Annotated in this window: 100 protein-coding genes and 1 pseudogene (2 of these 101 running past the window's edge); 52 read left to right on the top strand and 49 right to left on the bottom strand. The window is 72.7% G+C overall.

Going from position 1 to position 115,053, the window contains the following annotated elements:
• On the top strand, positions 1-727 hold the 3' portion of the coding sequence (locus tag PYR91_RS04010; protein WP_279777549.1) for a Rieske 2Fe-2S domain-containing protein. It extends 350 nt beyond the left edge of the window; only the last 727 of its 1,077 coding nucleotides appear in the window; the start codon falls outside the window, past its left edge; it ends in the stop codon at positions 725-727.
• The gene (locus tag PYR91_RS04015; protein WP_279777550.1) at positions 724-2,379 is read left to right on the top strand and encodes a cytochrome bc complex cytochrome b subunit; all 1,656 of its coding nucleotides are present in this window, start codon (positions 724-726) and stop codon (positions 2,377-2,379) included. Before PYR91_RS04010 ends, PYR91_RS04015 begins: the two co-directional genes overlap by 4 nt.
• Before the next feature lie 125 nt (positions 2,380-2,504).
• Here PYR91_RS04015 and PYR91_RS04020 read toward each other — a convergent pair whose 3' ends face one another.
• The 4 genes from PYR91_RS04020 to coxB form a co-directional block, all read right to left on the bottom strand.
• Positions 2,505-3,653: an Ig-like domain-containing protein gene (locus tag PYR91_RS04020; RefSeq protein ID WP_279777551.1), complete on the bottom strand. Its 1,149-nt coding sequence runs from the start codon at positions 3,651-3,653 to the stop codon at positions 2,505-2,507.
• Between the two features lie 336 nt (positions 3,654-3,989).
• Complete coding sequence (locus PYR91_RS04025; RefSeq protein WP_279777552.1) at positions 3,990-4,385, bottom strand: cytochrome c oxidase subunit 4; 396 nt, start codon at positions 4,383-4,385, stop codon at positions 3,990-3,992.
• Positions 4,382-6,055: a cytochrome c oxidase subunit I gene (gene ctaD / locus PYR91_RS04030; RefSeq protein WP_279777553.1), complete on the bottom strand. Its 1,674-nt coding sequence runs from the start codon at positions 6,053-6,055 to the stop codon at positions 4,382-4,384. The genes PYR91_RS04025 and ctaD overlap by 4 nt, the downstream gene beginning before the upstream one ends.
• Entirely contained in the window at positions 6,052-6,714 is a 663-nt protein-coding gene (gene coxB, locus PYR91_RS04035; RefSeq protein ID WP_279777554.1) for a cytochrome c oxidase subunit II, read from the bottom strand. The genes ctaD and coxB overlap by 4 nt, the downstream gene beginning before the upstream one ends.
• 406 nt (positions 6,715-7,120) lie before the next feature.
• On the opposite strand from coxB, the gene PYR91_RS04040 reads away from it, so the two are divergent.
• Both PYR91_RS04040 and PYR91_RS04045 read left to right on the top strand, forming a co-directional pair.
• Complete coding sequence (locus PYR91_RS04040; protein WP_279777555.1) at positions 7,121-8,257, top strand: aminotransferase class V-fold PLP-dependent enzyme; 1,137 nt, start codon at positions 7,121-7,123, stop codon at positions 8,255-8,257.
• Positions 8,258-8,322: 65 nt separating this feature from the next.
• Positions 8,323-8,619: a sulfurtransferase TusA family protein gene (locus PYR91_RS04045; protein WP_279777556.1), complete on the top strand. Its 297-nt coding sequence runs from the start codon at positions 8,323-8,325 to the stop codon at positions 8,617-8,619.
• A 13-nt stretch (positions 8,620-8,632) separates the two neighbouring features.
• Here the strand turns inward: PYR91_RS04045 and PYR91_RS04050 are convergent, their stop codons facing one another.
• Complete coding sequence (locus tag PYR91_RS04050) at positions 8,633-9,619, bottom strand: carbohydrate kinase family protein (protein WP_279778021.1); 987 nt, start codon at positions 9,617-9,619, stop codon at positions 8,633-8,635.
• A gap of 284 nt (positions 9,620-9,903) precedes the next feature.
• A complete protein-coding gene (locus tag PYR91_RS04055) occupies positions 9,904-10,257 on the bottom strand; it encodes an iron-sulfur cluster assembly accessory protein (protein WP_279777557.1) in 354 nt (117 codons plus the stop codon).
• A 201-nt stretch (positions 10,258-10,458) separates the two neighbouring features.
• Here PYR91_RS04055 and nadA point away from each other — a divergent pair, with 201 nt between their 5' ends.
• Positions 10,459-11,637, top strand: coding sequence for a quinolinate synthase NadA (gene nadA, locus PYR91_RS04060; RefSeq protein WP_279777558.1), 1,179 nt, complete (start codon positions 10,459-10,461; stop codon positions 11,635-11,637).
• Positions 11,638-11,693: 56 nt separating this feature from the next.
• On the opposite strand, the gene PYR91_RS04065 is transcribed toward nadA, so the two are convergent.
• The 6 genes from PYR91_RS04065 to PYR91_RS04090 all read right to left on the bottom strand — a co-directional run bounded on the left by PYR91_RS04065 (position 11,694) and on the right by PYR91_RS04090 (position 17,092).
• Positions 11,694-12,416 carry an SIMPL domain-containing protein gene (locus PYR91_RS04065; protein ID WP_279777559.1) on the bottom strand — a complete coding sequence of 241 codons (723 nt, stop codon included), beginning with the start codon at positions 12,414-12,416 and terminating at the stop codon, positions 11,694-11,696.
• Entirely contained in the window at positions 12,413-14,359 is a 1,947-nt protein-coding gene (locus PYR91_RS04070; protein ID WP_279777560.1) for a phosphatidylglycerol lysyltransferase domain-containing protein, read from the bottom strand. Before PYR91_RS04070 ends, PYR91_RS04065 begins: the two co-directional genes overlap by 4 nt.
• Before the next feature lie 138 nt (positions 14,360-14,497).
• A complete protein-coding gene (locus tag PYR91_RS04075; protein WP_279777561.1) occupies positions 14,498-15,058 on the bottom strand; it encodes a hypothetical protein in 561 nt (186 codons plus the stop codon).
• Between the two features lie 4 nt (positions 15,059-15,062).
• Positions 15,063-15,965, bottom strand: coding sequence for a zinc metalloprotease HtpX (gene htpX, locus PYR91_RS04080; RefSeq protein ID WP_279777562.1), 903 nt, complete (start codon positions 15,963-15,965; stop codon positions 15,063-15,065).
• Positions 15,966-15,974: 9 nt separating this feature from the next.
• On the bottom strand, positions 15,975-16,253 hold the full coding sequence (locus PYR91_RS04085) for a hypothetical protein (RefSeq protein ID WP_279777563.1): 279 nt from the start codon (positions 16,251-16,253) through the stop codon (positions 15,975-15,977).
• A complete protein-coding gene (locus PYR91_RS04090; RefSeq protein ID WP_279777564.1) occupies positions 16,250-17,092 on the bottom strand; it encodes a PspA/IM30 family protein in 843 nt (280 codons plus the stop codon). Before PYR91_RS04090 ends, PYR91_RS04085 begins: the two co-directional genes overlap by 4 nt.
• Positions 17,093-17,313: 221 nt before the next feature.
• Between PYR91_RS04090 and PYR91_RS04095 the strand changes: the two genes are divergently transcribed.
• Entirely contained in the window at positions 17,314-17,937 is a 624-nt protein-coding gene (locus PYR91_RS04095; RefSeq protein WP_279777565.1) for a DUF3043 domain-containing protein, read from the top strand.
• Positions 17,938-18,009: 72 nt separating this feature from the next.
• The gene (locus PYR91_RS04100) at positions 18,010-19,008 is read left to right on the top strand and encodes an aldo/keto reductase family protein (RefSeq protein WP_279777566.1); all 999 of its coding nucleotides are present in this window, start codon (positions 18,010-18,012) and stop codon (positions 19,006-19,008) included.
• Between the two features lie 112 nt (positions 19,009-19,120).
• On the opposite strand, the gene PYR91_RS04105 is transcribed toward PYR91_RS04100, so the two are convergent.
• The gene (locus tag PYR91_RS04105; protein ID WP_279777567.1) at positions 19,121-19,327 is read right to left on the bottom strand and encodes a hypothetical protein; all 207 of its coding nucleotides are present in this window, start codon (positions 19,325-19,327) and stop codon (positions 19,121-19,123) included.
• 389 nt (positions 19,328-19,716) lie between these two features.
• On the opposite strand from PYR91_RS04105, the gene PYR91_RS04110 reads away from it, so the two are divergent.
• From PYR91_RS04110 to PYR91_RS04160, 11 genes are all read left to right on the top strand, one after another.
• A complete protein-coding gene (locus PYR91_RS04110; protein ID WP_279777568.1) occupies positions 19,717-20,817 on the top strand; it encodes a bifunctional adenosylcobinamide kinase/adenosylcobinamide-phosphate guanylyltransferase in 1,101 nt (366 codons plus the stop codon).
• 105 nt (positions 20,818-20,922) lie between these two features.
• Complete coding sequence (locus PYR91_RS04115) at positions 20,923-21,696, top strand: adenosylcobinamide-GDP ribazoletransferase (RefSeq protein WP_279777569.1); 774 nt, start codon at positions 20,923-20,925, stop codon at positions 21,694-21,696.
• Positions 21,697-21,765: 69 nt separating this feature from the next.
• Entirely contained in the window at positions 21,766-23,298 is a 1,533-nt protein-coding gene (locus tag PYR91_RS04120; protein ID WP_279777570.1) for a leucyl aminopeptidase, read from the top strand.
• A 174-nt stretch (positions 23,299-23,472) separates the two neighbouring features.
• Positions 23,473-24,852 (top strand): dihydrolipoyl dehydrogenase, encoded by a 1,380-nt coding sequence (gene lpdA / locus PYR91_RS04125; RefSeq protein WP_279777571.1) that lies wholly within the window; start codon positions 23,473-23,475, stop codon positions 24,850-24,852.
• 30 nt (positions 24,853-24,882) lie between these two features.
• Positions 24,883-26,361 (top strand): 2-oxoglutarate dehydrogenase, E2 component, dihydrolipoamide succinyltransferase, encoded by a 1,479-nt coding sequence (gene sucB, locus PYR91_RS04130; protein ID WP_279777572.1) that lies wholly within the window; start codon positions 24,883-24,885, stop codon positions 26,359-26,361.
• A gap of 138 nt (positions 26,362-26,499) precedes the next feature.
• Positions 26,500-27,429, top strand: a complete 930-nt coding sequence (locus PYR91_RS04135; protein ID WP_279777573.1) for a TIGR01777 family oxidoreductase — start codon at positions 26,500-26,502, stop codon at positions 27,427-27,429.
• A 94-nt stretch (positions 27,430-27,523) separates the two neighbouring features.
• The gene (locus PYR91_RS04140; RefSeq protein ID WP_279777574.1) at positions 27,524-28,261 is read left to right on the top strand and encodes a peptidase E; all 738 of its coding nucleotides are present in this window, start codon (positions 27,524-27,526) and stop codon (positions 28,259-28,261) included.
• Between the two features lie 35 nt (positions 28,262-28,296).
• On the top strand, positions 28,297-29,004 hold the full coding sequence (lipB, locus tag PYR91_RS04145; protein ID WP_279778022.1) for a lipoyl(octanoyl) transferase LipB: 708 nt from the start codon (positions 28,297-28,299) through the stop codon (positions 29,002-29,004).
• Between the two features lie 97 nt (positions 29,005-29,101).
• Positions 29,102-30,031 (top strand): lipoyl synthase, encoded by a 930-nt coding sequence (gene lipA, locus PYR91_RS04150; protein ID WP_279777575.1) that lies wholly within the window; start codon positions 29,102-29,104, stop codon positions 30,029-30,031.
• Positions 30,032-30,246: 215 nt separating this feature from the next.
• Positions 30,247-30,927, top strand: a complete 681-nt coding sequence (locus tag PYR91_RS04155; protein WP_279777576.1) for a DUF4191 domain-containing protein — start codon at positions 30,247-30,249, stop codon at positions 30,925-30,927.
• On the top strand, positions 30,924-31,754 hold the full coding sequence (locus PYR91_RS04160) for a class I SAM-dependent methyltransferase (RefSeq protein WP_279777577.1): 831 nt from the start codon (positions 30,924-30,926) through the stop codon (positions 31,752-31,754). The genes PYR91_RS04155 and PYR91_RS04160 overlap by 4 nt, the downstream gene beginning before the upstream one ends.
• 34 nt (positions 31,755-31,788) lie before the next feature.
• Here PYR91_RS04160 and PYR91_RS04165 read toward each other — a convergent pair whose 3' ends face one another.
• Positions 31,789-32,247 (bottom strand): RDD family protein, encoded by a 459-nt coding sequence (locus PYR91_RS04165; RefSeq protein ID WP_279777578.1) that lies wholly within the window; start codon positions 32,245-32,247, stop codon positions 31,789-31,791.
• Between the two features lie 143 nt (positions 32,248-32,390).
• Between PYR91_RS04165 and glnA (PYR91_RS04170) the strand changes: the two genes are divergently transcribed.
• Positions 32,391-33,815, top strand: coding sequence for a type I glutamate--ammonia ligase (glnA, locus tag PYR91_RS04170; protein WP_279777579.1), 1,425 nt, complete (start codon positions 32,391-32,393; stop codon positions 33,813-33,815).
• A gap of 126 nt (positions 33,816-33,941) precedes the next feature.
• Here the strand turns inward: glnA (PYR91_RS04170) and PYR91_RS04175 are convergent, their stop codons facing one another.
• A complete protein-coding gene (locus PYR91_RS04175) occupies positions 33,942-34,607 on the bottom strand; it encodes an HAD family hydrolase (protein WP_279777580.1) in 666 nt (221 codons plus the stop codon).
• 249 nt (positions 34,608-34,856) lie between these two features.
• On the opposite strand from PYR91_RS04175, the gene PYR91_RS04180 reads away from it, so the two are divergent.
• The 3 genes from PYR91_RS04180 to PYR91_RS04190 are packed head-to-tail and all read left to right on the top strand — an operon-like array spanning position 34,857 to position 37,348.
• A complete protein-coding gene (locus PYR91_RS04180) occupies positions 34,857-35,795 on the top strand; it encodes a 4-(cytidine 5'-diphospho)-2-C-methyl-D-erythritol kinase (RefSeq protein ID WP_279777581.1) in 939 nt (312 codons plus the stop codon).
• A gap of 54 nt (positions 35,796-35,849) precedes the next feature.
• Entirely contained in the window at positions 35,850-36,605 is a 756-nt protein-coding gene (locus PYR91_RS04185) for a 2-C-methyl-D-erythritol 4-phosphate cytidylyltransferase (protein WP_279777582.1), read from the top strand.
• A gap of 14 nt (positions 36,606-36,619) precedes the next feature.
• A complete protein-coding gene (locus PYR91_RS04190; protein ID WP_279777583.1) occupies positions 36,620-37,348 on the top strand; it encodes an SDR family oxidoreductase in 729 nt (242 codons plus the stop codon).
• 12 nt (positions 37,349-37,360) lie between these two features.
• On the opposite strand, the gene PYR91_RS04195 is transcribed toward PYR91_RS04190, so the two are convergent.
• From PYR91_RS04195 to PYR91_RS04225, 7 genes are all read right to left on the bottom strand, one after another.
• On the bottom strand, positions 37,361-38,686 hold the full coding sequence (locus tag PYR91_RS04195; protein WP_279777584.1) for a condensation domain-containing protein: 1,326 nt from the start codon (positions 38,684-38,686) through the stop codon (positions 37,361-37,363).
• A 35-nt stretch (positions 38,687-38,721) separates the two neighbouring features.
• Entirely contained in the window at positions 38,722-39,957 is a 1,236-nt protein-coding gene (locus PYR91_RS04200; RefSeq protein ID WP_279777585.1) for an MFS transporter, read from the bottom strand.
• Between the two features lie 11 nt (positions 39,958-39,968).
• On the bottom strand, positions 39,969-41,225 hold the full coding sequence (locus tag PYR91_RS04205) for a hypothetical protein (protein WP_279777586.1): 1,257 nt from the start codon (positions 41,223-41,225) through the stop codon (positions 39,969-39,971).
• Positions 41,226-41,330: 105 nt separating this feature from the next.
• Positions 41,331-41,588 (bottom strand): phosphopantetheine-binding protein, encoded by a 258-nt coding sequence (locus PYR91_RS04210; RefSeq protein WP_279777587.1) that lies wholly within the window; start codon positions 41,586-41,588, stop codon positions 41,331-41,333.
• A 14-nt stretch (positions 41,589-41,602) separates the two neighbouring features.
• Complete coding sequence (locus tag PYR91_RS04215) at positions 41,603-43,147, bottom strand: amino acid adenylation domain-containing protein (RefSeq protein ID WP_279777588.1); 1,545 nt, start codon at positions 43,145-43,147, stop codon at positions 41,603-41,605.
• Positions 43,144-43,449, bottom strand: a complete 306-nt coding sequence (locus tag PYR91_RS04220) for a hypothetical protein (RefSeq protein ID WP_279777589.1) — start codon at positions 43,447-43,449, stop codon at positions 43,144-43,146. The genes PYR91_RS04215 and PYR91_RS04220 overlap by 4 nt, the downstream gene beginning before the upstream one ends.
• A gap of 1 nt (position 43,450) precedes the next feature.
• Positions 43,451-43,633: a hypothetical protein gene (locus tag PYR91_RS04225; protein ID WP_279777590.1), complete on the bottom strand. Its 183-nt coding sequence runs from the start codon at positions 43,631-43,633 to the stop codon at positions 43,451-43,453.
• A gap of 267 nt (positions 43,634-43,900) precedes the next feature.
• Here PYR91_RS04225 and PYR91_RS04230 point away from each other — a divergent pair, with 267 nt between their 5' ends.
• The 4 genes from PYR91_RS04230 to PYR91_RS04245 all read left to right on the top strand — a co-directional run bounded on the left by PYR91_RS04230 (position 43,901) and on the right by PYR91_RS04245 (position 46,713).
• Positions 43,901-44,848, top strand: a complete 948-nt coding sequence (locus tag PYR91_RS04230) for a helix-turn-helix transcriptional regulator (RefSeq protein WP_279777591.1) — start codon at positions 43,901-43,903, stop codon at positions 44,846-44,848.
• A gap of 228 nt (positions 44,849-45,076) precedes the next feature.
• Positions 45,077-45,622, top strand: coding sequence for an ester cyclase (locus tag PYR91_RS04235; protein ID WP_279777592.1), 546 nt, complete (start codon positions 45,077-45,079; stop codon positions 45,620-45,622).
• Positions 45,623-45,670: 48 nt separating this feature from the next.
• Complete coding sequence (locus PYR91_RS04240) at positions 45,671-46,378, top strand: alpha/beta fold hydrolase (RefSeq protein WP_279777593.1); 708 nt, start codon at positions 45,671-45,673, stop codon at positions 46,376-46,378.
• Positions 46,379-46,494: 116 nt separating this feature from the next.
• Positions 46,495-46,713 carry a hypothetical protein gene (locus PYR91_RS04245; RefSeq protein ID WP_279777594.1) on the top strand — a complete coding sequence of 73 codons (219 nt, stop codon included), beginning with the start codon at positions 46,495-46,497 and terminating at the stop codon, positions 46,711-46,713.
• 69 nt (positions 46,714-46,782) lie between these two features.
• Here the strand turns inward: PYR91_RS04245 and PYR91_RS04250 are convergent, their stop codons facing one another.
• Together PYR91_RS04250 and PYR91_RS04255 are read right to left on the bottom strand one after the other, a co-directional pair.
• The gene (locus tag PYR91_RS04250) at positions 46,783-47,619 is read right to left on the bottom strand and encodes an arginine deiminase family protein (protein WP_279777595.1); all 837 of its coding nucleotides are present in this window, start codon (positions 47,617-47,619) and stop codon (positions 46,783-46,785) included.
• Between the two features lie 724 nt (positions 47,620-48,343).
• Positions 48,344-48,499: a hypothetical protein gene (locus tag PYR91_RS04255; RefSeq protein ID WP_279777596.1), complete on the bottom strand. Its 156-nt coding sequence runs from the start codon at positions 48,497-48,499 to the stop codon at positions 48,344-48,346.
• Between the two features lie 151 nt (positions 48,500-48,650).
• Between PYR91_RS04255 and PYR91_RS04260 the strand changes: the two genes are divergently transcribed.
• The gene (locus PYR91_RS04260; RefSeq protein ID WP_279777597.1) at positions 48,651-48,848 is read left to right on the top strand and encodes a hypothetical protein; all 198 of its coding nucleotides are present in this window, start codon (positions 48,651-48,653) and stop codon (positions 48,846-48,848) included.
• A 13-nt stretch (positions 48,849-48,861) separates the two neighbouring features.
• On the opposite strand, the gene PYR91_RS04265 is transcribed toward PYR91_RS04260, so the two are convergent.
• From PYR91_RS04265 to PYR91_RS04280, 4 genes are all read right to left on the bottom strand, one after another.
• A complete protein-coding gene (locus PYR91_RS04265) occupies positions 48,862-49,869 on the bottom strand; it encodes a polysaccharide deacetylase family protein (protein ID WP_279777598.1) in 1,008 nt (335 codons plus the stop codon).
• Positions 49,870-50,073: 204 nt separating this feature from the next.
• Positions 50,074-51,099, bottom strand: coding sequence for a hypothetical protein (locus PYR91_RS04270; RefSeq protein ID WP_279777599.1), 1,026 nt, complete (start codon positions 51,097-51,099; stop codon positions 50,074-50,076).
• A gap of 180 nt (positions 51,100-51,279) precedes the next feature.
• A complete protein-coding gene (locus PYR91_RS04275; RefSeq protein ID WP_279777600.1) occupies positions 51,280-54,267 on the bottom strand; it encodes a bifunctional [glutamine synthetase] adenylyltransferase/[glutamine synthetase]-adenylyl-L-tyrosine phosphorylase in 2,988 nt (995 codons plus the stop codon).
• A gap of 35 nt (positions 54,268-54,302) precedes the next feature.
• Positions 54,303-55,112: a type 1 glutamine amidotransferase gene (locus PYR91_RS04280; protein WP_279777601.1), complete on the bottom strand. Its 810-nt coding sequence runs from the start codon at positions 55,110-55,112 to the stop codon at positions 54,303-54,305.
• A gap of 410 nt (positions 55,113-55,522) precedes the next feature.
• Between PYR91_RS04280 and grpE the strand changes: the two genes are divergently transcribed.
• Genes grpE through PYR91_RS04310 form a run of 6 tightly spaced genes read left to right on the top strand, consistent with a single transcriptional unit; the run spans position 55,523 to position 67,109 of the window.
• On the top strand, positions 55,523-56,299 hold the full coding sequence (gene grpE / locus PYR91_RS04285) for a nucleotide exchange factor GrpE (RefSeq protein ID WP_279777602.1): 777 nt from the start codon (positions 55,523-55,525) through the stop codon (positions 56,297-56,299).
• A 3-nt stretch (positions 56,300-56,302) separates the two neighbouring features.
• Entirely contained in the window at positions 56,303-57,886 is a 1,584-nt protein-coding gene (locus PYR91_RS04290; protein ID WP_279777603.1) for an Hsp70 family protein, read from the top strand.
• A 12-nt stretch (positions 57,887-57,898) separates the two neighbouring features.
• A complete protein-coding gene (locus PYR91_RS04295; protein ID WP_279777604.1) occupies positions 57,899-60,484 on the top strand; it encodes a hypothetical protein in 2,586 nt (861 codons plus the stop codon).
• Positions 60,485-60,488: 4 nt separating this feature from the next.
• Positions 60,489-61,658 (top strand): hypothetical protein, encoded by a 1,170-nt coding sequence (locus PYR91_RS04300; protein WP_279777605.1) that lies wholly within the window; start codon positions 60,489-60,491, stop codon positions 61,656-61,658.
• Between the two features lie 4 nt (positions 61,659-61,662).
• Positions 61,663-64,989, top strand: a complete 3,327-nt coding sequence (locus PYR91_RS04305) for a hypothetical protein (protein WP_279777606.1) — start codon at positions 61,663-61,665, stop codon at positions 64,987-64,989.
• On the top strand, positions 64,989-67,109 hold the full coding sequence (locus PYR91_RS04310; RefSeq protein WP_279777607.1) for a hypothetical protein: 2,121 nt from the start codon (positions 64,989-64,991) through the stop codon (positions 67,107-67,109). The genes PYR91_RS04305 and PYR91_RS04310 overlap by 1 nt, the downstream gene beginning before the upstream one ends.
• 230 nt (positions 67,110-67,339) lie before the next feature.
• Here the strand turns inward: PYR91_RS04310 and PYR91_RS04315 are convergent, their stop codons facing one another.
• Positions 67,340-68,080 (bottom strand): hypothetical protein, encoded by a 741-nt coding sequence (locus PYR91_RS04315; protein ID WP_279777608.1) that lies wholly within the window; start codon positions 68,078-68,080, stop codon positions 67,340-67,342.
• 617 nt (positions 68,081-68,697) lie between these two features.
• On the opposite strand from PYR91_RS04315, the gene PYR91_RS04320 reads away from it, so the two are divergent.
• A complete protein-coding gene (locus PYR91_RS04320) occupies positions 68,698-70,386 on the top strand; it encodes a hypothetical protein (protein ID WP_279777609.1) in 1,689 nt (562 codons plus the stop codon).
• 129 nt (positions 70,387-70,515) lie between these two features.
• Here the strand turns inward: PYR91_RS04320 and glnA (PYR91_RS04325) are convergent, their stop codons facing one another.
• Entirely contained in the window at positions 70,516-71,877 is a 1,362-nt protein-coding gene (glnA, locus tag PYR91_RS04325; protein ID WP_279777610.1) for a type I glutamate--ammonia ligase, read from the bottom strand.
• 291 nt (positions 71,878-72,168) lie between these two features.
• Here glnA (PYR91_RS04325) and PYR91_RS04330 point away from each other — a divergent pair, with 291 nt between their 5' ends.
• The gene (locus PYR91_RS04330; protein WP_279777611.1) at positions 72,169-73,242 is read left to right on the top strand and encodes an expansin EXLX1 family cellulose-binding protein; all 1,074 of its coding nucleotides are present in this window, start codon (positions 72,169-72,171) and stop codon (positions 73,240-73,242) included.
• A gap of 39 nt (positions 73,243-73,281) precedes the next feature.
• Here the strand turns inward: PYR91_RS04330 and PYR91_RS04335 are convergent, their stop codons facing one another.
• Entirely contained in the window at positions 73,282-74,253 is a 972-nt protein-coding gene (locus tag PYR91_RS04335; protein ID WP_279777612.1) for a DUF5937 family protein, read from the bottom strand.
• Between the two features lie 72 nt (positions 74,254-74,325).
• Here PYR91_RS04335 and PYR91_RS04340 point away from each other — a divergent pair, with 72 nt between their 5' ends.
• Positions 74,326-75,540 (top strand): MFS transporter, encoded by a 1,215-nt coding sequence (locus tag PYR91_RS04340; protein ID WP_279777613.1) that lies wholly within the window; start codon positions 74,326-74,328, stop codon positions 75,538-75,540.
• 378 nt (positions 75,541-75,918) lie between these two features.
• Positions 75,919-77,709 (top strand): NAD+ synthase, encoded by a 1,791-nt coding sequence (locus PYR91_RS04345; RefSeq protein WP_279777614.1) that lies wholly within the window; start codon positions 75,919-75,921, stop codon positions 77,707-77,709.
• Between the two features lie 182 nt (positions 77,710-77,891).
• On the opposite strand, the gene PYR91_RS04350 is transcribed toward PYR91_RS04345, so the two are convergent.
• The gene (locus tag PYR91_RS04350) at positions 77,892-78,497 is read right to left on the bottom strand and encodes a TetR/AcrR family transcriptional regulator (RefSeq protein WP_279777615.1); all 606 of its coding nucleotides are present in this window, start codon (positions 78,495-78,497) and stop codon (positions 77,892-77,894) included.
• Between the two features lie 7 nt (positions 78,498-78,504).
• On the bottom strand, positions 78,505-80,064 hold the full coding sequence (locus PYR91_RS04355) for an MFS transporter (RefSeq protein WP_279777616.1): 1,560 nt from the start codon (positions 80,062-80,064) through the stop codon (positions 78,505-78,507).
• A 322-nt stretch (positions 80,065-80,386) separates the two neighbouring features.
• Here PYR91_RS04355 and panB point away from each other — a divergent pair, with 322 nt between their 5' ends.
• On the top strand, positions 80,387-81,238 hold the full coding sequence (panB, locus tag PYR91_RS04360; RefSeq protein WP_279777617.1) for a 3-methyl-2-oxobutanoate hydroxymethyltransferase: 852 nt from the start codon (positions 80,387-80,389) through the stop codon (positions 81,236-81,238).
• Positions 81,239-81,379: 141 nt separating this feature from the next.
• Here panB and PYR91_RS04365 read toward each other — a convergent pair whose 3' ends face one another.
• The 3 genes from PYR91_RS04365 to npdG all read right to left on the bottom strand — a co-directional run bounded on the left by PYR91_RS04365 (position 81,380) and on the right by npdG (position 84,271).
• On the bottom strand, positions 81,380-82,291 hold the full coding sequence (locus PYR91_RS04365; RefSeq protein ID WP_279777618.1) for a threonine/serine dehydratase: 912 nt from the start codon (positions 82,289-82,291) through the stop codon (positions 81,380-81,382).
• Positions 82,288-83,469, bottom strand: a complete 1,182-nt coding sequence (locus tag PYR91_RS04370) for an aminotransferase class I/II-fold pyridoxal phosphate-dependent enzyme (protein ID WP_279777619.1) — start codon at positions 83,467-83,469, stop codon at positions 82,288-82,290. Before PYR91_RS04370 ends, PYR91_RS04365 begins: the two co-directional genes overlap by 4 nt.
• A 130-nt stretch (positions 83,470-83,599) precedes the next feature.
• Positions 83,600-84,271: an NADPH-dependent F420 reductase gene (gene npdG / locus PYR91_RS04375; protein WP_279777620.1), complete on the bottom strand. Its 672-nt coding sequence runs from the start codon at positions 84,269-84,271 to the stop codon at positions 83,600-83,602.
• A gap of 96 nt (positions 84,272-84,367) precedes the next feature.
• On the opposite strand from npdG, the gene PYR91_RS04380 reads away from it, so the two are divergent.
• A complete protein-coding gene (locus PYR91_RS04380; protein ID WP_279777621.1) occupies positions 84,368-84,952 on the top strand; it encodes a hypothetical protein in 585 nt (194 codons plus the stop codon).
• 31 nt (positions 84,953-84,983) lie between these two features.
• Here PYR91_RS04380 and PYR91_RS04385 read toward each other — a convergent pair whose 3' ends face one another.
• Positions 84,984-85,166 (bottom strand): hypothetical protein, encoded by a 183-nt coding sequence (locus tag PYR91_RS04385; RefSeq protein WP_279777622.1) that lies wholly within the window; start codon positions 85,164-85,166, stop codon positions 84,984-84,986.
• A gap of 106 nt (positions 85,167-85,272) precedes the next feature.
• Between PYR91_RS04385 and map the strand changes: the two genes are divergently transcribed.
• From map to PYR91_RS04410, 5 genes are all read left to right on the top strand, one after another.
• Complete coding sequence (gene map, locus PYR91_RS04390) at positions 85,273-86,121, top strand: type I methionyl aminopeptidase (RefSeq protein WP_279777623.1); 849 nt, start codon at positions 85,273-85,275, stop codon at positions 86,119-86,121.
• 114 nt (positions 86,122-86,235) lie between these two features.
• Positions 86,236-86,871, top strand: a complete 636-nt coding sequence (locus PYR91_RS04395) for a DedA family protein (RefSeq protein WP_279777624.1) — start codon at positions 86,236-86,238, stop codon at positions 86,869-86,871.
• Complete coding sequence (locus PYR91_RS04400; protein WP_279777625.1) at positions 86,858-88,036, top strand: histidine kinase; 1,179 nt, start codon at positions 86,858-86,860, stop codon at positions 88,034-88,036. The genes PYR91_RS04395 and PYR91_RS04400 overlap by 14 nt, the downstream gene beginning before the upstream one ends.
• Complete coding sequence (locus PYR91_RS04405) at positions 88,027-88,671, top strand: response regulator transcription factor (RefSeq protein WP_279777626.1); 645 nt, start codon at positions 88,027-88,029, stop codon at positions 88,669-88,671. The genes PYR91_RS04400 and PYR91_RS04405 overlap by 10 nt, the downstream gene beginning before the upstream one ends.
• A 71-nt stretch (positions 88,672-88,742) precedes the next feature.
• A complete protein-coding gene (locus PYR91_RS04410; RefSeq protein WP_279777627.1) occupies positions 88,743-90,440 on the top strand; it encodes a thiamine pyrophosphate-requiring protein in 1,698 nt (565 codons plus the stop codon).
• Positions 90,441-90,600: 160 nt separating this feature from the next.
• Here PYR91_RS04410 and PYR91_RS04415 read toward each other — a convergent pair whose 3' ends face one another.
• Together PYR91_RS04415 and PYR91_RS04420 are read right to left on the bottom strand one after the other, a co-directional pair.
• Positions 90,601-91,107 carry a hypothetical protein gene (locus PYR91_RS04415; RefSeq protein ID WP_279777628.1) on the bottom strand — a complete coding sequence of 169 codons (507 nt, stop codon included), beginning with the start codon at positions 91,105-91,107 and terminating at the stop codon, positions 90,601-90,603.
• A gap of 298 nt (positions 91,108-91,405) precedes the next feature.
• Entirely contained in the window at positions 91,406-92,401 is a 996-nt protein-coding gene (locus tag PYR91_RS04420; RefSeq protein WP_279777629.1) for a helix-turn-helix transcriptional regulator, read from the bottom strand.
• Between the two features lie 485 nt (positions 92,402-92,886).
• On the opposite strand from PYR91_RS04420, the gene PYR91_RS04425 reads away from it, so the two are divergent.
• From PYR91_RS04425 to PYR91_RS04440, 4 genes and pseudogenes are all read left to right on the top strand, one after another.
• On the top strand, positions 92,887-93,705 hold the full coding sequence (locus PYR91_RS04425) for a helix-turn-helix transcriptional regulator (RefSeq protein ID WP_279777630.1): 819 nt from the start codon (positions 92,887-92,889) through the stop codon (positions 93,703-93,705).
• A pseudogene (locus PYR91_RS04430) lies at positions 93,696-93,863 on the top strand (DUF397 domain-containing protein); the annotation flags it as partial. The gene PYR91_RS04425 and the pseudogene PYR91_RS04430, both read left to right, overlap by 10 nt.
• Positions 93,864-94,103: 240 nt before the next feature.
• Positions 94,104-94,610, top strand: coding sequence for a GNAT family N-acetyltransferase (locus tag PYR91_RS04435; protein ID WP_279778023.1), 507 nt, complete (start codon positions 94,104-94,106; stop codon positions 94,608-94,610).
• Between the two features lie 197 nt (positions 94,611-94,807).
• Positions 94,808-97,765, top strand: coding sequence for a hypothetical protein (locus PYR91_RS04440; protein WP_279777631.1), 2,958 nt, complete (start codon positions 94,808-94,810; stop codon positions 97,763-97,765).
• 9 nt (positions 97,766-97,774) lie between these two features.
• On the opposite strand, the gene PYR91_RS04445 is transcribed toward PYR91_RS04440, so the two are convergent.
• The 4 genes from PYR91_RS04445 to PYR91_RS04460 all read right to left on the bottom strand — a co-directional run bounded on the left by PYR91_RS04445 (position 97,775) and on the right by PYR91_RS04460 (position 102,458).
• Positions 97,775-98,152: an ATP-binding protein gene (locus PYR91_RS04445; protein ID WP_279777632.1), complete on the bottom strand. Its 378-nt coding sequence runs from the start codon at positions 98,150-98,152 to the stop codon at positions 97,775-97,777.
• Between the two features lie 253 nt (positions 98,153-98,405).
• Positions 98,406-100,394 (bottom strand): cytochrome c oxidase assembly protein, encoded by a 1,989-nt coding sequence (locus tag PYR91_RS04450; RefSeq protein WP_279777633.1) that lies wholly within the window; start codon positions 100,392-100,394, stop codon positions 98,406-98,408.
• Positions 100,391-100,969, bottom strand: a complete 579-nt coding sequence (locus tag PYR91_RS04455) for a copper resistance protein CopC (protein ID WP_279777634.1) — start codon at positions 100,967-100,969, stop codon at positions 100,391-100,393. Before PYR91_RS04455 ends, PYR91_RS04450 begins: the two co-directional genes overlap by 4 nt.
• Before the next feature lie 193 nt (positions 100,970-101,162).
• The gene (locus tag PYR91_RS04460; protein WP_347942877.1) at positions 101,163-102,458 is read right to left on the bottom strand and encodes a helix-turn-helix transcriptional regulator; all 1,296 of its coding nucleotides are present in this window, start codon (positions 102,456-102,458) and stop codon (positions 101,163-101,165) included.
• Positions 102,459-103,368: 910 nt separating this feature from the next.
• Here PYR91_RS04460 and PYR91_RS04465 point away from each other — a divergent pair.
• Entirely contained in the window at positions 103,369-105,615 is a 2,247-nt protein-coding gene (locus PYR91_RS04465; protein WP_279777635.1) for a molybdopterin cofactor-binding domain-containing protein, read from the top strand.
• Here the strand turns inward: PYR91_RS04465 and PYR91_RS04470 are convergent.
• Complete coding sequence (locus PYR91_RS04470) at positions 105,612-106,964, bottom strand: excalibur calcium-binding domain-containing protein (RefSeq protein WP_279777636.1); 1,353 nt, start codon at positions 106,962-106,964, stop codon at positions 105,612-105,614. The genes PYR91_RS04465 and PYR91_RS04470 overlap by 4 nt on opposite strands.
• Before the next feature lie 358 nt (positions 106,965-107,322).
• Here PYR91_RS04470 and ald point away from each other — a divergent pair, with 358 nt between their 5' ends.
• Positions 107,323-108,438, top strand: coding sequence for an alanine dehydrogenase (gene ald / locus PYR91_RS04475; protein WP_279777637.1), 1,116 nt, complete (start codon positions 107,323-107,325; stop codon positions 108,436-108,438).
• 25 nt (positions 108,439-108,463) lie between these two features.
• Here the strand turns inward: ald and PYR91_RS04480 are convergent, their stop codons facing one another.
• Entirely contained in the window at positions 108,464-109,201 is a 738-nt protein-coding gene (locus tag PYR91_RS04480; protein ID WP_279777638.1) for a DUF3105 domain-containing protein, read from the bottom strand.
• Positions 109,202-109,320: 119 nt separating this feature from the next.
• Here PYR91_RS04480 and PYR91_RS04485 point away from each other — a divergent pair, with 119 nt between their 5' ends.
• Positions 109,321-109,950: a DUF305 domain-containing protein gene (locus PYR91_RS04485; protein ID WP_279777639.1), complete on the top strand. Its 630-nt coding sequence runs from the start codon at positions 109,321-109,323 to the stop codon at positions 109,948-109,950.
• Between the two features lie 43 nt (positions 109,951-109,993).
• Here PYR91_RS04485 and PYR91_RS04490 read toward each other — a convergent pair whose 3' ends face one another.
• Genes PYR91_RS04490 through PYR91_RS04500 form a run of 3 tightly spaced genes read right to left on the bottom strand, consistent with a single transcriptional unit; the run spans position 109,994 to position 113,815 of the window.
• The gene (locus PYR91_RS04490; RefSeq protein ID WP_279777640.1) at positions 109,994-111,073 is read right to left on the bottom strand and encodes a beta-eliminating lyase-related protein; all 1,080 of its coding nucleotides are present in this window, start codon (positions 111,071-111,073) and stop codon (positions 109,994-109,996) included.
• Positions 111,070-111,723: an SDR family NAD(P)-dependent oxidoreductase gene (locus PYR91_RS04495; RefSeq protein ID WP_279777641.1), complete on the bottom strand. Its 654-nt coding sequence runs from the start codon at positions 111,721-111,723 to the stop codon at positions 111,070-111,072. Before PYR91_RS04495 ends, PYR91_RS04490 begins: the two co-directional genes overlap by 4 nt.
• A gap of 31 nt (positions 111,724-111,754) precedes the next feature.
• Entirely contained in the window at positions 111,755-113,815 is a 2,061-nt protein-coding gene (locus PYR91_RS04500; protein ID WP_279777642.1) for a DUF6421 family protein, read from the bottom strand.
• Between the two features lie 280 nt (positions 113,816-114,095).
• Here PYR91_RS04500 and PYR91_RS04505 point away from each other — a divergent pair, with 280 nt between their 5' ends.
• Positions 114,096-114,782: an adenosylcobinamide amidohydrolase gene (locus PYR91_RS04505; protein WP_279777643.1), complete on the top strand. Its 687-nt coding sequence runs from the start codon at positions 114,096-114,098 to the stop codon at positions 114,780-114,782.
• 232 nt (positions 114,783-115,014) lie between these two features.
• On the opposite strand, the gene PYR91_RS04510 is transcribed toward PYR91_RS04505, so the two are convergent.
• Positions 115,015-115,053: the final stretch of an ABC transporter ATP-binding protein gene (locus PYR91_RS04510; RefSeq protein WP_279777644.1), read on the bottom strand. It continues 759 nt past the right edge of the window; 39 of the gene's 798 nt are visible here — the last part of the coding sequence; its start codon lies beyond the right edge, outside the window — the gene reads right to left on this strand; it ends in the stop codon at positions 115,015-115,017.

The raw sequence follows: 115,053 nt of genomic DNA on the forward strand, positions 1-115,053 counted from the left end.
CATGATGATGCCCAAGTACAGCCTGGTGCAGGAGCGTCACACGATGGCCTCCCCGCCCGCGGTGCGCGAGGAGATCGGCGCCACCTTCCTGCAGGGCGCGAACGAGAGCGGCTTCGTCAAGTACAAGCTGCTGCGCCGCACGCTGCTGCTGGCCGCCGCCCCGCTCGGGCTGCTCCCCCTGGTGCTGCTGAAGGACCTCGGCCCGCTGCCGGGCACGACGCTGCGGCACACGGTGTGGAAGAAGGGCATGCGCCTGATCGTGGAGGGCACCGGCGAGCCGATCAGGGCGGCCGACTTCAACTCCCCCGGCGGCATCCTCTCGATCGTGCCCGAGGGCCACGAAGACGACCTGAACGCCCTGGCCAAGGCCACGTTGATCCTCATCAAGTTCCGTCCGGAGGACATCAAGCCGGGTACTAAACTGAACTGGACGCACGACAGCATCGTCGCCTATTCGAAGATCTGTACCCACGTGGGCTGCCCGGCGGCGCTCTACGAGCAGACGACGCACCACATCCTCTGCCCGTGCCACCAGTCGACCTTCGACGCGGCCGACGGAGCGAAGGTCATCTTCGGCCCCGCCGCCCGTCCGCTGCCCCAGTTGCCGATCAGCGTCGACAGCCAGGGCTACCTCATCGCACAGAGCGACTTCGCCGTCCCGGTCGGTCCCAGCTTCTGGGAGCGCGGCGACGCCGAGGCCGAAGCCAGAGCTAGGGGGCAGGCATGAGTCTCGACGCACCTCCCAAGGCCATCGCAGGACCATCCTCCTTCATCGACGACCGCATCGGCGCGGGCAACTTCCTCAAGCGCAACCTGCGCAAGGTGTTCCCCGACCACTGGTCGTTCCTGCTCGGCGAGATCGCGCTGTACTCCTTCGTGATCCTGCTGCTCACCGGCACGTTCCTGACGTTCTTCTACAAGCCGGGCATGGGCGAGGTGGCCTACCAGGGCTCGTATCCGCCCCTGGTCGGGGTGCACATGTCCGAGGCGTACGCCTCGACCCTGCACATCACCTTCGACGTGCGCGGCGGCCTGCTGATCCGCCAGATCCACCACTGGGCGGCGCTGCTGTTCGTGGCGGGCATGATGGTGCACATGCTCCGCGTGTTCTTCACCGGGGCGTACCGCAAGCCGCGTGAGCTCAACTGGCTGATCGGCGTGCTGCTGCTCACCCTGGCCCTGCTGGAGGGCCTCACCGGCTACTCCCTGCCCGACGACCTGCTCTCCGGCGCGGGCCTGCGGATCACCCAGGGCGTGGCGATCTCGATCCCGGTGGTCGGCACGTACATCTCGTTCTTCCTGTTCGGCGGGGAGTACCCCGGCCACGACGTGATCTCGCGGTTCTACAGCCTGCACATCCTGCTCATCCCAGGCATCCTGCTGGCGCTCATCTCCGCCCACCTGATCCTCATGTGGGTGCAGAAGCACACCCAGATGCCGGGCAAGGGCCGCACCGACACCAACGTGGTGGGCGCGCCGTTCTACCCGTCGTTCATGGCCAAGTCGGGCGCGTACTTCCTGTTCACCTTCGGCGTGCTGGCGCTGCTCGGCACCGTCGCCCAGATCAACCCGATCTGGTTGTTCGGGCCGTACACCCCGGCCGACATCTCGGCCGGTTCGCAGCCCGACTTCTACATGGGCTTCCTGGAAGGCGCCCTGCGCATCATGCCCGCCTGGGAGATCAACTTCCTCGGGTACACGCTGCCGCTGAGCGTCCTGATACCGGCCCTGGTGCCCATGGGCATCATCATGACGGGCCTGGCGCTCTACCCGTTCGCCGAACAGTGGATCACCGGCGACAAGCGCGAGCACCACCTCGCCGACCGTCCCCGCAACAACCCGCACCGCACCTCGATCGGCATGGCGGCGATCACCTTCTACGGCGTGCTGTGGCTGCTGGGCGCCAACGACTGGATCTCGGCGAAGTTCCACATCCCGCTCTACACCACCACCGAGATCGGCCGGGTCGCCATCTTCCTCGGCCCCGCGCTGGCGTACTTCGTCACCTACCGCCTGTGCATCGCACTGCAGCGCCGCGACGCCGACGTGGTGTCGCACGGCGTGGAGTCCGGCGTCATCAAGCGCCTGCCCAGCGGGGAGTACATCGAGGTCCACGTGCCCCCGGCCGAGGACCTCGTGGAGCACATGAGGGGCAAGCAGCCCATCCCCGCCATCACCGCGGGGCCCGACGGCGAGGGCATCCCGTCCAACGGGATGCGCAGCCCGATCGGCAGGGTCCGCGCGAAGCTCAGCCAGACCTACGCGGCCGACACCGAGGCGATCTCGCTGGACGGCCACGGCAACGGGCACGGGGCCCACGAGACCCCGCCGGCCGCCGTCGGGGCCGGCGAGGACGGCCAGAAGTCCATCGGCCACTGAGCCGACCGGCCACCGGAGGCCGGACGCACACGGATGGACGAGGGAAGGCCCGGGCGCGAGTCGCGCCCGGGCCTTCCCCGTGTCCGCTCCTGCCGTCTCCCCCGGCGGGGAGGGCGGCCTCCGGCTCAGGAGGGCTCCTTCTTGGTCGTCTCGTCGACCTTCGCGGCGGTGTAGTCGGCCGGATGGGCCGCCAGGGCCTCGGTGGTGAAGCCCGACCGCAGGCCGCTCCAGCGGAGCCACTGCGGCCACGTCTCCTGCCAGTGCCCCCACCCGTTCATGGGCTCCAGGGGGCGCGGCGAGCCCGTGACGACGATCGGGTCGCCGATGAGCGTGGTCTCCTTGAACCACTCGGCGTTGGACGGGCTGATGTTGATGCACCCGTGGCTGACGTTGGAGTTGCCCTGCGAGCCGACCGACCACGGGGCGCCGTGGATGTACTCGCCGCTGTTGGAGATGCGCACGGTGTCGTACACCGTGAGGCTGTAGTAACCGGCGCTGCCCGGGCCGGCGTCCGGCGACGTCATGGTGGTGACGTCCTCGCGCGACATCGCCAGGTGGACGCCGTTGGTCGTGTAGTACTTGGTGACGCCTCCCCGCCCGGCGCTGAGCGGGATCGTCCGCACCACCTTGTCGTCCTGCCTGACGGTCATCTGGTGCGACGTGGTGTCCGCGGTGCTGACCTGGTGCCGCCCGATCGTGAACTCGCGGACGTAGTCCTGGTCGCCGTACATCCCCGGGCCGCCGTGCACCCCGGCGAGCTGCGCGATCAGCTTGACCTTGGTGTGGGCCGGCCAGTACTCCCGGGGCCTGAAGGCCACCGTCTTGTCGTCGAACCAGTGCCAGGCGCCCTCGACGGGCTTGGAGCTCTGCACCAGCAGGTTCCGCTCCACCGACACGCGGTCGGCGATCGGCTTGTCGAAGTTCAGCATGATCGGCATGCCCACGCCGACGGTGAGCCCCGTGAGGTCCCGGTGCGGCATGATCGTGTTCAGCGTGAAGCGCTGGGTGGCCTGGACCGTGGAGAACCGGCTGGTCACCTTCTTGGTGGCGCCCGACGGGCCCACGGCGACCACGGTCACCTCGTAGGTCTCCCCCGGCGCCATGGTGCGCTTGTTGCGCCACTGGGTGCGGTCGGCGCTGACGACCCCCTCCACCGGGGTGCCTCTCGCCTGGGCGCGCACCGTGACGCTCCTGAGAGCCCCGTTGACGGCTCCGACGGTGACGGGCAGCTCCGGTGGCACCAGGCTCGCCCCGTCGACCGGAGAGACGCTCACAGCGACGTCGGAGCGCTCTCCCTCTCCTGAGCCCGGCCCCGTGCCGGAGCCGGAACATCCGCTTGCCAGCAATAGGGCCAACGCCCCTGTTCCAACGGCGATCACCCGGAATTCGACGTGTCCCACTGACGTCTCCCCCGCTCCGATGGATCACTCCTTGTCAGTTATTACCCGGTTACAGCGTGTCGTGTACCTAGAGCCAAGGAGATACGGGCGAAACGTCCTGCAAAGAAGAAACGCGGGCGACCGACGGTTCCTTGACGGAACCTCGGCCGCCCGCGTCGGGACGAACGGTGAGCTATGAGGTTGTGGGCCCGCGCCGACGGCGCGGCCGGGTCAGTGCGAGAAGTGGCCCCGGTAGTACTGGAAGACGAAGCCAATGGAGGTCATCACCACGGCGACGACGCCGATCATGAACATCCACCAGCCGATGACGAAGCCGACGGTCATGAAGGCGACGGCCAGGCAGACGAACAGCGGCCACCAGCTCGACGGGCTGAAGAAGCCCAGCTCGCCGGCGCCGTCGCTGATCTCGGCGTCCTTCCTGTCCTCCGGCTGCTCGCCGATGCGGCGGGCCGTGAAGAGCAGGTAGTAGCCGATCATCAGGGCGAGGCCGACGGAGATCGCCAGCGCCGTGGTGCCGGTCGGCTCCTTGGACCAGAACCAGTACACGAGGTCGACGGCGGCGAAGAAGACGCCGGTCAGCACGAACAACCAGCCCTGGACTTTCATGGTGTCCCCTCAAGCTGCTCGACCGGGGCGAGCCTGTGCGGATTCTTCAGGTCGAAGGCCGGGCGCTCGGAGCGGATCCTCGGCAGAGTCGTGAAGTTGTGCCGGGGCGGCGGGCACGAGGTGGCCCACTCAAGCGAGTTGCCGAAGCCCCACGGGTCGTCGACCAGGACCTTGGGCGCGAACTTGGCCGTGCGCCAGACGTTGTACAGGAACGGCAGCGTGGACGCGCCGAGGATGAACGCGCCGATCGACGAGACCACGTTGAGGTCGGTGAACTGGTCGAGCGCCGAGTAGTCGGCGTACCGCCGGGGGAAGCCCTCGGCGCCGAGCCAGTGCTGCACCAGGAACGTGGTGTGGAAGCCGATGAACAGCGTCCAGAAGTGCCACTTGCCCAGCGTGTCGTTCAGCATCTTGCCGGTGAACTTGGGCCACCAGAAGTAGAAGCCGGCGAACATCGCGAAGACCACGGTGCCGAAGACGACGTAGTGGAAGTGGGCGACCACGAAGTAGGAGTCGCTGACCTGGAAGTCCAGCGGCGGCGAGGCCAGGATGATGCCGGTGAGGCCGCCGAACAGGAACGTGACCAGGAACCCGACGGCGAACAGCATCGGCGAGGCGAAGGTCAGGTGCCCGCGCCACATCGTGCCGATCCAGTTGAAGAACTTCACGCCGGTCGGGACGGCGATCAGGAAGGTCATGAACGAGAAGAACGGCAGCAGGACCTGGCCGGTGACGAACATGTGGTGCGCCCACACCGCCGCCGACAGGCCGGCGATGGCGATCGTCGCGCCGACGAGGCTGATGTAGCCGAAGATCGGCTTGCGGCTGAAGACCGGGAGCACCTCGGTGATGATGCCGAAGAACGGCAGCGCGATGATGTACACCTCTGGATGGCCGAAGAACCAGAACAGGTGCTGCCAGAGCAGCGTCCCCCCGGTCGAGGCGTCGAAGATGTGCGCGCCCAGCCTGCGGTCGGCCTCCAGGGCCAGCAGCGCGGCGGCCAGCACCGGGAAGGCCAGCAGCACCAGGATGCTGGTGAGCAGGATGTTCCACGTGAAGATCGGCATCCGGAACATCGTCATGCCGGGCGCGCGCATGGTGATGATCGTGGTGATGAAGTTCACCGCGCCCAGGATGGTGCCGATGCCCGACATCGACAGGCCCATGACCCACAGGTCGGCGCCGATGCCCGGGGAGTAGACGGCGTCCGACAGCGGCGTGTAGGCCGTCCAGCCGAACGCGGCGGCGCCGCCGGGGGTGAGGAAGCCGGAGACGGCGATCGTGCTGCCGAACAGGTAGAGCCAGTAGCTCACCATGTTGAGCCGGGGGAACGCCACGTCGGGCGCGCCGATCTGCAGCGGCATCAGCTCGTTGGCGAACCCGGCGAACAGCGGGGTCGCGAACATCAGCAACATGATCGTGCCGTGCATGGTGAAGAGCTGGTTGAACTGCTCGTTGCTCACGAAGTCGAGGCCCGGCTGGGCGAGCTCGGCGCGCATGACCAGCGCCATGACGCCGCCGATCAGGAAGAACACGAACGACGAGATGAGGTACAGGTGCCCGATGATCTTGTGATCGGTCGAGGACAGCCAGTTGGCGATGACCGTGCCCTTGCGGGCGCGCCTCGGCGCGGGGATCGCCTGGGTCGTGGGTTCGTTGAGGGCGGTCACTGGGCACTCCCCGCCTGGGTGGAGACGTATCGGTCGTACTCGGCCTGAGGCACGAGCTTCACCGTGAACAGCATGCGGCTGTGGTCGACGCCGCACAGCTCGGCGCAGCGCCCGACGTACGTGCTGGGCTTGTTGAGGGTCGTGACCTCGAACCGGTTGGTCAGCCCGGGCAGCACGTCGAGCTTGAACAGGAACGCCGGCACCCAGAACGAGTGCGCCACGTCCTTGGAGTTCAGCTCGAACTGAACCTTCTGGTCGACGGGCAGCACGAGCTCCGGACGCTGGGCCGGGGTGCCGACGACCTGGACCTTCTTGCCGTCGTACTCGGTCGTGAAGCGCCAGCTCCACTGGAAGCCCTCGACCTTGACCTTGACGTCGGGGTTGGCCGAGACCTTCAGGACCTCGGTCTCGTCACGGGCGGTGAAGTAGAAGAACACCGCCACCATGATGATCGGCACCGTGGTGTAGAGGATCTCGATCGGCAGGTTGTACCGCACCTGGGGCGGCAACGAGTCCGGCGAGTTCTTGCGCTTGCGGTGGAACAGGGAGGCCCAGATGATCAGGCCCCAGACGACCACACCGACCCCGAGGGCGGCGATCCACGCGCCGTTCCACAAGCTCTGCATGATGCCGGCCTCTCGGGTGACGCCTTCCGGCATGCCACCACGAGACCACGTACCAACGCCTCCACACGCCGACAGGGAGAGCAGCAGCGTCGCCATGGCGGCGGCGCGAGGCACCCTGCGGCGGGCCAACGGACGCCGTGTCGAACGGCGGGTCGGACTCACGGATCGCCTACCCCACAGTTGAAGCCCAGGAGTCTGCCTCCCGGGCGATCGTTTCCAGTTTCACGTCAACAAGCGCTCTTGGTTGTCATCACGCTGGGGGACACATTAGCGCGCATCAGGGCCGCCCTCCTTTCCACCCCCGCAACATCCCGGCGCGGCCGCGCGGGGGCGCGGGGCCGCGAGCCGCCGGCATGCCCGAGGGCGGCGGCGAACTCCCGGCCGGCGCGGGGCGCGGCCCGGTGCGCCCGCCCGGCGCGGCCGGTGCGAGCATGAACCCGTGGCGTACTTCGACGCGGCCTCCACCCACCCCCTGCATCCCGCCGCGCGGGAGGCGCTGCTGGCGGCCCTGGACACCGGGGGCGCCGACCCCGCGCGGCTGTACGGATCGGCGCGCAGGGCGCGGCTCCTGCTCGACCAGGCGCGGGCCGAGGCGGCCGAGATCATCGGCGCGCGGCCCGAGGAGCTGTCGTTCACCTCCTCGGGCACCCAGGCCGTCCACCTCGGCGTGCTGGGCACGCTGCTTGGCCGGCGGCGCGCCGGCCGTCGCCTGGTCACCGGCGCGGTGGAGCACTCCAGCGTGCTGCAGGCGGGCGAGCGGCACCGTCGCGACGGCGGCACCGTGGACGTCGTCGGCGTGAGCCGCACCGGCAGGGTCGACCCCGGCGAGTTCGCGCGGGCCGTCGCGCGGGAGGGCACGGCCCTGGCCTGCCTGCAGACCGCCAACCACGAGGTGGGCACGCTGCAGCCGGTTCAGGAGGCGGCCGAGGCCTGCGGCGAGGCGGGCGTGCCGCTGCTGGTGGACGCCGCGCAGACGGCCGGGCGCCTGCCCGTGCCGCCGGGCTGGTCGGTGCTGACCGCCAGCGCGCACAAGTGGGGCGGGCCGGCCGGGGTCGGGCTGCTCGCCGTGCGCAAGGGCACCCGCTGGAGCTCTCCCCTTCCCGAGGACGAACGGGAGCGGCGCAGGGTGCCGGGCTTCGAGAACGTCCCCGCCGTCGTCGCTGCCGTGGCGGCGCTGCGCGCCGGGGTCGCCGAGGCGCGGGAGGAGAACGCCCGGCTGTCGGGGCTGGTCGACCGCATCCGCCGGGAGGTGCCCCGCCTGGTGCCGGACGTCGAGGTGGTCGGCGATCCGGTGGAACGCGCGCCGCACATCACCACGTTCTCCTGCCTCTACGTGCCAGGAGAGGCAATATTGACGGAACTGGACAAGGCGGGCTTCGCCGTGTCGTCCGGCAGTTCGTGCACGGCGAGTACGCTACGTCCATCTCACGTGCTGGAGGCGATGGGAGTGCTCACGCATGGGAACGTCAGGGTGTCGCTGCCCCGTGGCGCTTCCGGCGCGGAGGTCGACCGTTTCCTCGCGGTGCTGCCGGGCGTCGTGCGGCGCATCCGCGAGAGCGTGGGAGTGGGGTCGTAGGTGAGGCGCGGGCCGGGAGACGGTTCGATGGCGCGCGACACGGTCGCGAGGGCGGGGGTTGGCTCATGACGGTGCGCCGGCGCAAGACCGAGACACCGGCTCAGGCTCCGGCCGAGAAGACGCCCGCGCCGCCGGTCGCGCTCACGATCGACGCCCTCGGGCTCAAGTGCCCGATCCCGATCATCATGCTGGCCGCGCAGATCAACGACGTTCCGCTGAACGCGACGGTCGCCGTCCTCGCGGACGACCCCGCCGCGTTCACCGACGTTCCCGCGTGGTGCAGGCTCAAGTCGCACCAGCACGTGGCGAGCTACGACCTGCCGCAGGGCGGCTGGGCGATCCACGTGCGGCGCAACTACTGAAGCCCGCCCCCCCTCAGGGGTGGGGGCAGCGGACGTGCGCCTCGACCTCGGCGGCCGCCTCGGCCCCGTAGGCGGCGGCGAACCGGCCGAGGAAGTCGGCCCGGCCCAGGCGGTACTCCTGGCCTCCGACGTTCTCCAGCACGTGGGTCGCGGTGAGGTTGCCGATCTGGCCGCAGCGCTCCAGCGACAGCCCCCACGCAAGGCCCGACAGGAAGCCGGCGCGGAAGCCGTCGCCGACGCCGGTGGGGTCGACCTTGCCGAGCTCGGGGGCCGGGGGGATGTGCAAGGGCGGCTCGCCCTGGCGGTCGATGCGCGCCCCCTTGGGCCCGAGGGTGGTCACCCGCACGCCGACGCGGCTGAGCACCTCCTCGTCGGACCAGCCGGTCTTCTGCTCGATCAGCGCCTTCTCGTAGTCGTTGGTGAACACGTACGCGGCGCCCTCGATCAGCGAGCGGATCTGCTCGCCGTCCATGCGGGCGAGCTGCTGGGAGGAGTCGGCTCCGAAGGGGATGCCGTACCGGCGGCACTCCTCGGTGTGGCGGATCATCGCGTCGGGGTCGTTGGGGCTGACCAGCACGAGGTCGAGGCCGCCCGCGCGCTCGGCGACCGGCCGCAGCTCGATCTCGCGCGCCTCGGCCATCGCGCCGGTGTAGAAGGACGCGATCTGGTTGTGGTGCTCGTCGGTCGTGCACAGGAACCGGGCCGTGTGGTGCAGCTCGGACACGTGGATCGAGCCGCAGTCGACGCCGTGGCGCTCCAGCCAGGACCGGTAGTCGGCGAAGTCGGCGCCGACCGCGCCCACCAGGATCGGGTTCAGGCCGAGGCAGCCCATGCCGAAGGCGATGTTGGCCGCCGCGCCGCCGCGCCGGATCTGCAGATCGTCGACGAGGAAGGACAGCGACACCCGGTCGAGCTGCTCGGCGATGAGCTGCTCACCGAAGCTGCCCGGAAAGGTCATCAGGTGGTCGGTCGCGATGGAGCCGGTGACGGCGATGCGCACGGGGTCGCTCTCCTCGTTGTCCAAGTGGGGTTAGCCGCCAGAATAGGGCACCGGACTCGAACAGCACTGGAGGGCGAGCACGCCCGGAGTGCCGCCGGGGCCGCCGCCGGGTGGACCGCCGGCCTCACCACCAGCGTGACCTGCGGTGATGGCGGGACACCCCTGCCGCTCCCTGGGAGAGGAGCCTCGCGGCCCCGGACACGCGGCCCGGCGCGGCCGTCAGGCGCCCGGACATGGCGGCACCCCGCCGCGCGTCAGCCGCGGGCGGGGCGCCGAGGGCCCGCCTAGTTGAAGGAGTCTCCGCAGGCGCAGGAACCCGTGGCGTTCGGGTTGTCGATCGTGAAGCCCTGCTTCTCGATGGTGTCCACGAAGTCGACCGTCGCGCCCGTGAGATACGGGGCGCTCATGCGGTCGGTGACGACGCTGACGCCGCCGAAGTCGGAGACGACGTCCCCGTCCATCGCGCGGTCGTCGAAGAAGAGCTGGTAGCGCAGGCCCGAACAGCCGCCCGGCTGCACGGCCACCCGGAGCTGCAAGCCCTCCTCGCCCTGCTGCTCCAGCAGGCTGCGGACCTTGCCCGCCGCCGCTTCGGTCAGGACCAGGCCCTGCTGAGTGGTCTCGCTGCTCTCAACCGTCATGTGTGACTCCCCGTCTGCCCGAACCGCCCCTTCCGGACGGAGGCCTGTGGTCTTGAGGTCTCATTCAGACGCTACCAACACCGGGGCACCCCCACACATTCCTGTTCCATGATGTGGTCGGCACACCCGGGGGAATAGCGCTCGCCCCTCATGTGTCATTATTAGTCGTCAAAGAGACGATAAGCCCCTAAGAGGTGTGGCGTGACGACTACGGAGCTCCCGCTCTTCATCCTGGGCCAGGGCACCGACCCGCACAGCGAGCGCGGCGTCGACTGCCCGGGAGACCTGCCCCCCGCGTCCGACCCCGGCCTGGTCGAGCGCGCGAGAAGGGCCAAGGCCGCCCTGGGGGACCGCCTGTTCGTGCTCGGGCACCACTACCAGCGCGACGAGGTCATCCAGTTCGCCGACGTGACCGGAGACTCCTTCAAGCTGGCCCGTGACGCCGCGGCCCGCCCAGAGGCCGAGTACATCGTCTTCTGCGGCGTGCACTTCATGGCCGAGTCCGCCGACATCCTGACCGGCGACGACCAGCGCGTGATCCTGCCCGACCTGGCCGCCGGATGCTCGATGGCCGACATGGCGACCTTCGACCAGGTCGAGGAGGCGTGGGACGTGCTGACCGACCTCGGCCTCGCCGACGTCACGGTCCCGGTCACCTACATGAACTCCTCGGCCGACATCAAGGCGTTCTGCGGGCGCAACGGCGGCACCGTGTGCACCTCCTCCAACGCCCGGCGCGCCCTCACCTGGGCGTTCGACCAGGGCCCCGACGGTCCCGCGCTGGGCGGCGGCGACCGCAAGGTGCTCTTCCTGCCCGACCAGCACCTCGGGCGCAACACGGCCGTCCTGGAGATGGGACTGTCGCTGGACGACTGCGTGGTCTACAACCCGCACCGCCCGAACGGCGGGCTGACCGACCGGCAGCTCAGGGACGCCAAGATCATCCTGTGGCGCGGGCACTGCTCGGTGCACGGGCGCTTCTCCGCCGAGAGCGTCGACGACGTGCGCGACCGCGTCCCCGGGGTCAAGGTGCTCGTGCACCCCGAGTGCCGCCACGAGGTCGTCACCAAGGCCGACCACGTGGGCTCGACCGAGTACATCATCAAGATGCTCGACGAGGCCCCCGCCGGTTCCTCGTGGGCGGTGGGCACCGAGTTGAACCTGGTCAAGCGGCTGGCCGCCCAGCACCCGGACAAGAACGTGACGTTCCTGGACCGCGCGGTGTGCTACTGCTCGACGATGAACCGCATCGACCTGCCGCACCTGGTGTGGGCGCTGGAGTCGCTGGCTCAGGGCGACGTGGTGAACCAGATCACCGTCGACCCCGGCACCACGCGCTGGGCCAAGGTCGCCCTGGAGCGCATGCTGGCCCTGCCCTGACCCCTGTCCGCCCGCACCGGCCCCGGCGCCCGCGCGCCGGGGCGGGGTGAGGGGCCTCAGGCGAGTTCGTACAGCACGCGGACGACCACGTTGATCGTGCCCTGCCCGGGGTTGATCGTGCCCTGCTCCGCGACGGCGAACCGGGAGGGGGACGTCTCCCCCTCCTCCTCCATCTTCAGCACCCGGCCCACGCGGCGGCCGGCCAGCGCGGCGTACTGCCGCGCCTTGGCCAGCGCGTCGCCGTAGGCGGCGGCCCGCGCCTGCCGCATCAGAGCGGCGCCCTTGGAGACCTCGAACGAGATGCCGCTGAGCCGCGCCTCCTCCCCGGCCGCCGCCACCGCCTCGACGACGGCGTCGGCCACCGACAGGTCGCGGATCAGCGCCTCGACGCCCTGGGAGGCGCGGTAGCCGACGACCTTGGGGTACTTCTCGTACTCGGCCGCGAGCGACAGGTCGTTGGTCCGCAGGTTCCTGCGGCTCACGCCCGCGGCCAGCAGCGCCGCGGTGAGCTTGCCCGCCGCCGTCTTGGCGGCCGAGAACGCCTCCCCCGCCCTGGGCCTGCGCACCTCCACGCCGGCGTTGAGCCGCATCACGTCGGGCGTGGCCTGGACGCTGCCGCGCCCGGTGACGGCGAGCTCGCCTCCTTCACCGGCGGCCGGGCGGGGTGCCGCGGTCGCGGCGGGGGCCGGCGGCGGGGCGGGGTCGGCGAGCGCCGGACCCGCCTGGAGTCCCGCGAGGACGAAGACGGCGGCCGTGGCCGCCGCGCTCAACTTGGTCATGAGGCCATGCCACCACCGGCCCCTCCCCCGGCCGCCGAGCCATCTGCGGGCGCGACCGGAACTTGACCGATCGCAGGCATCCCCGCTGGGGCGCGGGTACCGTTTCTTGCACCGCGCCGGGCGGTGCGCCGCTGGGGCCGCGGCAGGCCGGGCACGATCGGCAGCCTGCCGAGCCCGGCCAGGCTGGGCAGCCTCGGCGGGGCGAGGAACCCCTCGGCGATCACCGACGCCAGCCCGACCTTCGGCAGCACCCGCGTGTCGTCGAAGGCCAGGAAGCGCGGCACCCACTGGGGCCGGTACTTGGCGTTGGCCCGGTACAGCGATTCGAGCTGCCACCAGCGCGAGCAGAACACCAGCGTGTACCGCCACAGGCGCAGCACCGGCCCGGCGCCGAGCCGGGCCCCGCCCTCGAACACCGACCGGAACATCGCGAAGTTCAGCGAGACCCGCTTGACCCCGAGTTCGGGCGCCTCGGCGACCAGCCCGGCGACCATGAACTCCATCAGGCCGTTGTCGGCGTCGTGGTCGCGCCGCATGAGGTCCAGCGAGAGGCCGTCGTCGCCCCAGGGCACCAGCGACAGCATCGCGGCCGGGCGGTCGCCGGCGTCGAACGCCTCCACCAGGACGCAGCGGCCGTCGGCCGGGTCGCCGAGCCGGCCGAGCGCCATCGAGAACCCGCGCTCGGCGTGGGTGTCGCGCCAGGCGGCCGCGCGGTCGGCGACCAGGCGCAACTCCTCGGCCTTCAGGTCGGCGTGCCGCCGGATCCGCAGCGTGAACCCCGCCCGCCGTATGCGGTTCACCGCCTGGCGCACCCCGCGCATCTCCCTGCCCTCCAGGCCGAAGGCGCCGACCTCGATCACCGCCTCGTCGCCGAGCTCCAGCACGCGCAGGCCGGCGCGCGCGTAGGCGTGGGCGGCGGCCTCGCTCGGCCCGATGACGGCGGGCGCCCAGCCGTAGCGCCGGGCCTCCTCCAGCCAGGCGCGGATGGCGGGCGCCCACGCCTCGACGTCGCCGATGGGATCACCCCCCGCCAGGCACACCCCGGCGACCACGCGGTAGGAGACCGCGGCCTTGCCGCTGGGCGAGAAGATCGCCGCGCGGTCGCGGCGGGTGGCGAAGTAGCCCAGCGAGTCGCGGGAGCCGTACGCGTCCAGCAGGGCCCGGATGCGCTCCTCGCCGTCGCGCGAAAGCTCGGCCCTGGCCCGCTGGGACCGGAACAGCACGGCGAAGGCCACCAGCACGGCGACGGCGCTGAACAGCCCGATGACGAAGTTCACCCACGAGGGCGGCCGTCCCGAGCGGTAGAGGTCGAGCGAGGCGGCGCCGCCGAGCGCCCTCTCCAGCGCCCAGGGCAGGTGGTGGCCGGGCCTGAGGGAGCCGGGGAAGAAGGTCACCAGGGCGTATCCGACGCCGCAGGAGACGCCCAGCAGCGACGCCAGCGTGAGCAGCGCCTTCTTGAAGGAACCGCGGCGCATCGGGGCGAAGAACTCGTCTGGCGCGGCGGCGAGCACGCCCAGGACGGCGGCGGACACCACCAGGTTGATCTGCGAGGCGACGACCTGCCGGGTGAGGGCGAACTCCGCCACCAGGTCGGGCATGAGCGAGGAGGACATGACCACCGCGAGGTCGCCCAGCACGAGCAGCACGAAGATGGCCACGAGCACCCAGTAGGCGGCCCGTTTGTGGCGTGCCAGGGCCCCGGCCAGGATGGCCAGGAACACCGCGTACCCGAGGTTCGGCTCGACGGGGAACAGTGCCGTCTCGATGAGGTCGCTGAGCGGCTTGAGCGCGTGCCGTATCGGCGGAACCAGCGCTATCACCGCCGAGTAGGCCGCGGCGGCGGCCATGAAGACGGACAACGCGCGCGGCACCACGGCCCTGAAGCGGCCTCCGGCGCCGGCCGCCACGGCGGCCCCCGCCCGGCCCTGTTCGGTCACTGCCACCCTGTTTCCCCCCGGCGATGGCTGATCTGCCGGGTGGTATACCCCTCTGATCATCGCCTAAGGGCCACAAGGCCATGACTGATCGTATTCGGTCCAGGACGTTACGTTACGGGCGACCTGACGGGCGCCGGACCGGCGTCACAGGCCGGGGGCGCCCCAGAGGGGGAACCAGCGCGACAGGTCGGGCTCGATCGGCAGCTCCTGCTCGACGGCGGCGCGCACCTGCAGCTCCAGCGGGTTGTCGCGCCGCCGGTCGGGCAGCGGGGCGAAGGGGTAGAACGTGCCCCGCTTGTAGAGGTAGACGAGGGCCAGGCGGCGGCCGGACGGGCCGGCGAAGACCGCCATCGAGCACAGCAGGGACGGGCCGAACCCCGCGCCCTCCAGCGTGGAGTTGACGCCGTGCAGGTCGGTGACGAGCGCGGCGAGGTCGTCGGGCGGGCGGCGGACCACGAGCCAGGTGTACCCGAAGGAGTCCTGCGAGAGCTCGGCCACCACGTCGCCGAGCAGGTCGGTGACGTCCCGCTCCACCGTGGCGAACGCCCCGCCCTCGGCCGGCCGGAAGCACACCGACCCCAGGCCGGTGGACGCCAGGCCGGTGGACGCCCGCAGCGTCAGCGCGGCCGACGGCAGCGCGAACAGCGCGTCCAGGTCGGGCTCGGGCGTCTTGCCGCGGCCGAGGAGGGCGTCCAGCCAGCCCATCGGCTCAGACCTCGCGGCCGAGCTGGAGGGAGATCTGGCGCAGCTGCTCCAGACGGCGCTCCAGCGGCGGGTGGGAGGCGAACAGGGTGGCCAGGCTCGCGCGGCCGGACAGGGCGGGGGCGAAGAAGAAGGCGTTGAAGGGCTGCGCCTCGCGAAGGTCGCGGGTGGGGATGCGCGACATCTCGCCGGTGACCTTCACCAGGGCGGAGGCCAGGGCCGAGGGCCGCTGGGTGATCAGCGCCCCCGCACGGTCGGCGGCCAGCTCGCGGTAGCGCGACAGGGCGCGGGTGAGCAGGAAGCTGACGGCGTACACCAGCAGCGAGACCAGCATGATCAGCAGGCCGATCGGGGGGCCGTTGCCGTTCCCGCGGTCGCGCCCGAAGCCGGAGTAGAGCGCGAAGCGGGTCATGAGCCCGGCCACGACGCCGAGGAAGGACGCGATGGTCATCACCGCGACGTCGCGGTGGGCCACGTGGGACAGCTCGTGGGCGACGACGCCCTCGAGCTCGGGCGGGTCGAGCCGGCGCAGCAGGCCCGTGGTGACGCAGACGACGGCGTGCTTCTGGTCGCGCCCGGTGGCGAAGGCGTTGGGGACGTCGGTGTCGGCGATCGCCACGCGGGGCTTGGGGGTGCCGGTGATCGCGCTCAGCCGGTCGACGAGCCCGTGCAGCTCGGGCGCCTCCCGCGGCGAGACCTCCCGCCCGTGCATCGCGAACAGCGCGATGCGGTCGGACAGGAAGTACTGCGCCAGCAGGAGGCCGCCGGCCAGGACGAGCACGACGATCGCCCGCGCTCCCAGGGCGACCAGCAAGGCGATGAAGGCGACGTAGAGCAGCCCGAGCAGGAACATGGTGACGACCATGCGGGCGGCCAGACCCCGGTCGGGAGCGAACCGGGCGTGAGTCATATGCCCAAGTTATCCCGGGATGAGGCCGGAATCCCCAAGCATGCCCCGCACCTCGTCGATCGATGCGTCAGCAGGCGGCAAAATCAGCTCGGACGGCTCAAGCGAATCGTCGGGGAGCGGCTTGCCGACCTGGCGCACCTTGTCGAGCAGCGCGTGCAGCTTCGACCGGAACTGCGTCTCGTCTCCGGTCTCGATGGCGGCCTCCAGCTCGCCGTCGAGCAGGTTGAGCACGTCGATGTCGCCCTCGGCGATCTCGACCTGCCCCTCCCCCATGATGCGGGCGATCACAGGCCCTCCCCCGGCTGCCGGTACTGCTGGGTCGGCTGGCCCTGCTGGGGGTAGGGCTGCTGCTGCTGGCCCTGCTGCTGCGGCGGAGCCTGCTGCTGGCCCTGCTGGCCCGCCTCGATGGCGTCCCTCGGGGCCGGGCCCTGGCCCAGCTCGGCCTTCATGCGGGCGAGCTCCAGCTCGACGTCCCTGCCGCCGCCCATGCGGTCGAGCTCGACCTGGATGTCGTCGCCACGCTGGCCGCTGTAGTCGTCGAGCGCGCCACTGGCGAGCAGCTCGTCGATCGCGCCGGCGCGCGCCTGCATCTGGGCGGTCTTGTCCTCGGCGCGCTGGATCGCCAGACCCACGTCGCCCATCTCCTCGGAGATGCCGGAGAACGCCTCGTTGATGCGCGTCTGCGCCTCGGCCGCGGTGTAGGTGGCCTTGATGGTCTCCTTGCGGTGACGGAAGGAGTCGACCTTGGACTGCAGCCGCTGGCTGGCCAGGGTGAGCTTCTCCTCCTCGCCCTGCAGGTTGTTGTGCTGCACCTGGAGGTCGGCGATCTGGGTCTGCAGAGCCGAGCGGCGGCTCAGGGCCTCGCGCGCCAGGTCCTCACGGCCCACGCTGAGGGCCTTGCGGCCCTGGTCCTCCAGTTTGTTGGACTGCTGCTGGATCTGGTTGATCTGCAACTCGACGCGCTTGCGCGAGGTGGCGACGTCGGCCACCCCCCGGCGGACCTTCTGGAGGAGCTCAAGCTGCCGCTGGTAGGAATAGTCCAGCGTCTGGCGCGGGTCCTCCATCTTGTCCAAGGCGGTGTTCGCCTTGGACTTGAAGATCATCGAAAGTCTCTTCATCACGCTCATGCGCGTTGGCCGTCCCCTTCTTAGGTAGTGCTGTGCCTATGTTCCCGCTCGCCGCGACGCCCCGGTCGGCCGTATGCTCATCATGCTCCCTCGCGCAGGCCCGCGACTCCATAGGCTGCCCGCTCGTCGCAGCCTCGAATACCGCGGCGAAGTCGCCTGGGTCCACCCTACGCATAACGCGCGAGGGCGTCATTAAGTTGCACCGCCGGTAGGCTGACGTCGTGTTCCGACGTCGCGCACAGTCCCCCGCGGACGACTCCTCCTCCGCGTCCCCCGATTCCATGGCCAAGGTCGCGGGCAAGGGGCGCCCCACCCCCAAGCGCCGCGAGGCCGAAGGGCGCCGCCGCCAGCCGGTGACCGCGCCCAACAACCGCAAAGAGGCCTACAAGCAGGCCCGCGAGCGCCAGGCCGCCGAGCGCGTGCGCGCGCGGGAGGGCATGCTGAGGGGCGACGAACGCTACCTGCCCGTCCGCGACCGCGGCCCGGCGCGCAAGCTGGCCCGCGACTGGGTCGACTCGCGCAGGACGGTCAGCCAGTACTTCCTGCCCGTCTCCCTGCTGCTGCTGGTCGTGCTCTGGGTCGTCCCGCTGTTCGGCGGCCAGACCGGCATGCTGCTGTACTCCTACGCCATCACGTTCCTGTGGCCGCTCATGATCGTGGTCGTGGTCGCGAGCTCCATATGGGTGTCGCAGCGGGTGAAGAAGGAGGCGTCCGCGAAGTTCCCCGGCGAGAGCCTCAAGGGCGTCGGCTTCTACGCCGCCATGCGGGCGATGCAGATCCGCCGCCTGCGCTTCCCGCCGCCGACCCTGCTCCCCGGCGGCGAGCCGGTTCCGCCGAAGAAGTGACGCGTGCGGCCCGCCCCCCGCGGGCCGCTACCGCTCGCACGGGGCCGTGAGATGACCGTTTAGGGTCGATCCATGGAATTCCGCCATCTCGGCCGCAGCGGTCTCAAGGTCAGCGAGATCAGCTACGGCAACTGGATCACCCACGGTTCCCAGGTCGAGGAGGAGGCCGCACGCGCCTGCGTCCACGCGGCCCTCGACGAGGGGATCACCACCTTCGACACCGCCGACGTCTACGCCGGCACCAAGGCCGAGGAAGTGCTCGGCCGCGCCCTGCAGGGCGTGCGCCGCGAGTCGCTGGAGATCCTCACCAAGGTCTACTGGCCGACCGGGCGGGGCCCGAACGACCGCGGCCTGTCGCGCAAGCACATCACCGAGAGCATCCACGGGTCGCTGCGCCGCCTGCAGACCGACTACGTCGACGTCTACCAGGCCCACCGCTACGACGCCGAGACGCCTCTTGAGGAGACGCTCCGCACCTTCGACGACCTCGTGCGCCAGGGCAAGGTGCTCTACGTCGGGGTCAGCGAGTGGAACGCCTCGCAGATCGCCGACGCGCTGAGCATCGCCGACCAGATGGGGTTCGACCGGCTGGTGTCCAACCAGCCGCAGTACTCCATGCTGTGGCGGGTGATCGAGGGCGAGGTCGTCCCGCTGTGCGAGAAGGAGGGCCTCGGTCAGATCGTGTTCTCCCCCATCGCGCAGGGGGTGCTGACCGGCAAGTACGTGCCGGGTCAGGAGCCGCCCGCCGGGTCCCGCGCGACCGACCCCACGGGGGCCGACTTCATCTCCCGCATGCTGAGCGACGACGTGCTCACCCGGGTGCAGGAGCTCAAGCCCATCGCGTCCGACCTCGGACTGTCGATGGCGCAGCTCGCGGTCGCGTGGGTGCTGCAGAACCCGAACGTCTCCTCCGCCATCATCGGCGCGAGCCGCCCCGAGCAGGTGCGTGACAACGTCAAGGCGGCCGGGGTCAAGCTCGGCGCCGACGTGCTGGCGAAGATCGACGGCGTGCTGGGGCCGGTGGTCGAGCGCGACCCGGCGAAGACGGTGAGCCCGGCTTCGCGGCCCTGAAAAGCAAATGACCTTAAGGAACTTAAAGGCAGGTCCGAAAGGTCATTAGCACGTCTGGGCCCTTTGTGTTTTCCATCACTTGCGTACCGTGAAAGCACAGAGGGCCCGGGGGTCACTCCACCCGTAGAGACATGCCTGCGTACTCCACGGTTTCGCCTTCGAGCAGCGTCACCTTCTCGACGCCGGCCTCAAGCAGCGTCTTCCAGTTCTCCCCAAGCCATGACTCGGCGTCGGCCTGACTCGGAAAGATCTCGCGCGGCAACGTGCCTTCGGTGACCTCACCGCCATTAGCATTTTCATAACGCCATCGCCAAGTCATGCCATACGCTCCTTTTCGCGGGGTTTGCCCGATGCCGACAGGCTGAGCAGACCCTATCTCCTGGGAGTGTCCCGCAGATCTTGCAGCCGGCGCGCCGGGACAGGCCAGGAGGCCCCGTCAGAGCCGCCGGACGCCGCTCGGTGGCCCCCCGTCGAGGATGGAGACCAGCTCATGCCGCCCACGTTCCGTCGCCCGGCCTCACCCGCCGGCCCCGGACTCGCGAAGGCGGCACCGGCCCCCGGTTCCCCGCTCCCCCCTGCCGCCCCGGCCCTCCGCCCCCGAGCCACCGCGCCCAGGCCCGCCGAGGCCTCCCGTCCCGGAGCGCCCCGTCCCCACGCGGCCCGTCCCGAGGCGGCCCGTCCCGTGACCTCCCGTCCCGTGGGCGCCCGGTGAAGGTTCTGCTCTCCGGCACCGCCGGGCCGTACGGCTGGCCCGAGCCCGCTTGCGGCTGCGCCTCCTGCGGCCGCCTGTCACCCGGCCACCGCCTGCCGACCGCCGTCGTCATCGACGACGTCATCCGGCTGTCGCCGCCCGCCGGCCTCCCCCTGTCGCCGCCCGCCACGCTGCCCAAGGGCTACCGGATGACCGTCACGCCCGACGGCTACGCCGTCAGCGGGCCCGACCACGGCCGGGTGCTGCACGCCACGGCCGGCGAGGACTGCGGGGCGCCCTCGCCGAGCTGGGCCGAGGAGGCGTACGACCTCGTGCTCATCGACCTGCTCGACCGCCCGCAGCGCCTCGGCGACCTGCGACGCCGCGGCCTGGTCGCCGCGCACACGCAGGTCGTCGCCGTCCACCTCGACCACCGGCTGTCGTCGGAGGCCGAGCTCGAACGACGGCTGGCGTTCTGGGGCGCCCAGGCCGTGCGGGACGGAACGACGCTCGACACGCGCGTGCCCGCTCCCGCCCGTCCCGCGCCGCCCCGGCGCACGCTGGTCATCGGCGGCGCCCGCTCGGGCAAGTCCGCCGAGGCCGAGATGCGGCTGATCGCCGAGCCCGACGTCACGTACGTGGCCACCGGGCCCGCCGGCGGGCGCGACCCCGAGTGGCTGGCCCGCGTCCGGGCCCACCAGCGCCGGCGGCCCCCCTACTGGACGACCATCGAGACCACCGAGCTGGCCGCCCTGCTCAGGTCGGCCACCGGCCCGCTGCTCGTCGACGGCCTGGGCACCTGGCTCGCGGCGGTCTTCGACGGCTGCGGCGCCTGGGGCGACCCCGCCTACGACCGCCCCCGGGGCCGCAAACCTGGCCGCTTCGGCACGGCGCTGGACGCCGTGGCCGCGCGCTGCGACGAGCTGGTGGCCGCCTGGCGGCAGACCCGGGCCCAGGTGATCGCCGTCAGCGACGAGGTGGGCCTGAGCGTGGTGCCCGCCACGGCGAGCGGGCGCGTCTTCCGCGACGCCCTCGGCCGCCTGAACGAGCGCCTGGCGGCGGAGTCCGAGAAGGCCGCCCTCGTCGTCGCCGGCCGCGTCATCCCCCTGCAGGACTGACGGTGAGGATGTGGCTGAGCGCCTTCCGGCGGGGTCTGACCCAAGGTCTGACGGTGAGGAGGCAGGTGAGCGCCTCCCGGCACCGGTTGCCCGATACTTAAGGGCATGTCCGTTCCCCCCGCCGCGCCGGAGCGGCCGGTCGCCGAAGGGCTGCGCCTGGCCGCCGGGACGCTGACCATCTGGCCGGTGGGCGCCCCGCGCGCCGACCGCGCGACCGCCGCCTGGGCGATGACGCTGGCTCCGGTGATCGGGCTGGCGCTCGGGCTGGCCGCCGCGGCGGTCATGTTCCTCACCGGCCACCTGGTGTCCTCGCTGCTGGCGGCGGCGCTCGGGCTGGGCGTGCTGGCCGTGCTGACGCGGGGCCTGCACCTGGACGGGCTGGCCGACCTCGCCGACGGGCTCGGCAGCGGAAGGCCCGCCGAGCAGGCGCTCGACGTCATGAAACGCTCCGACATCGGCCCGTTTGGGGTGGTGGCGCTCGCCTTCACGCTGCTGGTGCAGGCCTCGGCTGCGGCCGAGGCCGGTCCGGCGGCCCTGCTGCTCGCCTGCGTGACCGGGCGGCTCGCCGTCACCTGGGCCTGCGTGGAGGGCGTGCCGCCCGCCCGGCCTTCGGGTCTGGGCGCGATGGTCGCGGGGACGGTGCGGCTGAGCGACGCGGTGATCGCCACGGTCGCCGTCGCCGTCGCCGCCCTCCTGCTCGGCCTGGCCGCCGGGTCCCCAGTGTTCCACGTCCTGGCGGTGGGGGGCGGCCTGGGGGCGGCGTGGGCCCTGCGGGTCCACGCGACGCGGCGGCTCGGCGGGATCACCGGCGACGTCCTGGGCGCCCTCGTCGAGACGGCCGCCGCCGCCTCCCTCGTGATCTGCGCGGCCGCGCCCTGACAAGGTGCGCCGGTACGCCTGTCAGCGCCCCGGCCTGCGGTGTTGACGGACGTGGATCAACCCTCGTTTATGCGTACCGGTCAAGCACGACTAGCATCGGCGTACGTGACGACAGTGCGACTTAACGCGTCTGACTCGAGGTCGGTGGAGACCGATGCGCTCGTAGTCGGCATCCATACCTCCCCCGACGGCCCGCGCCCCGCCCCCGGCGCCGAAGGCCTGGACACCGCGCTCACCGGAGGGCTGGCGGCCACTCTGGGCGCGCTCGGCTTCTCCGGCAAGGCCGGCGAGCTCGTCAAGCTCCCCACGTTCGGCGCCGTCCCCGCGCCCGTGGTGGCCGCCGTCGGCCTCGGCCCCGCCCCCGAGGACGGCCGGTACGAGCACGAGGCCCTGCGCCGCGCGGCCGGCGTCGCCGCACGCTCGCTCGCCGGCACCGCCCGGGCCGCGTTCGCCCTCCCCACCGCCACGGCCGAGGACGCCGAGGCCGTCGCCCTGGGCGCGCTGCTCGGCGCGTACACCTTCACCCGGTACCGCACCGGCGAGGAGAAGACCCCGCTCGGGGAGGTCGTCGTGCTGAGCGCCGCGACCGGCGCCGAGGAGTCGGTGAACCGCGCCGCGACGCTCGCCGAGGCCGTGTCCCTCGTGCGCGACCTGGTGAACACGCCCCCGTCCGACCTGTCTCCCGCCCGGCTCGCCGAGATCGCCGAGGAGACCGGCGGCAAGGCCGGGCTGACCGTCGACGTCCTCGACGAGACGGTGCTCAAGGAGCGCGGGTTCGGCGGCATCGTCGGCGTCGGCCAGGGCTCGGTCAACCCGCCCCGGCTGGTCCGCCTGGAGTACACCCACCCCGAGGCGCGGTCGACCGTCGCGTTCGTGGGCAAGGGCATCACCTTCGACTCCGGAGGCCTGTCGCTGAAGCCCGCCGCCTCCATGCCGTGGATGAAGTCCGACATGGGCGGCGCCGGCGCCGTGCTCGGCGCGCTGCTCGCCGTCGCCAAGCTCGGGCTGCGGGTCAACGCCGTCGGCTACATGTGCCTGGCCGAGAACATGCCGAGCGGCAGCGCCCAGCGCCCCTCCGACGTGCTGACCACCTACAGCGGCAAGACCGTCGAGGTGCTGGACACCGACGCCGAGGGCCGCCTCGTGCTGGTCGACGGCATCACCCGCGCCGCCGAGGACGACCCCGACCTCATCGTCGACGTCGCCACCCTCACCGGCGCGCAGATCGTCGCCCTCGGCTGGCGCACCTGCGGCGTGATGGCCTCCGACGACGACCTGCGCGGTCAGGTGGTCGACGCCGCGGTGGCGCAGGGCGAGGCCGCGTGGGGCATGCCGCTCCCCGACGACCTGCGCAAGGGTCTCGACTCGCCGGTCGCCGACATCGCCAACCTCAACCCCGAGCGGTCGGGCAGCATGCTGGCGGCGGGCATCTTCCTGCGCGAGTTCGTCCCCGAGGGCGTGCGCTGGGCCCACATCGACATGGCCGGGCCCGCCTTCAACAAGGAGGAGCCGCACGGCTACACCCCCAAGGGCGGCACCGGGGTGATCACCCGCACGCTCGTGGCCCTCGCCGAGCGCTACGAGCCCGGCCGGGACGCGTGAGAGGCATGATGAGCGCAGGGCGCGCGAGCACCCGGCCACCGGCCCCAGTCGGCGGCCGGGCGGGTCACGCGCACGCGGGACAAGTGAAAAGATGCTGTGGGGCAGGCCGGGTGCGAGGTGAAATCGGGCACGACCCGGTCGTGAGGGCCCACCGATCCGACAAGGAGCTTTCCAGTGGCTGATGGCAGCGGCCCCTTCGACGTCGTCGTCCTGGGTGGCGGTAGCGGGGGCTACGCGTGCGCCCTGAGGGCGTCCGAGCTAGGCAAGACGGTCGCCCTCGTCGAGAAGGACAAGATCGGCGGCACGTGCCTGCACCGGGGGTGCATCCCCACCAAGGCGCTCCTGCACGCGGCCGAGGTCGCCGACGAGACGCGCGAGGCCGCGACCGTCGGCGTCAAGGCCCGTTTCGAGGGCATCGAGATGCCCGCCGTCCACGCCTTCAAGGACAAGATCGTCAATCGCGCCTGGAAGGGCGTCCAGGGCCTGCTGAAGAGCAAGGGCGTCACGATCTTCGAGGGCGAGGGCCGGCTCGCCGGCCCCAACCGCGTCACCGTGGACGGGCAGGCCGTCGAGGGCCACCACATCGTGCTGGCCACCGGGTCGGCGCCGCGGTCGCTCCCCGGCCTCGACATCGACGGCGAGCGGGTCATCACCAGCGACCACGCGCTGAAGCTCGACCGCGTGCCGGCCTCGGTCGTCGTCCTGGGCGGCGGCGTGATCGGCGTCGAGTTCGCCTCGGTGTGGAAGTCGTTCGGCGCCGAGGTCACCATCGTCGAGGCCCTCCCCCACCTGCTTCCCCTGGAGGAGGAGTCCAGCTCCAAGGTCCTTGAGCGCGCGTTCCGGCGCCGGGGCATCAAGTACGAGCTGGGCAAGCGCTTCGAGGGCGTCAAGACCACCGACACCGGCGTGGTGGTCACCCTGGAGGGCGGCAAGACCCTCGACGCCGAGCTGCTCCTGGTGGCCGTCGGCCGCGGCTCGGTCCACGCCGGCCTCGGCTACGAGGAGGCGGGCGTCACGATCGAGCGCGGCACCGTCGTGGTCGACCAGTTCTGCCGCACCAGCGTGCCGGGCGTCTACGCGGTGGGCGACCTCATCCCCACCCTGCAGCTCGCGCACGCCGGCTTCGCCGAGGGCATCCTGGTGGCCGAGCACATCGCCGGGCTCGACCCGGTGCCGATCGACTACGACGGCGTGCCGCGCATCACCTACTCCGACCCCGAGGTGGCCTCGGTGGGCCTCACCTCGGCCGTCGCCAGGGAGCGCGGGCACGAGATCACCGAGCTCGTCTACGACCTCGGCGGCAACCCCAAGAGCCAGATCATCGGCACGCAGGGCGCCGTCAAGATCGTGTCCAAGAAGGACGGCCCCGTCCTCGGCGTCCACATGGTGGGCAAGCGCATGGGCGAGCTGATCACCGAGGGCCAGCTGATCTACAACTGGGAGGCCCTGCCCTCCGAGGTCGCCCAGCTCATCCACGCTCACCCCACCCAGTCCGAGGCCGTCGGCGAGGCGATGCTCGCCCTGGCCGGCAAGCCGCTGCACGTACACAACTAAGCCCTCACAGGAAACGCGAGAGAAGACACCATGCCGGTTTCCGTAACCATGCCCCAGCTCGGCGAGAGCGTGACCGAGGGCACCGTCACCCGCTGGTTGAAGAAGGAAGGCGACCAGGTCGAGACCGACGAGCCGTTGCTCGAGGTCTCCACCGACAAGGTCGACACCGAGATCCCGTCGCCGTCGGCCGGCATCCTCACCAAGATCGTCGTCGCCGAGGACGAGACCGTCGAGGTCGGCGCCGAGCTCGCGGTCATCGACCAGAACGGCTCGGCGGGCGGCGCCGCCGCCCCCGCGCAGGCCGAGCCCCAGGCCGAGCCCGAGCCCGAGCCGGAACCCGAGCCCGAGCCGGAGCCCGAGCAGCCCAAGGCCGCCCCCGCCCCGCAGCCCGAGCCGGCCCCCGCGCCCGCCCCGGCGTCCTCGATCCCGCAGCCGCCGGCGGCCCAGCCCGCGCAGCAGGCTCCCGCCCCGCAGCAGCCGCAGGCCACGGCGCCCTCCCCGGCCGCTCCCCCGGCGCCCGCGGCGACCGGCGACAGCCCGTACGTGACGCCGCTGGTGCGCAAGCTGGCCGGCGAGCACGGCGTCGACCTCGACGCGCTGACCGGCACCGGCGTCGGCGGGCGCATCCGCAAGCAGGACGTCCTGGAGGCCGCCCGCGAGCAGCGCGAGCGCGCGGCGCAGGCGCAGGCCGCCGAGCCCCAGCCCGCCCCGGCGCAGCCCGCGCAGACGGCGCCCGCCGCCCAGGCGCCGGCCCCGGCTCCCGAGCCGGTCCAGGCCGACACCACGCTGCGCGGCCGCACCGAGAAGATGTCGCGCATGCGGCAGACCATCGCCAAGCGCACGATGGAGTCGCTGCAGACGTCGGCGCAGCTCACCTCCGTGGTCGAGGTCGACGTCACCAAGATCGCCCGGCTTCGCGACCGCGCCAAGGCCGACTTCCAGCGGCGCGAGGGCGTCAAGCTCAGCTTCACGCCGTTCTTCGCGCTGGCGGCGGTCGAGGCCCTCAAGCAGCACCCGAAGCTCAACGCGGTGATCAACACCGAGACCAACGAGGTCACCTACTTCGACCACGAGCACCTGGCGTTCGCGGTCGACGCCGAGCGCGGCCTCGCCTCCGCGGTGATCAAGGACGCCGGCGACCTCAACCTCGCCGGGCTGGCCCGCAAGATCGCCGACCTGGCGGAGCGCACCCGCACCAACAAGGTGAGCCCCGACGAGCTGTCCGGCGGCACGTTCACGCTGACCAACACCGGCAGCCGCGGCGCGCTGTTCGACACGCCGATCATCAACCAGCCGCAGGTCGCGATCCTCGGCACCGGCGCGGTCGTCAAGCGCCCGGTCGTCGTGGACACCCCCGAGGGCGAGGTCATCGCGGTCCGCTCGATGGTCTACCTCGCGCTCACCTACGACCACCGCCTGGTCGACGGCGCCGACGCCGCCCGCTTCCTGACGACGATCAAGCGTCGCCTTGAGGACGGCCGCTTCGAGAGCCAGCTCGGCCTGGCCTGACCCACGCCCGCCCCGCCGCCCCACCGCGGCGGGGCCGGGCACGTCCCGCCCGGCCTGCCGCGGGCGCCCCGAGGTCGTTTCGGGGCGGTCGCGGCGCGTGGGCGCGGGGCCGGCGGGGGCGCGCCGTAGGGTGATCGCATGGCTGTCGTCATCACCGGCTCGTCCGGCCTTCTCGGTTCGGCCCTGGTTCGCGCACTGCGCGACCGGGGCCGTCCTGTCGTCAGGCTCATACGCAAACCGCCCGCCGGGCCCGACGAGGCCTTCTGGGATCCGCGGGAGGGCGTCCTGGATCCCGCCGTCCTCGAAGGGGCCGACGCCGTCGTCCACCTGGCGGGGGCGAGCATCGCGGGCCGCCGCTGGAACGACGACTACCGGCGCGAGCTGCTCGGCAGCCGCGTGGACGGCACCCGCCTGATCGCCACCACGATCGCCGGCCTGTCCCGCAAGCCCGGGGTGCTGCTGTCCAGCTCGGCCATGGGCGTCTACGGCGACACCGGCGAGCACCCGGTCGACGAGTCGTCCAAGCCGCCGGTCTGGGCGCGCGGGCAGGGCGGCAAGCCGCCGCGCGGGCAGTGGCTGGCCGACCTGGCGCGGGCCTGGGAGGCCGAGACCGCGCCCGCCGAGGAGGCCGGCGTCCGGGTGGTGTGGTTGCGCACCGGGCACGTGCTCACCACCGAGGGCGGCTTCCTCGGGCCGCAGCTGCCGCTCTTCAAGCTGGGCATGGGCGCGCCGCTCGGCTCCGGCCGGCAGTACACCTCCTGGATCGCCCTGCCCGACTGGGTGGGCGCCGTCGAGTACCTCCTGGCGGATCCGCAGGTGTCCGGCCCGGTCAACCTGACCGCGCCCACGCCGGTCACCAACGCCGTCTTCACCAAGGCCCTGGGGCGCGCCCTGCGGCGTCCCACGCTGCCGGTGCCCGTGCCGGGCTTCGCGCTGCGCGCCGCCCTCGGCGACCTGGCCGACGAGGGCGTGCTCATCGGCCAGCGCGTCCTGCCGCGGCGCCTGATGGAGATGGGGTACCGGTTCCGGTATCCGCGTCTCGACGAGGCGTTGGCGGCCATACTCTAAGGTGCCGTTCCGATGACACGGGAGATGACCGCACGACTCGGCCTGCGACCTCGCGGCGGCCGGTTCGCCCCCCGAGAAGGCAGCAGGAGAGATCATGAACAGGCTCGGCCAATCCCACATCGTCGCCATCGGCGGCGGCTCGTTCCGCCCCTCCGACCGCTACGGGTTCATGGACGCCTCGGGGCTGCTGCGCTACGCGCTCGACCTGACCGGCCAGGACCGCCCCAAGCTGGGCCTGATGGCCACGGCCGTCGGTGACGCCAGCGACTGGCTGCTGAAGATGTACGGCGCGTTCCGCGACTGGGACGTCGAGCTCAGCCACCTGACGGTGTTCCCGATGCCCAACGTCGCCGATCCGCGCGAGTGGATGCTCGAGCAGGACATGATCTACGTCAGCGGCGGCAGCGTCGCCAACCTGGCCGCCCTGTGGCGGCTGCACGGCTTCGACGAGGCGTTCGAGGAGGCGTGGCGGTCCGGGGTGGTGCTGGCCGGCCAGAGCGCCGGGGCGCTGTGCTGGCACGTCGGCGGCAACACCGACTCCTTCGGCCCCGAGCTGCGGCCCTGGGCCGAGGGGCTTGCGCTGCTGCCGTACTCCTGCGGCGTCCACTACAACTCCGACCCCCAGCGCCGCCCCCTGCTGCACGAGTCGATCGCCTCCGGCGAGCTGCCCGAGGGGTACGCCGCCGACGAGGGCGTCGCGCTGCACTACGTCGACCGCGAGTTCATCCAGGCGGTCACGGTCGACCCCGCGGGGTACGCGTACAAGATCGAACGCGACGGCGAGGGGCGCGTGAAGGAGTTCCGCGTCGAACCCCGCCTGCTGACCCCATGACCTCGCGTTAGGCTGGCCCCGTGATCGAGCGCGGGATCCACCAGAGCACGACGGGCGGCGCGAGGAGGCTCGCGCTGGTCCGGCTTGGCGTCGACGTCCCCTACGAGCAGGCGTGGGAGCTCCAGCGCCAGGTCCACGCCCGCCGCGCCGCCGGCGCGATCCCCGACACCGTCCTGCTGCTGGAGCACGCCCCGGTGTACACGGCGGGCAAGCGCACCTCCCCGCACGAGCGGCCCGCCGACGGCACCCCGGTCGTCGACGTCGACCGCGGCGGCAAGATCACGTGGCACGGTCCCGGCCAGCTCGTCGGCTACCCCGTCGTCCGGCTGTCCGACACCATGGACGTCATCGCCTACGTCCGGCTGCTGGAGGAGTCGCTGATCAGGGTCTGCGCCGACTTCGGCGTGGCCGCGGGGCGGGTGGCCGGCCGCAGCGGCGTGTGGGCCGCGGGCGACCCCGCCAGCGGCGTGCCCGACCGCATGCTCGGCGCCATCGGCATCCGCGTGGCCCGCGGCGTGACGATGCACGGCTACGCGCTCAACTGCGTCAACGACCCCGGCTGGTTCAACCGCATCGCCCCCTGCGGCATCAAGGACGCCGGTGTGACCTCCCTCTCGGCCGAGACCGGCCGGCGCATCACCGTCGACGAGGTGCTGCCCTTCGCCGAGAAGCGCCTGACCGAAGCCCTGGGCGCCGAGGGCGTCGACGTCCAGGAGGAGGACCTCCTCTCAGGCCGCGCCTGACCACCCCCGCCCCTGCGGCGTGGGGGCGGCGGCCGGGGCCCCGGGGCGGGCGCCCCGGCGTCCGGGCCAGGCGGCGCGGAGACGTAAGCTTGAGCACGTGACCGTTGCTCCTGAAGGCCGAAAGCTCCTCCGCCTGGAGGTGCGCAACAGCCAGACCCCCATCGAGCGCAAGCCCCCGTGGATCAAGACCCGGCTCAGGAACGGGCCGAACTTCAACGAGATCAAGTCGCTCGTCAAGAACCAGGGTCTGCACACGGTCTGCCAGGAGGCCGGCTGTCCCAACATCTCCGAGTGCTGGGAGGACCGCGAGGCCACGTTCCTCATCGGCGGCGACCAGTGCACGCGCCGGTGCGACTTCTGCCAGATCGACACCGGCAAGCCCGCCGAGTACGACCGCGACGAGCCGCGCCGCGTCGCCGAGTCCGTCACGCAGATGGGCCTGCGGTACGCCACCGTCACCGGCGTCGCCCGCGACGACCTGCCCGACGGCGGGGCCTGGCTGTACGCCGAGACCGCCCGTCGCATCCACGCCGAGGTCCCCGGCTGCGGCGTGGAACTGCTGGTCCCCGACTTCAACGGCGACCGCGAGCAGCTGGAGGAGGTCTTCTCCAGCCGCCCCGAGGTGTTCGCGCACAACATCGAGACGGTGCCGCGCATCTTCAAGCGCATCCGCCCGGCGTTCCGCTACGACCGTTCCCTCAAGGTGATCACGATGGCGCACGAGGCCGGGCTGGTCACCAAGTCGAACCTCATCCTCGGCATGGGCGAGGAGCGCGAGGAGGTCGTCCAGGCCATGCGCGACCTGCACGAGGCCGGCTGCGACCTGCTGACCATCACGCAGTACCTCCGCCCCACCCCGCGCCACCACCCGGTCGACCGCTGGGTGAAGCCCCAGGAGTTCGCCGACCTGCAGAAGCAGGCCGAGGAGATCGGCTTCGCCGGCGTCATGTCCGGCCCCCTGGTCCGCTCCTCCTACCGAGCCGGCCGCCTCTACCGCCAGGCCGTAGAGGCCCGCCAGACCGCCTGACCCTCCCCCAGCCCCGCCCTCCCCACAAGGCGCGGGGCACGGGGCAGACCCGCACTCCCTGCCCGCACCCGGTCGGGGGCAGGGGTGACGCGAGGTCTGTGGTGGTCGTCGACGGCACGGTCACGCGCCGGCGGGGCGGTCGAGGGCCTGTTACGGACGGACCACCGGCAGATCACGTTTTCCTTTCTTGGGCCCGGCGTTTGTATCCTTCAACCATGGCCAAACAGCCCGCAGACCCAGAGCGCCCGGGGCGCATCAAGCAGCTCCGGATGATCGCTCAGATCATCCAGAAGGCCAACCCCAAGGGGATGCCGATCGTCTACGCGTCGGCCCTCGCGACGCTGGCGCTCTTCGTCGTCCTCGGGCTCGTGACGGGCTTCGTGTGGCAGCTCATCCTGCTCGGGGTCATGTTCGCGCTCACGGTGGGCATGGTCGTCTTCGGCCAGCTCGCGCAGCGCGCGCAGTACTCCATGCTCGACGGGCAGCCGGGCGCCGCCGCGGCCATCCTGCAGGGCATGCGCGGGAACTGGCAGGTCACCCCCGCGGTGGCCGTCACCCGCGACCAGGACGTCGTGCACCGGCTGGTGGGCTACCCCGGCATCGTGCTCGTGTCGGAGGGCCCGGGCGCGCGCGTGCAGCGCATGCTGCTGTCGGAGAAGAAGCGCGTGCAGCGCGTCGCCGCCGACGTCCCGGTGTACGACGTGCAGTGCGGCGACGGCGACGGCCAGGTGCCGCTCAAGAAGCTGCAGCGCCACCTGATGAAGCTGCCCCGCAACCTGAAGAAGCCCGCGGTGTCGGAGGTCAACTACCGCCTCCGGGCCCTGCCGCAGACCGTCCCCATGCCGAAGGGCCCGATGCCGAAGGGCGCGCGCATGCCCCGCGGCAAGATGCGGTGACGTCCGGTTCGGGCGTCACCCGGCGCGCGGTGGCCGGCGCGCCGACCTCACGGGCGAACCGCCGCTGGTGGGACTCCGCGGCCGACGACTACCAGGCCGAGCACGGCGCGTTCCTCGGCGACGCCGCCTTCGTGTGGTGCCCCGAAGGGCTGGACGAGGCGCAGGCGCGCCTGCTGGGCGAGGTTCGCGGCAGGCGCGTGCTGGAGATCGGGTGCGGCGCCGGGCAGTGCGGCCGGTGGCTGGCCGGTCAGGGCGCCGAGGTCGCGGCCTTCGACCTGTCCTTCCGTCAGCTCCAGCACTCGCGGCGCATCGACGACGGGCTCGGCGCGCGGCTCCCGGTCGTGCAGGCGGACGCCGGCCGCCTGCCCTTCGCCGGCGCGTCGTTCGACCTCGCGTGCTCGGCGTTCGGGGCGCTCCCGTTCGTCGCCGACGCCGGGGCCGTGCTCGCCGAGGTGCGCAGGGTGCTGCGGCCGGGCGGGCGCTTCGTGTTCTCCGTCAGCCACCCCGTCCGGTGGGCGTTTCCCGACGATCCCGGCGAGCGCGGGCTGACCGCCGACCGCTCCTACTTCGACCGCGCCCCGTACGTCGAGCAGGACGAGCACGGCGAGCCGTCCTACGTGGAGCACCACCGCACGCTCGGCGACTGGGTGGGCGCCATCGTGGGGGCCGGGCTGACGCTCACCTCGCTGGTCGAGCCCGAGTGGCCTCAGGGCCACACCCGCACGTGGGGCGGCTGGAGCCCGCTCCGCGGCCGTCATCTGCCCGGCACGGCGATCTTCACGTGCGAGCGGGCGCGGACGGCCCCGGCTGGAGACGGCAACGCCTGAGGGGGGCGTCCGGGTGGCGGCGACCTCGGGCGGGCTAGGCGCGGACCACCACGGTGCCGGCGGCGCGGTCGTGCAGGCCGCGCTGGTCGCGGTCCCAGATCAGGGCGGGGACGGCCAGGCAGAGCAGCAGCGTTCTGAGCAGGATCGACCCGAACGACGGGCGGCCTCCGCCGAGGGCGGCGATCCTGATGCCGAACAGCCGCATGCCGAGCGTCATGCCCAAGGTGCCGGCGAGCAGCACGTACTCCAGGGCGAACAGGCCGAGCCCGACCCAGCTCGCGTACCGGGGGTCGACGTTCAGCAGGCCCCGGCCGATCGCCCAGGTGCAGACCACCCAGTCGACGACGACGGCGCCGATGCGCCGGCCGAAGCCGGCGACCGCCCCGCTCCCCTGCTCGGGCAGCCCGAGTCGTTCACCCGGATGGCCGAGGTCGACGCCCCCGGCGCGGGTGCCGCCGAGCCAGGTCTGGGTCCATCTCGGTTCCCTGCTCATGCGGGTAAGATATCCAGGGGCGGCACAGGTCCAGCCATCGGCCCACCCCCCTCCCCTTAACATCTGCGAAACAAACGAGACATGGGGCGGAAACGGCACAGGCCTAGTTTTCAAGTCTGAAAACCGTGCCCTTGGGAGGTTGGATGTTCAGCTCCGGCGACGACGTCCTGAAGTTCATCCGGGACGAAGGAGTGCAGTTCGTCGACGTCAGGTTCACCGACCTGCCGGGCACGACGCACCACTTCACTTTTCCCGTCGAGAACTTCGGGGCCAGCGTATTCACCGACGGTCTCATGTTCGACGGCTCGTCGATCCGTGGGTTCCAGGCCATTCACGAGTCCGACATGCTGCTACTGCCGGACCCCTCGACGGCGGTGGTCGACCAGTTCCGCGACCACAAGACGCTGATCATCAACTTCTTCGTGCACGACCCGCTGACCGGCGAGCCCTACAGCCGTGACCCGCGGAACGTGGCGCGCAAGGCCGAGGAGTACCTCCGCGGCACCGGCATCGCCGACACGGTGTACTTCGGCCCCGAGGCCGAGTTCTACATCTTCGACGACGTGCGCTTCTCCACGAGCCAGCACGAGAGCTACTACCACATCGACTCCATCGAGGGCGCCTGGAACACCGGCAAGGCCCAGGAGGGCGGCAACCTCGGGTACAAGCCGCGCTACAAGGGCGGCTACTTCCCGGTGCCGCCGATGGACCACTTCACCGACCTGCGCTCCGAGATGGTGCGCCGGCTGATCGACGCCGGCATCGAGACCGAGATGCAGCACCACGAGGTCGGCACCGCCGGGCAGGCCGAGATCGACTTCAGGTTCGGCACGCTGCTCAAGACCGCCGACAACCTGATGATGTACAAGTACATCATCAAGAGCACGGCGGTGGAGTACGGCCACACGGTGACCTTCATGCCCAAGCCGATCTTCGGTGACAACGGCTCCGGCATGCACTGCCACCAGTCGCTCTGGAAGGACGGCGAGCCGCTCTTCTACGACGAGGTCGGCTACGCGGGCCTGTCCGACATGGCGCGCTACTACATCGGCGGCCTGCTCAAGCACGCGCCCGCCCTGCTGGCCTTCACCAACCCGACGGTGAACTCCTACCACCGCCTGGTGCCGGGCTACGAGGCCCCGGTGAACCTGGTGTACTCCCAGCGCAACCGGTCGGCATGCATCCGCATCCCGATCACCGGCTCCAACCCCAAGGCCAAGCGCATCGAGTTCCGGGTGCCCGACCCGTCGTGCAACCCGTACTTCGCGTTCGCCGCGCAGCTCATGGCGGGCCTCGACGGCATCCGCAACAAGATCGAGCCGCCGCAGCCGGTCGACAAGGACCTGTACGAGCTTCCCCCCGAGGAGGCCGGCCAGGTCCCGCAGGTCCCCGGCTCCCTTCCGGAGGTCCTCGCGGCCCTGGAGGCCGACCACGAGTTCCTGCTCGAAGGCGGCGTCTTCACGCCCGACCTCATCGAGACCTGGATCTCCTACAAGCGCGAGAACGAGATCGACCCGATCCGCCTGCGCCCGCACCCGCACGAGTTCGAGCTCTACTACGACGTGTAAAGATCGAACCGGCTCTGTGCCGGGCGTTCACGACACGAACGCCTCCTCGGTCCGCACGGCGGCGGGGCCACGTCCGTGGCCTCCTGCCGACGCTCCGAGCCTGAGTTCCACCCCGGCGGGCACCGCTCACGCGGTGCCCGCCGGTTTTTCGTCCAGCAGCGCCGGGACCGCCGCGAGGGTGGTGACCGTACGCCACGCGCGGCCCGGCTCGGCCTCGCGCGGCGGGCCCCGGTTAATCCACACCGCGGCCATGCCCGCCTCGGTCGAGGCGTCCACGTCTTCGACCAGATGGTCACCGACATGCAGGCACTCGGCGGGGGCCACGCCGAACCGCTCGGCCGCGTACCGGTAGATCCGCGGGTCGGGCTTGCGGTGCCCGCAGTCGGCCGCGACCACGGTGTGCTCGAGCAGCTCCCCCAGGCCGAGCGGCTCGGGGCGGGAGTTGCCGTTGGTGACCAACCCCAGACGGCATCCCATCTCGCGCAGCCTGAGCAGGCACCCGAGCGTGTCCGGATACAGCCGTACTTCGGCGTGCCGGGCCCGCATGTACTCGGTGAACACCCGATCGGCGAACCCCGCCCCCGCACCCGCCCGCTGGGCGCACTCCCGCAACGCCACCCGCCGGACGTCCTCCATCCGGGCCCGCGCGAACGCCGGCCGCGCTGCCACCTCCTCGCGCACCCGGGCCAGCCACGCGCCCGTGACCGGCTCACCTCTCAGCGAGAGCCCCTCGGCCGCGAACATGCCGGCCGCGAGCGACAGCGCGCGGCGCATCGCCCCTGAAAGTCCCACAGCGTCTCGTCCCCATCGAAGGTGACCACCGGCCCGCCACCACCCATGTCCATGTGTCAGCTCTCCCGCGACGTATGAGCGCCTGGGCATGACCAGGATCAAGATGCTCTCCCGGCCGGGCGCTCGGCTTTACCCGCGAAGGCCGCCGGCCATCCCCTTGAAGGAACAGGTTGGCGGCCTTTCGCCATTCACGCTCACCTCTTGTTCAGCCCATGACATCAACTATTCATGGGTTGTATGTTTGCTTTCGTGAGCACCGTGACGGGGGTGACGGGCGTGACGGTCAGGGCGCCCGCGAAGGTCAACCTCCAGCTCTTCGTCGGTCCGCTCCGTGACGACGGCTACCACGACCTGGTCAACGTCTTCCAGTCGGTGTCCGTCTACGACGAGGTGACCGTCTCTCCGGCCGAGCGACTTCGGGTCACCGTCCACGGGGACGACGGCATCGGGACGCGCGCCGTTCCGCGCGACCGCACCAATCTCGCCGCCGAGGCGGTCGCGATTCTCGCCGCCCGTACCGGTCGCCCGCCGAACGTCGAGATCTCCATTCGCAAGCGCATACCCGTGGCCGGGGGAATGGCCGGCGGAAGCGCCGACGCCGCGGCCGCGCTGGTGGCGTGCGACGAGCTGTGGCAGACCGGGCTGGGCGACCGCGAGCTGGGCGACCTCGGCGCGCGGCTGGGAAGCGACGTGCCCTTCATGCTCATGGGCGGCACCGCCGTCGGTTACGGCAGGGGCGAGCTGCTGGAGCCGCTGGCGGGCCCCGAGCGCTTCCACTGGGTGTTCGTCCGCGCCGAGACCGGCCTTTCGACGGCCGAGGTCTACCAGGCGCACAGCAGGTCACGCGCCTCGGCGGGAGGCGGTGCGGCGCTGCCTCCCGGGCCGACCACGGGTCTCACCCACGCGCTCGTCCGAGGGGACGCGCGGCGGCTCGGGGCCGAGCTGAAGAACGATCTCCATCCGACCGTCTTCAAGCTCCGCCCGGAGCTCGAGCACCTCCTCGGCCTCGGCCAGGAGGTCGCGGCGGCCGGCGCGGTCGTCTCGGGAACCGGCCCCACCTGCGCCTTCCTGGCGAGTTCCGAGGAGCACGCCGACATCATGCGACGGCACCTGTCGCAGATCACCGGTTCCGAGCGGGTGCTGGTCGCCCACGGTCCGGTACCGGGCATCGAGCGGGTCCCGCCGTGACGCCGAGAGGCCCGGCTCGCGATCACGACTGGCCGGCACGGCCGAAGGAGAGTGTTGGCGCACCACGTGGACCACGTGTCCGTCCAGCCGTCGACCGGCGGCGTCACAGCGATCATTCTCGGCGCCGGTCAGGGTGAACGGCTCGGCCAGGGCCCGAAGGCCGCGCTGGAACTGCGGGGCCGTCCGCTGCTGTGGTGGATCCTCCGTTCGGTGCTGACCAACGTCACCGTCGACGAGGTGGTGCTGGTCGTTCCCGAGTCCGTGCTGGCGACGGCCCGGGCCGTGGTCGGCGCCTTCCCCGACCGGCTGGTCATGAAGGTCGTCCTGGGCGGTGCGACGCGCCAGGAGAGCGCCTGGCTCGGAATCCAGGCCGGCCGGCGGCACTCCCCGTACGTGGCGATCGCCGAGGCCGCCCGGCCGCTCACGCCGGCGGGGGTCATCGACGAACTGGTGGGACGCCTGGCCACCGAGCAGGGCCACCTCGCGGGCGCGCTCCCCGGAATCCCGATGTTCGACACGATGCGCAGGGCCGAGACCACGGGGCGGTCCCTGGGCACCGTGAACCGGAGCGAACTGGTGGCGTGCCAGACACCGCAGGTGGTGTGCAGACGCTGTTTCGCCGACGCGTACCACCTCGCCCGGGAGAAGGGCCTGCAGATCACGGACGACGCGGGGCTGGTCGAACTGGAGGGCGGCGACATACAGATCGTCGAGGGAGATCCCACCAACATCAAGGTCACCGTCGAGCGCGACTTGCGGATGGTGGAGGCGTTCATGGCGGTCATGCCAAGCGGGAGCACGCCGGAATGAGGGAGTCGGTGCCTATGGACAGTCACGCATCGCCGCTGACGGGAAAAGTGGCGGTCATCACCGGAGCCAGCTCGGGTATCGGCGAGGCCGCCGCCCGGACCCTGCACGGGGCCGGCGCGTCCGTCGTCGTGGCGGCCCGGCGCGAGCAGCGGCTCAAGGAGTTATGCCAGGAGTTGGGCCCGGCACGTGCCGACTGGATGGACGTCGACATCCGCGACCCCGCCGACGCGCGGCGGCTGATGGGGGCGGCGGTCGAGCGGTTCGGCCGGATCGACGCGCTGATCGCCAATGCGGGCATCGGCGCGTACGGCGGGATTCTCGACTACTCCGACGCCGAGGTACGGCAGCTCATCGACACCAACCTGACCGGGACCATCTGGTGCGTGCGCGCCGCCGTCCCCCTCCTCCCGTCCGAGGGGGACATCGTGCTCGTCAGCTCCGTGGCCGGGCTTCGCGGGCGCAAGGACGAGGCCGTCTACGCGGCCACGAAGCACGGGGTGACCGGGCTCGCGGGCTCCCTCGACCGTGAGCTGCGCGAGCGGGGGATCCGGGTGACGGCGCTCTGTCCCGGCGCGGTGGCGACCGAGTTCGCGCTCGGGCGCGGCCGGGAGGGAACCGCGGCGCAGTTCGCGAGAATGCTCCGCGCGGACGACGTGGCCCAGGCGATCATGACGGTGCTCACGCAGCCCAGGACGATGAGGACCCTTCTGTGGAGCATGCGCAGCATGGAGTCGGAGAACTGATCCAGGCGCGGATCAGGCTGGTGACAGCAGCCGTCCGGCCTCGCCGAGGACCTCCTCGACCACGTTCCGGTCGTACCGCCGGGTGCTGTAGGCGGCGCTCAGGTGGATCGACCGGTCCGTGCGCACTTCACAGTCGATCGTGAGGCCGCGTACGGACGCCTGCCCCGGCTCGGGCTTCAGCCAGGTGAAGTCGGTGCGGGCGCCCGGCAGGCGGGGGGCCACGGGGTTGGTGGTGATGTTGACGAACATGTACGTCCCGGGCGGCTTGCGGTCGTAGTACTCGGGGCTGAACCTTCGCAACAGCAGTTCGAAGGGCACCATGCCATGGTTCAGGGCGTGGGCGAGCTCCTCCTGAACACCCTGGACGGCCGAGGAGAAGTCCGGCGCGCCTTCCGGGACGCTCAGGAAGAGCCGGTTGTTGTAGTAGCCGATGCCGTGGCGGGTGCCCGGCCACACCCGCCTGGAGAAGGGGAAGACCAGCCCGTAACCGGCCGAGGGGTGCACGCTCCTCGCCGCGGTGACCAGCGCCGCCGTCACCATGCAGAGCGGGCCGGCGCCTCTGGGCGCGCCCGCGCTCCGGCGGGCGGCGTCCAGGGCTTCGGGCGCGATGTCGCGGGACCAGGTGCCGGCCGGGGGCACGCCGGCCGGCTCGTCACCCGGGGCGGGGAGCGGGATCGGCTGGAAGGGGCCGCGCCGCGGCCAGCGCCCGGCCCAGTGACGGATGCTCTCCCTGCCGTCGCCGCTCGCCAGCCACCGCTGTTCCCTGGCCGCGAAGTCGGCGAAGTCCGAGCCGGGACGCATCGATGCCGACTGGACGCCTTCGGCCAGGCTCTGGTAGAGGCTCTCGAAGTCGCGCAGGAACGGCGAGACGGATCCCCCGTCGAACACGATGTGGTCCACGGCGATCCCCAGCAGCGACCTGGACTCCTCGTGGCGGACGAGTACGGCTCTGGCCAGCGGGGTGTCGCCGAGGGCGAAGGGGGTCCGCAGCTCCGCCAGTTCCGCCCGCAGCCGGTCCTCCCGCGTGGCCGTGGCCGGCCCGCGGAGATCGACGACCTTCAACGGCCAGTGGACGCCGGAGGGGGCGCGGCACAGCGCGGTGTCCGGACGGCCGTCGAAGGCGTATCGCAGCGCCGTGTGCCTCCGCATGATGATCGTGAGCGTTCGGGCGACCAGGCCGGGGTCGATCGGCCCCTGGATCCAGAAGCCGAAGTGACACGGCGGTTTGAGCCAGCCGTCGGGCCCGGTGGCCAGTGCGACGCGGCCCGCCTGGTTCGCGCTGAGCGGGACCCGCGTGTCCTGTCCGGTGGCGGTGGCGGTGGCGTGTACGACGGGCATCGTCGTCTCCCCCTTGTCGGGCTGGTGGAATCGGGCTACACGCGCGACAGGGTCGCGTCCTCGCGTGGCTCCGGTGACGCCTGCGCGCGGTCGTGCACGAACCTGATCGTCCGGGGGACGATCGAGACGACCGCGACCAGGGCCAGGGCGATGACGATCGACCCGGTCACCGGCATTCCCACCAGGCAGGTCGTGATGATGATCGGGCCCAGGAAGTCCTGGACGCTGGTCCCCAGGGAGAAGGCGCCGAGATAGGACCCCTCCGAACGCGTTCGCGCGAGGCCGAAGGCCAGCCCCCATCCCCCGGCGGACTGGGTCAGCTCCCCCAGCGTGAGCAGGACGGTGGTGACGAACAGCACGGCCAGCGCGCCGGTTCCCGGCAGGAACTGCGTGGTCATGAGCGTGAGGCAGGAGAGCGCCGTCAGCACGCCGGAGACGCGGAGCATCGCCGCGGCCGTCGGCACCGTCTGCGCCCGCCGTGCCACCTTCACCTGCATCAGCACGGTGAGGACGGTGTTGGTGGCGTAGAGCACCGCCACGAGGTAGGTCGGCGCGTCGGTCTTGAGGGTGACCCAGAGAGGCAGGCCTACCCGCAGGACCGTCGAATGGACGGACAGGATCCCGTTCAGCAGCGTGACGGCGAGGAACGGGGTGTCGCGAAGCGCGGTGACGCCGCTGTCGCGGGCCATGGACATGACCGGCGTCGCCGCGGCGGGAAGCAGGAGCGACAGGGCCGCCAGCACCAGCAGCGCCGCGGCGTTGCCGGCGATCAGGGCCTTCAGCGTGTCCGGGGACTGGGTGGAGAAGGCGAGAGCGGCCATCAGCGCGCCGACCGAGATCCCCGCGTTGGCGATCGTCCGAAGCTTGGCCTGCACGTTCACCCGGTCGGCGCTCTCGAACAGGGTCGCCACCAGCGTCTGCCGCGCGATGGAGTTGCCGCGTTCGGCGGCGCCCAGGAACGCCACGACGAGCGTGAACGAGGGGTTCGACTCCACCAGGAGCAGGCAGGCCATCGCGGTAGCGTGCAGCAGCGCGTACACGATCGCGACGTTCCGGGGCCGCCGCGCGGCGTCCATGAGGCTGCCCATCGGCACCGCGGCCAGGAAGGCCGCCACGCCGGCGCACCCGAGTGCCAGCCCGATCTCGGCGACGCTGAATCTCAGGTGGGAGCTGAAGTAGACGACGCTGGTGGGGACGTACAGGCCGCGGCCGAGCGAGGTGACCGCCATCCCGGCCGCGAGTATGCGATAGGAGCTCGTGGAGGTCGACATGGCGATCCTCATCAGACCGGTTCGAAGGAGACGGCCGCGGAGACCGCGCCTTCGAGACGGTCGAGCAGGGCGGGCACCGCCGTGAGGTCACCGGTCTCCGCCCAGACGTCGCACACCCGCTGACCGCTGCCCTGTTCCCAGTCGAGGACCTCCTCGACGCCGGCCATCCGGTCGACCTTCCACACCTCCTCGATCCGTCTCAGCGTCTTGGCCGTGGGGACCGCGCCGACCTTCACCCTGCGGGAGGGCGGCAGGACGCCGTAGACCACGGCGGCCCCGCTGAACACCGGGGAGGCGGTCAGGAGCGCGCCGCCCAGGGCGTTCTCGATCGCCAGCCGCACCGGGTCGAGGTCGGACACCCGATCGATCAGGCGTCCCACGCGCCCGCCCAGGCGGCCGTTGACCTCGATCACCCGGGGCCCGTCGGGGGTCAGCTTCACCTCGGTGTGGGTGACCCCGTGGGTGACGCCCAGCGCGCGGAGCGCGGCGGACGTCAGGGCTCTGACCTCCCGCTGCCGCTCACCGGTCAGCGCGCTGGGCGAGACCATGCCCGTCTCCCGGAACGGCGGGGCCAGTGGCAGTTTGTCGGTGACGGCGAAGTGGTGGACCTCGCCGTCCCGGATGAGCGACTCCACGGAGACGTAGTCCGCCAGCCACGCACCGCCCGGATGCCTGCCGGGCCGCAACAGGGCCTCGGCGACCCACGACGGCCCGTCCTGCCCCCGCCGGTCCCGCAGGAGCCGCCGTACGGTCTCGTGCAGGACGTCGTAGGTGTCGCAGCGGTAGGTGAAGGCGCCCGCCGTCCCGCTGAGCGGCTTCAGGACCAGCGGGAAGCCGACCGACTCCGCCGCCTCGGCGAGGTCGTCCAGGCACCTGACGACACGGGTCGGCGTGGCGACGGGAAGAGCCGCGTTCAGCGCCGTCCTCTGCAGGTGCTTGTCGGTGAGCAGGCGGGCGGTCCGTTCGTCGTGGTAGGGAAGCCCCAGATCGGCGGCGAGCCGGCTGGTCAGGGTGATGCACCGCTCGGAGAACGTGGTGATGCCGTCGACGCGGGAGCGGAGACGGCGGACCGCCGACTCGTGATCCGTCTCCGCGAGGTCGACCAGGTCGACGCAGAGGTCACGCAGGATCGACGTGACGGATGCGGAGTGCTCGTCACGGGTGTCGGTGACGAAGACGATGTCCGCCAGCCCGTCCGCCGCTCTGGAGATCTGCACCGGGCTGGCTGCGCCGAAGGCGTAGACCACGGCGATCGTCTTCGTTCGCATCGGTGTCCTCTGGTCGAAATCGCCGTGATTACTTAAGGCGTTGTCGGTGTCGGTGTTCATAGAGCCGTCCTGGGTAGAGCCGTCCTGGGAGGGCGAGGGGTTCGGCTACGGCCGGGAATTCGAGCCGACCTTCGCGGCCAGCTCCGTGAGGTTTTCACTCGTGAACAGATGACGCACTTCCATGTGAATCCCGGCCTCGCGGGCGCGGAACACCATCTCGACGGCCTGGAGACTGTCGCCGCCCAGGTCGAAGAAATTGTCCTCGCCGTCGACCTCCTCGATTTCCAGCAGGTCGCTCCAGATGTCCGCGAGCCGCGCCTCGGCGCGGGCGACGTCGTTGATGATTTCGATGGAGTGGGACAAGGTGTCGCTCCTGACTAGGTGAGTTCTTCTGCCAGCCGCCGGCGGTCTATCTTGCCGTTGGCGTTCAACGGGAAGGACGCCAGCCGCTTGAATCGACTGGGCACCATGTAACGAGGAAGTCGCCGGCGGACGGAGGTGACGAGATCGCGGCTGCGCGCCTCTTCTCCCGTGTATACGGCGACTATCTCCATCGCGCCGCGGGCGGACGGCACCACGAGGACGACGGCTTCTCGAACGCATTCCTGGCCGCGGACCGCGGCCTCGATCTCTCCGAGTTCCACGCGGCAGCCGTTGATTTTCACCTGCGCGTCCAGGCGGCCGAGATGGACGAGCTCGCCGTCGGCCCACCGGACCCGGTCCCCGGTTCTGTACCAGTGCGAGGATTCCAGCGGGGCCGTGCCGTCGTACGGGCGCGCGCCGTCGTCGTCGATTTCGAGGAAACGGCCGGCGTCGTCGCCGGAGTCGAGATAACCGGCGAAACGCTGTGGCCCTCGGACGCACAGTTCCCCTTCGGGCGCCTCCCTGCCGGACTCGTCCACGACCCGCGTCTCCATGAACGGGTACGGGCGTCCGATCGGCACCGTCGCGTTGGCCGTGACCGGCCAGTCGGCGCGGCGCGCGGGAAGCCGGTAGCCGGTGCAGGTGACGGTGAGCTCGGTGGGCCCGTAGATGTTCTCGATCACGCTGCGCGGCGCGGCCGTCCGCCAGGCGTCGGCCTGCTCGACGGTGAGCTGCTCGCCGGCGAACAGGCTCCAGCGCAGCCCCGGCATGCTGTCCGGCGTCAGCTGGTCGAGGCGGGAGGTCATGGAGATGTACCACGGCACGGAGAACCAGTGGGTGACGCGGCGGGCGTTCACGAAGTCGACCGGCGCCATGAGCTCGTCCTTGCGCGGCACGACCAGCGTGGCGCCGGCCCCCCAGGCGACGAAGAGGTCGAAGACCGAGGGGTCGAAGGTGAGGTCGAATGCCTGGGACAGCCGGCAGCCGGGCCCGACCTGATATCGCTCGATGTTGAAATCAAGGTAGGGCGCGACGTTCTCGTGCCTGATCGGCACGCCTTTCGGAATTCCGGTCGAGCCCGATGTGAAGAGAATGTAGGCGACGTCGTTCGTACGACCGCACGGCGGGATATCCGGCACCGGGCCGTTCAGAAGGGCGCGCCAGGCGTCCGCGGCCGGGTTCACCAGCGTCACTCCCGGCGGCAGGGAGGACACCTGGCCGGCGGCGCTTTCATCGGTTATTACCACGTCCACCCCGGCCCGGTCGCACAGGAGCCGGTTCCGGTCGGGCGGAAAGGCGGGGTTCAGCGGCACCACGGTGGCGCCCAAACGCAACGCCGCCAGGTAACCGGCGTAGGCGGCGAGACTGCGCGCGGCCAGGATGCCCACCCGTCGCGGAGGCCGGGAACCGTGCGCCCGGTTGATGAGCCCGGCCATGCGCGCCACCGCGTGTTCCAGTCGCCGATAGGACAGCTGGAGGCCGTCCACCTCGATGGCGATCTCCGACGGCCATTTCTCGGCGCCGGCCGAGAACCAGTCGTACAGGTGCGGACGGTTCATGAACTGCTCCCGACTAGATCGGTGGTCTGCCCACCGGCGAATTCCGCGCTCCAGCCGCGAAGCGCGGGTGCGGACGAGATGGCCCTGAGGGATATGGCACCGGCTCTCGTGCTCGCCAGCGCGGAACTGGTCACGGCGAGGAAGAACACGACGTCGATGCCGCCGGGCCAGGCGCGTGCGTGAATGTGTTCAAGTCTGTCGTCGATACTCGTGTGCACCCAGATCAGGTCCACGAGACCGCTCGGCGTGATATCGCCTTTTCTTTCGGCCGGATGACTGAGCGTCAATGCGACCATTTTCATCTCAGCCCCACTCGAGCCCGTCGTCGTCGCCTTGGGAGAACGCGACGACGGAGACGCCGGAGTTCGCGCCGTCGCCGGTCCCCGGCGTGCCCGTGAACGGAGCGGCGAAAGTCGCGGTAATCGCGCAGAGGCTGATCGCGACGGCGGCGAGGGCGGCGACCGGGCTCTCGTGGTGAGCGAACATCTCAATCTCCTCCGGGTCTTCGCGGATTCTCCCGCTCCGTTTTCCTGCTACTTCCACGATCGCCGTCGCCGAGGGTGATGTCACTACTACCGATATGGCACGAGAGTGCCTGGCACCTTGGTGCCATCTCGCGGCGAAGGAGCCCATTCGAGGGATCTCGCGGCCTACAATCACCACCACAGCTCGGTAGAAGAGGGGCTCCGGCAGCTGCGCGAGGTGAACCTGAAGGTGCTCGAATCGTTAGGCCTTGCAGCTACGACCGAGTCTGTGTACCGCGTTATGCTCGCCAACCCCTCGTGGGGCGTCACGAGAATCGCGGCGCACCTGGAGGTGGACGAGCGGCTCGTCCGGGAGTCGCTCGACGAGCTCGCGGAGCTGGCGCTGCTGCAGCCTTCCTGGGACGAGCCCGGCGTCCTGCGGCCGGTGAGCCCGCAGGTGGGGCTCTCGTCCCTGCTGGCCCGCGCCGAGGCGGACGTCGCCGAGCGTCAGCGCCAGGTCGAGCAGACGAGGGCGGCGATCCTCGCGATCGCGGCCGAGCACGACTCCAGCCGCGAACGTGACGGCGTGATCTACCTGCAGGGGCTCGACCAGGTGCGCGGACGGCTGGAGGAGCTCGCGGAGAGCGTCGCCGTCGAGGTCTGCTCCTTCACGCCCACCGCCGCGCAGCGCCCCGACACGCACGAGGCCGGCAAGTCGGCGAACCAGCGGGCCCTTGAGCGGGGGGTCGTGATCCGGGGGCTCTACCAGGACAGCTTCCGCAACGATCCCGACACCCTCGCCTACGTGCGCTGGCTGACCGAGCTGGGGGGCCAGACACGCAGCGTCCCGACCCTGCCCATGATGATGATCATCGTCGATCGGGAGATCGCCCTGCTGCCGGTGGATCCATCCGACTCCGGGCAGGGGGCGGTGGAGCTGCGCGCCAAGGGCGTGGTGCTGGCGGTCTACGCGCTCTTCGAGCAGATCTGGGCGTCGGCGACGCCGTTCGGGGAGTTCACGCCGGTCAACGAGCACGGTCTGACGCCGCTGGAGATGCAGCTCATCGAGATACTCGCCGAGGGCGCGACGGACGAGGCCGCGGGCCGCAAGCTCGGGCTCTCGCTGCGTACGGTGCGGCGCATGATGGCCCAGATCATGGAGCGCCTCGAAGCCCAGAGCCGCTTCCAGGCCGGGGTGTCGGCCGCCCAGCGCCACTGGGTGCGCCCGTCGCGCTGACGGGCACCGGGACCCTCCGGCGTAGCCCCGCTTCAGCGGCCGGGGTGGCGTGCCCGGCGCGCACGGCGAAGGCCCGGCATGGGCCGCAGGACGGGCGGCCTTGGGGCAACCGGGAAGCACAAGGGGCCTCTTGGCCGGCGTGAGACGCCGGTGGGAGCGGCGGCTGACCCTCCGGTGGGTAACCTCGCAGGTAAGCCAGGTCCAGACTTCGACGACGAAGGCATCTCCGTGTCCACTTACTGGGACGTCAAGCACCGGCTGAGCGACGCGGTCAACGTCCACGATCTGCGGGCGGTGCTCGCCTGCTACCACCCGGACGCCGTGTACGTGACACCGGCCGGAGTGGCGGAAGGGCATGACCAGATCGCCTGGTTCTACGAACAGGTCTGGCAGGCGTTCCCCGATTTTCACCTGACGGCCTGGTTCGAGGCCGCCCAGTGCGACAACCCGGCGATCACGGAATGGACGTACACCGGCACCAACACGGGGCCTCTCCTTCTGCCGGACGGGCGGGAGTTCGGGCCGACGGGGCGACGCATCACCGTTCGCGCCACCTGCGGCGCGCATGTCGAGGGCGACAGGATCGCCACGCACCGTGAGTACTACGACCAGCTTGAGCTGTACAGTCAGCTCGGCTTCGGCCTGACGGAGCTGGAGGCGGGGGCGGCGGCGGACACCGCGGTCGACGGCCAGGCATCGGGGTCCGCGCAGCGGCGGTCATGTCGTGGGGCGTCGAGGGTCGCATCGCCCGGCCCGGGCGCCGACCGCTGTTGACGCGTTCCGCACCGGGCGCCGCGCCACGGGCGGCGTTATCTTCGTGGCATGGACGTGAACAGGGAAGATCACCGCATGGTCGACGCCGGAGCCGTCCGGCTGGCCTACCGCGTGTCCGGCGCGCCGGACGCCCGGCCGCTCCTGCTGCTGCACGCGCTGGGCGAGGGGGCCGCCGACTGGGCCGGGGTGGTCGAGGCGTTCACTGCGCACCGGCGGGTGTACGCCGTCGAGCTGCGAGGGCACGGCCGCAGCGAGTGGCCCGGGGAGTACTCGCTGGATTCCATGCGCGACGACGTGCTCGGCCTGATGGACGCGCTCGGGCTCGACCAGGTGGACGTGATCGGGCATTCGCTGGGCGGGCTGGTGGCGTACCTGGTGGCGTCGGAGCGTCCCGAGCGCGTGCGGCGGCTCGTGCTGGAGGACGTCGGGGTGCCGCTGCCCCGCGAGCCGGGCGTCCCGGCCAGGCCGGAGGGTGATCTGCCGTTCGACTGGGAGATGGTGCTCGCCGTCCGCGAGCAGATCGACACCCCCGACCCGCGGTGGCTGGAGCGGCTCGGCCGGATCACCGCGCGGACGCTCGTCGTCGCCGGCGGCCCGGCGAGCCACATCCCCCAGGAGCGTGTGGCAGAACTGGCGCGGCGCATCCCGGACGGGCGGCTGGTCACCATCCCCGCCGGGCACCTCGTGCACGCGGCCGAGCCCGAGGCCTTCGCCGAGGCGGTGCTGCCGTTCCTGCGGGCGGAGAGCCCGCGCTGAGCCCGGTCCGGGACACGCTCCACGCCCGCCGGACGCACGCCCGCCGACCGCGGCTGACCACGGGGCGACGAGCCCGGGGCGTGGTAGGCGGTCTCGCGCGGGGGTAGTGGGCAGGCATGGAGAGACCTGTGAACGTCCGGCTGATCGTCGCGTGCGTCGGTCTGATCGTCTTCCTCGCCCTCGCCGTGTACGCGGCGATCGGGCAGAACTGGCCGCTCTTCTTCGTGGCCGTCGCCCTGACCGCGCTGTCCGCCGCCGCCGCGATGGTGATGGGCGAGTGGTGGCGCGCCCACCGCGGCGACGTCGCCCGCCCCAGGCTGAGATCCCGCCGCTGACGTCCTCCCGGGGCGGATCCGCTCCCCCGCAAGCGCGCCTCGAACGTCGTGCAGCCCCGGGCGCGGAGGTCACCTGCGGCCGGCCGGCCCGGCGGGGGCCCTCCTCAGCGGCAGGACCATGCAGCGGACGCCGCCGCCGATCTTGGTGATCTCGTCGAGGTCCAGCGGGAGGCAGGTGACGCCGTGGGCGGTCAGCTCGCGGCGGAGCCTGGTGTGGCGGGCGTCCATCATGACGCGGCCCGGGCCGAGGGCGAGGACGTTGGCGCCCTGCTCGCGGTACTCCTCCTCGGTCACCTCGACCCAGGTGACTCCCGCGAGCTCGGGGGGCAGCGACTCGACGGCGGGCGGGTGGATGACACCCAGGCCGGGACCGATGAGGTTCATCGCGACGTCCAGATGCAGCACGCCGGGGGCGAGCGGGATCGCGACGACCTTCCTGGTGAAGCACAGCCCCGCGTACCCCGCCTCGTCGGTGCGCTCGCCGAGCCCGACGAAGACGACGTCCGGCGTGACCATCACGTCCCCGCCCTCGACGACGCCGGCCGTGACCGGGGCGGCCGGCGCGGCGACCGACCGGCCGACGTGGCCCGGCTCCCCGGCGCGGACGGCGGCGCCCATGCGGCCGAGCACGAGCTCCTCGCCGACGACCGCGGCGGGGTCGCGCACGTTGAACTGCAACGGCGCGCCTTCGAGCGGGGCGATGTCGACCACCTCGACCCCCTCGCGCACGAGCGCCGCACGAACGGCGTCGTGCTGGACGAGCATCTTCTCCCTGCGCGGCGCGTCCGCGGTGGCGAAGAACATCCGCTGGGTGGCATTGACCGGCTCCACCGGCTCGAAATTCGTGGGGCGTGCCAGAGCCGCCACGGTGAGACGGTCCCATTCGGCGTCAACGTGCACTCTCATCACAATCGTCTCCGGTGCAAACGGCTGGTTCCACGAAATGGCGCGCTTGTCAGGGATATCATGTGCGTTTCTTCGGCCACCGATTCCCTCGGGAGCGGCGTGATGAGGGTCGCACGAAGGCGCTGGCGTTTCGTGCCGGCGATCGGCAGCGCGATGGCGGGGCTCTTCTCGGGGCCGTGACGCAGAGCCTGGCCGACGCGAACCTTCGCGTACTCGCGGCGATGGCATCGTCCTGCGCCTTCTCACCATCGGCCTGGTGACGGCGATCCCGGCGCTCGGGAGGCCGGGCAGGAGACCGGCGCCGAGGTGGTCCGCCAGGTGAAGGCGCTGGAGCACCTGCGGCCCCGCGACACCGGGCACCTCGCCGGTGATGCTCGCCCATTACGCGTCCATGCTCGACCTGCGCGACCATAAGGGCACCGCATCTCGCTGAAGGTCACCCGGAGACGTTTCCCCTTCAAGCTCTTCATCGTGGATCGGGCGGCGATGGTCGTGCGATTCCACGAATACGACGAGTCTGGGGGACGAATGGCGGTATGGGGGGAGTCGTCATCCATGATCCCGCGGGGACGCTCATCTCGGTCTTCCGCGAGCTGTGGGAGGGGATCGCCGACGACCCGGCCACCCGCCACGTCACGCGGGCCGACCTGCCGCGGGCCCGCCCGGGCGAGCGGCTCGGCGCGGCGCCGCCCGTCTCGAAGCCCGGCGCCGCCCGAGCGGCGGGTCAGCGGCGCGGCGGGTCGGTGCGCCGGTCGTGGTGGTGGATGTCGACGACGGGGCCGGGGGAGGTCGGGCGGCCGACCGTCCCTCGGGAGATCTTGCCGACCGCGTCGAGGAGTTCACGGAGGAGGGAGCGGGGTCCCTTGGGGGTGCTCGGCATGGAGTCTCCTTGAGCTGCGAAGCCGTCAGGCCCGAATGTCACCTATATCACGTTATATCGCGTGCATTCAGGCGTCCACCGGGTCAGTACCCGGTGGGTCGCCGGATAGGCTGGAGACAGCGGGCAGATCTGGAGGGCCCGTCCCCTCCGCGTGAAAGGCAGTCCATTGTTCGGCCGCAAGCCCATCGAGGAACGCCTCGCCGAGCGGCGCGCCCAGCTTCCTCCCCTGAAGGAGGGCCAGCACTTCGAGCACGGCCCGGCGAAGTTCGTCTTCGTCTTCCTGATCGTGTTCGTCGTGGTGGCCCACCTCGTCGGGCTGGTCGTGCTGATGGCGCTCAACCTGCACTAGCCGCCGGTGCGGGTCAGTACGCGAGCGAGTACCGCGTGAAGCGTGGGGCGACGTACGGGCCCTTGAACTTCGGGTAGGCCACGGTCTTGACGTCGCCGTCGGAGGTGTAGCGGTCGTCGGGGTGGGCCTGCAGCCAGTCGAGCCAGGCCGTCGAGCAGAAGCGGGCGCAGTCGCCGACCTTGTCCATGGCGCGGATGCGCGGGATCCCCAGCGGGTCGAACTCCTTGCTGAACGGCGAGGCCGCCGGGGTGTAGCCCGCCAGGAAGACGCCGCTGTAGTTGTAGTTCACGCCGCCGCCCGCGCCGCGCAGCGCCCAGTCCTTGGTGGTCGGCTGGTTGCCGTACGGCAGGGCGATCGTAACCGGCGGATCCTTGATCAGCGCGGTGATCAACGTGTGGCCCGCCGCGATCTGCTGCGCCACCTGCTCCTTGGACCGCCCGCGCAGGTTCAGGTGGTCGCGGGTGTGGTTGCCGACGTCGAAGCCGTGGTCGCGGAGCCAGCCGAGGGTCTGGGCCTGGGCTTCCTGCCCGAACGTGCCGAACATGTCCTTGATGACGTAGAAGGTGCCCACCGGCCGGAAGCCGGGGTTCTTGCGCGCGACGTCCATGAGGATGCCGACGGCCGTGTCGGGCATGGGAGCGCCCGACCCGTCGAGCGTGAGCTGCGACGGCGAGGAGTCGTCGAAGGTGAGCACCACGGGATGACGGCCCGCCGGTATGGCGATGCGCCCGGTGGCGTACTCCCTGGCGGTGATCGGGACGTACCCCTCCCGCGCCAGCCGCTCCAGCTCGGTGCGGAACTGCTGGGGGGTGCGGTCGTCGGCGGCGGTGACCTTGGGCACGATGCGGTGGTACATGAGCACCGGGATCTGCCCCAGCTCGTTGGCCTTGACCCTGGCGGCCGTCGCGAGGCCGGCCTTGCGGGCCTCCTGCGCCGAGACGGCCTTGGGCGACCTGTTCTCGCCGGCCGGTTGGGCCACGACCGTGCCCTCACCCCGCGCGCACGCGGCGAGCGCGATCACGCACAGTGACAGCGCTCCGATGTGACGTATCCCCGAGACCCCCATGGTCCCCCCAACGCTACCGAGGAATGAGATACGTCTCTTCTACCCTCGGACCTGCGCGTTCCACCCGCGACAGGTGGTACGAAGGCCAAGCTCCGCACCATATTCGACATTGGTCGGAAATAGGGCTATGTCACGATAAGTAACAATATGACGGGCTGGTCAGTTCGCGCCCGTCTCCCCCGCCCGGCTGCGGATGCCGGTGAGGCGGCGCAGGATGTCCCACCAGAACGGGGCGCCGAACAGCAGCGCGAAGAAGGTGACCAGGAATCCGGGCCAGTGGCCGGGCGTCACCAGGCGGTCGAGCCAGCGCCCGCCGTTCCAGACCCACCGCGGGTCGCCGTCGTCCGGGATCGTCACCGACACCGGGGCGTTCCCGACGATCTGCACGAACGCCGGCGCGGACAGCACCTCGGTCACGCACGCGTACGGGTCGGCCGCGTGCTGCGGGCACCTGTCGCGCAGCCCCGCGAGCGCCTGCGCGCCGCCGTCGGCCGTAGCCGCGACCTGGGCGCGGATGGCGTTGTCGGTGAGGATCGACCTGCCGTACTCCAGGGAGTCCATGCTGAACACCAGGGTCAGCACCAGGCCGAGCGCGGCGATGACCCAGCGGACGTAACGGCGGTACAGCAGCGTGAGGCGCTGCATCTCGCCGTCGAACCACGCCTCCACACCCTTGCGGAAGGCCTCCAGGTCGTCGCCCGCGGCGTCCCACAGGCCCTTGAGCGGCCCGTAGAGCGGGCTGTGGCTCGCCTCCAGCTTCCGCAGCAGGGCGGGGACGCCGCCCTCCAGCGTGCTGATCTCCACGACGGCCCCGGCGAACCGCCCGGGCGGGATGGCGGCGATGCTCGTCTTGCCGGCCCTGTTGTGGTCGATCTCCCGCAGCCGCTCGTACAGCCGGCCCGACCAGGTGGTCGCGGTGCTGCGCATGGGCGGCGGCAGCGCGATGAAGGCGGGACGGGCGTCCTTGCTGAAGGGCAGGCGGGCGAAGACCTCGGTGATCGTGCTGGGGATCCACGACCTCTTGCCCTCGGCGCCGTCCAGGGTGTCGCGCAGGTAGGCCCACAGGAACTTGCTGCGGATGCCGAGCAACCGCACCAGGCCCTCGTTCACGCCGCTCACCAGCAGCGAGAACAGCAGGAAGGCCAGCACCAGCCCGATGGCCAGATCGATGTAGACCGAGTTCAAGAAGGATCACCCCGCGAGAGTGGACGCGCCCGCGGCGTTCGCCGCAAGTAACTGACGCCACCGGCGCGGCATCGGTTGACACACCCGCCCCGCGCGGGCTTCTCGACGGACGCGGCCCTCGGCGGGCTTGGCGAGGCGGGCGTCCTCCGGCCGGACCCGGCGGGCGCGGCCGGAGGCGGCTCAGCCGCCGTAGAAGACGCGCTCGACGACCACGCGGGCCCGGCGGGTGGTGCGGTGGTAGTCGTCGACGAAGTCCTCCGACCCGTCCGGCGGGTAGCCGAGCGCGCGGGCGATCAGGGCGCGGTCGCGCACGTCCCCGGGGATGCTGTCGCCCGCGCGTCCGCGCACGAGCATGATGGCGTCGCGGATCTGGGAGGCGAACCGCCACGCGTCGGCGAGCACCTCCTCGTCGGTGGAGGCCAGCAGCCCGGCGCCCACGGCGGCGCGCAGCGCGTCGAGCGTGCGGGTGGTGCGCAGCCCGGGGACGGCGTACGCGTGCTTGAGCTGCAGGAGCTGGGCCAGCCACTCGACGTCCGACAGCCCTCCCCTGCCCAGCTTGGTGTGCAGCTTGGGGTCGGCTCCCCGTGGCAGCCGCTCGGCCTCCATGCGGGCCTTCAGCCGCCGGATCTCGCGCACGGCCGTCTCGCCGACGCCCTCCAGCGGGTAGCGCAGCGGCTCGACGAGCGCGGTGAACGCCGCCCCCAGCTCGACGTCACCGGCCGAGAAGCGGGCCCGCAGCAGGGCCTGGGACTCCCAGGGCGAGGACCAGCGGCGGTAGTAGGCCTCGTACGACGCCAGCGTGCGCACCAGCGGCCCCTGGCGGCCTTCGGGCCGCAGGTCGGGGTCGATCACCAGCGGCGGGTCGGCGGCGGGCCGGGCGAGCAGGCGGCGCAGCTCGTTGGCGACCGCGTGCGCCGCGTCGGTGGCGTCCTTCTCCTCGGCGCCCTCCAGCGGCGAGTGGACGAACATCACGTCGGCGTCGCTGCCGTAGGAGCTCTCGTAGCCGCCCAGGCGCCCCATGGCGATCACCGCGAAGCGGGTCGGCATCGGCGAGCGCCGCTCCAGCGACACCTTGTGGATCGCGGCGTCCAGGGCGGCCTGGATGGTGACGTCGTTGAGCTCGGAGAGCGCCTGCCCGACCTCCTCGATGTCGACGTGCCCGACGAGCCCGCCGACCGCCGTGCGGAACAGCTCGCGGCGGCGCAGCGCGCGGACCGAGGCGACCGCCGCCTCGGCGTCGGCCGCGTGGCGGCCCACGATGACGCCGGCCTCGGCCAGCAGCGCCTCCTTGGATCGGGCGGCCAGCTCGCCGTCAGAGCCGAGCATCACGACGGCCTCGGGCGCCGACAGCAGCAGGCCGGTGGCGTAGCGGCTGGTGCCGAGCAGCCGGGCCATGCGCTCGGCCACGGCGGTCTCGTCGCGCAGCAGGCGGAGGTACCAGGGGGTGGTGCCGAGCTTGTCGCTGACCTGGCGGAAGCCCAGCAGGCCGGCGTCGGGATCGGGCGCGTCGGCGAACCAGCCGAGCATGACCGGCAGCAGCGTGCGCTGGATGGCGGCCCGGCGCGAGACGCCGCTGGTGAGCGTGGCGATGTGGCGCAGCGCGCCCTCGGGGTCGGTGTAGCCGAGCGCCGCGAGCCGGGCGGACGCGGCCGCCGTCGACAGCCGGATCTCCTCCCCGGGCAGCCGGGCGACGGCCTGCAGCAGGGGCCGGTAGAACAGCTTCTCGTGCAGCCGCCGGGCCTCCATGGAGTGGCGCTTCCAGCGGGTGGTGAACTCCCCCACCGGATCGGCCGTCATGCCGAGGCCGCGCCCGATGCGGCGCAGTTCGGCGCTGTCCTCCGGGACGACGTGGGTGCGGCGCATGCGGTGCAGCTGCAGCAGGTGCTCGACCCGGCGCAGGAAGGTGTACGCCTCGGCGAGGGTCTTGGCGTCGTCCCTGGCGACGTAGCCGCCGCGCGAGAGCGCCGCGAGCGCGGGCAGGGTGGCGCGCCGGCGCAGCAGCCCGTCGGAGCGGCCGTGGACGAGCTGCAGGAGCTGGACGGCGAACTCGATGTCGCGCAGCCCGCCGGGGCCGAGCTTGATCTGCCGGGCGGCCTCGCCGGCGCGCACGTGGGCCTCGACCCGGCGCCGCATCGCCTGGACGTCCTCGACGAAGTGGTCGCGGGCCGCGGCCTCCCACACCAGGTCGTTGACGGCGGCGGCGTACTCCCCGCCGAGGGCGAGGTCGCCGGCGACGGGCCGGGCCTTGAGCAGGGCCTGGAACTCCCACGTCTTGGCCCAGCGCCGGTAGTAGGTGAGGTGGCTGGCGAGGGTGCGCACGAGCGGCCCCGCCTTGCCCTCGGGCCGCAGCGCCGCGTCGACCTCCCACAGCGAGCCCTCGGGGGTGCTGGCCGAGCACGCCCGCATCATGCCCTGCGCGAGCCGCATGCCGGCCTGCAGCGCCTTGGTCTCGTCGACGCCCTGGCGCGGCTCGGCCACGAAGACCACGTCGACGTCGCTGATGTAGTTGAGCTCGCGGGCGCCGCACTTGCCCATGCCGATGACGGCCAGGCGCACGTCGGCGCCCTCGGGGTGGTCGGCCCTGGCGATGGCCAGGCCGGCCTCCAGGGCGGCGGAGGCGAGGTCGGACAGCTCGGAGGTGACCTCGCCGAAGGTGGACTGCCCGGTGACGTCGCGCGCGGCCAGCCGCAGGAGCCTGCCCCGGTAGGCCACGCGCAGGGCCGAGAGGGTGTCGGTGCTGCCGTTGACGGCGTACGGCTCCTTCTCGGCGGGGTCGGCGCCGACCGCCTCCAGCAGCTCGGCGCGCACCTCGCGCTCGGGGAGGCGCTTGACGGCCTGGTCGCCTTCGAGGTGGCGCCAGTGGTCGGGGTGGCGCGCGACGTGGTCGCCCAGGGCGGCCGACAGGCCGAAGACCCCGATCAGCCGCGCTCGGAGCCCCGGGTCGGCGCGCATGGCCCCCAGGACGCTGGGGTCGCGCTCGGCCAGCCGGTTCAGCGAGATGAGCGCGAGGTCGGGGTCCGCGGCGCCCACCAGGGCGTCGAGCAGGTCGAGGTCGCCCACGGCCTCGGGCCCGAGTTCGTCCAGGAGCCGTTCGGCCCGGGCTCCGTCGGAGAAGCCCAGCCGGGCCAGACGCCCGGCGGTCGTCTGTATGCGGGACTCGGCGTTCACACGCTCAACGTAGCCGTTCACTCACGAAGTCGTCGTTAGTGGTTCCGCGCCGTAATCGCGCGGTCACCGTGAATAGACAGGGGTGCGTAACGGTGACCGGCCGCGTCGTCCCGGTCACGGACGGCCTCACGGGCGCCGGCGACGACGCGGGCGAAGGCCTCGGCCCAGGGACGCCAGGCGGCGGCCAGCCCGGCGCGCCCCGCCAGGACGGCGGCGTCCAGCTCGGCGGGGACGTGACCGGCGGCGGTCAGCTCCTCGGCGTTCGGGGCGGTCCAGGACAGGAAGATCTCGGGGGTGGCCTCGGGGTGGAACTGCACGCCCCACGCCCGGTCGCCGAGCCGGAACGCCTGGTGCGGGTAGGCGGCGCCCGTCGCGAGCGGGACGGCTCCCGGCGGGAGGACGGTCATCGCGTCCTGGTGGTACTGGATCGCGCGCACCCGCGGCGGCAGGGCCCCGAACAGGGCGTCCTCGCGGGCGGCGGGCAGCAGGGTGACGGGGCGCAGCCCGACCTCCAGGCCGGGCCCCCGTTCGACGCGCCCGCCGCAGGCCAGGGTCAGGAGCTGGGCGCCCAGGCAGATGCCGAGCGTGGGCACCCCGGCCTCCACCGAGGCGCGCAGGAGGTCGCGGGTGGCGGGCTGCCAGGGGTACTCCTCGTCCTGCCAGGCCGAGGCCGCGCCTCCGAGCACGATGAGCCCGTGCCACGCGCCCTCGCGCGGGAGGGGGACCGGCTCGCCGAGGTAGGGGCGGACGACGTCGCAGAGGGCGCCCGCCGCCGCGAGCCAGTCGGCGAGGAAGCCCGGGCCCGCCTCGGCCTCGTGCTCGATGACCAGGATCCGGCTGTCCATGACTCGATTATGGGACCGCGCGGCGGGCCGGCCGACGGCAGGTCTCGCCACCGCGCGGACGGGCGGGCGCGGGACGGCCCGCCCCGGGGCGGGGGCGGGCCCCGGGGCGACGTCCACACGCTATTTCCGATATCCCACACAACGACCGAAATTCCGGCTCTTTAGCAGAACGCCGACTTTGGGGCTGGTGTTACCGAAGGGAACGGGGAAGTTCGCCAGAAGGGCCCGCAACGGGCAGGCCAGGGCGTATATCTGGTGCGGGCGGCCGCTCCGGCGGGCCGCCCGAAAGCCGGACGTCAATTACGACATTGGGCTCATTACCGGACAGGTTTCTCTCTACCGGGCGGGGGCATCGGTGGCTAGAGTTGCAGGCGTCGGGAATTCACGTAATTCCAGTTCAAGGAGATAGATTGGCGCCTCCCCCCCAAGAGCCGCACGAGCCCGCCGCCGGCGGGCCGCCCGACACGGTCAAAGAGCTCGCGCGCCAGATCGAGGAGCTCACCCGGCAGGTCGCGGCGCTCACGGAGACCGCCAGGCGCGAGCACGAGCGGGCGGCCCATCGGGAGCAGGTCATCGACCGGCTGCACACCGAGAACCAGCAGCTCCGGCACGGCCTGTTACAGGAGGCGCTGACCCCCGTCCGCGCGGGTCTGTACCGGCTGCACGACACCGTCGCGCGTGAGGCCGCCCGGTGGCGCGGGCCCGAGCCGCCGCCCGCCGAACTCGCCGCCCCCCTGCTTGAGGCCGTGGCCGAGGACGTCGCCGAGGTGCTGGGCCGCACCGGGGCCGAGCGCGCCGGCACCGAGGCCGGCGCCGCCTACGACCCCGCGCTGCACCGTCCCGCCCGGGTCGCCGCGGTCGGTCCCGAGGCCGACGGCACGGTGGTGGAGGTCCTCGCCGACGGCTTCGCCATGGGCGAGCGGGTGCTGCGCAAGGCGACCGTGGTGGTGGGCAGGTCCGGGCCCTCCGAGGCGCCCGCCCCGACCCCCGGCTCCGCCGGCGGCGAAAACGCCAAGGCGCGCGACAATGAGCGGAAAGACCCCAAGAACGGGAAGAAGGCGGGCTCCCGGAAAGACGTGGGCCGGGCCTCCGACCGGAAACACGATAACAACAAACCCCCGTACAACCGGTCAGAAGACGCCACTATGGACCACACGGACGGCGGCACGGAGAAGGGAACCGAGTAGGCGATGGCTGTTTACGGGATCGATCTGGGCACCACGTATTCGTGCATCGCCTACGTCGACGACGTCGGACGCCCGACGGTGCTGCGCAACCTGGAGGGCACCGACACCACGCCGTCGGTGGTGTTCTTCGAGTCGCCGGACAACGTCGTGGTGGGGGCCACGGCCAAGGACAGCGCCGTCCTGGAGCCCGACCTCGTCGTCAGCCGCATCAAGCGCGACATGGGGCACGAGGTGCCCCGGGTCAGGCACGGCAGGCCGTACACGCCTGAGGAGATCTCCGCCTTCGTCCTGCGCAAGCTCGCCGACGACGCCCGCACCGCCACCGGCGAGACCGTCGAGGACGTCGTGATCACCGTGCCCGCCTACTTCGGCGCCGCCGAGCGGGACGCCACCCGCAAGGCCGGCCACATCGCCGGGCTCAACGTCATCGACATCCTGTCGGAGCCCATCGCCGCCGCGATCACCTACGGGCTGCTCAACCCCGACCAGGATCACACGATCCTGGTGTACGACCTCGGCGGCGGCACGTTCGACACCACCGTGATCACGCTGCACGGCGGCGACATCGAGGTCGTCTGCACCGACGGCGACCACGAGCTCGGCGGCGCCGACTGGGACGACCGGCTGGTGGAGCACCTGGCCGAGCGGTTCGTCGAGGAGCATCCCGACGCCGGCAGCCCCCTGCTCGACAAGCAGTCCGAGCAGCAGCTCCGCCGCGACGCCGAGGAGCTGAAGAAGACGCTGTCCACGCGCACCCAGCACGGGGTGCGGGTCGTGCACGAGGGCAGGGTCGCCACGGTCGAGCTGACCCGCGAGGCGCTGACCGAGCTGACCCGCGACCTGCTCGACCGCACCATCGAGATCACCCGCCGCACCATGGACACCGCCGCGGCCAAGGGCGTCGACTCCTACGACCACCTGGTGCTCGTCGGCGGCTCCACCAAGATGCCCGCGGTGGCCGAGGCCCTGGAGAAGGAGTTCCAGCTCACCCCGCGCCTGCAGGACCCCGACCTGGCCGTGGCCAAGGGCGCCGCGCTGTACGCGTTCGAGGAGACCTACCGGCGGCTGCTGCGCGCGGGCGACCGCGAGAGCGCGCTCGAGATGGCCGCCCGGGCGGGCCTGTCGGCCGACCAGCAGGAGCGCATCGCCGGGCGCACCATCAGGACGGTCGCCTCGCGCTCCTTCGGCATCGTGGTCACCGACCGCGAGAGCCGGCGGCGCAGCGTCGAGCACCTCGTGCACGCCAACGACCCGCTTCCCGCCGCCGTCACCCAGGACTTCTACACCGTCGACCCGGGGCAGGCCGGGGTCGACGTCGAGGTCATGGAGCAGGCGGGCACCGCCGAGTCGCGCGAGCTGGAGGACAACGGCCTGATCGCCGAGGGCGTGCTGAAGATCCCGCCGGGCAAGCCCGCCGGCTGGCCGATCGAGGTGACGTTCGCGCTGGACACCTCCGGCATGCTGCAGGTGACCTCGCGCGAGCGCGAGACCGGTGAGGAGCTGGAGCTGCGCATCCAGATCGGCGGCATGTCCGAGCAGGAGGTGGCCGAGTCCCGCGCCGCCCTCTCCCGCGTCCAGGTGAGCTAGCCGGGCGGCTGAATGGCATTCGACGAGGAGCGGTACACCCGGGAGGTGCTGGAACCCGCGCGCGAGGCGGGCGGCACCCCGCCCGCCGACCTGGGGGTTCGCTACCAGCTCCGCGAGGGGATGACGGCGCAGGACGTCTCCGAGACGGTCAAGCGGGTCCGCCAGTGCTGGCGGCGGGCCAGGGGCATGCTCAAGTACAAGCGCCTGGCCGACCGCCTGGAGGCCGACCACGCCCGCTTCGCCCCGATCTTCACGGCCGCCGCCGAGGGCGACCTGGTGCCGCTGCGCGCCGCCCTACGCGAGTCGCACGGGCGGGCCGGGCGCCGGGTGGCCGACGCCGGACGCCGGCTGGAGGACGCCGCCGGGCGCCTGCGGCTGCTGTCCCCGGCCCTGCTGGCCACCATCGCCCGCTCCAGCGGCGTGGGCCACGACGAGGCGCTCCGGCTGGCCGCCGAGCGGTCGATCGAGGTGCGCGAGCCCGACGAGCTGCCGCGCGCCGCCCCCTACCCCGGGTACGGCCGGGTGCGCGAGGCGCTCGACACCCTGGGGCTGAACCACCTGGGCCGGTTCGTCTTCGGCGAGGGGTGCGCGGGCATGCGGGTGCTCGACGGCCTCTCGGTGCCCGGCGCCGGGCCCGTCGAGGAGGCCGTCGCCGCCGCCGAGCGGCAGTGGGCCGCCCGCACCCGCGGCCCGTGGACGGTCGGCGCCGACACCCTGCTCGCCGCCCTGCGCAACGGCCCCGACCCCGGGGCGCTCATCCGGTACGACATCGTCGACCGGCTGCGCGAGCGGGTGCGTGAGCATCCCTACGACGACACCCTGCTGCGGCACGCGACCGCCGAGCTCGACCTGGCGCCCGACGACGCCCGCAGGCTGATCTTCGCGGTCCGCGGCGAGGGCGGGGTCTCCGGCGGGCCGCTGGCGCGGCTGCGCGAGCTGGTGGACGCCGGGGAGATCCACGCCGCGGCCGACTTCGCCGGCGCCATCGCCCCCGAGGCGCTCACCGGCGAGACCGCCGAGCTGGCGACCGAGGTGCGGGCCAGGCTGGAGCGCGCCGTCCAGCTCAGAGACCGCGCCCGCGCCGCGATCGACCCCGACGACGCGTGGATCGCGCTGCGCGACGCGCTCCAGCGGGTGCCCGACCTTCCCGGCGCCGCCGACCTCCTGCTGCGGCTGGCGCCCTACCCGGCGCGGGCGCCGCGCGCCGACGCCAACGGCGACACCGTGGCCGTCGCCTGGCAGCCCTCGCCGTCGCGGGCGGGCCGCATCCTGTACGACGTCTACCGCAACGGCGAGCCCGTGGCGACGACCGCCAACCCGCCGGTCCTGGACGAGCGGCCGCCGGTCAACGTGCCGCTCACCTACGCCGTGGTCGCGCGGCGCGACCAGGCGGCCGCCACGCCCGTCGCGGCCCGCCCCGTGATCGTGCGGCCCGAGCCCGGCGACGTCCGGCTGACCGCCGGCGACGGCGTGGTGTGGGGCCGCTGGTCGCGCCCGCCCGAGGCGGCCCGCGTCGTGGTGACCCGCGACGGGCGTCCGGTGCCCGCCGACGACACCGGGTTCCGCGACGCCCGCGTGATCAACGGCACGGCGCACACCTACGTGGTCGCCGCCGCCTACCCCGCGCCCGGCGGTGAGGCGGTGACGCCCGGGGTGCGGCGCACGGTGACGCCGCGCGGGCGCCCCCTGCCGGTCACCGGCTTCACGCTGCACCCCGACCCCGCCGCCCCCGGCACGCTGCTCGCCCGGTACGACGAGCCGGGGTCGGGCATCGTGGAGCTCGTCGCGCTGGACGACGTGCCGCCGTGGCCCCCGGGCACCACCCTGCCGCTCGCGGAGCTGCGCGGCGCCAGCCGGGCGGTCCCGTCCATCCCCACGCGCGACGGCCTGTCGGTGCGCCCGGGCTCGGGGCGCTGCGTGCTGCTCGCCGTCACCGTGGCCGGCGACCTCGCCACGGTCGGCGGGCACCTCGACCACGTCAACCTCGCCCCGCCCACCGAGCTCACCGCCCAGCGGCGCGGGGTGACCGTCTACGTCGGGTTCGTGTGGCCGGTGGACGTGCCCGAGGTGGAGGTGCGATGGAACCGGCGCAGCATGCTGGTCAGCTCGGCCGCCTACCAGGCCCAGGGCGGCGTGCGGCTGGAGGCGCCGGAGGGCGAGCCGGTCACCGTCGAGGTCGCGCCCACGGCGCTGGTCCACGGCGAGCGGGTGCGCGGCCCGGCCGCGCGGCTGCGGCTGGCCGCCCGCGTCCCGGTGCACTACGACCTCGTGCAGCAGGGCCCCGCGTGGCGGCGCTCGCTGGTGGTGGAGCTGACGTCCGACCGGCCGGTGCGGCTGCGCCGCCTTTCGCTGGTGCTCAAGGCCGGGCACGTGCAGCCCAAGTCGGCCGACGACGGCGTCCTGCTCGACCACTGGACCGACCTGGAGGTGCCCGCGCGGCTCGTCGTCGCCGCGCCGCGCCAGGCCCGGCCGTACTGGCTGCGCTGCTTCGCCGAGGGCGCCGACGGCGCTCCGGGCGCCGCGAGGATGCGCGGCGGCGAGGTCGTCGGCGAGGTCGCCCTGGTGGATCCGCCAGTGCGGCGGATGAAGGTCGGGTGAGTCCGTGATCACCTGCCCCTACTGCTTCGAGCGCGTCGCGCGCGACCGCATCGCGTTCCGCTGCCTGGGCGGCTCCGGCCTCGGCGGCGGCTGCGACCCCCGTCTGGACGAGACCCTCGCCCACTACCTCGGCTCCCCGGCCGCCGCGTCCCTGCCCCCGGTGTTCGCGGTGCGCAGGCCGGGGCGGCGCGCCGACTGCCCCGACTGCGGGCGCTCCACCGGCTGGCGGGTGTGCCCGGAGTGCCACAACCGGCTTCCCGCCGAGTACTGCGCCAACCCCGGGCGCATCGTGGCGCTGGTGGGCGCCAAGGGGTCGGGCAAGAGCACCTACATCGCCGTGCTGCTGCACGAGCTGACCAACCGGGTGGGGGCCGAGCTGGACGCCTCGCTGGTCGCCTGCGACGACCGCACGATCGCCCGCTACAAGCAGGACTTCGCCCGGCCGCTGTACGGGGAGCAGCGGCTGCTGAGCACCACCCGGCCCGCGGCGACCGAGCCGCGCGACCCGCTGGTCTACCTGCTCACGCGCACCGTGCCGGGCCGCCTGCGCAGCCGCACGGTGTCGCTCACCCTGGTGCTGTTCGACACCGCCGGCGAAGACCTGCGCAGCCGCGAGTCCACCGAGACCCACCTGCGCTACCTCAACGCCGCCGACGCCGTCGTGTTCCTGATCGACCCCCTGGAGCTGCCGGGGGCCAAGGCTTCGCTGAGCGGCGCGGCCCAGGCCCGCAGCGGCGCGAACGCGGCCGACCCCGACAGCGACCCGATCAACGTCATCAGCCGGGTCACCGAGCTGCTGCGCGACCGCGGCGGGTCGGGGCGACTGAGGGTGCCGGTGGCGGTGGCGCTGAGCAAGATCGACGCGCTGCAGGAGGGCATGGACTCCCAGTCGGCGCTGCACCGGGCCCGCACGCCCACCGGCGCCCTCGACCTGGACGACCGCGAGGCCGTGCACGAGCAGGTGAGGGCGTTGCTCGACGAGTGGCAGGCGGGCATGGTCGACCGCTACCTGCGGCAGCACTTCACCGACTTCGCGCTGTTCGGCCTGTCCGCGCTCGGCGGGGTGCCCGGCACGGGCACGGTGGGCCCGGGCGGCATTCGTCCCTACCGCGTGGAGGATCCCCTGCTGTGGCTCCTGCACCGGTTCGGGATGCTCAAGGGCTTGCGGAGGTGACGTGGTGGCCTGGCAGCTTCACTACACCTCCGCCGGTGCGGGCCCGACCGGGCGCGCCGGTTTCCAGTTCGTGGCCGAGTCGTCCGGGCTGCCGCACGGCCTGGCCGGGCGGGTCGCGCCCTACCTCGCCTACCGGCCGCCGCCCTCGGCGCCGCTCGCCCCGACCCCGGCGCAGGTGGCCGCGCTGCCGGTCGCGCTCGCGTACGGGCCGCTGGGCGAGCTGCGCGTCCTCACCCGGTGCGTGTACCTCGGGCAGGACTACTCGGGCAGGTACGGCAACTTCCTCGGGCACGCGGTGGTCGCCTCGGCCGGTGAGCTGACCGGGCTGCGGCCGGTGGAGTTCTGGCAGTCGCCGGTGTGGTCCGACTCCCCCGCCGCGACCGGCACGGCCCTGCCCGAGCTGGCCGACCTGGTGCCCGGCGACCGCGTGGACCCCGAGTCGCTGGGCGAGTGGCTCGCCACCGGCGGCGACGACTCCTACGCGCGGCTGGCCGGGCTGCTGGAGACGGTGGGCGGCGCCCTCGCGCGCGGCCACGGGCGGGTGGTGCTGGTCTCGGCCGAGGTGGAGCGCATCGTCCGGTGGATCGGGCTGATCTCCTACTCGCTGCCGTGGCCGGTGGCGGCCCGCCTGTCGTTCCTGACCTACAGCGCCGACCCCGCCTCGGCCCCGTACGTCGTCGTCGGCACCACCCCCGACGTGTGGATGCCGTCCGACATCGACGCCACCGTCGTCCACCTGGACGAAGCCGTGCGGCCCGCCGCGCCCCCCGGCCGCTTCGCCCGCACGATGACGGCCTGCTGGCGCCGCATGGACCTTGCCGGCATCGACGCCATCGCCGAACTGACCGAGCCCGCCCCGCCCCCCGAGCACGAGGCTCCCGGCGACCCCGGCACCTACGACGCCCCCGGCCGGGCCGCGAGGAGCCACGACGACACCGGACACGCCTCCCCCGGCCACGGCGCCGGAGCCCCGGACGCGTACGCCGTCGACGCGCGGCCCGCCGGACCAGCCGGGCACGACACCGGCGGACGACCGGCCGTGTCCGACGGCGGAGCAGGAGTAGCCGGGCAGGACACCGGGGTGCGCCCTGGCGAACCGGCCGGGTACGACACCGGGGTGCGCGGCGGCGGATCAGCCGGATACGACACCGGCGAGCACTACGGCGCTGGAGGACCGTCCGGGCGCGGCGGCGGTGCGCGCCCCGGCGAACCGGCCGGACACGACCGCGCCGGACGGCCCGCCGGACACGACTTCACGGGGCCGCCAGCGGGATTCGGCGGTCACCACGGTTCCGGACGGTCCGCCCCGGCTCCGGGTGACGACAGGGCCGGCAGGTGGCGCGGAACCCGCGGCACCGGCGCCGGGGCGCGGCCGGGCGAGGCGCGGCCCGGTGAGGCCCGGCCCGGTGAGGTGGCGCCCGGCGGGGCGGGGCAGACGGTTCTGGATCCGCAGGCCGCCGCGTCGCTGCTGGCCTTCTGCCGGGGGGATTCGGACGTCGACGCCGAGGAGCAGTCGGCCATCGCGCGCACGCTGCACCGGGGGCTGCCCGCGTGGGTCTGGCGCGACCTCGGGGTGATGGCCGGCGACATGACGTTCGAGCTGGCGTCGGCGTCGCGCGCCCTGGCGCCGGCCGACTGGTCCGACTCCTTCGCGGCGCGCTGCGCGGTGCTCGCCCTGCGCGACCCGTCGCTGCCGACGCCCCCGCCGCCCGTGCGCGGCGAGACCGGGGAGGCGTTGCGCGCCGAGGCCGCGCGGGCGCTGGCCGCCGCGCGCGACATGGACGGGCTGGCGGACGTCGTCCGCACGGCCCACGCGATCGGCGCGCCGCTCTCGCCGCCCGCCGTCGAGAGCGCGGTCCAAGCGCTGGCCCGGGCGGGCCTCGGCGACGTCGCCCGATTACTCGAACGCACCCCCGTGGAGCTTCGCGGGGCCGTGCTCACCGGGCTGGTGTCCGGGCTGGAGCAGGCATCGCCCGCGATCCGCCGCCGTGCCCTGACGGACGCCGTCTGCGCCCGCCTGGAGCGGCACGACCTGTCGCCCGCGCCGCGCACCGCCACCGCCGTCCTGCTCTCCCAGGCCCGCAACGGCCACCTGTCCCGCGTCGACGCGACGGCCCGCCTCGTCCACCTCGCCTCCGAAGCACGACACCGGCCCCCACCCCCACCGGCCGCTTCACCCCGGGCCACGACGACCGGCCCCGATACCGGATGGCGGACCGGCCACCCCGCGCAAGGAACGCACCTCCCCGCCACCCCGGCCGAGCACGCCGGCCCGGCCCGTCACGACCAGGCACCGCACGAAGGCGCCTGGCCGGCCGAGCACGCCGAAGTCCCCCCGAGCGGTGACGACCCAGCCCCGCCGAGCGGACGCCCCGGCGCGGCCGAACACGACCGGACACCCAGCCCCGGCCACACGCCAAGCGCCCACCGGCCCGGCGGCACACACGCTCCCGGCGGCACGGGCGGACACCCGGAGACCGGCCGGCAGCTCGACAGCGACGGGCACGTCATCCCGGACGCCCACCAGCACCACGGCGCGGGCGGCCACCGGCACACCGGTTCGGGCGGGGACGTCCCCCGGGGCGACGGGCGGCACTCCGGTGACGGCGGGGGCGGGCACGCCGTCGAGGCCGAGGGGGACGTCGCGGCGGAGGTGGACGCGGCGCTTGAGGCGATGTGGGAGGCGGCCCCGGCGACCGCCGAGTGCGTCGCGCTGGTGGGCATGCTCGGGGCGGGCGTCGCGGCGTCGGCGTACCTCTGCGACCTGCCGGCGCGGGCGTACCTGGAGGACGGGGTGGACGATCCGGACGTCGTGCGGCTGGCCGAGCTGGTGCGCGCGACCGTCCCCGGCTACCCCGCCACCGACGCCGAGGCGGTGCTGCTCGCCGCGGCCGTCCACGACGCGGGCGACCCGGCCGCCGCCGCCGCGCTGGTGGAGCGGCTGGACGGGCTGGCACTTGAGGCCGACGAGGAGCTGCTGCGGGAGGCGATCGCCGCGGCCGCGCGCGCCCTGACGCGGCGCGATCCCCGGTTCCGCGCCGAGGCCGTCGCCGCCCTGCCCGGCGGCGCCCGCGCCCGGCTCGCGGACGCGTGGCTGGACGGGCGCGTCGACCGCGCCGAGGAGGCCGAGCTGGTGGAGGTCGCCGTTCGGCTGCACCAGGCGGGCGTGGTCGTCACGACGCTGGACTCCTGGGCGAGGTCCCGGCTGAACGGCTGGTCGCTGTTCGGGTCGCTGGAGGCCCGCCTCAGGCGCGACGGCGAGCTGGCCGCCGGGCTGAGGGAGATGGCCAAGGGCCGGCGCGGGCCGCCGTGGAAGCGGGAGGCGCGCTGATGCCCCTGGCGGCGATCCTCCTGTTCGTGGTGTGGTGCGCGTGCATGTACTTCGGGTTCCTGTACGTGTTCCCGGTGGTCGTCGTGCTCGCCGTCGTCGCCGCCACGCTGGCCGCGGCCGGGTACTACTTCCTGGCGGCCGCGCGGGTGCTGCTGCCGGCCCGGGCGGTGGGAGCCTCCGCCGTGGCGCCGCCGGGCGCCGGGCCCGGCAGGGACCCCGCCTACCGCCACCCGCTGTTCGGGCAGATGCCGCTCGACGGCTGGCGTGCCCTGCGGTCGGCCGTCCCCGTCATGGCGCGCACCGCCGGCCAGCTGCTGACCAGCGTCACCAAGACGCTCATGGGCGGCCCGCAGGGGTTCTTCACGCTTCCGGTCTGGCTCGGCCTCGTGGCCGGGGCGGCCGTGGCCACCGTCCCGCTCGCGGCGGCCGGCGTCGCGGTCGCGGTGGCGTACGCGCTGGTGTTCTGCGTCGCGGCGCCGGTGTGGGTGGCGGGCCTGCTGCTGCTGCGCGGCGCCGAACGGGTCTTCATGCTGGTGCGGCGGATCCTGCAGACCTGCCCGCATCCGCAGTGCTACGCCGAGATCGTCCTGCCCGAGTACGCCTGCCCGACGTGCGGCGAGCGCCACCGGCACCTGACGCCGAACCTCGACGGCGCGTTCCGGCACGTGTGCCGGTGCGGCACGCGACTGCCCACCGCCATCGTGCTCGGCCGCTTCCGGCTGCGGGCGTACTGCCCGTCGTGCGGGCGGGCGCTGCCCCATCGGATCGGCCGCGCCCGCATCGAGCCGCTGCCCTTCGTCGGCGGGCCCGACGCGGGCAAGACGACGTTCATGGTGCTGGCGATCAACGCCCTGCACGACGCGGTGAAGGCGGCGGACGGCCGGGCGGGGTTCGTCGTCCAGGGCGACGAGCTGGCGTTCGCCCGGTTCCGCGAGGAGCTGCGGGCCGGGAAGGTGACCAAGACCGCCAGCCTGGCGCCGTCGGCGACCATGGTGGACATCGCGCTGCCCCGCTCCAAGGCGGCGGGCGGCGACCGCATCCTGTACCTGTTCGACCCGTCCGGGGAGGGTTTCACGGGCGCCGCGAAGGTGGAGGCGATGAGCTACCTCGCCCACGGCGAGGCCATGCTGATCGTGGTCGACCCGTTCGCGCTGCCGCTCGTCCAGCACGGCCTGTCGGCGGCGGAGCGCGGCGCCCTCAAGCGCGCCGGCGTCGTCCTGTCCCCCGAGGACCCGTCCGACACCTTCCAGCGGGTCAGGAACGAGCTGGCGGGCCGCACCGACGGTGCCCGGCAGCGTCGTGTCGCCGTGGTCGTCACCAAGGCCGACCTGCTGCGCGAGACCGGCGTGGGCCGCGACGCCGACCACCTGCCCGCGTGGTTCGACGGCGTCGGCCTGGGCAACATGGTCCGCGACCTGGCCCGCACGGCCACCGAGGTCCGCTACCTGGCCTCGGGCCTGCCCCCCGACTACCCGGCCATCAGCTCCCTCCTGACCTGGCTGACCGGCCTCCCCCTCCCCGACTCCTCCCCGCCCCCCCGCGCCAACGGCCGCCCCACCACCCCGAGCCCCGCCCCGACCTTCTCCGACGCGGACGACACCCCGCCCACCCCCGAACCCAGCCCCGCGCCCGCCGGAACCCCCAAGACCCGGCTCCCGGACACCTCCGGACGTCCCACGCCCGCAGACGCGCGCAGCGCCGCCCCCTCGGACCCCGCGGACCTGAACGGCACGGCCTCTCCGGACCCCGCGGACCCGCACAGGACCGCTCCCTCGGAGCCCGCAGACCTGAACGCCACCGAGCCACCCGAAACGGCGGCCCGGGACAGCGCCGAACCGCTCAAGCCCTCGGACTCGGCCCACGCCGAGCCGGCCAAGCCCTCACACTCCGGCGACGCCGAGCCGGTCAAACCCTCAGGCCCGGGCAACGCCGAGCCGCTCAAGACGGCGGACCTCCGCCGCCCGTGGACCCCGAGCAGGCGCCCCCCCGCACTCGTCCCGCTCGCCCACCGAATGCTTCGCTGGACCGTCTTCGGCGCCTCGGCCCTGGCGGTCCTCACGGTCCTGGCCCTGTTCACCAGGTGGCTCGTCACCCTGCTGACCAGCACCGGCATCATCTAGCCCGCCCCCGCGGAGCCTTTCGCCGCACAACGCCGCCGCCTTCCCCGGTATGGGGGGAGCCGCCTTCGAGGTCGGGCCTCACGCGTGTCCGGCGGGTGACGGTCCTTCCGCCGACACGGGCCCAGGTACCTCGGCCGCGGCCGCGCTCCATCCCCCGGCACACCGGAGCACGGGCAAGCCGACGGGGCCGCCCGGTGGGTGACACGCGGACGATGAAGTGCGTTCTCGCGTCAGCGGGGGGTGATCCAGGTGGTCTTGGCGGCGGCGACCAGGGTGCCGTCGAGTTCGTAGACGGCTGAGGTGCCGAAGAACTTGCGGCCTTCACGGCCGGTGGGGCGGGCGACCACGGAGTAGGTGCCGTTGGGGTAGACGCGGCGGAACACCTGGGCGGTGATGCGGCCCAGCACGCCGGGGAGGCCCTGGCCGGGGCGGGCGTGGGACCAGCCGGTGGGGCAGTCGAGGGCGGCCCAGATGAGGGCGTCGGGTATGCCGCCGTCCTGGTCGGTCACGGTGACCGGGACGCGCCAGCCGGCGGCGACCACGTCGGTGCCGTCGACCGGGCCGGGGAAGATGCGCAGGCCGTCGCCGGGGCCGCGCAGTCCGCAGACGAAGCAGCCGGGGGCGGGATGGCCGCCGGCCATGCCGGCGAACCCGGCCTCGGCCTTGGCGGCGTCGTTGAAGGGGACGAACGGGGGCGGCGTGATCTCCTCGGCGACGGGGATCGCCTCGGCCAGCACCTGGTCTCCGTGGGAGAGCGAGACGCAGTTGACCACCGGGCCGACCGTCAGCGGCGTGTCCAGGGGGACCGGCCGGTGCAGGGTCACCTCCAGCGCGTGCGCCCCGTCCGCGACCTCGGCGAGAGCGCCGGCCAGCGTGCCCGCCACCCAGCCGCCGTTCGCCACGCCGTCCCGCGGGCCGCGGAAACGGGCTGGAACGTTCAGCACGGTCTGCAGACCGGCGGAAGTCGGCATGTAGCGACACCCCCATGCTGCCCCGCGCCATCGCGGAGCCTCTATTGGTAAATAACGCTAGAAACCATCACATTTTATCCCGCGCGTCCCAACCCCTATGAAACCAGGCACGCATGACCACCCGGTTAGCCGCCCGTAACAGCGACATGACGCCACGCGTCCGAGCCGCCGCTCCGAGTCGGCACAGAGGGACGAACGCCCCCGCCCCCGCACGGACCGCGTCAGCACCCTGGGGACGGCCCCCGGCCAACGTCGTCGAGGCGACCTCCACTCCCGGCGAGAGCGACAACCGCTCCGCCGCGCACACGAACGCCACGTCGTGGGGGCGGAGCGTGCTCCGAACGGGGGGGCCGCGCGTCCTTGGGGTGCGGGTGAATCGTCAGCGGGAGGGCCGGGCGTTGGGAGACGAGGAGCTCAGTGAGCCGGAACGCCGGCTGGTCGGGGCGGTGGGGACTGGCACCCTCCTCGATCTCGGGGGGCGTCGCCCGGAGCCGGGGGACGCCGGTGAACGGGGGAAGGGCCGTACGGTTCGGGCCGCGCTGCTGGTCGAGCTTCTCACCGGTGTCCGGACACCCGCCGACGGGCGGATCCGGGGCGTCAAGCTGCGTGGGGCACGTGTGACGGGCTCGCTCGATCTGGAGGCCTGCACCGTCATCTGCCCCCTCACTCTGGAGGACTGCCTGATCGAGGAGCCCGTCGACCTCAGCGGCGCGACGGTCCCGGCGGTACGGCTTCCCGGCTCCCGGTTCCCGTCCATCAACGCCAGGCAGCTGCAGACCAGGGGGGACCTCGACCTCGGCGCGGTCACGGCGACGGAAGGGGTGGTCAACCTCGTCGGCGCCCACATCGGCGGCTCGCTCAACCTGAGCGGCGCCACCCTGGCCAACCCCGGCGGCGACACCCTGATCGCCGACCGGGTGACCGTCGACCAGGGCATGTTCTGCGGAAAGGGCTTCACCGCGACGGGCCAGGTCGGCCTCGTCGGCGCCCGCATCGGCGGTCAGCTCGTCCTGAACGGCGCCGCCCTGGCCAACCCCGGCGGGGACGCCCTGTTCGCCGACGGGCTCGCCGTGGACGGCGACGTGTTCTGCCGGGAGGGCTTCACCGCGACCGGCCAGGTCAGCCTCATCGGCGCCCACATCCGCGGCCAGTTCGACCTGAACGGCGCCACCCTCACCAACCCCGGAGGAGTGGCCCTGGTCGCCGACGGGCTCACCGTCGACCAGGGCGTGTTCTGCGGTGAGGGCTTCACCGCCACCGGCCAGGTCCGCCTGGTCAGCGCCCGCATCGGCGCCACGCTCGACCTGAGCGGCGCCGCACTCGACAACCCCGGCGGGCACGCCCTCAGCGCCGACCGGCTCACCGTCGACCAGGGCGTGTTCTGCGGTGAGGGCTTCACCGCCACCGGCGAGGTACGCCTCGCCGGCGCCCACATCGGCGGCCAGTTCGACCTGACCGGCGCCACGCTCGCCAACCCCGGCGCGGACGCCCTCACCGCCGATCGGCTCACCGTCGGGCAGAACATGCTCTGCGGGCGGGATTTCACCGCGACCGGCCAGGTCCGCCTCGCCGGCGCCCACATCGGCGGCCGGCTCGAACTCAGCGGCGCCGCCCTCGCCAACCCCGGCGGGCTCGCGCTCGACCTGGAAGGCTGCCAGGTCGCCTATCTGTCCCTCCACCCGGCCCGCGGCTCGGACGGGGCGATCGACCTCACCAGCGCGCGCGTCGGCGTGCTCAGTGACGACCAGGGAAGCTGGCCGTCCCGGCTCCACCTGCGGGGGTTCGCCTACGACTCCCTGGCCCACGACCGGGTGGGAGTGCGGGCCAGGCTGACCTGGCTCGGCCTCCACCAGGACGGTTACACGCCCCAGATCTACGACCAGCTCTCCGCCGTCTACCGCCGGGCGGGCCGCGAGGAGGACGCGCGCAAGGTCGCGATCGCCAAGCTGTGGCACCGCAGGCGCGTCCTCAACCCCGGCGGACGACTGGTCAACTGGCTGCTGTACCTGACCGTCGGCTACGGCTACCGCACCTGGCTGGCAGGCGTGTGGCTCGCGGCGCTGACCGCCGTCGGCACCTGGGTCTTCGCCCACTCCCCCATGACCCCCACGGTGACCTCCCCGCCCGCCTTCGTGCCGCTGGCCTACACCCTGGACGTGCTCCTGCCCATCGTCGACCTCGGCCAGGACGGCGCCTGGCGCCCCCAGGCGGGCGCCCTCTACCTGGGCTGGGCCCTCATCGCCGCCGGCTGGATCCTGACCACCGCCGTCGTAGCGGGCCTCACCGGCGTCCTGAAGCGCACCTGAACCAGCCCGCCCGGCAGGCGAAGAGGGCCGGCGGAGCCGCCCCGCGACGGCCTGGGGAGACACGACGTGGGGCCGGCGGTCTGACACCGCCGGCCCCACGTCTGTCGTGCTCACTTCACCGGACCGGCCTCACAGGACCGGCAGGTACCTGCCCAGTTCGAACTCGGTGACCTGACGGCGGTACTCGTGCCACTCGGTGCGCTTGTTGCGCAGGAAGTAGTCGAAGACGTGCTCGCCGAGGGTCTCGGCGACCAGTTCGCTGCGTTCCATGGTGGTGATGGCCTCGTCGAGGCTCTGCGGGAGGGGGTCGATGCCGAGGGCGCGGCGTTCGGCGGCGGTCAGCGCCCAGACGTCGTCCTCGGCTCCCGGGGGCATCTCGTAGCCGCCCTCGATGCCCTTCAGGCCTGCGGCCAGGATCACGGCGAACGCCAGGTACGGGTTGCAGGCGGAGTCGAGGGAGCGGAACTCCACGCGGGTGGAGTTGCCCTTGTGCGGCTTGTACATCGGCACGCGCACCAGGGCCGACCTGTTGTTGTGGCCCCAGCTCACGTAGCTCGGCGCCTCGCCGCCCAGGCCGGCGATGGCCTCGGCGCCGCCCCACAGGCGCTTGTAGGAGTTGACCCACTGGTTGCACACCGCGGTGATCTCCGCCGCGTGCTTGAGCAGGCCCCCGATGAACGACCGGCCGATCTTGGAGAGCTGGTAGTCGGCGCCCGGCTCGTAGAAGGCGTTGCGGTCGCCCTCGAACAGCGACATGTGGGTGTGCATGCCCGAGCCGGGGAACTCGGTGAACGGCTTGGGCATGAACGACGCCCAGATGCCCTGCTCCAGCGCCACTTCCTTCATGACCAGGCGGAAGGTCATGATGTTGTCGGCCGTGGTGAGCGCGTCGGCGTACCGCAGGTCGATCTCCTGCTGGCCGGGGCCGCCCTCGTGGTGGCTGTACTCCACCGAGATGCCCATCGACTCCAGCATCATGATCGCGTTGCGGCGGAAGTCGTGGCCGGAGCTGTGCGGCGTGTGGTCGAAGTAGCCGCCGGAGTCGATCGGCACCGGCCTGGCGCCGTCCCCGGGCCGCTCCTTCAGCAGGAAGAACTCCACCTCGGGGTGGGTGTAGAAGGTGAAGCCCATGTCGGCGGCCTTGGCCAGCGTGCGCTTGAGCACCCAGCGCGGGTCGGCGTGTGACGGCGAGCCGTCCGGCATGAGGATGTCGCAGAACATGCGGGCCGCCGCCGGCGTCTCACTGCGCCACGGAAGGATCTGGAAGGTCGCCGGATCGGGCTTGGCGAGCATGTCGGACTCATAGACGCGCGCGAAGCCCTCGATCGCCGACCCGTCGAAGCCGATGCCCTCGGCGAACGCGCCCTCCAGCTCGGCCGGCGCGATGGCCACCGATTTGAGGAAGCCGAGTACGTCGGTGAACCACAGCCGGATGAACCGGATGTCGCGTTCTTCGAGGGTACGGAGCACGAACTCCTGCTGGCGGTCCAAGGCATCCCCATTCTGCCGGACGTGATCGGACACCATTCGTCGTCGCGCTGAGCCATTCTCTGAGTCGGCGGAAGACTTGTCTGGTCATCTACCAGTCTGCCCGCCTGGTGTTTCTTACACGTTACGTGGGTTCGATGTTAGAAGGATCCCGCCCCACCCGGTCCGGGGCCGGACCCCCGGGCAACACGCGATCCCGCCATGCGTATGACGGACCCCGGGTCACATCACGTAAAGTGACAGCATCGTCTCGGTGTGTATTGGTCAAGGCTGACGACCGGCCAGGGAGAGCACATGAACGCGGAGCGGCGGCACGCCCGGCAACCGGGCCTGCGGCAGCGGGTGGCCTGGGCCGCCTCCATGGCGGCGGCCCTCACGCTCCTGGCGCTCGGCGCGCAGGCCGGGAGGAACGCCGCCTGCGCCGGGGAGGCGGCCGTCCCCGACCCGGCCGGCGTGGTCGCCGGCACGTGCTCGCTGACGGGCGCGGTGCGCGGCGACATGGTGACGGCCGTGTCCTCGGCCGAGTACGCCGGTTCCGCCGCCTGCGGCGCCTACCTGGACGTCACCGGCCCGCGCGGCACGGTGCGGGTGCAGGTGATCGACGAGTGCCCGGCGTGCCCGCCGGGCCGGCTCGACATGAGCCCGGCGGCGTTCGCCCGCATCGCCGATCCCGGCGAGAGCGCGGTGGCGGTCAGCTACCACACCGTGCACAACCCGGCGGTGCCCCGTCCCGTGGCGTTCCGCCTCAAGAAGGGCTCCTCCGCCCGTTGGCTGGCCATCCAGGCCGTCGACCACGGCAATCCGCTGCGCTCGCTGGAGATCCTCGACGACGGGCGCTGGCGCGCGCTCACCCGCGATTCCGGCAACTACTGGGTCGCCGGCCGGGGCGCCGGCGCGGGGCCGTACACCGTGCGCATCACCGACGTGCACGGCCAGCGGCTGACGGCCGGCGGCATCACCCTGGGCTCCGAACGGCTCCAGCGCACCGGCCGCCGTCTGTACGGCCCGACGGCGACTCCGGTGCGGCGGCACGGCACGCCCCCCGGGCAGACGCCGTCCCCGCCCGGCGCCGGCACGCCGGAGGGCCCGGGCGCACCGGGCGACGCGTACGGAGGCGCGGGCCAGAGGGCCCCCGACCGGGCGGGGCCCGGCGGGGAGACCGGCCCACACGAGGGGACGGTCACGGCAGGCGGAACGCGCCCCGGCACGGAGTCCGGTACGAGCCTCGGCACGGGGCCTGGCGAAGATCCGCAGGGCAGCGCCGCCGCCGCTCGCGCGGCCGGCGGCGAGGCCGGCCAGGCCATGCCCGAGTTCCCCGAGCGAGCCCCGCTCACCGCGCTCCCCTCCGCGCCCCCCTTCCTCTGCTGAGCAAGCGCGGGGCTCACGAGTGCTGAATCCGCGCGGGGCTCACGAGCCGGCGACGAGGGTGTCGCCGGTAGGGGTGCGGCGGTAGAGGACCTCGCGGCCCAGGCGGCTGCGGGTCACCAGGCCGCTGCCGCTGAGCACCGACAGATGCTGGGAGACCGCTCCGGGGGTGAGCGACAGCCGCCGGGCAAGCGCGGTGGTGGACACCGGGTCGCCCAGGCAGATCAGCAGCCGGGCCCGCGTGCTGCCGATCAGGGCGGCGAGCGCGCCGGGCGCGGGCGGCGGGCCGCTCTCCCACAGGGTGCCGACCCCGCGGGCGGGGTAGACGAGCATCGACTGGTAGGGCTCGGTCATGACCGCGATGCCCGGCCAGCGGAAGACGCTGGGCACCAGCAGCAGGCCGTCGCCGCCCACGTCGCCGCTGTGGCACCACTCCCCCGTCGTCGCGGTGCGGAGCCGGCCGCCCTCCCAGTGGACGGACGGATGCAGGTCGGCGAACAGCTCCCGGGCCCCGCCCGCGGCCAGCCGCCGCAGCCGCCACAGCACGTCCGCCTCCAGCAGGCCGTGCACCCGCGGCCAGAACTCCTCCAGCGCCAGCTCCCAGTAGGCGCCGAGAGTGTCGGCGACCCGCCGGACCCCGGCGGCGGGGTCGGCGAGGAACCGGGCCATCGACCCCGCGTCCGGCGTTTCCACGCACGCGGCCTCCTCGGCGGCCTGCGCCGGAGACGCCAGACGCACCCGGGCCAGCTCGGCGGCGAAGTCGGGCAGCGGCGTCTCGGGCGGCGGGGTGAGGAAGTCGGCCATGTAGCCGTGCGCGGGCACCAGGGCGAACAACTCGGCGAGGTCGAGCGACGCCAGCCGGGGGCGTACGGCGCGCAGCCACGGCAGGTGCGGCGAGTGGCTCGCGGGGGCGCGCAGCGCCCGCAGGCTCGCCACCAGCTCCCACAGCGGAGAGAACGCGAAGCGCACGCGCGCGACGTCCTCGGCGTCGAAGCGCCAGTCGACCCTTCCCACGGCCCCCACCCCCGAGATTTAGCCAGCCCTAAAAGAATGGCGCCGATGCGAACACCTGTCCAAGGTTTAGCCGTGACCAGTACCGCGACCGCCAAGCCCACCCTTCTCCAGTCCAGGCTCGGAGGGCTGCCGAGACCGTTCTGGGTGCTCTTCGGCGGCACCTTCGTCAACAGGCTCGGCACGATGGTCGAGCCCTTCATCGGCGTCTACCTCACCCAGGCGCGCGGCCTGTCGCTGCTGGCGGCGGGCGCCGTGATGGCGGTGTTCGGCGTGGGATCGCTGGTCTCCCAGCTCGTCGCCGGGTGGCTGAGCGACCGGCTGGGACGCCGCGCCGTGCTCACCGGCGGGATGCTGGCCACGGCCGTCGCCATGATCGTGCTCGGCTACAGCACCTCCCTGCCCGCGATCGTCGCCTCGATGGCGGTGCTCGGCCTGGTGATGGACGCCTACCGTCCCGCCTCGCAGGCCCTGGTGGCCGACCTGATCCCGCCGCACGACCGTCCCCGCGCGTTCGGGCTGCTGTTCTGGGCCGTCAACCTCGGTTTCGCGGTCGCCATGGTGGCGGGCGGGTGGCTCGCGCAGTCCGGCTTCCTCTGGCTGTTCTGGATCGACGCCGTGACCTGCGTGGTGTTCGGCGTGCTCGTGTGGCGCGCGGTCCCCGAGACGCGGCCCGCGCGCGAGCGCCGGGCGGGCGGCTTCGGCACGGTGCTCAGAGACCGGCTGATGATCGGCTTCATGCTCACCAACCTGGCGTTCACCTTCGTCTACCTCCAGGCTTTCACCACCCTGCCGCTGGCGATCACCGGTCAGGGGCTGTCCACCGCCGCGTACGGGCTGGCGATGGCGGTCAACGGCGTGCTGATCGTCGCCGTCCAGCCGCTGGTGAGCCACTGGCTGGCCAAGCGCGACCAGAGCCTGACGCTGGCGGCGGGCATGTCCGTGGTCGGCGTGGGCTTCGGGCTCATGGCGTTCGCCTCGACCACGGCCGGCTACGCCGCCGCGGTCGTGGTCTGGACGGCCGGTGAGATCGTCACGGCCGGGGCGACCGGGGCGCTCGTCGCCTCGATGGCCCCCGCGCACCTGCGGGGCCGCTACAACGGCGCGGCCGGCTTCGCGTGGTCGGCGGGCGCGCTCCTGGCTCCCCTGGCCGGCACCCGCCTGCTCTCGGGGGGCCAGGCCACGCTCTGGCTCACCGTGGGCGCGGTGGGCCTGGTCGCCGCCGCCGGCCAGTTCGCCCTCACCCCGGCCATCCGCCGCCGCGCCACCCGCGACGCCCTGCGCGGGTGAGGGGCCGCCCGCGACACCCCCCGCAAGGGTGAGGCCGCCGCCCGCGACGCCCCGCGCGGGTGAGGCCGCCCGCGACACGCGTGGATGAGGACCGCCCGCGACGCCCCGCGCGGATGAGGACCGCCCGAAACCCCTTCCGGCGAGTGAGCCAGACCCGTCCCGCTGGGTACCGGCGCAGGCGGGCGAGCCGACCTCGGCCCGCACCTGCTCGGCGTCCGGCAGCGCCCCCCAGGCGCGGGCGCACCGCCCGGTCGACATCGGCGTCCGGCGGGCGCACGATGAGACCGCCGGGAAGCGGGCCGGCGCACCGGAGCGCCACCGTCCGCGGGCTCGACGCGCCGCCGTCCTCCCCCGACCGCCACACGTAAGGTGGAGACCGTGCCACAACTGCGTATCGCCCTCGCCCAGACCAACCCGGCGGTGGGCGCTCTCTCCGCCAACGCCGCCAAGCTCGTCGAGTGGACGCGCCGCGCGGCGGAGAACGACGCCCATCTGGTCGTGTTCACCGAGATGTTCCTGACCGGCTACCCCGTCGAAGACCTCGTGCTGCGCTCGTCCTTCGTCGACGCGTCCATCGAGACGCTGGAGGCCACGGCCGCCCGCCTCGCCGAGGAGGGCCTCGGCGAGCTGCCCGTCGTCGTCGGCTACGTCGACCGCTCCGGCGTCGCGCCGCGCCTCGGCCAGCCCAAGGGCGCCCCGCTGGACGCCGCGGCGCTGGTGCACCGCGGCCGGGTGGTCACGCGCACGGCCAAGCACCACCTGCCCAACTACGGCGTCTTCGACGAGTACCGCTACTTCCTGCGCGGCGACCGCCTGCCGATCTTCCGGCTGCACGGCGTCGACGTGGCGATCGCGGTCTGCGAAGACCTGTGGCAGGACGGCGGCCCGGTGCGCGCCGTCGCCGAGGCCGGGGCCGGGCTGCTGGTCGTGCCCAACGCCTCGCCCTACGAGCGCGAGAAGGACGACGTGCGGCTGGAGCTGTGCGCCGACCGCGCCCGCGAGGCCGGGTGCGCGCTGGCCTACGCCAACCAGGTCGGCGGCCAGGATGAGCTGATCTTCGACGGCGACTCCATCGTGGTCGACGCCGCCGGGGCGCTGGTGGCGCGGGCGGCGCAGTTCCGCGAGGAGCTGCTGTTCGCCGACCTCGACCTCCCGCTCGCCGACCCGGCGGCCCGGCCGGGCTCGTTCCCGGTCGACGCCGGCGACGGCACGACGATCACCGTCGAGCGGCTGGTGGTGTCGGCCGAGCCGGTGCCCGCCTACGCGGCGGAGCCGCCGTCCCTGGCCCCGCGCCTGGACGACCTGGAGGAGGTCTACTCGGCGCTGGTCCTCGGCGTGCGCGACTACTTCACCAAGAACGGCTTCCAGTCGGTCGTGCTGGGCCTCTCCGGCGGCATCGACTCCGCGCTGACCGCGACCATCGCCGCCGACGCCGTGGGCCCCGACCGCGTCCACGTCGTGCTCATGCCGTCGCGCCACTCCTCCGACCACTCGGTGAGCGACGCGCGCGACCTCGTCGAGCGCCAGGGGCTGCACTCGCGGGTGGTGCCCATCGAGGGCATCGTCGACGCCTTCGAGAAGGAGGTCGAGCTGACCGGCCTGGCCGCCGAGAACCTCCAGGCGCGGGTGCGCGGCATGCTGCTCATGGGCCTGTCCAACGAGCACGGCCACCTGGTGCTGACCACCGGCAACAAGAGCGAGCTGGCCACCGGCTACTCCACCCTCTACGGCGACTCCGCCGGCGGCTTCGCGCCCATCAAGGACGTCCTGAAGACGACGGTGTGGCAGCTCTCCACCTGGCGCAACGCCCAGGCCGGCCGCGAGAGCGAGCTGCTGCACGGCTTCGCCGTCCCGCCCATCCCCGAGAACTCCATCTCCAAGGAGCCCAGCGCCGAGCTGCGCCCCGGCCAGCGCGACACCGACTCCCTGCCGCCGTACGACGTCCTCGACCGCCTGCTCGCCGACTATGTCGAGCACGACATGGGCAAGGCCGGCCTCATCGCGGCGGGCCACGACCCAGAGCTGGTGGCGAGGGTCATCCGCCTGGTCGACCTCGCCGAGTACAAGCGCCGCCAGTACCCCCCCGGCCCCAAGATCACCCCCAAGAACTTCGGCCGCGACCGCCGCCTCCCCATAACCAACCGCTGGCGCGAGACCCCGACCTCCTGACCTCGATCAGCACCCTGATCTCGGCGAACGCCGTGCGGACGAAGAGCACACGCAGCCCGTGATCGCGTCGCTCGTCCGGCGGGCGGCTCACGCCGGTTCACCGGCGGAGCCGCCATCGAAGTGACGGGTGGTGATCGCGTCGCGTCGTCACCTGGGAGGCTCGCCGGCGGTGACGGACGGAGTCAGGGGCGCAGGCCGGTGAGGACCTGGTCGACTATGCGTTCGGGGAGGTCGGGGGAGAGGACCTCGTCCTTGTCGCGCCACTTGGTGAAGTAGACCATCGCGCCGTTCAGCGTGGCCATGGCGACCTCTACGTCGATGTCGGCGCGGAGCTCGCCGGTCTGGGCGCCGCGGCGCAGCAGGGAGCGCAGGGCCGCCTGGCGGGGCTGGATCGCGATCTCGCGGAAGCGTTCGAGCAGGTGCGGGAAGCGCTCGGACTCGCTCATCGCGAGGTTCATGATGCAGCGGTGCCTCGGGTGGCCGGTCTCCTTGAGGATCGCCGCGAGGAAGCTGACGAGGTCGTCGCGGGCGGAGACGCCACCCGGCTCGGGGATCGGGGCCTTGAGGGTGGCCATCGCGTCGACGACCAGCTCCTCCTTGTTGGCCCAGCGGCGGTAGATCGTCGTCTTGCCGACGCCCGCGCGCGCCGCGATCGCCTCGATCGACAGTTCGGAGACGCCCGAGCCCTCGGCGATCATCTCGACCGTGGCGTCGATGATCGCCTTCTCCGCCTTCTCGCTGCGGGGACGGCCCGGCGTGCGGACCGCCCCCATCTCGTCAGTCACCATGGTGCGCTCACACTACTGCGGGTTCCTTGTGATCCGGCTGCCGCACGGGTGGTGCCGCCTTCTCCCTGCCCGGCAGCCACCTCGCCACCACCGCGGCCCCCAGGAGCGCGACGGCCGCGCCGACCACGGCGCTGACGTGCATGCCGTCCATGAACGCCTGCTTGGCCGGCTCGATCAGCGAGGCGCCCTGGGCGCCGAGCTGCTGGGCCGCGCCCATGGTGGCCGTGATGGACTCCCCGGCCTCGTGCCGGACGCCCTCCGGCAGCGCGGTCAGCGAGCCGCTGATGTTGTCGCGGTAGGTCGCCGACAGGATGGACCCGAGGATCGCGACTCCGAGGGCGCCGCCGATCTGTCGGATCGTGTTGGTCATCGCCGAGCCGACGCCGGCCTTCTCGCGCGGCAGCGAGGACATGACGGCCTCGGTCGCGGGCGCGCCGATGCTGGCCATCGCGACGCCCTGGACGAACATGATCAGCAGGAAGGCCCAGATGGGCGTGTCGACCTGGATGAACGCGTAGCCCACCAGCGTCGCCGCGATGAGCAGCATGCTGACCGTGGCGACCAGCTTGGCGCCGAAGCGCTTGACCATTCCGGTGCTGAGCGGCGAGAAGACGAGCTGGGCCGCCGCGAACGGCAGCAGCAGCACACCGGCCATCAGTGGGCTGAACCCCTTGACGATCTGCAGGTAGAAGGCCAGGAAGAACATCACGCCCATCATGGCGAAGAAGACCAGGCCGATGCTCGCGACGGCGGTGGAGAACCTCGGCAGCGCGAAGTAGCGCACGTCGAAGGCGGGGTGCGGGGTCCTGCGCTCGTGCCGGACGAAGGCCGCGAGCACGGCGACGCCGACGAGGGCCGGCGCCCACACCTCGGGGTCGGCGATCGTTCCCAGCTCGCCGCCCCGGATGACGCCGTAGACCAGGCCGACCATGCCGACGATCGACAGCAGGACGCCGACGGGGTCGAGCCCCGACCGGTCGGCGCTCTTGGACTCCGGCACCAGGAACGCGATCAGCAGGGAGCTGACGATGACGACCGGCACGTTGACCAGGAAGACCGAGCCCCACCAGAAGTGCTCGAGCAGCAGGCCGCCGATGATCGGGCCGATCGCGACGGCCAGGCCGACGCCGCCGGCCCAGATGCCGATCGCCTTGCCGCGCTCCTGCGGGGAGAAGACGTTGGAGATGATCGCCAGGGTGGCGGGCATGACGGCGGCGGCGCCGAATCCCATGGCCGCGCGGGCGACGATGAGCTGCGCGGGGTCCTGCGCGTAGGCGCTGGCCAGCGACGACAGGCCGAAGAGGATCATGCCGACCTGGAGCATGCGCTTGCGGCCGAACCTGTCCCCCAGCACCCCGAAGGTGAACAGCAGGCCGGCGAAGACGAGCGTGTAGGAGTTGATCGCCCATTCGAGCTGGCCCTGCGTCGCCCCGAGCCCCGCTTCGGGGTCGGAGATGACTTTCAGCGCCACGTTGAGAATGGTGTTGTCCAAGACGATGGCCAGCAGGCTGAACACCATCACGCCGAGGATCTGCCATCTGCGTGGGTGGCCCGTTGGTTGGTGCACTTCGTCCCCCATAGGTACTTTTGCGCAAATTTCGATACGGTGTAGTTTCGCAACGCTACCGTAGCGCTCCCTGATTCGATACGCAACCGTCTCGTTTCGATTAGGGGCCCGCGCACCCGCCGGCCCGGGTCTTCGACACCGAGGAGGCGGCGCCGCGCGACCGGCGGCGACGACCCCTGCCAGGCCGCGGGTGTGACCCGCATCGCCGCAGGAACGGGGACTAGGACGGGGTCCTCCGGGTGTTGCTCCAAGGGTCAGGCGTGCGATGATCTGACCGTCCGGGGACGCCACAAGGGCGCCTCGAGGCCTGGAGGGATCGATGATGTCCTCTGTCCCAAGCATGTCCGGTTCGCCGACCGCTCTCTACGGCGGCCAGACCGGGCGACGCGTAACCGTCCGTGACATCGCCGCCGCCAAGGAACGCGGCGAGAGATGGCCGATGGTCACCGCGTACGACGCGATGACCGCCAGGGTCTTCGACGAGGCCGGCATCCCGGTGATGCTCGTCGGCGACTCGGCCGCGATGGTGGTGTACGGCTACGACTCCACCCTTCCCGTGTCCGTCGACGACCTCATCCCGCTGACCGCGGCCGTCGTCCGCGGCTCCTCCCGCGCGATGGTCGTGGCCGACCTGCCCTTCGGCTCCTACCAGTCCTCCCCCCAGCAGGCGCTGGAATCGGCGGCCCGGTTCATGAAGGAGGCCGGCGCGCACGCCGTGAAGCTGGAGGGCGGCCGCCGCACCCTGCCGCAGGTGGAGACGCTGGTGGCGGCCGGTGTGCCGGTGATGGGCCACCTGGGGCTCACGCCGCAGTCGGTGAACGTCTTCGGCGGCTACCGCGTCCAGGGGCGGGGCCAGTCCGGCGACGAGCTCATGGCCGACGCCAAGGCCCTGGAGCACGCCGGCGTCTTCGCCGTCGTGCTCGAATGCGTGCCGGCCGAGCTGGCCGAACGCGTCACCGCCGCCCTGTCGGTGCCGACCATCGGCATCGGCGCGGGCCCCTCGTGTGACGCGCAGGTGCTGGTCTGGCAGGACCTCATGGGCCTGACGCAGCGGCCGGCCAAGTTCGTCAAGAAGTACTTCGACCTGGCCGGCGAGATGGACCACGCCGTCCGGGCCTTCGCCGACGAGGTCGCCACCGGCGTCTTCCCCGCTCCGGAGCACAGTTACCGCTGACCGGCCAGCACGACCACCGCCCCCGGCCAGAGCACGTTTACCGCTGACCGGCCGGGCCCCGGCGGGCACGGCCACCGCCGGCCCCGAGGCGACGCCCCAGCCCGGGCCGTGCGCGCGCAGGCGCGCACGGCCCCCGGGCGCTCAGCCCAGCGTCGACGGGTCGGTGTTGGCGCCGCAGATCACGACGGCGATCCGCTCCCCCGGGCGCGGCACGTACGCTCCCGAGCGCAGGGCGGCGAGCGCGGCGGCGCCCGAGTGCTCGGCCGCGACGCGGTGGCCGCGCCACAGCTCCTCGCGCGCCTCGACGATCGCGTCGTCGGTGACCAGCACGCTCCGCACGCCCGCGGCCGTCACGGTGTCGAACGCGATGCGCCCGATCCTGCTGGCCCCCAGCGCGTCGGCGGCCACGCCGCCCACCTCGACCAGCACCGGCTCGCCCATGGCCATCGCCCGGTGCAGGGTGGGGATGCGCTCCGGCTCGACGGCGACCACCTCGGCCGCGCCGTCCAGTGCCGCGGTGACGCCCGCGACGAGCCCGCCGCCGCCCACGGCGACCAGGACGGTGTCCACTCCCCCGGCCTGCTCCATGAGCTCCAGGCCCACCGTGCCCTGGCCCGCGACCACGTCGGGGTGGTCGTAGGCGTGGATCTCCAGCGCGCCGGTCTCGGCCGCCCGCTTGGCCGACGCCTCGTACGCCTCGGCGAAGATCGAACCCGTCAGCGTGACGGCGGCGCCCAGGGCGCGCAGCCGGGCGACCTTCACCGGCGCGCAGATCTCCGGCACGAAGATCTCCGCCCGGACGCCGAGCGCGCGCGCCGCGTGGGCGACCGCCACCCCGTGGTTGCCGCCGCTGGCCGCGATGACGCCCGCCCCGGGCAGGCGGCCGGCCGCCAGGACGCGGTTGAAGGCGCCGCGGACCTTGAACGAGCCGGAGTGCTGGAGCCCTTCCAGCTTGAGCACGACCCCCGGGTCGCCCTCGACCACCGGCGTGCGGCGGACGCGCCCGGCGATCCGGGCGGCGGCCCGCTCGACGTCCCCCCGGGTGACGGTCACCGGGCGTCGCCGAGCGCCTGGGCGAAGTCGGCCCACAGGTCCTCGGGGTGCTCGATGCCGACCGCCACGCGCACCGTGCCCTCCCCGATGCCCACGCCCGCGAACTCCTCGGCGCTCAGCGAGCGGTGCGAGGACGAGGCCGGGTGCAGCACCAGCGTCTCGACGCCGCCGAGCGACGGCGCGAGCAGCGCCAGCCGGATGGAGCTCATGAACCGCTCGCCCGCGGTGCGCCCGCCGGCCAGGTCGAAGGAGAAGACGCCTCCGAAGTCGGGCAGCAGCTTGGCCGCCAGCTCATGCGACGGGTGGGTGGGCAGGCCCGGCCAGTGGACCGCCGCGACGGCCGGGTGCTCGGCCAGGCGGGTGGCGAGCAGGCGGGTGTTGTCGCAGTGCCTGGCCATCCGCAGCGGCAGCGTCTGCAGGCCGCGCAGGGTGAGCCAGGCGGCGAACGGGTCGGCGGTGGCGCCCAGCTCGATGGCGAAGCGCCACGCCCTGCGGTAGAGCTCGTCGGCGGCGAAGACCGCGACGCCGCCGAGCACGTCGCTGTGCCCGCCGAGGTACTTCGTCGTGGAGTGCACGACGACGTCGGCGCCGAGCTCCAGGGGGCGGCAGAGCATCGGGGAGGCGAAGGTGTTGTCCACCACCGAGACCAGCCCGGCCTCGCGGGCGGCGGCGCACATGCCGGGGAGGTCGGCGACCTGGGTCATCGGGTTGGCGATGGTCTCCAGGTAGAGCATCTTGGTCTCGGGCCGGACGGCCGCGCGCACCGCGGCGGGGTCGTCCTGCGCGACGTAGGTCACCGCGACGCCGAACCGTGCGGCCAGCTCGGCGACCATGGCGGCCGTGCCGCCGTACAGCGCCCGCTGGGCGATCAGATGGTCTCCCGGGCTGAGCAGGCCGAGCAGCACGATGTTGATGGCGCCCATGCCGGAGCCCGCGGCGATGGCGGCCGCGCCGCCCTCCAGGCCCGTGACCGCCTCTTCGAGCGCGCGCACCGTCGGGTTGGACAGGCGGCCGTAGACGAACGCGCCGTCGGGACGGGTCATGCCGTCCGCGAAGACGGCCGGGTCGTCGAAGGCGAAGCCGGACGTCTGGTAGATCGGGGTCGAGATCGGCGTGCTGCCGTTCAGGGGCGGCTTCGGCAGGTGGACGGCCCGGGTCTCCCGGTGCAGAGGGCTCATGACGTCAAGAATGGCCGCTTTAGGGGGTGTTTGTCAGATTCGCCGGTCCCGGCCGGCCGCCGGTGATCCCGATCCCGGCAGGCCTCGTACCGGTCGATCGTGCCGGCGGCAGGCTTCGCCGTTCGCCCGATCAGACGTCGGTGATCCGGATCCCCGCGTGCGCCTTGTACCGGCGGTTGATCGAGATGATGTTGGCGGTCAGCGCCTCCACCTGCCCGGCGTTGCGCAGCCGTCCCCCGTAGACGCCGCGCACGCCGCCGATGCGCGCGGCCAGCGCCTGGACGAGGTCGGTGGCCTCGCGGTCGTCGCCGAGCACCAGCACGTCGAGGTCGACCTCCTCGACCTCCGGGTCGAGCAGCACCACGGCCGACACGTGGTGGAAGGCCGCCACGACCCGGCTGTCGCCCAGGACGGCCGCCGCCTGCTCGGCCGCGCTGCCCTCCTCGACCGGCAGCGCGAAGGCGCCCCGCTTGTCGAACCCGAGGGGGTTCACGCAGTCGACGACGATCTTTCCAGCCAGGTCGCCGGCGAGCGACTCCAGCAGGGCGCGGTGCCCGTCCCACGGCACGGCGACGATCACGATGTCGGCCTCGGACGCCACGCTCGCGTTGTCGGCGCCGCGCACCGGAAGTCCCTCGCCCAGGCTCGCCGCCGCGTCCTGCGCGCGGGACGCGTCCCGCGAGCCGATCAGCACGGTCTGCCCGGCCAGCGCGAACCGGCGGGCAAGGCCCTTGCCCTGGTCGCCCGTGCCGCCGAGGATCCCGACCGTCAGGTCGCTCACGTCCCGAAGCTCATCGGTCATGGCCCTGGCGCCTCCTCGCTCGACGGCAATTCCCCTGATCATGCCAGGCGGCGCTTCGCGGGACGGCGGCGGGGGCGGTGATGCACCATGGGTGTCATGGACGCTGCGTCGGTGGCCTTCCTGCGCGAGGTGCTCTCCACGACCGGGTGGGTGGAGCGCACCCGCGAGCTGGCGATGGGCCTGCGCGCCACCCGCACCCCCGGGGGCCTGCTGGTGGTCGGCACGCCGCGGGAGGAGCCCTGGCACCTGACCGCGCATCTCGACGACGAGGCGCGCCTGTCGGGCCTTTCGCAGCTCGCGCCGACCCTGGTGCGCTGGGAGCCGCCGCCGGGCGCGCCGCCGCACCTGTCGGTCGGCGTCGACCGCCTCCTGGCCGCGCGGCGCGGCGAGACCCTGTTCGTCGTGTCGGAGGCCAAGGCCCCGGTGCCGCTGCTCGAACGCGTCGACGACGCCCGCAAGACCGGCGCCACGATCCTCGCCCTGGACGGCGGCGACCCCGAGCTCGAAGGCCTGGCCCACGACGCGCTGGCCGTCCCGCCCCAGGACTCCCTCTTCACGTTCGACGCCGCCCAGCACCTGGTCAGCATGGCCGCCGGCGAGTCCTCCCGAACCCGTGGCAAGCTCATGGACCGCCTGGCCCGCCTGGCCGAACGCATCACCGGCCCCCGCGTCCCCGACTGAGCGCCCGGCCCCACTGGTCAGGTGATTCTCGCTAGTCGTCGTCCCACTGCTTGTCGGACTCCTGCCACGTCTTGTTGCGGGCGGCGGCGGTCTGGAGGGCCGCGGCGGCCTCGTCGCGGGTGGCGTATGGGCCCAGGCGGTCCTTGTTGGGACAGCCCTTGTCGGGCTCGACCGCCATGTGCTTCAGGCAGTACCACCACTGGTCGCCGCTCATGTGCCGCTCCTTCCGGGGGACATCCGGGAGATCGCCCCCCGTAACGCCCGCCATGCCCGTTCTCAGGCACATCCTGCCCCCCTGGTGCGGAACTAGACTTGGCGCCATGACGACTCTGCTCCGGCCAGGACGGCTCTCGCCCACCCGTAAGGTCCCCGCGCACATCGAGCGGCCGGAGTACGTCGGTCGCAAGGAGCCCAAGAAGGGCGGCTCCGACGTGCAGACCGCCGAGACGATCGAGCGCATGCGCGTCGCCGGCAGGGTGGCCGCGCAGGCGCTGGAGGAGGTCGGCAGGCACATCGTGCCGGGCGTCACCACCGACGAGCTCGACCGGGTCGGGCACGAGTTCCTCTGCGACCACGGCGCCTACCCCTCGACGCTCGGCTACCGCGGCTACCCCAAGTCGCTGTGCACCTCGATCAACGAGGTCATCTGCCACGGCATCCCCGACGACACCGTGCTGAACGAGGGCGACATCGTCAACATCGACATCACGGCGTACATCGGCGGCGTGCACGGCGACACCGACGCCACCTTCCTGGTCGGGGAGGTCGACGAGGAGTCCCGGCTGCTGGTGGAGCGCACCCGCGAGGCGATGATGCGCGCCATCAAGGCCGTCGCGCCCGGGCGCCAGCTCAACATCGTGGGGCGGGTCATCTCGGCGTACGCCAAGCGGTTCGGCTACGGCGTGGTGCGCGACTTCACCGGCCACGGCATCTCGACCTCGTTCCACTCCGGGCTGATCGTCCCGCACTACGACGACCCGGGCCTGACGGTGACGCTGGAGCCGGGCATGACCTTCACCATCGAGCCGATGCTCACCCTCGGCACGATCGAGTACGACCTGTGGCCCGACGGCTGGACCGCCGTGACCGGCGACCGCAAGCGCACGGCCCAGTTCGAGCACACGATCGTCGTGACCGATTCCGGCAGCGAGATCCTCACCCTGCCGTGAGCGGCTCAGACAGGGGTGCGGTTTCCCACAGGGCGGCACCTGGGGCGTACCGGCACCAACCCGGAAGGTCATCCTCATGCACCCTGATATCCGAACACGCATAACCTGACGGCCATGGACACGACCGTTGACGGGGTCGCCGGATGGGCGATCGGACTCATGGAGACGATGGGAGCGCCCGGCGCGGGCCTCGCCATCGCGCTCGAGAACCTCTTTCCCCCCCTGCCGAGCGAAGTCATTCTGCCGCTGGCCGGGTTCACCGCCAGCAAGGGCGACATGAGCCTTGTGGCGGCGCTGGTGTGGACGACCCTGGGCTCGGTGGTCGGGGCCCTGGCCCTGTACGGCGTGGGGGCGCTGCTCGGCCGTGAGCGCACCATCGCCATCGCCAGCCGCCTGCCGCTGATCAACATCGCCGACATCGAGAGGTCGGAGGCCTGGTTCGCCAGGCACGGCACGAAGACCGTCTTCTTCGGGCGCATGATCCCGATCTTCCGCAGCCTCATCTCCGTCCCGGCCGGCGTCGAGCGCATGCCGATCATGAAGTTCGCCCTGCTCACCACGCTGGGCAGCGCGATCTGGAACACGATCTTCGTGCTGGCCGGCTACCAGCTCGGCGAGAACTGGTCGCTGGTCGAGGGCTACGCCGGCATCCTGTCCAGGGTCGTCATCGTGGTCGTCGTGCTGGCCGTCGTGGTCTTCATCGGCAGGCGGGTGCTCGACCGTCGTAAAGGCAGGCATGTCGCTCGCTGAGGCGCCCGTCCGCTTACCCGGCGCCGTGCTGGGCCGCGCCGGGCGAGTGCCGCTGGCACTGCTGCTGGGCACGGTCACGGCGCTGGCCGAGCTGCTCCACCTGGTCGCGGCGGGTCTCGCCGCCCTGGTGCTCGCCCCCAGCCCGCGCGGGCGGCGGGCCGCCGCGCGCCTGGCGCACGCGGGGGCGCGGCGGCTGGCGGCGCTGGAGGTGCGGCGCCTTCGCCCGCTCAACGGCGTGCCCCCGCTGCCCGGCCGCTCCCAGGCGCTCGCCTACGTCGCCGCCCGGTGGCCGGTGGGCATCCTCGGCGGCATCGTGCTGGCGCTGCTCGTGTTCGGCGCGGCCCTGGTCGTCCGGCTCCTGTGGGGCTGGGCGCACGGGGTGTACCTGGACGGCATCGAGCCCACCCCGCTGATCGTCACCTACCTCGGCGCGACGGCGGCCCTGCTGCTGTTCCTGGACATCAGCGGCATGGCCGGGGTCATGGCCCTGGACCGCGCCCTGGCCAGGCGGCTGCTGGAGCCCGGCCCGACCGCGCTGCTGGAGCGGCGGATCGCCGAGCTGGCCGAGAGCCGCGCCGGCATCGTCACGGCCGTGGACGCCGAGCGCCGGCGCATCGAGCGCGACCTGCACGACGGGGTGCAGCAGCGGCTGGTGGCCCTGGCCATGCTGATCGGCCGGGCCCGCCGCGGCCGCTCCCCCGAGCTGCTCGACACCCTCCTGCTCCAGGCGCACGAGGAGGCCACGGCGGCGATCGGCGACCTGCGCGAGGTCGCCTGGCGCATCTACCCGGCCGGGCTGGACTCCCTGGGGCTGCGCGACGCCGTCGCCGCCGTCGCCGAGCGCGCGGGCGTGCCCGTGGCGGTCGACCACGGGCCGCACGGGCCCCTGCCATCCCCGGTCGAGACCGCCGCCTACTTCGTGGTGTGCGAGGCCGTCACCAACGCCGCCAAGCACGCCGGGGCCACCCGCGTCGCCGTGCGGCTGGCGAGGCGCGGCGCCACCCTGGAGGTCACCGTGCGCGACGACGGTCGCGGCGGCGCCGACCCCGGCGGCGTCGGCCTGTCCGGGCTGGCCCGCAGGGTCGCCGCGCTGGACGGCCGGTTCGGCGTGGCCAGCCCGCCCGGCGGGCCCACGACCGTCACCGCGGAGCTGCCGTGCGCGTGATCCTCGCCGAGGACTCCACGCTGCTGCGCGAAGGGCTGGTGCGCCTGCTGCTGGAGGAGGGCCACCAGGTCCCTGCCGCCGTCGGCGACGCCGCCGCGCTGGTCGAGGCCGTGGCCGAGCACCGGCCCGACATCGTGGTGGCGGACGTGCGCATGCCGCCGTCGCACACCGACGAGGGCCTGCGCGCGGCCCTGGAGATCCGCCGCCGCTGGCCGGGCACGCGGGTGCTGGTGCTGTCGCAGTACGTCGAGAAGCGCTACGCCACCGAGCTGATGGGTGGCGACGTCGACGGCGTGGGCTACCTGCTCAAGGACAGGGTCGCCCAGGTCGCCGACTTCCTGACGGCGCTGGATCGCGTCGGCGCCGGGGGCGCGGCGTTCGACCCCGAGGTGGTGCGCCAGCTCCTCGCCCGCACCACCCACGCCGACCCGGTGAGCACGCTCACCCCCCGCGAGCGGGACGTGCTTGGCCACATGGCGCAGGGATACACCAACGCGTCGGTCGCCGCGCGGCTGCACATCTCGGTCAGCGCGGTGGAGAAGCATGTGAACGCCATCTTCGACAAGCTCGGCCTGTCCCACGTCACCGGGTACAGCCGCCGGGTGCTGGCCGTTCTGCGCTACCTGGGCTCCTGACGGGGGCAGACACACGCCATCCGATCTTCTACGCTCGATCTTCGTCAGCCCATGGGCGGACAAGGCGACCTATGACCGGAGACCGCGTGGACCACTTCCAGCCCGCGACCACCGCCGAGCACCTGCTGTGGCTGCTGGGACGGCACGGCGTCGAGCACCTCTTCCTCAACCCCGGCACCGACTCCGCCCCGCTCCAGGAGGCCGTGGCCGTGCTGGGCAAGGCCGGGGTGGTGATCCCCAAGGTGGTCACCTGTTCGTTCGAGTCGGTCGCGCTGGCGGCCGCGCACGGTTACTGGCAGGTGACCCGGCGCCCGCAGTGCGTGTTCGTCCACGTCGACGTCGGCACCCAGAACCTGGGCGCGATGATGCACAACGCCCTGCGCGACCGGGCAGGCGTCGTCGTGATCGCCGGCAGGACGCCCTACGCGGAGGAACCCGGCGCGCCGGGTGGGCGCTCGCACCCGATCCACTGGCAGCAGGACGTGCCCGACCAGGCCGGCATCGTGCGCGGGTACGCCAAGTGGGTGATGGAGATCACCCGGCCCGACATGCTGGCCCGGGCCGTCGGGCGCGCGGTGCAGGTGGCGGCGGGCGGCGTCCCCGGGCCCGCCTACCTGATGGTCTCCCGCGACGTGCTGATGGACCCGCCCGCCGCCGACCCGGGCCGCACGACGGGGTACGCCCTGCCGCGCCCGCCCGCGGCCGACCCCGACACCGTGCGGTGGATCGCCGGCCGGGTGGCTGCGGCCGAGCGGCCGCTGCTGGTCACCGCCAAGACCGGACGCCGGCCCGAGGGCTTCCTCGCCGTCACGCGGCTGGCCGACCTCGGCCGGATGCGGGTGGTCGACCTCGCCGAGAGCGGCTGCCTCAACATCGCCACGACGCATCCCATGAACGTGCTGACCGCCGACGGCGCGCGGCGGGCCGTCGCCGAGGCCGACCTGGTCATCGTCGCGGACGCCGACGTGCCGTGGGTGCCGAGGTTCGGCGGGCCCCCCGAGGACGCCACGGTGGTGCACATCGCCGACGACCCGCTCAAGACCGACATCCCGCTGTGGACGTTCCCCGTCGACGTCGCGGTGACCGCCGACGGCCCGACCGCGCTCGCCCAGATCGCCGAGCGACTGGAGGAGATGGGCCACACGATGCCCGAGGCCCGCCCGCCCCGGGAGCCTCGCCCGGCGGCCCCGCCCGCGCACGGCGCGATCGGGGCGCGGGAGGTCGTCGAGGCGCTGAACGCGGTGCTGCGCCCGCAGGACGCCGTCGTGGAGGAGGCCGTCACCAGCGCCGTGGTGCTGCACGAGGTGCTGGAGCGCACCCGGCCCGCGACGCTGTTCGGCACCGGCTCGCCCGGCCTCGGCTGGGGGCTGGCGGGCGCGGTCGGGGTGAGCATGGCGTCCCCCGGCACCCGGGTGGTCGCCGTGGTCGGCGACGGCGCCTTCATGTTCGGCGTGCCGACGGCGGCGCTGTGCCTGGCCGCGGAGGCGGCGGCGCCGATCATGGTCGTCGTGCTCAACAACGACGGCTACCGGGCGAGCAGGCTGCCGGTCTTCGAGCTCTTCCCGCAGGGGCTGTCGGCGCTGCGGGGGGACGCCGAGGGCACCCGGTTCAGCGCGCCGCCCGACCTGGCCGCGGTGGCCCGGGCCTGCCACGCCCACGGCGAGACGGTCACCGACCGCGCCGACCTGCCCGGCGCCCTGCGGCGGGGCCTGGAGGCGGTGGAGGCCGGCCGGTCGGCCGTGGTGGACGTCCACATCGCCCGCGACTGACGAACCTGCCGATGCACGTGCAGATGCAATATCCAGGCCACGGGTGCCCGCCCACGCCGGCGACCGGAGCGGGGTCGGCGGGGCGGGCCGGGACGGCGGGCGGAGCGGGAGCGGGGACGGCGGAGGGGAGCCGGGACGGCCACGGTGGCGAGGCGGGCGGTCAGGCGTGGCCGGCGTCGACCGGTTCCAGCAGCCGGGAGTCCTCGCCGGCCGCCCGGGCCATGGCGCGCAGGGCGCGATCGCGGCGGCGGAGCAGCCGGGCGGGGTTACGGGGGACGCTCATCTTCAGATAGAGCACGTTGGTCGAGGAGGCGGCGAGGCCGCCGACCCGGGGCAGCCCAAACGCCGCGACCTCCCCGGCGCGGGCGACGACACGGCAGGCGGAGCCCTCGGGTCCCGCCGTGAACTCGAAGGACATCAGCCCGGCCCGGCACACGAGGTCCACCCGCGCGCCCGTGGCGGTGGGCAGCACCGGGACCGTCCTGCCGGACATCCGCTCGCGGACCGTCAGACCGGAACGCGCCGCGATCGACGCCGCCCTCTGCGGCGAGAGCCGGAACTCGCCTTCGACCGGGGCCATCGCGACGTGCCCCAAGCGGCTCCACCGGGCGATGACCACCCCGGCGAACAGCATCGTGCTCAGGATGGCGATGGTCAGGGCCTCCATGGCCAGGCTCCTTGCTCGTGCCCGCGCCCGGACGGCTTCTGGCGCACCGTTCGCGTCGACGATCGAAGCGACGGCCGATCAGCCGCCAGGTACGACAAATGCCTCCCTTTTGACATATGGACGATATATGGAGGGATTGCCCATAGACCGTGCGTCGGGGACGGGTTTTTCCGCCACCGGCCCCGTACTAAGTACTACCCGTCCACCCTCGTGAAAGGCCTCGCCCCCGGGGCCGGAAGCGGCGCGCGCCGGGGGCGGGAACGCCGGCGGGCAGGGTGCCGGCGGCGCGGGAAAGGGGCTAACCCACGAACTCGTCGAGCTTCACCGCGATGCCGGACCGCTGCTCGACGCCGAGCTTGCGCAGGATGCGCGAGACGTGGCCCTTGATGGTCGACTCGGTGACGAACACCGCGGCGGCGATCTCCTTGTTGGTCATGCCGCCGCGGGCGATGAGGAGGGCGATCTCGCGTTCCTTGGACGACAGGGAGTTGAGCAGCGTCTCGGCGTGCACCGAGGGGCGCGAGATGATGTCCATGGTCTCGGTCTGGGCCTGCTCGCACCGCCGCCGCAGCTCACGCACCAGGCCGTAGAGCTCGCGCTCGCCCACCGGCACCGCGTCCTCGACCGCGCAGATCCGCGCGTGCAGCGACCGCAGGATCTCCGAGACGTCCTGGACGACCTCCACCACCGACGGCTGCTCGCCCTGCGGGGTCCCGGCCGGGACCTCCAGCTCCTCGCGGTTGAGGTCGTCCTCACGCTCGCGGGCCAGCACGGTCGACACCGAGCGCGCCGTCCACTCGAAGGCCCGGACGTGCTCGCGGGTGTAGGCGCGGGGCTGGTACGTCTGGATGGAGGCCAGGCCGATGATCGCGGGCCCCTCCTCCCGCTTGTCGAAGACGGGGATCGTCACGGCGTCGGCGGAGGCGCGCCGCTCGTCGCCGAACGACACGCCGTGCCGCAGCAGGGCGCCGTTGTCCTCGGCGTAGGTGTACGGCCGCCGATGCGCCAGGATGAACGCGGCCTGACCCCCGGGCCCGTACCCCAGCACCTCCGGCGGGACGAACTCCTTGGTCTGGAGGGTGTCGTCGAAGGTGTACGGGTAGACGATCTTGCGTCCCTCCCGGTAGAAGCCCACGTAGAAGGCTTGGACGCTGCAGATCGTCCCCATGGCGAAACGCCAGTAGTCGAACAGGGCGTGGTGGTTGCCCATACGGGCGCGAATCCCCCGGTCCGCCTGGCTCAGCACCGCGGCGACCTCGGGGGAGAACCCCGTGCTCGAACGAGGCAGGGACACCCGTCCTCCATGACTGACTTCGGTGCGGCCGATACCCGGTACCTGATACCCGATTAACGAACGTATACGGCATTACCGACAAAGCGAGCTTCACCGGTATTTCCGGATTTGCTATGACCTAGATCATAGAATGGTACGCCCACCGCCGCACGACCGGAAGGCCACGAGAGGGCGCCGGCCCCGCCACCTCGCATGATGCGATTCCGTTATGTCGCGCGTCGCCATCCGGCCGCCCCGGGTGACGGCGCCCGGCATGTCGCCCACCGGACCTCGTGCCGCGACGGCGTACCGCACTCGCGTGCGCGCCGCCCGGGGCCAACGGGCGCGGGACTTTCATCTTCCTCCGGTGCGGACAATCGATTACCTTTGGTAGTCGCATGACTACACGCCGCAATGGCGTCCGCGTCGAGTCGTCGCGCGGTTTCCCGATAGCGCCGGGTGCCGATATCCCCCTGCGAAACCAAAAAGGGACGCAAATGCCACATATGACGAAACTCAATCCCGAGGACTCCGCGCGCGCCCGATTCGCGTACGAGCTCCAGCGTCACCGCCTCATGGCCCACCTGACCCAGGGGCAGCTCGGCCGTCGCATGGGGTTCTCCGGCAGCCTGGTCGGCGCCGTGGAGAACCTCAAGCGCACGCCCAGCGAGGACTTCGCCCGGCGCTGCGACCGCGCCCTCCAGCTCGACGGCGTGCTCTCGGCGCTGCACGTCGAAGGCTGGCCGCCGCCTCCCCCGGTGCCCGAGCACTTCCGCAACTGGACGCTGGAGGAGCGCCGCGCCACGGCGCTGCAGATCTGGGATCCACTGCTGGTGCCCGGCATCTTCCAGATCGAGCAGTACGCCCGGCGGGTGTTCGAGCGCGCGCCCGGCATCACCCCCGAAGAGGTCGAGGAGCGTCTCGTCGGCAGGATGCAGCGCAAGAACATCCTTTCCCAGGAAAAGCCCCCCATGATCCTCAGCATCATCGACGAAGGCGTTCTCCGCCGGCCGATCGGCGGCCCCGAAGTGATGCGCCGGCAAATGGAATACCTCCTCGAAATCGCGCACCATCCCCGGGTGACCATACAGATAGTTCCCTTCGAGGCCGAGGCCGTTCCAGGGTTACTGGCCGCTTTTGTTATAGCCGAACAGCGCGGCACTCCATATGCGGTATATGTGGATTCCATACCTGACGGACGAACGCTGACCGAACGAGGGGTGATCGCATCGCTGACCGCGCGTTACGACGCCATCAGAGCGGAGGCGTACCCGACATCGCTCTCCCTCAAAGTCATCCAGCAAACCGCCGAAAGATGGACTTGAGCCGGGCGAACTGGCGTAAATCCAGATTCAGCGGGGACACCGGCGGTCACTGCGTCGAGGTGGCGAGCAACCTGGCGGGCGTGGTGGCGGTCCGCGACTCCAAGAACCCCGGCGCGCCCGCCGTTGTCACCAGTCGCGGTGAATGGGGATTATTCGTAAGAACCGTAAAAATCGGGCGTACTTCCTCCTCGACGACCAACCCGTTCCACGGAACTTCCAGGGGGAGCCGATTAACCGGCGTCGGCCGCCAGCCCGCCCGACTTAACCGCATTTTCGGCATTCTTACCATTCCACCGAATTCACCGCCCGCCGTCCGGCTCTCCCCGGCGGCCCGGCGCCCGCTCTCACCCGCTGGTACACGGCTGGTCAGGGCGGCTCATGCCGGTGACAATGATCAGATGAGCATCCGAGTGGCCGGCGTCCACGAGCTTCCCGTCCTCCAGGAGATCGAGCGCGCGGCCGGCCGGCCCTTCCGCGACATCGGCATGTCGGCCGTCGCCGAGGACGAGCCCTTGGCCCTCGACGTGCTCGCGGGCTACCAGCGCGAGGGACGCGCGTGGGTGCGGGTCGACGCCGGCGACCGTCCCGTCGCCTACCTCATCGCCGGTCTCGTCGACGGCAACCTGCACATCGAACAGGTGTCGGTGCACCCGGCCTCGGCGCACCGCGGCATGGGGCGCTCGCTCATCGACCACGCCGCCGCGTACGCCAAGGAGCAGGCCCTGCCCGCCCTCACGTTGATCACCTTCACCCGGGTGCCGTGGAACGCCCCCTACTACGAGCGCTGCGGCTTCTGGTGCCTCGACGACGCCGAGCTCACCCCCGGCCTGCGGGCCCTGCGCCGCCACGAGGCCGAGCTCGGCCTCGACCGCTGGCCGCGCGTGTGCATGCGACGCGACCTGTGACGACGCCCTCCCGGTAGGGAAGGGCCGCGGAGCCGGGCGCGTCGGCACTGGGCGATTTATGCTGGATGCACGACGCCATGGAGCCACCCTCATCGATGACGATCGGCCGGGAAGTGACGACAGCACCGCCTTCCGCACCGGGAGAACCGCAGCGTTCACCCTCCGCCGGGCCCGGGCGCGCCGCGGAACTCCCCGGCGTGTCGCCGCTGCCGCCGGGCGCGTCGCCCCCGCCCGGCGACCCCGAGGAGAGCTACCGGCGCTCCTACGAGGGGGTCCGCGACTTCCTGCGGGTCTTCGACCAGATGCGCGTCCGCCCCACCTGGCGCAACGGTGACGTCCCTCTGCCCGTGCTGTGGGTCGCGGGAAGGTACACGGCGACGGCGGCGGTGGCCCAGGAGCTGGAGGCCCGCTGCGACGGCACCCCGTTCGCGCATCTCGGCCCCTCCCCCGACCCCGCCGAGGGGCCGCTCCCGGCCGGGAACCGGCACGCCCCGCCGTACGCCGCGGTGGTGGCCTGGCTCCGGCAGGCCACCCGCGACCTGGCGGCCGTCGCCCCGCCCGGCGAGGCCCACCTGCGCTTTCCGCTGCTCGCGCAGGTGCTGTGGCTGCTCGACCTGCAGATCGACGAGGTCGAGCCCGACCGCCTGCACGATGGCGTCAAGCGAGCCGTCCGGCAGCGCCGGCGGCAGATCGGCGGCGGCACCGCCCAGGACCGGCGCAACTTCTGGGCGAACGTGCGGGCCTACGCCGAGGGCCCGCTGCCGGCCTGGGCCGCCGCGGCCGCGCTGCTCAGCGCGGGGTGGGCCGACCAGCTCAGCACGCTGCTCGGCGTCTGCGCGATCTTGGCCGGTCTGGTCATCGGAGCGGTCCACGTGCTGCTGTTGTCGCGCAGCTGGGCCGGGCGGCGCCGCTACGGGTGGTTCTGCCGCCAGCCGTACCTCATCCCCGGCGAGCGCCGCAACCAGCCGACCGACTTCACCAGGTTCGCGGTCCGCGTCCTGCAGGCCCGCCGCCGCGCCACCGCCGTCCCGGCCGCCGAGGTCGCGGCCGTCTGGGCGGCGGCCGCCACCCGGCCGCCCGCGGACCCGCCCGCGCCCGCTCCGCTCTCGATCGTCGAGGGCGTGCCGGAGGCCCCGGAGGAGAGCGCGGAGGACCGCAAGGTCCCGGAGGCGGCGCAGGCCGCCGAGGGCATCGAGCACCTGCTGGTCAACGCCTTCCTGGAGGACCTGCGACAGGGGTACGAGCGGCGGCCGTGGAAGGTGTGGCGGCGGGTCGCTTGGGCCCGCACCTCCTACCCCGTGCTGCTGGCGGACGGCGGCGCGGGCCACCTGGTCGCCCGGGTGGAGGAGGTCCGCGCCGGCACCTGCCTGCCCGACCCGCTGCTGGTCGTCCTGGCCGGGCCCGCCGAGCGGCCCCCCGCGTTCCCGCGCCCCGGGGGGGCCGGGGGCGACGCGGCGGGCGCCGTCGTCCCGGCCGGGCGGCCGGAGCAGGCCGAGAGACTGTGGCGGCGCTGGCGCGGCGACCTCGCCCGCGACCGTGCCATCGGGTCGGCCCGGGTGCTACGCGTCGACATGCGGCCGCAGGACGCCCCGCTGTTCGAGACGGTCACCGTGCCGGTGCGCGGGCGCCGGCGCCCGCTGCTGGCGCATCCGGTGCTGCCATGGCTGGCGGTCGCGGCCGTGGTGACGCTCTCACTGGTCAACGTCGTCGCGACCGCCGCGAGCAACTGCGGGCCCGACATCCGCAGGGCGGCCACCGGCGAGTGCGTCGGGCTGGGCGAGGACGGCTTCGTCTACGCCCCGCAGCTCGCCCGGGTGCTCGGGGCTATCGACGAGAACAACGAGGCCGTCCTGTCCTCCGGGCGTCCGTACGCCACGGTGGTCTACTTCGGCAAGCTGACCGTCCAGGGCGAGGCGAGGATCGGCCTCACCGACCCGCTCACCGACATCCACGGGGAGCTGGCCGGCATCACCATGGCGCAGGACAGGCTGATCGCCAACAGCGGGGACGGCAGCAAGCTCCAGATGCGGGTGCTGGTGGCCAACGCGGGAGCCGACTTCCGCTACGCCGAGCAGGTGGCGGGGGACGTGCTCCGGCAGGCCCGGCGCGACCCGTCGGTGGTGGGCGTCGTCGGGCTGGGGGAGAGCCGCCCGCAGGTCCAGAAGGCCATCCAGCTCCTCGGCCGCACCGCCCTGCCCGTGATCACCACGACGGCCACCTTCGACGACCTCGGGCGCCGCGGCGACGCCTTCATCCCCTCGTTCTTCCCGCTGGCCCCGCCCAACAGCGAACTCGCCGCCACGGCCGCCCGCTGGGCCCGCGCCGGCCTGCCCGGGCGCGAGGTGCCGCCCGCGCGGACGGCCGTCGTCTTCGCCGACACCAGCGTCGCCGACCTGCTGGGCCGCGACCTCGGGGCCAGGTTCGCCCGCGCGTTCGGCGACGGCGCGAGGACGGTCGGGTACGCCAACGCCGCGGAGCTGGAGACCCGGGTCGGCGAGGTGTGCTCGGCCCAGGGCGGCGGCGAGCCCGATCTCGCCTACTACGCCGGCAGGTCGGCGCAGTTCGGCGCGTTCATCGACGCGATCTCCAAGTCGCAGTGCCACCGGCTCACGGTGCTGGCCAACGACGACGTCACCCAGTACGTCAACGACCACGCCCCGCAGCTCGGGGCGAACAACCGGGTGCGGGTGATGTACGTCGCCCTGGCGTCTCCCAACGCCTGGGAGGCGGTGCCCCGGCAGTTCCGGACCGACTTCTACCAGCGGTTCGACGCCTTCCTCGCCTCGCTCGGCATGAAGGGGCTGCCCGCCATCGAGCTGCCGTCCAGGGAGTACGCGGTGCAGGCGCGCGACGCCGCCGAGACGCTGATGCAGGCCGCCCAGGCCGCCTACACGGGCCAGGGCGGCCCGGCGGCCCCGCCGGGCGATCCCGGGGTGGTCGACCGTGGCGGGGTCCTGCTGGCCCTGGAGAAGCTGGAGGAGATCGACGGCGACAGCGGCCTGGTCAAGCTGCACGGCGCCGGCGACGGCGCGCACGCGCTCGACCGCCCGGTGCTGCTCGTGGCCGTGGACCCCGACGGCCGCCAGGTGGTGGTCCGCCAGTGCGGCCGCCTGTACGCCCAGCAGCCGCCGAGCCCGACCTGCGGGCGCCCGTAGCCCGGCCGGTCAGATCTGGCCGGTGACCGTGGTGCCCTCGCCGACCACGCTGTTGACGGTGATCGTGCCGCCGACCTCGCTGAAGCGGCGTTTCATCGTGTCGATCCCCCGTCCGGTGCGCCCGGGCGCGAACCCGACGCCGTTGTCGCTGACGGTCAGCCGCAGGCCGCCGCGGCCGGTGGTGAGGGCGAACGAGAGGGTGTGGGCGCCGCTGTGCCGCTCGACGTTGGCGAGAGCCTCACGCACGACGGCGTAGACGGCGTCCGCCACAGGGCCGGTGACGTTCTCCTTGGGCATCGCCCAGACCTCGACCGTGAGCCCCGTGCGATCCGACCACTCGGTCAGGTAGTCCTCGACGGCCTGAGCCAGACTCCGTCCTTCGCGCATGCGCAACTCTTCGAACAACTGCCCCAACCCTCCTGGGCGCACCGCTCCGGGCATCGTGGTCCCGGCCCCACCGCGTCCCGTGGACGAAGGTCCACTTATGACGCTACCGGCGCGTGCTCAACGAGCGATTGAGATCCGTTTGGCGGGGATCGGCGGCCCGCCCGGGCCGTGACAGACCCCGCACACCGTGTCATGCCCCACCCTCCTGCATGCCACGCTACCTGCACCGGGGCGCCGGCGCGCCGAGAGGCCGCTACCTGCGGTCGTTGCGTTCGAGGCGGGCGAGGTAGTCGTTGTAGGCGTCCAGCTCGGCGTCGCCGGTGCCGCCCTCCTTGGCGGCGCGCGCGTCGGCGCGGCGGTCGGCGCGCCGGGCGTGGCGCTCGTCGTCGCGGTACCACTGGAAGGCGAGCGCGATCAGGACGATCAGCGTGGGGATCTCGCCGAAGGCCCAGGCGATGGCCCCGCCGGTGCTCTGGTCGGACAGCGCGGAGGCCCCCCAGGTGCGGCCGAGCTGGTCGTACCACCCGGAGGCCAGCACCGTGCCCATGTTCATCAGCGCGATGCCGAAGAACGCGTGGAACGGCATGGTGACGAACAGCAGCAGGAGCCGCCCGACGTACGGCAGCCGGGTGGGCGCCGGGTCGATGCCGATGATCACCCAGAAGAACAGGCATCCGCTGAGCAGGAAGTGCAGGGTCATCACGATGTGCCCGAGGTGCTCCTCCATGGCCGCCTCGAACAACGGCGTGAAGTACAGGGCGTACGTGGAGACGATGAACAGGGCGGTGGCGACGGCGGGGTGGGTGATCACCTTGGCGGCCCGGCTGTGCAGGACCACGGTCAGCCACTCGCGCGGCCCCCGGTCTCCGCGCCGTGCCACCGGCTTGAGCGCGCGCAGGGCGAGCGTCACCGGGGCGCCCAGCACGAGGAAGATCGGCACGATCATGGACAGCACCATGTGCTCGGCCATGTGCACGCTGAACAGCACGGGGGCGTAACGCGCGACGCCGGTCTGCGTGACCAGCACCAGGGCGAGCACGCCGATGCCCCAGCTGACCGTTCGGCCGACCGGCCAGCGGTCGCCGCGGCGCGCCAGCCGTACGACGCCCGCGGCGTAGAGGCCGCCGAGCAGCGCCGCGATCACCGCGAAGAACAGGTCGAACCACCACAGGGTGAGCAGGTTGCCGACCGAGATCGGCGGCGGGACCAGGTAGCCCAGCAGCTCGAACGCCCGGTCGACCGGCAGGTCGAGCGGCGGCGGCGCGGTGCGTGACAGCGCCACGGCGACGCCCGTCGCCGCGAGCATGACCAGGGCCTCGGCGGCGGCGAGCCTGGTGAAGGCGCCCGGGCGCCGTGCCGCGACGCCGGGCAGCGTGCGGCCGCGGTGCCACCAGCCGGCGACGCCCAGCAGGGTGAACAGGGCCGCCTTGACCAGCACCAGCACGCCGTAGGAGGTGGTGAACAGATCTTGGACGGCGGTGAGGCGGGCCAGCGCGCTGAACAGGCCCGACAGGCCGACGCCGACGAAGCACCACAGCGCCATGCGGGAGAAGCGGTGCGCGGCGACGTCGAGGTGCGGCTCGCCGCGGAAGGCGTGGGCGCACAGCAGCAGCAGCCCGCCCACCCACAGCGACAGCACCAGCAGGTGCATCGCGACGCTGGTGGTGGCCAGGCCGTGGTTGGGCGCCGAGGAGGAGTGGCCGGTGAGCGCGGGCGGCAACAGCGTGACCAGCGCCAGCGCCAGCAGGCCGCCGGCGGCGCCCGCGGTGATCGCGCCCCGGGAGAACAGCGCGAGCGCCGTGGCGAACAGCACGACCAGGGTGAGCGCGATGCCCTGCGAGACCTGGCTGGCGTAGCTGGTCAGCGCCTCGCCGCCGACGACCTCGGCGACGGGCAGGCCGAGGGTCTCCGACAGGCTGAACACCATGGTCGAGGCCGCGGCGACCGCCCACACCAGCGCCGCCCACGAAGCTCCCCGCAGGTAGGCCAGGGCGGACCTGCCGAGCAGGCCCTTGTCGCTGGGCAGCAGGGCGGTGGCGGTGAGCAGCATGCCGACGGTCAGCACGCCGGCGATGTCCATGGCCAGCTTGGACCCGGGCAGGGCCCAGCGGGTGAGCGTGCCCTCGTCGGGCAGGCCGGGGATGATGCGCGGGGTGGCCGCGCCGCCGGCGAACATCGCCAGCGCCAGGGCGGCCAGGGCCGCCAGGACGCCGGCGACCGCCAGGCGTGCGGTTCGGCTCACGTCTTCTTCCGCATGCTGAGAGCCATGCCGATGCCGATGCCGGCGATGCCGAAGACGACGATCCACACCCAGACGGGGATGCCGCCGGACTGCTCCTCCCGCCGCGACGCCGGGGTGGCCGCGACGGAGGAGGGCGCGGCGACGGCGGTCTCGGCGGGGCTCGGGGCCGCCGCCGAGGGGGACGGGGACGGCGAGGGGGCCGCCGCCTCGGGCGCCTTGACGGTGAAGGGGATCTCGCCCTCGATGGGGTGCCCGTCGGCGGAGACCACGCGCCAGGCGATCGTGTACTCGCCGGAAGGCAGGTCGCCGGAGACCTTCTGGGTGACGACCGGCCCGTCGACCTCGGGCTTGCCGTCGTGGTAGGCCTGGCCGCCGGCGTCCCGCACCAGGACCACCGGGAACCTGACCGACTCGGTGTAGGTGAGCGTCACCGACTCGACGCCCTCCACCGTGGACCCCTTCTTAGGGTCACTGCTCTTCAACGTCGTGTGAGCCAGCGCGGGCGCGGCGAAGGAGGTGCCGAGCACGGCGGCGACCACGAACGCGAGCACGGCGGCGAGCGGGGATGTCTTCATAGCCCCTTAAGGCTACTCAGCCGGAGGGCCGGTCGCCCCCGCGGTCGGCGGACGGTCGCCCCCATGGTGTGGCCGGTCGCCGGGCCGGTCGCGCGGAGAGGTCCGCGAGAGTGGTGTGGCGGACAGAGCCCCGCGGGCGCGGCCCGGCGCCGGACCGCCCCGCCCGGCCGCGTCCGCGGCCGGGCGCGCGGGTTCACAGGCCGGCGCAGGCCAGAGCGCGGTGGTAGGCGTCGACGCTGGCCTCGTCGTCCAGGACCTCCAGCATCTCGGCGGCGGCGAGCCAGCTGGCGGCGGTCTTGCGCGTCTGGTGACCGTTCTGCAGGAGCTTCTCGGCCTGGGTGATCTGCTCGATCGCCTCATCCCGCTTGCCGAGCAGGATGAGAGCGCGGGAGAGGATCAGCCGGGTCTCCGTGAGCAGGAACCCCTTGCCGTCGTCCAGCATGTCGACGGCCTTGGTCGCGTGCCCGACGGCCTCCTGCGCCTCACCGAGCATGATCTCGGCATTGGCCAGCCCGGCCAGGCACCTGGCGACGTCGACCACGCTGGCCGCCGACTCGGTCAGGTCGCGCTTGGCGCGCACCAGCAGGTCCTTCGCCTTCGCGGCCTCGTCCGGGCGCGCCCGCATCAGCAGGACCCCCGTCGCGTTGCGGACCCTGGCGAGGTTACGGGCGTCGCCGGTCTCGGACTGGATCGCGAACGCCCGCTCCGCCAGGGCGATGGCCTCCTCCGCCTGGCCGACCTCGTCGGCGACGAGCGCGGCGTTCCAGCACGCGGCGACGGTCGCGCGGGGGGTGCCGAGCATCTCGGCCGCCCCCAGCAGCTCCAGGGCGAACTGCTGAGCCCGCAGCAGGTCGCCACGGGCGACGTAGGCCGTGAGCAGGGTCGAGCCCAGCTCCATGAGGTCGCTGTTCCAGGACGGGCGCCCGGTGCCGAAGAGCACCTCCTCGGCCACCTGCACCGCCTCGGTCAGCTTGCCGCGCTCGCGGTAGCACCGGCAGAGGGCGAGCACGACCGCGACCGCGCGCTCTTCGCCGGCCGCCTCGGCGGCGGAGTCGCGAAGGCGGGACAGCACCTCGATGGCTTCGTCCAGATCGCCGCAGGCCTCGGCCGCGAGAGCGTAGCCGTACCGCGCCTTGTGGCTGAGCGACGGCAGGCTGACCAGGCCGCCGTCCGAGAGGAGGTCGGCGTAACGGCGCCTGGCCTCGGCGGCCTCCCCGTTGTGCAGGGCGAGGCTCGCGTAGCCCAGGCCCAGCTCCAGTTCGTGCATCTGCTCGGCGGTGACGCCGTTGATCAGATACGTTATGGAGCAGTCGAGTTTGGCCGCCAGCAGTTCCAATACCGCGGTGGTCGGGGTTCGCTTGCCGCTCTCGATCAGTGATACATAACTATCCGAGAGTTCGGGGTGGGCCAACTGGGCCTGGGAAAGACCGCGTTGGCGACGAATCGTCTTGATTCGCTGTCCAATAAGATCTTGACTGGTCACTGGCACCCCTGAAAGATGTAGACCCCGACGGACAGCCCCCGACTGGAGTTAGCCATGCGTCGCTTCCGCCTCGCCGCTACGACCCTAGCCATCGCGTTTCTCGCCCTTACCGGTACTGGAGCCAATGCTACGACTACAGAAGCCATCTCGTCTTCCGCCCGGGCGGACGTCGTTCCAGGCTGCTGCTGATTTGTAACCTTTTCGGTACGTAGAGCAAGACAGGGCAAAGCCCCAGCCCACCACAGAGGAGACATTTCGCCCGGTCAACTCCTCGACCCGTCGGAGGCGCAAGCTACTCGCCCCCAGCTGCACGTGCAGACGCCCGCTTGCAGAGCGCTGAGCACGGCAACAGCCTCCACTCGGGTGCCGCCGGAGGCAGGCGGTGACCGGGGCCGGCATACGGCCCGCGTACGATCGCGGCACATCGACGGTCATGGTGACCAGCATCAAGTGAGCATGAGCCTCATCGCTGGTCACCACACCCTTGTGCGGCGCCCTGGCCAGGCCGGGCGCACGGGCCGGCTCCTCGACGCCGTCCCCTGGCCCCCCCGGGCCGACGTGATCGGCATTCTGGCCTCCGGACACCGGACTCATGAACTGAGCGGTGTGGAGCATCGCTACCCGTTCCCCTAACAGGTGTCGAAGCCTGCGCACGCGATTCTGCACATGCGCCTGGCCTTGCATCTGCACAGTATTCCGCACGGGCGCCCGACGCGCACCCTTCCCCCTTTATTTAATTCCCTGGAGGGGACGATTCCATCGCCGGGGCGAGACAGTGCCCTTCCCCGTCCGGCGCCGCCGTCACGAGGGCCCCGGACGCGAGCCACCGGCTCTCCGACGCCCCCCGGTCAAGCTGCGGCCCCCCGGTCACCGGTCCCCCTTTGGCGCTCATGGCCATGCCTGGTGTACTTCGAGGGTGAGTCACACCACCCGCAGCACCAGCCGCAGCCAGCAGGAGCAGGGCGTCGGGGCGAGCGCGCTCCGGCCGGACGGCACCTTGAAGGTGACCGGCGAGTTCGCCTACTCCTCCGACCTCTACCTGGCGGACATGCTCTGGGGGGCCACCCTCCGCAGCCCGCATCCCTCGGCGTGGATCCGCTCGGTCGACGTCACCCCCGCCCTCGCCATGCCCGGCGTTTACGCGGCGCTCACCTGGGAGGACGTCCCCGGCGAGCGGTTCTACGGCCTGGAGCTCAAGGACCAGCCGGTGCTCGCCGTCGACCAGGTGCGCTACGAGGGGGAGCCGGTGGCGGTCGTGGCCGCCGACCACCCCGAGACCGCGCGCCGGGCCGCGGCGGCGATCATCGTGGAGTACGAGCCGCGCGAGGCCGTGACCGACGCGCGCCGCGCCCTGTTCGACGCCGCCTCGCCGAAGGTCCACGCGAACGGCAACCTCGTCCGGCACCAGCCGGTGCGGGTGGGCGGCACGTTCGAGGCCGACGTCGTCGTCACCGGCGAGTACGAGGTCGGCATGCAGGACCAGGCGTTCCTCGGCCCGGAGTCCGGGCTGGCCGTGCCCGCCGAGGACGGCGGCCTCGACCTGTTCGTCGCGACGCAGTGGCTGCACGTCGACCAGGAGCAGATCGCGCCCTGCCTGGGCCTGCCCAAGGACAAGGTGCGGATGACGCTGGCGGGCGTCGGCGGGGCGTTCGGCGCCCGGGAGGACCTGTCGATGCAGGTGCACGCCGGCCTGCTGGCCCTGCGCACCGGCAGGCCGGTGAAGATGGTGTACGGCAGGCAGGAGTCGTTCTTCGGGCACGTGCACCGCCACCCGGCCGTGATGCGGTACGAGCACGGCGCCACCCGCGACGGCCTGCTGGTGTACGTGAAAGCCGAGATCGTGCTGGACGGCGGGGCCTACTGCTCCTCCTCCCCCGCCGTGGTCGGCAACGCCGCGTCGCTGGGCGTGGGTCCGTACGAGGCCGCCAACATCGCGATCGACGCCTACGGCGCCTACACCAACAACCCGCCGTGCGGGGCGATGCGCGGCTTCGGCGCCGTTCAGGCCTGCTACGCCTACGAGTCGCAGATGGACCGGCTCGCCGAGGCGTGCGGGCTCGACCCGGTGGAGATCCGGGTGCGCAACGCGGTGTCGCAGGGGTCGCGCCTGGCCACCGGCCAGCTCGTCGACTCCCCCGCCCCGCTGGCCGGCATGCTGCGCGAGCTGGCCGCCATGCCGCTGCCGGACGCCACCCCCGCCACCGACCTGCGGTCGCTGCCCGGCGGCGTGGCCCAGACCACCCACGGCGAGTCCGTGCGGCGCGGCGTCGGGTACGGCGTGGGGATCAAGAACATCTGCTTCTCCGAGGGCTTCGACGACTACTCGACGGCCAGGGTGCGGCTGGAGCTGCTCGGCGGCGAGCCGCACGTGCTCGTGCACACCGCCGCCGCCGAGGTCGGGCAGGGCCTGTTGACGGTGCAGGCGCAGATCGCCCGCACCGAGCTGGGCGTCGAGCGGGTCACCGTCGCCCCGGCTGACACCGGGGTCGGCTCCGCGGGCTCCAGCTCGGCCTCGCGCCAGTCGTACGTCACCGGCGGCGCCGTCAAGACGGCGAGCGAGGCGGTACGCGCCCGCCTGGACGAGTTGCGCGCCGAGCACCCGGCGATGCCCCTGGAGGAGCTGCTGGAGCGGTTCGGGCCGGTCGAGGAGACCCGGGAGTACCGCCACCGCAAGACGTACCCGATGGACCCGCTGACCGGGCAGGGCGACTCCCACACCCAGCTCGCCCTGTGCGTCCACCGGGCCGTGGTCGACGTGGACGTGGAGCTCGGCCTGGTCAAGGTGGTCGAGCTGGCGGCCGTGCAGGACGTCGGCAAGATGCTCAACCCGCTGGCGCTGGAGGGTCAGATCCACGGCGGCTCGGCGCAGGGGCTGGGGCTGGCGCTCATGGAGGAGATCCAGGTGCGCGACGGCAAGGTGCTCAACCCGTCGTTCACCGACTACCTGATCCCCACCATCCTCGACATGCCGCCCATGCGGCTGTCGATCCTGGAGAATCCCGACCCCGCCGCGCCCTACGGGCTGCGCGGGGCCGGGGAGCCGCCGACGCTGTCGTCCACCCCGGCCGTCGCCGCGGCGGTGCGGGCGGCGACGGGGCTCGCGCTGTCGCGGGTGCCCATCAGGCCGCACGACATCGCGCTCGCCCGGGAGACGGCGGGTTAGCCGAGGTCGCCGCGCTCGCAGGCGACCCCGTCGCGGTCGCCGTCGGTGTACCAGGCGTACTCGGGGTGGACGCCCTCGGTGTAGGGGCCGCGGCCGGCGGCGTTGGCCTCCCTGCAGGTGCGGTACCGGGGGTCGGGCGAGCGGGTGGCGGCCGAGCGCGGGGCCTCGGACCGCTGGTTCACCGGCACGTTCGCGGACGCGCGGGGACTTGCGCTCGCCTGCGGCGACGGCGTCGTCCCGGCGCCGCCCACGCCCGTGCCGCCCGCGCCGCCCGTGCCCGCGCCGTCCGGGGGCGTCAGCGGGGCGGGGCCGCCGCCGGCCGGGGACTGCGTCGAGCCCGGGGCGCCGGTGGGGGCGGTCGTGGGAGAGCAGGTGGGCGTGCCCGGGGGCGCCGTGCCGCCGGGCGAGGTGATCGGACCGCCGGGCGAGGTGACGCCGCCGGTGCCGCCGGGAGGTGCGGTGCCCGTGCCGGGCGGGCAGGTGGAGGCCGCGGCCGAGGGGGACGCCGAGGGGACGGCCCCGTCGGTTCCGGGCACCGGGCCGGGCGTGCCGAGAAGACGGGAGACGAGGGCGTCGGCCTGCTGCTCGTCGAGGCCCGTGATGCTGAGGCTGTCCTGGGTGATGGGCTGGGCGACCCGGGGGGCGGCCACCACCTTGTCGTCCACGACCACGGCCAGGAGCTGGTTGAGGGCGTCGCGGGTGAGATCCTCCAGCCGCTGGCGGCTCTCGGGGGCGAGCACGACCCGCACGGCGTACTCTCCGCCGGTGTCGGCCACGGCCTCCACCTTCAGCACCGAGGTGACGGTGACGCCGGGGGCCACCTGGTAGCAGGTGGTGCCCGCGTCGTCCAGCACGGCTTCGGCCCCAGGGCACGGCGCGGGCCGCGTGCCGGTGACCGGGGCGAAGTGGATCGCGGTGGCCAGGCGGCGCGGCGGCGCCGCGCCGAGCGGGACGTCGGGCTGGCGGGTCATCAGGACGGCGATCGTGCCGAGCACGCCGGTCACCAGCACGACCACGGCCAGCGCGGCGATCAGGGCGATGGTGGTGGAGCGCGCGGCCCGCGGCGGCGCCCCGGGCCCGGACGGCGGCCCGCCCGGGGCCCCCGGGCCGGGCGGGGGGCCGGACGGCCCTCCGGGGCCGGCCGGGGGCTCGCCCGGCCCGGGTGGCCCTCCGGCCGCGGGCGGCTCCCCGGGATCGGGCGGGCTGCCGGACGGCGGAGCCGTCTCGGGGCGCTCGAAGGGCGACCGGCCGCCGGAACGGGCGGCGGCCGTGCCGGGGCCGGGCATGGCGGCGTGATCCGTCTCGGCGGGACGATCGGCGTGGTCGTCCGCCGGCGGATGACCGGGCATCCCCATTCCTGTCACTGACATCGCTCGGGCGAGCCTATCGAGGCTGCCGGGTTCGGGCTAACCGGGGAATCCGCGCCGCCGGGCGGCGACCGGAGACGGCCACCGGGCCCGGCGAGCCCTCTGACAATTTGCCAGCTAATAGAGTCATTCCTGGGAATCTGCTCCGTATCAGGCGTTTTTCGGGGAACGGAACGTGGTAAGAGGTCCGGCCGGAAACGGCCGGGGCCGCCCGAGGCGCTCCACCCCCGCCACGCCCGTGGGCGGGTCCCCGGGTCACGCCGGCCGCCGCCGTCCCGGCCGGCCGCCGCCGCGCCGCGGCGGGGCGAGGACGTCGTCCCGGGGGTCGAGGGAGGATCTCATGAAGGTCGGAGTGCCCCGAGAGGTGAAGGACCACGAGCACCGTGTCGCGCTCACCCCCGCCGGGGCCCACGAACTGGCCGGCCACGGCCACGAGGTGCTCGTCGAGCGCGGCGCCGGCGCGGGGTCGTCCATCCCCGACGAGCAGTTCGCCGCCGCCGGAGCGCGGATCGTGGACTCGGCGGAGGAGGTCTGGCGCGAGGGCGAGCTGATCCTGAAGGTGAAGGAGCCCGTCGCCACCGAGTACCCGCTGATGAGGCCGGGCCAGGTGCTGTTCACCTACCTGCACCTGGCCGCCTCGCGCAAGCTCACGGTGGCGATGCTGGAGGCCGGGGTCACCGGGATCGCCTACGAGACCGTGCAGGCGCCGAGCGGCGCGCTGCCCCTGCTCGCGCCGATGTCGGAGGTGGCCGGACGCATCGCGCCGCAGGTGGGGGCCTACCACCTCATGCGCCAGGGAGGCGGCCGCGGGGTGCTGATGGGCGGCGTCCCGGGCGTGTACGCGGCCAAGGTGGTGGTGCTGGGCGCCGGGGTGTCCGGCATGAACGCCGCCTCCATCGCCCTCGGGATGCAGGCGGAGGTCCTGCTGCTGGACAAGAACATCGACCGGCTGCGCCAGGCCGACACGATCTACCGGGGGCACCTGCGCACGGTCGCGTCGAACGCCTACGAGATCGAGCGCGCGGTCCAGGGCGCGGACCTGGTGATCGGCGCGGTGCTCGTGCCGGGCGCCAAGGCGCCGCGGCTGGTCACCAACGAGATGGTCTCCCGCATGAAGCAGGGCTCCGTACTGGTCGACATCTCGATCGACCAGGGCGGCGCCTTCGAGGACTCGCGGCCGACCACGCACGCCCACCCGACCTACCGGGTGCACGACTCGGTCTTCTACTGCGTGGCGAACATGCCCGGCGCCGTGCCGCACACCTCGACGTACGCGCTGACCAACGTGACGGTGCCCTACGCGCTGGCGATCGCCGACAAGGGCTGGCGGCGGGCGCTGCTGGAGGACCCCGCGCTGGCGCTCGGCCTGAACGTCCACGCGGGGCGCCTCGCCAACCGTCCGGTCGGCGAGGCGCACGGCCTCGACGCGGTGGACCTCGCGGAACTGCTGCGCTGACCCCGGCCGGGGCCGGGGCACGCGGTCAGGAGGACGGCGTGGCGCTCGGGGCCGCCTCGCTCGCCGCGGGGGTCGCCTCGCCGCTGGGCGCCGGGGTGGCCGCGCCGCTGGGGGCCGCCGACGGCGGCGTCGCGGGCAGCGGGTTCGCCGCGGCGGGCGCGTCGGTGCTGCCCCGGCCGGTGCACGTGGCGCCGTACTCCGGAGTGGTGGTGGGGTTCTGCTTGTACTTGGTGATGTACCTGGGCAGACGGGGGTCGTCGGGGCCCGTCAGCAGGAGCTGGTTGTTCCAGGAGCTGACCGCGACCGGGGCGGCGAGGTTCGGGAACGGGCTCAGCAGGATGTAGTCGCCGGTGACGAGCGCCTTGAGCTTGTCGATGCCGGCCTGCGGCAGGTCGGGGCGGTAGGTGATCCAGACCGCGCCGTGCTCCATGGAGTGGACGGCGTTCTCGCTGTTGATCGGCTCCAGGTAGACGCCGCACTGCTGCCAGGTGGGGTTGTGCTCGCCGCCGACGGGCGGGTTCTCCTTGTAGGAGACCTTCACCTGGGTGTGCTGCGAGGCCTCGTACTTGAACGTCTTCACCCCGTCGAGCGACGACTGCGACCGCTCGTTGATCACGTAGACGCCGACGATGCCCACCAGGAGGACGATGACAAACGCGCCGGCTCCCCACATGAGCATCGCGGTGCGACGCTCCTTGCGCTTCTGGGCCGCTTGAAGCTTGGCGAGCTGCTCCCGCCGCGCTTGCGTCCTCTCCTTGACCATCGGTCCTCCAACACCTGTCCACGCCGGTGGATGCTTATGCCGCCAGTCTTATGTGGAGGATAGTGGGTGAGTAATAACGTTTGCGTTTAACGCCCTGCAACTCACTATCCTGGCGGCCGATGAGCACCTCACGAACGCGACTGATCGTGGTCGCCCTGATCTCCTGTCTGGCGACGGCGGTCGTCATGCTGCTGGTCACCTCGGCCTCGGCTCCCCCGGGAGACGCCTCGCCGGAGGCGGGTTTCTCCCGCGACATGGCGGTGCACCACGCGCAGGCGGTGGAGATGAGCTTCGCGGTGCGCGACGCCAGCACCGACGAGCGCGTCCGCACGCTGGCCTACGACATCATCACCACCCAGACCGCCCAGCGTGGAATTTTCATGGGGTGGCTCCAGCAGTGGGAGCTCACCCAGGCCGGCACGCGTCCCTCGATGGCGTGGATGGCGGGCCACGGCCACGGCCGGGCCGCGCCGGCCGGCGGGAGGATGCCGGGCATGGCGACGGACGAGGAGATGGACCGGCTGGAGGCGGCACGTGGCAAGGACGCCGAGATCCTGTTCTTCCAGCTCATGATCCGCCACCACGAGGGCGGCGTGCAGATGGCGGAGGCGCTGCTGACGCTGTCGAGCCGCGACGAGGTGCGCACGATGGCGCGCCACATCGTGCAGTCGCAGAGCGGCGAGATCAAGTTCATGACCGAGCTGCTGAAGGCCCGCGGCGGGCAGCCCTACCCGTCGATCCTCAAGTAGGACACCGGGCCGGGCTCGGTGGCCCGGCCCGTTCCTGCGGCCCTCAGCCCTCGCGTCCGGGAGGCCCGGAGGCCATCTCCTCGGCGAGGGCGGCGGCGAAGGCGTCGACGTCCGCCTCGGTGGTGTCGAAGGCGGTCATCCAGCGGACCTCGCCCGTGGTCTCGTCCCAGGTGTAGAACCGGAAGCGCTTGCGCAGGCGGTCGGCGGCGTCGGGCGGCAGGACGGCGAAGACGGCGTTGGCCTCCACCGGGCGCGAGACGGTGACGCCGGGCACCTCGCTCACGGCCCGCGCCAGGCGCGCGGCCATGGCGTTGGCGTTGCGGGCGTTGCGCAGCCACAGGTCGCCGGCGAGCAGCGCCTCGAACTGCGCCGAGACGAAGCGCATCTTGGAGGCGAGCTGCATCGAGCTCTTGCGCAGGTAGATCACGCCGCGGGCGGCGCCGGGGTTCAGCACGACGACGGCCTCACCGAACATCAGCCCGTGCTTGGTGCCGCCGAAGCTGAGGACGTCGACGCCGGCGTCGGTGGTCAGGGCGCGCAGCGGCACGCCGAGGGCGGCGGCGGCGATGGTCAGGCGCGAGCCGTCCATGTGCAGCAGCATGCCCAGGCCGTGGCAGTGGGCGGCGACGGCCGCGATCTCGCCGGGCGTGTAGAGCGTGCCCAGCTCGGTGCTCTGCGAGATCGACACGACCTTGGGCTGGGCCCGGTGCTCGTCGCCGAACCCCCACGCCTCCGCGCCGACCAGCTCGGGGGTGAGCTTGCCGTCGGGCGTGGGCACGCTCCAGAGCTTCAGGCCGGCGGCCTGCTCGGGGGCGCCCCCCTCGTCGACGTGGATGTGCGCGGTCCGCGCGCAGACCACGGCCTCCCACGGTGCGGTCATGGCGCGCAGGCCGACGACGTTGGCGCCGGTGCCGTTGAACACCGGCCACACCTCGGCCTGGGGGCCGAAGTGCCGCCGGAACACCTCGCGAACCGCCTCGGTGTAGACGTCGCCGCCGTAGGCGACCTGGTGGCCGCCGTTGGCCTGGGCCAGCGCCCGCATGATCTCCGGGTGGACGCCCGCGTAGTTGTCGCTGGCGAACGAGCGCGCCTCGGGGTCGTGACGGCGTCGCGCGTCGGTCACGTGCTCAGGTCCAGCCGTGTGCCGTTGAGCTCCTCGGCGGGGCGGTCCCACAGGCCGGCGACGACCTCGGCGAGGTCGTTCACGTCGGTGTAGCCGGGGAACCGGCGGTCGGGGGCGGCCTCACGCATGGCGTCGTCGACCAGGGCCTTGATCACCAGGATCGTGGCCGCTCCGCGCGTGCCGCGCAGCGCGTCGGCGAGCGCGAGCGTCCAGGCCTCGGCGGCGGCCTTGGCGGCGGCGTAGGCGGCGCCGCCCTGCGTCGGCTGCTGGGCGGCCTTGGCCGACACGATCGCGAACCGGCCGGCGTCGCCGCGGCGCAGCGCGGGCTCGAAGGCGAGCGAGACGTTCTGCAGGGTGCGGATCAGCAGCTCGTGCAGGACGTCCCAGTCGGCGAGGTCGGTGTCGGCGAAGGTCTTGGACCCGCGCCAGCCGCCCACGAGGTGGATCACCCCGTCGACCCGGCCGTGCTCGTCCTCGACCGCGCGGGCCAGTGCCCGCGTGGCGGCGGCGTCGGCGAGGTCGACGGCGGTCACGCCGTCCCCGGCGTGCCGGCCGAGGCCGATCACCGTGTCGCCGCGCGCGGCCAGGCGCCTGGAGACGGCCCGCCCCGCGGGCCCTCCGGCCCCGGCGACGATGACAACCCTGCTCATCGCACCTTCTCCGTTCCCACGGCCGCGCCGGTCACGCGCGGATTCCCCTCGTGGCCTCGATCACGCCGGACAGCTTACGGCGCAGGGCCTCGTAGAACATGCTCAGGGGGAACTCGTCCGGCAGGACGGCGTCCACCACGGCCTTGGGAAAGCCGTCGACCGGCAGCGCCTCGACGCCGCGCGCCCACACCGAGGCCGGGTGCGGCGCCACGTACGCCGCCACGAGCTGGTGGGCGGCGAGCCAGTGGGCCAGCTTGGAGCGGTCGATGCCGTCGCGGTAGAGCTTCTCGACCTCCCCGCGCAGGTCGGCGACGCAGCCGGCGACCCTGTCCCAGTCGATCGCGAGCCGGTTGTCGGTCCACCGGACGACGTCGTTGCGGTGCAGATAGGCGAACAGGAGCTGGCCGCCGAGCCCGTCGTAGTTGCGCACCCGCTCGCCGGTGACCGGGAAGCGGAACAGGCGGTCGAACAGGATGGCGTACTGCACGTACCGGGCGTGCGGCACGCCCTCGCCCTCCAGCGTGACGGCCTCGCAGAAGGCGGTGAGGTCGCAGCGCAGCTCCTCCAGGGAGTAGAGCCAGTACGGCATGCGCTGCTTGATCATGAACGGGTCGAAGGGCAGGTCGCCGTGGCTGTGGGTGCGGTCGTGCACCAGGTCCCACAGCACGAACGTGTCCTGCGCGAGGTCCTGGCTCTCCAGCAGCCGGGAGGCGTCCGGCGGGAGGGCGAGCTTCAGGGTCTCGGCGGCGGCGCGGCTGACGGCGCGGAAGCGGGCGGCCTCGCGGTCGCAGAAGATGCCGCCCCAGGTGAACCGGGCCGGGGCCTGCCGCACCGCGACGGTCTCGGGGAACAGCACGGCGGAGTTGGTGTCGTACCCGGCGGTGAAGTCGACGAACTCGATGGGGACGAACATGGCGTTGTCGTAGCGCTCGCGCTCCAGCGCGGCCAGCCACTCGGGCCAGACGGTGCGGATCCAGACCGCTTCGAGGTTGCGGTTGGGGTTGCCGTTCTGGGTGTACATCGGGAAGACGACCAGGTGCTCAAGGCCGTCGGCCCGCTGGGTGTCGGGGTGGAAGGCGTCCAGCGAGGCCCCGAAGTCGGGCACGCCCAAGCCGCCGTCCCGCCAGGCGCGCAGGTCGGCCACGACGGCGTCGAGGTAGGCGGCGTCGTGCGGGAAGAGCGGCGCCAGCCTCTGGACGCCGGCCACGACCTCGTCGACGATCGGCGCCGCGGCGGCGGCGTCCTCGATCGACCCGTCCTTGGCCGTGAGCGGCCGCAGCAGCTCGACGGCGTCCTTGAGCCGGTCGAAGCCCTCGTCGGCCCTGCGCGTCCGGTCGGAGCCCGCGGGGACGCGGGCGGCCCAGGTGAGGACGTTGCCCCAGAGGCGTTCGTGCCGCAGGTCGCCGATGGAGTCGTCGCCGAACAGGTCGGAGTCGGCGAACACGACGACCCGGCCCAGGCCGTGGCGCAGGGCCACCGCGAGGGCGCGGCCGGGCAGGTCGGCGGTGGGCGAGGTCTGGAACAGGACGGTCGCGCCGGGTGGCGGGTTCAGGACGCCGGCGCGGTAGAAGCACGCCTCGCGCGCGCCCGCCGTGAGGTCGTCCCCGGCCGAGGGGACGGGCACGCCCAGCACCCACGCGGCCACGCCGTTGTAGCGGCTGACCGGGTCGTGGACGGTGGCGTGCTCGACGCCGACCCCGAACCTGGCGAGCAGCTCGTCCAGGTTGTTGCCGTACTTCTCCTGCTCGCACTCGGCGAGCACGACCAGGCCGCCGCCCGCGGCGACGTACTCCTCGATCGCGTCCATCTCCTCGACGGGCAGCGCGGGGCTTCCGTGCCCGGTCGTGCGCTCCCAGCGCTCGCCCGAGGGGTGCGCGATGACGAAGGCGTCGTGGGCGTTGAGCAGGGAGAGGGTGACCGCGCCCTCGGTGTGGGCGGCCACGGAGTGCCCGAGCCGCCGCAGCGCGTCGGCCGCGCGCGTGTAGCTGTTGTCGTCGGGGTGCGCCGGGTTGATCCTCTCCGCGACCTCACGGCGGATCGTCCAGGACTCGTTGTGCGCCTCGTCGAACAGCACCCGCGGGAAAGCCCTCATCCTTTACCCCCTCAACACACGAAAATCTACGGTTGGTCCGTTCTATATACGGAAAATATACACAGTATCCAGCCAAACCCGGGAAGCCCCCAGCGGCACGCGACCTACGGGCCGGGGTACACCCCCCGGCCATACGGGCCCCCGACTCCCCCCGGGCACAGCGCCCCCTCCCACCCCGCCCGGCCAACTCCCCCCGCCCGCGGCTTCTCGCGGCCGCCCCTCCGGCGGCGGACGGGGGCGCCGATACGCTTCCCCTCGACCCCCGTTCCGAGGAGATTGCATGCTGTCGCTGAGCCACCGGGTGGAGGGCGGGGAGCGGCTGGCGTCGCTGCTGTGGGAGTTCGGCCCCGGGTGGCGGATGATCTCCTCGGCGCTGCTGGGCGGCGGCACGGGGACGGCCGGGTGGGTGCTCAACGCGCAGGTGCGGGGCGGTTACGCCCGCATGGACCCCGCTGACCACCTGCGCGAGCTGGCTCCGGATGGGCCTGGGGTCGGCATGATGACGGCCGCCCCGGTCGCGCGCTACAACCGCGCCCACGACCGGGGAGTGGACGCCGTCGCCACGGTCGGCCTCGGGCTGCCGACCTGGGCCGCCGAACCGGAACCCGAACCCGCCTCGCTGATCCCGCCGCCCTCGCCGCCCGCCCCGGGAACGGTCAACATCATCGTGGCCGTCCCCGTGGCGGTGAGCGACGCCGCCCTGGTCAACCTGGTCATGACCGTGACCGAGGCCAAGACCCAGGCCCTGATCGAGGCCGGTTACGCCTGCACCGGCACGGCCTCGGACGCCGTCTGCGTCGCCGTGCGCGCCCAGGGCCCCGAGGAGCCGTTCGGCGGCCCGAGGTCCACCTGGGGCGCCCGGGCCGCTCGCGCCGTCCACGCGGCCGTCCTTGAGGGCGCCCACGCCTGGCGCCGCGCCCCCGAGACCCGGCCGGCCGCCGAGGCAGACTCCACTGGCCTCACCTGAGGCTGTCCAGGCCCGCCCCCTGGCCCGCGCCCCGCGACAAGGTCCGGCCGCGCCGCCTCGACCTCGCGCCGCCCCTCACAGGCCCGGCCTTCTCGACCCGCCGCGGCCGGAGGCGATGGGCCCGCCGCTCTCGCGCGACGGTGAATGGGCGTACTCGGCGAGGGTCGCCTCAAGAAAGCTGCGCCGAGGCACCATTTCTGGGACGGCGGCCGGTTGATCGAGGGCTGAGCTCTCAGACGGGTGGGGTGGGGCGGATGAGGTTGACGAGGGG

Origin of the sequence: Sphaerisporangium sp. TRM90804, from assembly GCF_029846175.1 — a bacterium.
GTDB lineage: Bacteria > Actinomycetota > Actinomycetes > Streptosporangiales > Streptosporangiaceae > Sphaerisporangium.

What these genes read in the sequence shown, in the direction of transcription:
- PYR91_RS04435 (WP_279778023.1), top strand. Translation starts at nt 94,104, where the DNA reads ATGAGCATCCGAGTGGCCGGCGTCCACGAGCTTCCCGTCCTCCAGGAG.
- PYR91_RS04220 (WP_279777589.1), bottom strand. Translation starts at nt 43,449, where the DNA reads ATGAAAATGGTCGCATTGACGCTCAGTCATCCGGCCGAAAGAAAAGGC.
- npdG (WP_279777620.1), bottom strand. Translation starts at nt 84,271, where the DNA reads ATGACCGATGAGCTTCGGGACGTGAGCGACCTGACGGTCGGGATCCTC.
- glnA (WP_279777579.1), top strand. Translation starts at nt 32,391, where the DNA reads ATGTTCAGCTCCGGCGACGACGTCCTGAAGTTCATCCGGGACGAAGGA.
- PYR91_RS04155 (WP_279777576.1), top strand. Translation starts at nt 30,247, where the DNA reads ATGGCCAAACAGCCCGCAGACCCAGAGCGCCCGGGGCGCATCAAGCAG.
- PYR91_RS04485 (WP_279777639.1), top strand. Translation starts at nt 109,321, where the DNA reads ATGAGCACCTCACGAACGCGACTGATCGTGGTCGCCCTGATCTCCTGT.
- PYR91_RS04410 (WP_279777627.1), top strand. Translation starts at nt 88,743, where the DNA reads ATGACCGGAGACCGCGTGGACCACTTCCAGCCCGCGACCACCGCCGAG.
- PYR91_RS04470 (WP_279777636.1), bottom strand. Translation starts at nt 106,964, where the DNA reads ATGCCCGGTCATCCGCCGGCGGACGACCACGCCGATCGTCCCGCCGAG.
- PYR91_RS04245 (WP_279777594.1), top strand. Translation starts at nt 46,495, where the DNA reads ATGGAGAGACCTGTGAACGTCCGGCTGATCGTCGCGTGCGTCGGTCTG.
- htpX (WP_279777562.1), bottom strand. Translation starts at nt 15,965, where the DNA reads ATGACTCACGCCCGGTTCGCTCCCGACCGGGGTCTGGCCGCCCGCATG.
- PYR91_RS04280 (WP_279777601.1), bottom strand. Translation starts at nt 55,112, where the DNA reads ATGGACAGCCGGATCCTGGTCATCGAGCACGAGGCCGAGGCGGGCCCG.
- PYR91_RS04250 (WP_279777595.1), bottom strand. Translation starts at nt 47,619, where the DNA reads ATGAGAGTGCACGTTGACGCCGAATGGGACCGTCTCACCGTGGCGGCT.
- PYR91_RS04290 (WP_279777603.1), top strand. Translation starts at nt 56,303, where the DNA reads ATGGCTGTTTACGGGATCGATCTGGGCACCACGTATTCGTGCATCGCC.
- PYR91_RS04215 (WP_279777588.1), bottom strand. Translation starts at nt 43,147, where the DNA reads ATGAACCGTCCGCACCTGTACGACTGGTTCTCGGCCGGCGCCGAGAAA.
- PYR91_RS04090 (WP_279777564.1), bottom strand. Translation starts at nt 17,092, where the DNA reads ATGAGCGTGATGAAGAGACTTTCGATGATCTTCAAGTCCAAGGCGAAC.
- PYR91_RS04445 (WP_279777632.1), bottom strand. Translation starts at nt 98,152, where the DNA reads ATGCGCGAAGGACGGAGTCTGGCTCAGGCCGTCGAGGACTACCTGACC.
- PYR91_RS04310 (WP_279777607.1), top strand. Translation starts at nt 64,989, where the DNA reads ATGCCCCTGGCGGCGATCCTCCTGTTCGTGGTGTGGTGCGCGTGCATG.
- PYR91_RS04100 (WP_279777566.1), top strand. Translation starts at nt 18,010, where the DNA reads ATGGAATTCCGCCATCTCGGCCGCAGCGGTCTCAAGGTCAGCGAGATC.
- PYR91_RS04135 (WP_279777573.1), top strand. Translation starts at nt 26,500, where the DNA reads ATGGCTGTCGTCATCACCGGCTCGTCCGGCCTTCTCGGTTCGGCCCTG.
- PYR91_RS04330 (WP_279777611.1), top strand. Translation starts at nt 72,169, where the DNA reads ATGAACGCGGAGCGGCGGCACGCCCGGCAACCGGGCCTGCGGCAGCGG.
- PYR91_RS04395 (WP_279777624.1), top strand. Translation starts at nt 86,236, where the DNA reads ATGGACACGACCGTTGACGGGGTCGCCGGATGGGCGATCGGACTCATG.
- PYR91_RS04295 (WP_279777604.1), top strand. Translation starts at nt 57,899, where the DNA reads ATGGCATTCGACGAGGAGCGGTACACCCGGGAGGTGCTGGAACCCGCG.
- PYR91_RS04500 (WP_279777642.1), bottom strand. Translation starts at nt 113,815, where the DNA reads ATGAGGGCTTTCCCGCGGGTGCTGTTCGACGAGGCGCACAACGAGTCC.
- PYR91_RS04115 (WP_279777569.1), top strand. Translation starts at nt 20,923, where the DNA reads ATGTCCGTTCCCCCCGCCGCGCCGGAGCGGCCGGTCGCCGAAGGGCTG.
- PYR91_RS04370 (WP_279777619.1), bottom strand. Translation starts at nt 83,469, where the DNA reads ATGAGCCCTCTGCACCGGGAGACCCGGGCCGTCCACCTGCCGAAGCCG.
- coxB (WP_279777554.1), bottom strand. Translation starts at nt 6,714, where the DNA reads ATGCCGGAAGGCGTCACCCGAGAGGCCGGCATCATGCAGAGCTTGTGG.
- PYR91_RS04120 (WP_279777570.1), top strand. Translation starts at nt 21,766, where the DNA reads ATGCGTACCGGTCAAGCACGACTAGCATCGGCGTACGTGACGACAGTG.
- PYR91_RS04315 (WP_279777608.1), bottom strand. Translation starts at nt 68,080, where the DNA reads ATGCCGACTTCCGCCGGTCTGCAGACCGTGCTGAACGTTCCAGCCCGT.
- PYR91_RS04055 (WP_279777557.1), bottom strand. Translation starts at nt 10,257, where the DNA reads ATGACGGTTGAGAGCAGCGAGACCACTCAGCAGGGCCTGGTCCTGACC.
- PYR91_RS04480 (WP_279777638.1), bottom strand. Translation starts at nt 109,201, where the DNA reads ATGGTCAAGGAGAGGACGCAAGCGCGGCGGGAGCAGCTCGCCAAGCTT.
- PYR91_RS04205 (WP_279777586.1), bottom strand. Translation starts at nt 41,225, where the DNA reads ATGCGAACGAAGACGATCGCCGTGGTCTACGCCTTCGGCGCAGCCAGC.
- PYR91_RS04425 (WP_279777630.1), top strand. Translation starts at nt 92,887, where the DNA reads ATGACGAAACTCAATCCCGAGGACTCCGCGCGCGCCCGATTCGCGTAC.
- PYR91_RS04380 (WP_279777621.1), top strand. Translation starts at nt 84,368, where the DNA reads ATGGACGCTGCGTCGGTGGCCTTCCTGCGCGAGGTGCTCTCCACGACC.
- PYR91_RS04400 (WP_279777625.1), top strand. Translation starts at nt 86,858, where the DNA reads ATGTCGCTCGCTGAGGCGCCCGTCCGCTTACCCGGCGCCGTGCTGGGC.
- PYR91_RS04105 (WP_279777567.1), bottom strand. Translation starts at nt 19,327, where the DNA reads ATGACTTGGCGATGGCGTTATGAAAATGCTAATGGCGGTGAGGTCACC.
- PYR91_RS04255 (WP_279777596.1), bottom strand. Translation starts at nt 48,499, where the DNA reads ATGCCGAGCACCCCCAAGGGACCCCGCTCCCTCCTCCGTGAACTCCTC.
- PYR91_RS04025 (WP_279777552.1), bottom strand. Translation starts at nt 4,385, where the DNA reads ATGAAAGTCCAGGGCTGGTTGTTCGTGCTGACCGGCGTCTTCTTCGCC.
- PYR91_RS04140 (WP_279777574.1), top strand. Translation starts at nt 27,524, where the DNA reads ATGAACAGGCTCGGCCAATCCCACATCGTCGCCATCGGCGGCGGCTCG.
- PYR91_RS04045 (WP_279777556.1), top strand. Translation starts at nt 8,323, where the DNA reads ATGACGGTGCGCCGGCGCAAGACCGAGACACCGGCTCAGGCTCCGGCC.
- PYR91_RS04200 (WP_279777585.1), bottom strand. Translation starts at nt 39,957, where the DNA reads ATGTCGACCTCCACGAGCTCCTATCGCATACTCGCGGCCGGGATGGCG.
- PYR91_RS04350 (WP_279777615.1), bottom strand. Translation starts at nt 78,497, where the DNA reads ATGGTGACTGACGAGATGGGGGCGGTCCGCACGCCGGGCCGTCCCCGC.
- PYR91_RS04495 (WP_279777641.1), bottom strand. Translation starts at nt 111,723, where the DNA reads ATGAGCAGGGTTGTCATCGTCGCCGGGGCCGGAGGGCCCGCGGGGCGG.
- PYR91_RS04415 (WP_279777628.1), bottom strand. Translation starts at nt 91,107, where the DNA reads ATGGAGGCCCTGACCATCGCCATCCTGAGCACGATGCTGTTCGCCGGG.
- PYR91_RS04225 (WP_279777590.1), bottom strand. Translation starts at nt 43,633, where the DNA reads ATGTTCGCTCACCACGAGAGCCCGGTCGCCGCCCTCGCCGCCGTCGCG.
- PYR91_RS04455 (WP_279777634.1), bottom strand. Translation starts at nt 100,969, where the DNA reads ATGAAGACATCCCCGCTCGCCGCCGTGCTCGCGTTCGTGGTCGCCGCC.
- PYR91_RS04195 (WP_279777584.1), bottom strand. Translation starts at nt 38,686, where the DNA reads ATGCCCGTCGTACACGCCACCGCCACCGCCACCGGACAGGACACGCGG.
- PYR91_RS04385 (WP_279777622.1), bottom strand. Translation starts at nt 85,166, where the DNA reads ATGAGCGGCGACCAGTGGTGGTACTGCCTGAAGCACATGGCGGTCGAG.
- map (WP_279777623.1), top strand. Translation starts at nt 85,273, where the DNA reads ATGACGACTCTGCTCCGGCCAGGACGGCTCTCGCCCACCCGTAAGGTC.
- PYR91_RS04190 (WP_279777583.1), top strand. Translation starts at nt 36,620, where the DNA reads ATGGACAGTCACGCATCGCCGCTGACGGGAAAAGTGGCGGTCATCACC.
- panB (WP_279777617.1), top strand. Translation starts at nt 80,387, where the DNA reads ATGTCCTCTGTCCCAAGCATGTCCGGTTCGCCGACCGCTCTCTACGGC.
- ald (WP_279777637.1), top strand. Translation starts at nt 107,323, where the DNA reads ATGAAGGTCGGAGTGCCCCGAGAGGTGAAGGACCACGAGCACCGTGTC.
- PYR91_RS04015 (WP_279777550.1), top strand. Translation starts at nt 724, where the DNA reads ATGAGTCTCGACGCACCTCCCAAGGCCATCGCAGGACCATCCTCCTTC.
- PYR91_RS04240 (WP_279777593.1), top strand. Translation starts at nt 45,671, where the DNA reads ATGGACGTGAACAGGGAAGATCACCGCATGGTCGACGCCGGAGCCGTC.
- sucB (WP_279777572.1), top strand. Translation starts at nt 24,883, where the DNA reads ATGCCGGTTTCCGTAACCATGCCCCAGCTCGGCGAGAGCGTGACCGAG.
- PYR91_RS04065 (WP_279777559.1), bottom strand. Translation starts at nt 12,416, where the DNA reads ATGACCAAGTTGAGCGCGGCGGCCACGGCCGCCGTCTTCGTCCTCGCG.
- PYR91_RS04075 (WP_279777561.1), bottom strand. Translation starts at nt 15,058, where the DNA reads ATGGGCTGGCTGGACGCCCTCCTCGGCCGCGGCAAGACGCCCGAGCCC.
- PYR91_RS04165 (WP_279777578.1), bottom strand. Translation starts at nt 32,247, where the DNA reads ATGAGCAGGGAACCGAGATGGACCCAGACCTGGCTCGGCGGCACCCGC.
- PYR91_RS04505 (WP_279777643.1), top strand. Translation starts at nt 114,096, where the DNA reads ATGCTGTCGCTGAGCCACCGGGTGGAGGGCGGGGAGCGGCTGGCGTCG.